The organism is Rathayibacter sp. VKM Ac-2927, from assembly GCF_022815525.1.
Taxonomy (GTDB): Bacteria; Actinomycetota; Actinomycetes; order Actinomycetales; family Microbacteriaceae; genus Rathayibacter; species Rathayibacter festucae.
Genome location: NZ_JALGRT010000002.1, coordinates 169,484 through 282,848 on the forward strand (window position 1 = coordinate 169,484; position 113,365 = coordinate 282,848).

Consider the following 113,365-nt stretch of genomic DNA (forward strand, 5'->3'; position numbering starts at 1 on the left):
GCTCGCCGTGTCGAGTGCGGCCAGCTCCTCCGCCGTCAGCTCGAGCGTCGCGGAGGCGAGGAGGGCGGGCAGCTGCTCCATGACGCGGGCGCTCGCGATCGGGGCGGCGACGCCGTCCTGCGAGCGCAGCCAGGCGAGGGCGACGGTCGCGACCTCGGCGTCGTGGGCGGCCGCTGCCGCGTCGAGGGCGGCCAGCACGCGGCGCCCGCGGGCGTCGAGGTACTGCGCGGCGCCCGAGGCGCGCGGGCTGTCCGGCGTCGAGCCGTCGCGGTACTTGCCCGTCAGGAAGCCGGACGCGAGTGCGTAGTACGGGACGACGGCGAGCCCGGCCTCGCGGGCGAGCGGCAGGACGTCCGCCTCGATACCGCGCTCGACGAGGTTGTAGTGCGGTTGCACGGCGACCGGCGCGTGCAGGCCCTCCTCCTTCGCGAGGCGCAGCCACTCCGCGATGCGGTCGGCGCTGAAGTTCGAGACTCCGATCGCGCGGACGAGGCCGTCGTCGACGAGCTCGGAGAAGACCCGGGCAATGTCCTCGAGCGGGACGGCGTCGTCGTCGAAGTGCGCGTAGTAGAGATCGATCCGGTCGGTGCGCAGGCGCTGGAGCGAGGCTCGGGCGGCCCGGCGGACGTTGTCGGGCGCGAGGCCGGTGAACTCGGGGTGCCTGCTGACCTTGGTCGCGATCACGACGTCGTCGCGCGAGCCCGAGCGGCGCGAGAGCCACTCGCCGATGATCGTCTCGGACTCACCACCGTGGTTGCCGGGCACCCAGGCGGAGTAGGAGTCGGCGGTGTCGATGAAGTCGCCGCCCGCGGCGACGTAGCCGTCGAGGACGTCGAAGGAGGTCTGCTTCCCGGCGGTCCAGCCGAAGACGTTGCCGCCGAGGGAGAGCGGGAAGACCTCGAGGCCGGAGTCGCCCAGGGGCGTGCGGGTGAGGGAGTCGTGGGACGGAGCTGCGCTGTCGATCGTCATCCCCCGATTCAACTCGCCGCGGGCCGCACTGCCGATCCCCCGCCGCGCATGCGGAGCAAGCACTCAGCCACCCGGCGCCGAGCAGTACCTCCGGCACGCGGAACCTCCTTCGGCACGCCGGAACAGCAGGTTCTCGCGAGCCCGGGCACGTTCCACGAGCCGGAGGTGCGCACCGGCGGACCCTCCGGCACGCGGAACCGACTCCGGCACGCCGGAACGGCCGGTTCTCGCGAGCCGGAGCAGGTTCCACGAGCCGAAGGTGGGGCGGGCCTCGCGCAGCCGCTCCGGGCGGCGGGCGTCAGCCGCCGAGCGGGTAGTCGGCGTAGGCGAAGCGCGCCCCGTCCGGCGACCAGCCCGCGACGTTGATCGTGCCCTGGCCGCCGAAGAGCGACTGCACCACCCGGCCCGGAGAGGTGTCGCCGGCCGGGCGCCTCTCGAGCGCGAGCAGCCGCAGCTCGACCGGCAGGTTCTCCGGGTGCCCGGCCGTCCCGGCGGGGTAGGCGAGGTACAGCAGGTGCGCGCCGTCCGGCGACTCGTGCGGGAACCAGTCGACCGTGTCCGACTCCACGGTCCGCTCGACCCCGGAGCCGTCGCGCCGCATCCGGAACAGCTGGGCGACGCCGCCCTCGCGCTCGGAGTTGAAGTGCAGCCACTCGCCGTCGGCGGAGAAGTCGACGCCGTCGTCCGGGTGCTCGTCGTCGGTCAGCGCGGTGAGCGGGCCGCCCTCGGCGGGCATCGTGTAGACGTTGGTGACCCAGCGGCCGGTGGCGTCCTCGCCGCCGCCGATCAGCGCGAGCAGTCGGCCGTCGGGCGAGACGCCGTGCAGGTAGTGCTTGAAGCGCGGCACGGGCCCGGCGGAGGTGACCCGCCGGGCGGGCGCCGAGCCGTCCAGGGCCACCGCGTAGAGGTGACCGTCGCGCGCGGAGACGTACGCCGTCCCGCCCTCGGGAGCGAGCACGTGGTCGTTGTTCAGCTCGTCCGGCACCCCGTCGAGCGGGATCGCCTGGAGCCCGGCGGGACCGACCGGCGCGTCCCCGAGCGGCAGCCGGAACAGCCCGCCGTCCCCGTTGACCACCAGGAACGACCCGTCCGGCGACCAGTTCGGTGCCTCCACGAGGAGCGAGTCGGAGGAGAAGACCGTGGTGACCTCGCCGCTCGCGACGTCGAGCACGCGGATCCGGCAGGTCTGGGCGGGGAGCAGTGAGCGGGCCATGCGCACCACGGTAAGGGAACGGGGGTCGTCAAGCCCGTCCGCACTCAGGTTCCCGCCGCCTGCCCTCCCTTATCCTTGTCTGGACAACTGTGCTGAGTGGAACCGGGGAGGACTGTGTGATGCTCCTCACCCTCGCGATCACGTTCGCCCTCGCGGTGATCACGCCGTGGATCGTCGACCGCTTCGGTCCGAAGGTCTTCTACGCCCTCGCCCTCGTGCCGGCCGCGACCTTCGTCTCGACCGCCGCCTCGCTGCCGACGGTCCTCGCCGGCGGAGAGCTGCGCGAGGAGGTCCCGTGGATCCCCTCCCTCGACATCTCGCTCTCGTTCCGGCTGGACGCGCTCTCGATCGTCCTCGCGCTCGTCGTCAGCGGCGTCGGCGCCCTCGTCCTCGCCTACTGCGGCAGCTACTTCAAGCGCGACGAGCCGTCGCTCGGCCGGTTCGCCGCCCTGCTCTTCGCCTTCGCCGGCGTGATGTACGGGCTGGTCACCGCCGACGACGTGATCATCCTCTTCGTCTTCTGGGAGGCGACGAGCGTCCTCTCCTACCTGCTGATCGGGCACTACAGCGGTCGCAAGGAGAGCCGCGGAGCCGGCCTCCAGGCCCTGCTGGTCACCACCCTCGGCGGCCTGGCGATGCTCGTCGGCGTGATCATCCTGATCGTCGAGTCGGGCACCTCGAGCCTCGCGGGCATCGTCGCCGCGGCCCCCTCCGGCCCGATCGTCTCCGTCGCGCTCGTCCTCGTGCTGCTCGGTGCCTTCTCCAAGTCGGCGCTGGTCCCCTTCCACTTCTGGCTGCCGGCCGCCATGGCCGCGCCCACCCCGGTCAGCGCCTACCTGCACGCCGCCGCGATGGTGAAGGCCGGCATCTACCTGGTCGCCCGCCTCGCGCCGGGCTTCGCCGACGACGCCGTGTGGCTCCCCGTGATCGTCAGCGTCGGCGTCTGGACGATGCTCGTCGGCGGCTGGCGCTCGCTCCGCCAGTACGACCTCAAGCTCGTCCTCGCCTACGGCACCGTCAGCCAGCTCGGCTTCCTCACCGTCGCGGTCGGCTTCGGCTCGCGCGACGCGGCCCTCGCCGGCCTCACCCTGCTGATCGGGCACGCGCTCTTCAAGGCGCTGCTGTTCCTCGCCGTCGGCATCGTCGACCACCGGGCCGGCACCCGCGACCTGCGCAAGCTCAGCGGCCTGGGCCGCCAGACCCCGGTGCTCGCCGGCGCCGCGCTGCTCGGCGTGCTCTCGATGGCGGGCATCCCGCCGCTGCTCGGCTTCGTCGCGAAGGAGGCGGTCTTCACCAGTCTGCTGTCCGCGATCGAGCAGGGCTCGTTCTGGGCCTGGGTCGCACTGATCGGCCTCGTCCTCGGCTCGATCCTCACCGTCGCCTACTCGGCCCGCTTCTTCTGGGGCGCGTTCGCCCGCAAGAAGGGCCTCGAGGACACCCACCTCCACGCGGAGCCGTGGACCTTCACCGCGCCCACCGTCGTCCTCGCGGTCGTGAGCGTCGTCGGCGGCATCGGCGCCTCGCTGCTCGACCCGCTCGTCGCGGTCTACGCCGACACGCTCCCCTACGGTGCCCCCGACGCCGACCCGCAGCTCGCCGCGGCGGCCGAGGAGTCCGACCACGGCGGCTACCACCTCGCGCTCTGGCACGGCTTCGAGCCCGCCCTCGCGCTCAGCGCGATCGTCATCGCGATCGGCCTGCTGCTCTTCGCCAAGCGGATCGCGGTCGCGCGGATCCAGTCCAGGGTCCCGAACACCATCGACTCCGCCGAGGGCTACTGGGCGACCGTCCGCTGGCTCGACCGCGTCGCGAGCACCGTCACCGAGTTCGTCCAGCGCGGCTCGCTCCCCCGCTACCTCACGGTGATCTTCGCGGTCTTCGTGCTGGGAGTCGGCGGCGCCGCGGCGCTGAACCGCACCTGGCCCGGCGACCTCGTCTTCTGGGACTCGCCCGGCCAGCTCGCCGTCGCGGCCGTGATGATCCTCGCCGCGATCCTCTGCGCCGTCGCGCGCAACCGCGTCGCCGCCGTGCTGCTCGCCGGCGCGACCGGCTACGGGATGGTCGCCCTCTTCGCCATTCAGGGCGCCCCGGACCTCGCGCTCACCCAGGCGCTGATCGAGACGATCACCCTGGTCGTCTTCGTCCTCGTGCTGCGCCGCCTCCCCACCCGGATCGCGCAGAAGCACCAGCCGATGCGCAAGCGCCTGCGCGCCGTCATCGGCATCGCGGTCGGCGCCGTGATGGCCCTCGCGGCGACGATCGCCCTCGGCGCCCGCACCGCGACCCCGATCTCCGTCGACCTCCCCCGCCTGGCCTACGAGGAGGGCAAGGGGCGCAACATCGTCAACGTCCTCCTCGTCGACATCCGCGCCTGGGACACCATGGGCGAGATCTCCGTGCTGGTCGTCGTGGCGACCGGTGTCGCGAGCCTGATCTTCCTCTCCAGCCGGGCCGGCGGCGCTCCGCGCCTCGAGCACCAGAGCGCGGCCGACCGCGAGGAGCGCGCGACCGACCTCACCGCCCCCTCGGCCGACGCGGAGAAGACCGGCGACCGCGGCTCCTGGCTGGTCGCCGGCCGCACGCTCCGCCCCGAGAACCGCTCCATCGTGCTCGAGGTGCTGGTGCGCCTGCTCTTCCACCCCGCGATGATCGTCTCGGTCTACCTGCTCTTCACCGGTCACAACACCCCGGGCGGAGGCTTCGCGGGCGGCCTGCTCGCCGGTCTCGCCCTCGTCGCGCGCTACCTGGCCGGCGGCCGGTTCGAGCTCGGCGAGGCCGCGCCGATCGACGCGGGCAAGGTCCTCGGCCTCGGGCTGCTCTTCGCGGTCGGTACGGCCGTCTCCTCGCTCGCCTTCGGCCTCGAGGTGCTCGAGTCCAGCTGGCTCGACCTCTACCTGCCGGTGCTCGGCGAGCTGCACCTCGGCACCTCCACCCTCTTCGACATCGGCGTGTACCTGATCGTGATCGGCCTGACCCTCGACATCCTCCGCAGCCTCGGCGGCGAGGTCGACCGCCACGGCGAGGAGGCCGAGCAGGGCGACCCCTCCGGCGACGGCGTCACCCACTCGACCGACAGCACCCCCGGCCCCGGCGCCGGCACCGTCGACGGCCTCGAGACGAAGCTGCCGACCGGCTCCACCGTCGTCGGCGGACCGGGCAGGGGGGACGACGCATGAGCATCACCCTCGTCCTCGTCGTCGTGATGGCGGTGCTGTACGCCGCGGGCGTCTACCAGATGCTCGAGCGCAGCCTCACCCGGATCCTGATCGGCTTCCTCCTGGTCGGCAACGCGACGAACATCCTGATCCTGCTGATGGCGGGCCGCTCCGGCGTCGCGCCGTTCGTCACCGACGACGGCCGCTCCTACGAGCAGATCGCCGAGGAGATGGCCGACCCGCTGCCGCAGGCGCTGATCCTGACGGCGATCGTGATCACCTTCGGGGTGTCCGCCTTCCTCCTCGCGATGATCTACCGGCGCTGGCGCCTCGCCAACGCCGACCAGGTCGAGGACGACGAGACCGACGCATCCGTCCGCGCGGACGCGGCCGGCATCTCGGCGCAGACCACCGCGGACGACCGGGCCCTGGACGTCCTGCTCGAATCGAGCGACGAGGGCACCGCCGCCAAGCACGGCGAGAGCGCCATGACCGACGACAGGAAGGAGGACCGATGAACGTGCTGATCCCCCTCGTCGTCACCCTCCCCCTGCTGGGAGCCGCCGTCGCCCTCGTGCTCGGCCGGCACCGCCGCGCGCAGATCACGGTCAACATCGTCACGCTGTCCGCTGTCCTGGTGATCTCCTCCGTGCTGCTCGTCCTGGTCCTCACCGGCCAGGAGGGCGGCAGCGCGGTCTACGTCGGCGGCTGGGAGCCGCCGTGGGGCATCGTGCTGGTCGTCGATCCGCTCGCCGCCCTGATGCTGGTGATCACCTCGGTCACGCTGCTCGGCGTCCTGCTGTTCTCGGTCGGCCAGGGCCTGGTCGACGGCAACCGCGAGACGCCGGTCACGATCTTCCACCCGACCTACCTGATCCTCTCGGCCGGCATCCTCAACGCCTTCGTCGCGGGCGACCTCTTCAACCTCTACGTCGGCTTCGAGATCCTGCTCGCGGCGAGCTACGTGCTGATCACCCTCGGCGGCACGGCGCCGCGGATCCGGGCGGGCACGACCTACGTCGTCGTCAGCCTGGTCTCGAGCGTGTTCTTCCTCTCCGCGATCGGCCTGCTCTACGGCGCCACCGGCACCGTCAACATGGCGCAGCTGTCGATCCGCATCGCGGAGCTGCCCGCCGACGTCCAGCTCGTGCTGCACGTGGTGCTGCTGCTCGGCTTCGGGATCAAGGCCGCGGTCTTCCCGCTGTCGTTCTGGCTGCCCGACTCCTATCCCACCGCGCCGGCGCCGGTCACGGCCGTCTTCGCCGGCCTGCTCACCAAGGTCGGCGTCTACGCGCTGATCCGCACCGAGACGCTGCTCTTCCCGGGCGGCAGGCTCACGGAAGTGCTGATGGTGGTCGCGCTGCTGACGCTGGTGGTCGGCATCCTCGGCGCCGTCGCGCAGGCGGACATCAAGCGGATGCTCTCCTTCACGCTGGTCTCGCACATCGGCTACATGGTCTTCGGCATCGCCATCGGCACGGAGGCGGGCTACGCCGCGACGATCTTCTACGTGATCCACCACATCACCGTGCAGACCACGCTGTTCCTCGCGACCGGGCTGATCGAGCGCGTCGGCGGCACCACCTCGATCCTCCGCCTCGGCGGTCTGCTGAAGGCCTCGCCGCTGCTCGCGCTGCTCTACTTCATCCCCGCGATGAACCTCGGCGGCATCCCGCCCTTCACCGGCTTCCTCGGCAAGGTCGGCCTCTTCGTCGCCGGCACCGAGTCCGCCGCGGACCAGCCCTCCTGGCTGATCTGGGCGGTCATCGCCGCGGGCGCGGTCACCTCGCTGCTCACCCTCTACGCGGTCGCCCGCGTCTGGAACATGGCGTTCTGGCGCCGCCAGGAGGAGGTGCCCGGCTACGAGTCCCCGCTGATCGACCAGCTGCAGGAGGACCCGCACGACACGGGCACGGTCCGCACCCGGCACTCCCCGCCGATGATGGTCCTCGCGACCGCCGGCATGGTCGTCTTCGGCGTGGGCCTCACGATCGCCGCCGGCCCGCTCTACGACGCCAGCGAGCAGGCCGCCGCCGCGGTCGCCGACCCGTCCACCTACATCGCCACGGTCTACCGCGACTCGTCCTTCGGAGAGGAGGGCCCCCGATGAGCCCCCGCCGCCGCGTCGACTTCTGGAACCGGTTCGCGATGTTCGTGACGCTCGTCGGCATCTGGGTGCTGCTCTGGGACGACGTCTCGGTGCTCTCGATCGTCTCGGGCTTCCTGGTCGCGCTGATCATCACCCGCGTCTTCTACCTGCCGCCGGTGGAGTTCTCCAACCGGGTGAACCCCTGGCACCTGCTGGTCTTCCTGCTGCGCCTCGCGCTGGACATCGCGGTCGCATCCGTCCGCGTCTCGTACCAGATCCTCACCCTGCCGGTCCCGGTGCACAACGCGATCGTGGCCGTGCACCTGCGCAGCCGCTCCGAGGGGATGCTGGTCTGGACGACCGAGGCCGTCTCGCTCGTCCCCGGCTCGCTCGTGATCGACGTCGACCCCCAGCTGAACGTGCTCTACCTGCACGTGCTCGGCGTCACTCACGACGAGGGCCACCGGATCGACGAGGTCCGCCGCACGGTCCTGCGCACCGAGGCGCGCATCGTCCGCGCGATCGGCTCGCGCGAGGACGTCGCCCGGGTCAGCGAGCCGCTCGGCGAGAACGCGGGGGTGCTCCGATGATCGAGTGGCTCGTCTGGATCCTGGTGCCGATCTTCGGAGCGGCCGCCCTGCTCTCGCTCGTGCGCATCCTGATCGGCCCGTCGGTCCTGGACCGCGTGGTCGCGGCCGACGTGCTCGTCGCCACGATCCTCTGCGGACTCGGCGCCGAGATGGCGATCAACCACCACGCGACGACGCTGCCGGTCGCGCTCGGGCTCGCGCTGTTCGCGGTGTTCGGCTCGATCAGCGTCGCCAAGTTCATGGCCAACCGCGAGGAGGACTGACATGGACGTGCTCCTCGACGTCGTCACCGCCGTGCTCGTCACCGTCGGCGCCCTGCTCTCGCTGGTCGCCGCGATCGGCCTGCTCCGCTTCGACGACCTGCTCTCCCGGATGCACGCGGGCACGAAGCCCCAGGTCCTCGGCATCATCTGCGTGATGCTCGCCGTCGCGATCCGGAACCCCGGCTTCGCCGCCGCGGGCACCGTCGTCCTGGTGATCGGCTTCCAGCTGCTGACCGTGCCGATCTCGGCGCACATGGTCGGCCGCGCCGCCTACCGGGCCGAGGCCGTCTCCACCGGGTTCCTCGTCTCGGACGAGCTCGCCGACGCCGTGCAGCGCGCGGACGACGCCTCGCGGGCGACCGGTCCGGAGACGGCGCACGCGTCCGAGGAGGCCGCCGAGCGCTCGAGCGCCCCGCAGCCGGAGGACGAGGACGGCCCGGCCGCGACCGCCTAGCCGCCGGTCATCGTCCGCAGCGCGTAGCCGCCGACGGCGAGCGTCACCGCGAACAGCCCGCCGATCAGCAGCACGAGCAGCGGCACCACCCAGAGCAGGGCCCTCCGGCGTCGGGCGCGGGCGGCTTCCGGGGTCTCTTCGCTCACCCGTCGACCCTAGGCCAGGCGGCGCCTGCGCCGGGCCGGGCGCTTCCGGGGCGCCCGCTACCCTTGATGCCATGACCCTGGACTCCGCTCTCTCCGGCGCGCCCGAGAACTCCCCTGCTCCCGGGAGCTCCCCCGTCTCGTTCCCGGAGGCGGCCGGCCGGCCCGGTGCGGAGTGGTGGCGCACCGCGGTCATCTACCAGATCTACCCGCGCTCGTTCGCGGACGCCGACGGCGACGGCATCGGCGACCTCCCCGGCATCACCTCGCGCCTGGACAGCCTGGCCGAGCTCGGCATCGACGCGATCTGGCTCTCGCCGTTCATGACCTCGCCGCAGAAGGACGCCGGCTACGACGTCGCCGACTACTGCGACGTCGACCCGCTCTTCGGCACGCTGGCCGACTTCGACGCGATGCTCGCCCGCGCCCACGCGCTCGGGATCCGGGTGATCGTCGACCTCGTCCCCAACCACTCCTCGAGCGCGCACCGCTGGTTCCAGGCCGCCCTGGCCGCTCCCGCCGGCAGCGACGAGCGCGGGCGCTACCTCTTCCGCGACGGCCGCGGCCCCTCCGGCGAGCTGCCGCCGAACAACTGGGAGTCGGTCTTCGGCGGACCCGCCTGGACCCGGGTCACCGAGCCCGACGGCACCCCCGGCCAGTGGTACCTGCACCTCTTCGACACCTCGCAGCCCGACTTCGACTGGACGGACGAGTGGGTGCGCGAGCGCTTCCGCGAGGTCCTGCGCTTCTGGCTGGACCGCGGCGTCGACGGCTTCCGCGTCGACGTGGCGCACGGGATGATCAAGGCCGAGGGCCTGCCCGACTACACCCCGCCCGCCGACAGCGGCTCGATGGGAGGCGTGGCGCCGGGCGACGACGCCGAGCCCGTCACCGCTCCCTACTGGGCGCAGGACGGCGTGCACGAGATCTACCGCGACTGGCACGCGCTGCTCGCCGAGTACCCGGCCGACCGCGTGCTCTGCGCGGAGGCGTGGGTGCAGCCGCTCTCGAAGCTCGCCCGCTGGGTGCGTCCCGACGAGATGCACCAGGCCTTCAACTTCGCCTACCTCGAGACGCCGTGGAGCGGACCCGCGCTGCGCGACATCATCGACTCCTCGCTGAGCTCGTTCGCCGCGGTCGGCGCACCCTCGACCTGGGTCCTCTCGAACCACGACGTCGTGCGCCACGCCAGCCGCCTCGCCCTCACCTCCGACAACCCGCAGGGCTACGGCATCGGCCCGCGCACCCCGGGCCTGCCCGACCCGGTGCTCGGCCTCCGCCGCGCGCGGGCCGCGACCGCGCTGATGCTGGCGCTGCCCGGCTCCGCCTACGTCTACCAGGGTGAGGAGCTCGGCCTGCCCGAGGCGATCGACCTGCCCGACGCTGCACGTCAGGACCCGACCTGGTTCCGCACGAACGGCGAGCGCTACGGCCGCGACGGCTGCCGCGTGCCCCTGCCCTGGGAGGCCGACGCGCCCGCCTACGGCTTCAACGACTCCGGCGACTCCTGGCTCCCCCAGCCCGGCGACTGGGCGCCGTTCGCGCGCGACCGCCAGACCGGCGTCGAGGGGTCGACCCTCGAGCTCTACCGGGAGCTCCTCGCGGTGCGCCGCGCGGAGGACCTCGGCTCGGGCACGATCGAGTGGCTCGAGGGCTACCCGGAGGACGTCGTGGCGTTCCGCAACGGCGGCGTCACCGTGATCGCGAACACCGGCTCGTCGCTGGTGGAGCTGCCGGTCGGCACGGTCGTGCTCTCCTCCGAGGAGCTGCACGAGCCGGCGCTGCCGGGTGACACGACGGTCTGGCTACGCCAAGACTGACGTCCCAGAGTTCGATCTGCAGGTGATCCGCCGCCGCGGGCTGCGCTGCCGCGGCGGAACGGGCGCTGCGACGCGGATCGCCTGCAGATCGAACGGGAGCGGGCGGGCCCGCGGCGGCTCAGCGCCCGGCGTTCGCCTTGAGCCAGAGGTAGGAGTCGACCTTGGTCACGCCGTCGAGGCGGATCTCGAAGTGCAGGTGCGGCCCGGTCGACATGCCGGTCGTGCCGACGAGGCCGAGCAGCTGGCCGACCTTGACCGGGTCGCCCTCGTTGACCGCCGCACTGCCGTGCTGCATGTGCGCGTAGACGCTCGAGACGAGCTGGCCGTCGATCTCGTGGTCGACGATGACGTGCACGCCGAGCGAGCCTTCGCCGTCGATCACGGTGCGGACCACGCCGTCGGCGATCGCCTGGATCGGCGAGCCGTTGCCCGGGTTGAAGTCGGTGCCGCCGTGATTGACCGAGCAGCCCGCGCAGTTGCGGTAGCCGAAGCGGTCGCCCACCGGCACTCCGACGGCGAAGGGCCACTGGATCGAGGCGTTCGGGTCGTTGGTGAAGCCTGCGTCGGAGGTGCGGCCGATAGCCGCGATGTCCGTCTGCGTCTTGCGCTCCTGCACGCCGAAGCCGTCGCGGGCGACGGTCTCGGCGCTGACCTCGCCGGTCGTGAACGACTGCGCGCCGCGGTCGACGGTGCCGCCGGGCGCGACGACGAGGTTCTGCGCCTGCACCTCCTCGGCCGTGAGGAGCGACGTGGCCGGCAGCGAGGTCGCGGCCACCATCGCGGCGACGAACGAGAGCGCGACGAGACCGCCGATCCGGCGGCTGGAGCGCACGGGCCGGAGCGGTGCGACGCGAGGTGCGGAGACGGGCGCCGGTGGCGCGGAGCGGACGGAGGCGACCCGCAGCTCGGCGTCGCGGAGCTCGGCCGGGGCGACCGGCACTCCCTCGTCCTGCGCGTCGGCGGCCAGTGCCTGGGCGCGCTCGCGCTCGCGCAGCTCGCGACGGGTGAGGGGTGGGACGGATTCGCCGGGGGTCGATGCGGAGGCAGCGGGCAAGGGCGAATCGGGGCTCACGAAATCCGGATCTTCCGTCGGGGGCAGGGGACGAGCGGCGCTCCGCCAGGGAGTCGAAGCGCTTCTCGGGGGTCCGCGACCGCATCCTGTGCGAATGTCACGAATTCATAAAGGATAACCACGGACTCCCGATCCGGCCAGAGCGGGTCGCGCAGAGGCCGGATCCTCGTCGCCGGATCCGCGCTCGGCGCTCGGATCCTGCGCGATCATGCGCGCGCATGCACCGACTCCGCGCGGAACCGGTCCCCGATCAGACCTCGTCGGCGCGCAGCCGCCGCAGCAGAGCCTCGATCTCGCTGAAGACCGGCCCCGGGGCCGCGATCAGCAGCCCGTTGCCCGCCGGGCGGCCGTCGAAGCCGGCGACGATCGCTCCGGCCTCCTCCGCCACGAGGGCGCCCGCCGCGAGGTCCCACGGGTTCAGACCGCGCTCGTAGTACGCGTTCAGCGACCCGGAGGCGACCGCGCAGAGGTCGAGCGCTGCCGAGCCGATGCGGCGGATGTCGCGCACCGAGCCGAGCAGCTCCTGCACGACCGCGCCCTGGCGCATCCGGCGCCCGGCGTCGTAGCCGAAGCCCGTGCCGACCAGCGCCAGCGAGAGCGAGGCGGGCGGAGTGACGTGCAGCGCGACCCCGTCGCGCTCGGCCCCGCCGCCCCGGCTCGCGGTGTAGACCTCGCCGGTCGCGCCGTTCACGACCGCCCCGGCGAGCGCCGTCCAGGTCTCCGGCTCCGGCTCGCCCTCGACCACGGCGATGCTGACCGCGTAGGAGGGGATGCCGTAGAGGTAGTTGACCGTGCCGTCGATCGGATCGACGACCCAGGTGAGTCCGCTCGTCCCGCCGCCCGCGCCGGACTCCTCGCCGAGGAAGCCGTCGTCCGGCCGCGCCTCGGCGAGCCGACGGCGGATCAGCTGCTCGACCTCGCGGTCGGCGGCCGTGACCACGTCCTCCGGCGACGACTTCGAGGCGGCGATCTCGACCCCGTCCTGGCGGCGCTGCCGGGCGAGGTGCGCCGCCTCGACGGCGATCGAGCGGGCGATGGCGAGGAGGGAGGCGTGGGCGCTCATGCGTCCAGCCTAGGGACCGGCCGGTCCGGCGGGGACGGACGCAGGCGGGGCAGACGGCGACCGGGCCCGCGGAGGATCATGGGGGCATGAGCGCCGCCGTGACCCCTCAGCCCCCGATCGCCGTGACCGGAGCCACCGGGGCGGTGGGCGGCCGCGTCGCGCGCCTGCTCGCCGACGCCGGCCTCCCCCTCCGCCTCCTCGCCCGCGACCCGTCGCGTGCGCCCGAGCTGCCGGGGGCGACGGCCGTCCGCTCGTCCTTCACCGATCCGGGCGATGCGCTCGACGGCGTCCGGCTCCTGCTGATGGTGTCCGCGGCCGAGAACGAGGACCGGCTCGCCGAGCACCTCTCGATGGTCGCGGCCGCCGCCGCCGCGGGCGTCGAGCACGTCGTCTACACGTCCTTCGCCGGCGCCTCCCCCACCGCGACCTTCACGCTCGCGCGCGACCACGCCGCGACGGAGGAGGCGATCCGCGCCTCCGGGATGTCGTGGACCTTCCTCCGTGACAACCTCTATCTGGACTTCGTCCCCGCGATGCTCGGCGACGACGGCGCGATCCGCGGCCCGGCCGGCACCGGCCGCGCGGCGATCGTCGCCCGCGAGGACGTCGCCCGCGCCGCCGCCGCGATCCTGCGCGCCCCCGAGGAGCACCGCGGCGCGACCTACGAGCTGACCGGTCCCGAGGCCCTCACCTTCGACGAGATCGCGGCCGTCCTCACCGCCGCCGGCCACCCCGCGGTCTTCGTCGACGAGACCCTCGAGGAGGCGCGCGCCTCCCGCCGCCGCTGGAACGCCCCCGACTGGCAGCTCGACGCCTGGATCAGCACCTACACCGCCGTCGCCGCCGGCGAGATGCAGCACGTCTCCGGCGACGTCGAGCGCCTGACGGGCCGCGCCCCGCTGTCCCTCGAGCAGTTCCTCGCGGCGACTCGATCGGCAGCCGGGCAGGGCGCTGCATCGGTCGAGCAGTGATCGGCCGCGCGGCAGACGGTCCTCCCCCTGCTGGTCGAGCAGCGCCACAGGCGCGTATCGAGACCCGCCGTCATGAGCAGGGCGGGTCTGCAGACTCATCCTGCTGACGTGGGTGGATCTCGATACGCCCGCTGCGCGGGCTACTCGATCAGCATGAGCGCACGGCGCCGCGACGGACGAGCAGCAGTCGACCCCCGCGGCGGACGGCCCTCCCCATGCTGGTCGAGTAGCCCCGCAGGGGCGTATCGAGACCTGCGCCTCCGGAGGCGGCGGAACGGAGGAAGCCCCGCTCGCCGCCTCGGGAGGCTGGTGCGGGGCTTCGATCGTGCAGTCGTTCGGTCTCGATGCTGTGGCGAGTGAGGGATTCGAACCCCCGAAGGCTACGCCGTCTGATTTACAGTCAGATCCCTTTGGCCGCTAGGGTAACTCGCCGTCGCGCACCCGACCGGGAGTCATGCTCTCGACCGAAGGCGCTGGACAAGGATACCCACGCGCTCCCCGGATCGGAAATCGGCCTCAGCCCGCCGCCGCGGCATAGCGTGACGCCGCCTCGGCGACCTTGCCCGCGTAGCTCGTCGCCGGGTTGTACGCCGCGATCGCGTCGCGCCAGCCCGACTGCGTGGTCAGGTCGCCGCCCGCCTGGCAGAGGTAGCGCGCGGCGGTCACCGCCTGCTGATCGACGTTCTGCGGATCCCAGCCGCTCGAGGCCCAGCGCATCCAGGTGGCGGGGATGATCTGCAGCGGACCCATCGCGCGGTCCGTCTCGGGGTCGCCGTCCAGCGCTCCACCGTCGTTGTCCTCGACGCGGTCGAACTGCGCGCCGTCCAGCGAGGGTCCGTAGATCGGCTCGGTCGGGCGCCCGTCCTCGCCGAGCTCGCCGCCGAAGATCGTGCCGTGGCGGCTCTCGACGTAGCCGATGCCGGCGAGCGTCGCCCAGTCCAGTCCGCAGCCGGGGTCGACGGAGGAGGTCAGCAGCGCCGCGCCCGCGTAGGCGGTCAGCGCGCGCACCGGGATCCCGCTGCCCTCCGCCGTGCCGGCCAGCCAGTCGCCGCTCGTGAGCAGGCGGACGGGCGTCGCCGCCGTCTCGTCCGGGTCCTCGAGCAGCGCCGGATCGGCGGCGGCGGGAGCGGCGGCCGCGGGCGGCACGGTCAGCAGGCCGTCCTCGTACTCCATCGCGGGCTCCGCGGGGCGGGTACAGCCGGCCAGCACGAGGCCGACGAGCGGCAGGATCAGCAGGGCGGGGAGGCGGCGCACCGTCCCTTCGTACCAGGCGCGCCTCCGGATCGGCCCGGCGGAGGTGCGAAAGCTAAGCTCGAAGGCATGGCAGATTCAACGTTCGACGTCGTCAGCAAGGTCGACAAGATGGAGGCGGACAACGCCCTCAACCAGGCCCACAAGGAGGTCGAGCAGCGCTACGACTTCAAGAACGTCGGCGCCTCGATCGCCTGGAGCGGCGAGAAGATCCTGATCAAGGCGAACACCGAGGAGCGGGCGAACGCCATCCTCGACGTCTTCCAGACCAAGCTGATCAAGCGCGGCATCAGCCTCAAGAGCCTCGACTCGGGCGAGCCCTTCGCCTCTGGCAAGGAGTACCGGATCGAGTCCACGCTCAAGGACGGCATCGACCAGGAGCAGGCGAAGAAGATCAACAAGCTGATCCGCGACGAGGCGCCCAAGTCGGTCAAGTCGCAGATCCAGGGCGACGAGCTGCGCGTCTCGTCGAAGAGCCGCGACGACCTCCAGGCGACGATGGCGCTGCTGCGCGGGGCCGACCTCGACCTCGACCTCCAGTTCGTCAACTTCCGCTGAGGGATGTCGCACTCCGAGAGCACGCCGACCCGCCCCGGCATCGACGCCCCCGACGCGCGGGGCCGCACCGGCCTCGACCGCGAGGGCCACGACCTCACCGGCAACCCCGACGTCGTCGTGAAGTCGGTGACCCTCCTCTCCAGCCACTGGTACGTCCTGCGCACCACCGAGTTCGAGTACCGGCACCGCGACGGCCGCTGGACCACCGAGCACCGCGAGACCTACGACCGCGGCAACGGCGCGGCCGTGCTGCTCTACGACCTCGAGGCGCGCTCCGTCGTGCTGGTGCGGCAGTTCCGCTACCCCACCTACGTCAACGGCAACCTCGACGGCATGCTGCTCGAGGTGCCGGCGGGTCTGCTCGACGAGGACGGTCCGGAGGAGGGCGCGCGCCGCGAGGCGTCCGAGGAGACCGGCCTCGAGGTCGGCCGGCTCGAGCACGTCTTCGACGCGTTCATGAGCCCCGGCTCGATCACCGAGATGCTGCACTTCTACGCCGGCCCCTACCGCGCCGGCTCGAGCGACGGCGTCTACGCCGGGCTCGCGGACGAGGGCGAGGACACCGAGCTCGTCGAGCTGTCCTTCGACGAGGCCCTCGCGCAGATCGGCGTCAAGATCATCGACGCGAAGACGATCATGCTGCTGCAGTGGGCGGCCCTGAGCGGCCCGTTCTCGCGCTGACCGAGCAGCCCTCGACGAGCGCGAGTCTCGATACGCCGCTCCGCGGCTACTCGACCACCCTGCACTCCGCGCTGACGGAGCAGCCCTCGACGAGCGCGAGTCTCGATACGCCGCTCCGCAGCTACTCGACCACCCTGCGTTTCATGCTGGTCGAGTAGCCCCGCAGGGGCGTATCGAGACCCGCCGTCCTCAGCACGGCAGGTCTGCAGCCTCCTGCTCTGACGCTGGTCGATCTCGAGACGCCCGCTTCGCGGGCTGCTCGATCAGCACAGACGTCCCCTCGCCTCTGGACTACCGTTTCGCGGTCAGGCCGTGTACGCCCGCAGCGCGTCGGCGGTGCGGGTCTGCGCACCGGCGACGAGGTCGGCCGGCGTCCCCTCGAAGACGATCGACCCGCCGTCGTGCCCCGCCCCGGGGCCGACGTCGATGATCCAGTCGGCGTGCGCCATCAGCGCCTGGTGGTGCTCGATCACGATCACCGAGGAGCCGGAGTCGACGAGGCGGTCGAGCAGGCCGAGCAGGTTGTCGACGTCGGCCAGGTGCAGGCCGGTCGTCGGCTCGTCGAGGATGTAGACCGAGCCCTTCGAGGCCATGTTGATCGCGAGCTTCAGCCGCTGCCGCTCGCCGCCGGACAGCGTGTTCAGCGGCTGCCCGAGGGTGAGGTAGCCGAGCCCCACGTCCACGAGGCGGGCCAGGATCGTGTGCGCCGGCCCGGATCCGAAGAACTCGGCCGCCTCGACGATCGGCATCGAGAGCACCTCGTGGATGTTCTTCCCGCGCAGCCGGTACTCGAGCACCTCCGCGGTGAACCGCTTGCCCTCGCACTCCTCGCAGATCGACGAGACGGTCGCGGCCGGGCCGAGCTCGGTGAAGATCAGCCCGGCGCCCTTGCAGACCGGGCAGGCGCCCGCGGAGTTCGCACTGAACAGGGCCGCCTTGACGCCGTTCTCCTTCGCGAAGGCGGTGCGGATCGCATCGAGCACGCCGGTGTAGGTGGCGGGGTTGCTGCGCCGCGAGCCGCGGATCGGCGACTGGTCGGCGACGATCACCCCCGGCCGCTTCGCCAGAGAGCCGTGGATCAGCGAGGACTTGCCCGACCCGGCGACGCCGGTGACGACGGTGAGCACCCCGAGCGGCACGTCGACGTCGACGCCGCGCAGGTTGTGCGTGGACGCGCCGCGGATCTCGGCGACGCCCGTGGGCCGCCGCACCTCGCTCTTGAGCGGCACCCGGTGGTCGAGGTGGCGCCCGGTGAGGGTGTCGGAGTCGCGCAGCGCCTCGACCGAGCCCTCGAAGCGGATCTCGCCGCCGTGCGAGCCGGCTCGCGGCCCGAGGTCGATGACGTGGTCGGCCACGGCGATGATCTCCGGCTTGTGCTCGACGACGAGCACCGTGTTGCCCTTGTCGCGGAGCCGCCGCAGCAGCTCGATCACCCGCGAGACGTCGTGCGGGTGCAGTCCGGCGGTGGGCTCGTCGAAGACGTAGGTGATGTCGGTGAGGCTCGACCCCAGGTGCCGCACCATCTTCACCCGCTGCGCCTCGCCGCCGGAGAGCGTCCCGGACTCGCGGTCGAGCGAGAGGTAGCCGAGCCCGACCTGCACCAGCGCGTCCAGCGTGCCCAGCAGCGCCTCGACGATCGGGGCGACGGAGGGGTCGCGCACCCCGCGCAGCCACTCCGCGAGATCGGTCGCCTGCATCGACGAGCACTCGGCGATGTTCCGGCCCGCGATCAGCGAACCCAGGGCCGCGCGGGTGAGCCGCGCTCCCCCGCACTCCGAGCAGGGGCCGAAGGCGGCCACCCGCTCGGCGAAGGCCCGGATGTGCGGCTGAGCCGCCTCCTTCGCGAGGTACAGGCGGGTCACCTTGACCACGAGACCCTCGTAGGTCATGTTGATGCCGGCGATCGGCATCTTGACGGCCGGCTTGTACAGGAAGTCCTCGAGCTGCTGAGGAGTGAAGTCGGCGATCGGCACGTCGGCGGGATAGAGCCCCGATTCGGCGAGGCTCTTCCAGTACCAGCCGCCGACGACGAAGTTCGGGATCGCGTCGAGCGCTCCGCCCTCGAGCGACTTCGAGCGGTCGAGCAGCGCGTCGAGGTCGATGTCGGAGACGCGGCCGGTGCCCTCGCAGCGCGGGCACATGCCCTCGGGCAGGTTGAACGAGAACGCCCCGCTGGTGCCGACGTGCGGATCGCCGATCCGGCTGAACAGGATGCGGAGCATCGTGTAGGCGTCGGTCGCGGTGCCGACGGTGGAGCGGCCGTTCGCGCCCATCCGCTCCTGATCGACGACGATCGTCGCCGACAGCCCGTCGAGAGACTCGACGTCCGGCCGGGCCGGCGAGCCCATGAACTGCTGCAGGAACGCCGAGTAGGTCTCGTTGATCAGCCGCTGCGACTCGGCCGCGATCGTCCCGAAGACCAGCGAGGACTTGCCGGAGCCCGAGACGCCGGTGAACACCGTGATCCGGCGCTTCGGGATGTCGACATCGACGCCGCGCAGGTTGTTCTGCCGGGCGCCGCGCACCCGGATGACGTCGTGCGGGCCCGCGTCGCGCGGCCCCGCCTCTCCGAGGGTCGAGGGGGTCATGCGGTCTCCGTCCGTCAGCGGTGCCCGAATCCTAGGGGAGCCCTCCGACATCCGGGAGACGCCGAAGGGCCCCCGGATCGCTCCGAGGGCCCTTCCGACGGACGCGCCTCAGCTCGAGACGGTCTCGCCGCGCGAGATCGAGATCATGTCCTCGCGCGGGACGACCTTGACGCGGACGCGGCCCTGCGGAGCACCGAGCGCCTGCTCGTGCTCGTCGAGGCGGTGCCAGCCGTCGAGGTCGGTGTAGGCGACGCCGCGCTCCTCGAGCAGGGCGACGACCGCCGACTCCTCGGGGTGCGCCGGGGTCCACCAGGACGCCTGATCGTTGAGCACGTGCCCGACGGTCTCCATCGCGTCCGACTTGGTGTGCCCGATCAGGCCGACCGGTCCGCGCTTGATCCAGCCGGTGGCGTACACGCCGTGCACCGGCTCGTCGTCGTCGTCGAGGACCTGGCCCTCGCGGTTCGGGATGACGCCGCGCATCTCGTCGAACGGCAGGCCGTCCAGCGGGGAGCCGAAGTAGCCGACGGCGCGGTAGACGGCCTGGACCGCGATCTCGCGGATCTCGCCGGTGCCGCGGGTGCCGCCCTCGCCGTCGGGCTCGGTGCGCTCGTAGCGGATGGCCGAGACGCGGCCGGTGCCGTCGTCGATGAGCTCGAGCGGCTTGGCCCAGAAGTGCAGGTGCAGGCGGCGCGAGGCGGAGCCGACCTCGCGGGTGCGCCACTGGTTCAGCACCCGGTTGATCACCATGACCTGCTTGTTCGTCTCGATGGCCGCCTGCGAGGCGGCGTCGAGCACGAAGTCCTCGTCGGCGACGATCATGTCGACGTCGCGCAGCTCGCCGAGCTCGCGCAGCTCGAGCGGGGTGAACTTGACCTGCGCCGGTCCGCGGCGGCCGAAGACGTGCACGTCGGTGACGGGCGAGGCGGCCAGCGCGTCGTAGACGTTCGGCGGCACCTCGGTGGGCAGGAGGTCCTCGGCGTGCTTCGCGAGCATCCGCGAGACGTCGAGCGCGACGTTGCCGTTGCCGATCACGGCGACGGACGAGGCCTCGAGCGGCCAGGTGCGCGGCACGTCGGGGTGCCCGTCGAACCAGCTGACGAAGTCGGCGGCGCCGTAGGAGCCCTCCAGCTCGACCCCGGGGACGTCCAGCGGGGCGTCGCGGATCGCGCCGGTCGAGAAGATGACGGCGTTGTAGTGCCGCTTGAGGTCCTCGAGCGTGATGTCGGTGCCGAAGTGCACGTTGCCGAAGATGCGGATGTCGCCGCGGTCGAGCACCTCGCGGAGCGCCGTGATGATGCCCTTGATCCGCGGGTGGTCGGGGGCGACGCCGTAGCGGACGAGTCCGTAGGGCGCCGGCAGGTGCTCGAACAGATCGATCGAGACGTCGTACTTCTTCTCGGCCTTGATCATGAGGTCGGCGGCGTAGATGCCCGCGGGACCCGCGCCGACGATGGCCAGCCTGAGCTTGGTCATTGCATTCCTCCTGCCGGGGCGCCGAGGCGCGTCTCCGGACTCATTCCTGCGGCGCTCGAATGCGCGCCGCGACGATTCGGTCAGCCGTTGCGGTCGACGACCGTGTCGGCGAAGCGCGTGAGCGCCTTGCGGACCGGCCCGTCGGGCAGCGGGGCGAGGGCGTCGACGGCCTCATCGGCCCAGGCGTGGGCCTCGGCGAGGGTCTGCGCCGTCACGGGGTGGTCGCGCAGCTGCGCGATGGCGTCGGAGATGTCGGCGCTCTGCTCGTCGGTGTGCGCGATCGCGTCGTTCGTGCGGCTGACGTAGCTCTCGATCCGGGCGAGCAGCACGGCCGCGTCGCGGTCGGTCGCGGCGCGCTCCCGCAGGCGCAGGATCGGCAGCGTCGAGACGCCGGCGCGGATGTCGGTGCCCGGGTTCTTGCCGGTCTCCTCCGGCTGCGGCGAGAGGTCGATCACGTCGTCGACGATCTGGAAGGCGACGCCGATCTTCTCGCCGAAGACGCGCACCGCCTCCTCGAAGGGCGCGGGCGCCTCCGAGAAGACGACGCCGGTGCGGGCGGCGGCGGCGATCAGCGAGCCGGTCTTGTCGGCCAGGACGCCGAGGTAGTGCTCGACCGGGTCCTCGCCGGCGCTCGGGCCGACCGTCTCGTGCAGCTGGCCGAGCACGAGGCGCTCGAAGGTGTCGGTCTGCAGCCGGATCGCGCGCTCACCGAGCTCGGTCATCAGCTGGTTCGCCCGGGCGAAGAGCAGGTCGCCGGTGAGGATGGCGACGTTGTTGCCCCAGACGGTCTGCGCCGAAGGAACGCCTCGGCGCTTCTCCGCCTCGTCCATGACGTCGTCGTGGTAGAGCGAGCCGAGGTGCGTGATCTCGATGGCCTGCGCGGCGCTGAGCACCTCGGGGGTGTTGCCCCGGCCGAGCTGCGCGGTGAGCAGGGTGAGCATCGGCCGCACCCGCTTGCCGCCGGCCTCGAGCAGGTAGCGCGTCGAGACGTCGGCGACTGCGTCCGCGAAGGACAGCTGCTGGACCATGCCGGCCTCGACCCGCTCGAGCCCGTCGTCGATCGCGCGCGCGAGAGCGCGGTCCGGAGCGGTCGAGAAGATGCGCTCGGAGAGGCCGAGCTGCGCCGTCAGAGACGGACTGCGGCGGGCGACGGGCGCACTGGCGTTCACACTCAAACCCTAACGTCTCGGCCCGGCAGGCCCCTGGGCGCGCATCAGGTCGCCGCGATCGGCTTGATCCCGCGGTGCAGGGCCACGATCCCGGCGGTGAGGTCGCGGTAGGCGACGCGCTCGAAGCCGGCGGCGCGGAGCCAGCCCGCGACGACCTTCTGCTCGGGCCAGGCGCGGATGGAGTCGCCGAGGTAGTCGTAGGCCGGGTCGTTGGAGGAGGCGAGGCCGACGATCACGGGCATGACCTTCGACAGGTAGAAGTCGTAGGCGGCGGCGAGCGGCTTGAGCGGCGGGGTCGAGAACTCGCAGATCACGACGCGGCCGCCGGGCTTGACGACGCGGAAGAACTCGGCGAGCGCCGTCCGCGGCTCGGAGACGTTGCGCAGGCCGAAGGAGATGGTGACGGCGTCGAAGGAGTCGTCCTCGAAGGGGAGCTCCATCGCGTCGGCGAGGACGAACTCGATGAGCTCGTTCTCGGCGTGCCGGCGGCGGCCGACCGAGATCATCCCGCGGGAGAAGTCGGCGGCGACGACCTGTGCTCCGGAGCGCGCCAGCGAGGCGCTCGAGGTGCCGGTGCCGGCCGCGACATCGAGGATGCGCTCGCCCGGCGCCGGGTTGACGGCGCGGGTCGTGGCGATCCGCCAGAGGTGGTCGTTGCCGACGGACAGGACGGTGTTCGTCAGGTCGTAGGCGGGCGCCACCGTGTCGAACATGGCAGCGACCTCGTCGGGCCGCTTGGTGAGGTCTGCCTTTGTCACGATCAACGAGTCTAGGGCGAGGAGCGGAGTGGCGGCTGTGCATCCACTGCCCTTGCACATCCGCTCAGGCGACCGGCGCCGGACCGGCGGAGCCGCGCGGAGGGAGCGGGACGGGGCGGAGGTGCCGGGGCCGCCTTGCTCCGCCTAGCTGCGGCGGCCCCGGACGAGGAAACCGTAGCAGCGGACCCCCGGGCGAGGGTGGTCCCGGCGCACAACGTCTCGCTTTCCGACGCGGGCGTACTGTGGAGCAGTGACATCGACCGGGGCCGGAGCTCCTCCCCTCCACGCCGAGACGACACCGCTCGACGGTCCGCACGAGCTGATCACCCGCGTCGATCCGCGGCAGCCGCTGCTCTGGCAGCGCGGCGGCGCAGGACTGGCCGGGCTCGGCGAGGCGCTGCGGCTGGAGTTCTCCGGCCCGGATCGCATCCGCGAGGCCTCCGCCGCGTGGCGCGAACTGTCGGCTGCGGCCGTCGTCGCGGATCCGCTCGGCGTCCCGGGCACGGGACTGGTGGCCTTCGGGGCCTTCGCCTTCTCCAGCCGGTCGAGCGCGACGAGCGTCCTGATCGTCCCCCGCGTGGTCATCGGTTCGCGGGGCGGGCGGTCGTGGGTGACCCGCATCCGGACGGCCGACGAGACGGCCGGCTCGACGGCGGTCCCCGCTCCGCTGCCCTTCGGCGACGAGTTCCGCCTCCCCCTCCTCCCCGGTGCGATGACGCCGGACGCGTATCGCGCCGCGGTCGCGTCGGCCGTCGGCTCGATCCGCTCGGGCGCCCTCGAGAAGGTCGTCCTCGCCCGGGACCTGCAGGGACGGCTCCCCCGGGACGCCGACCGCCGTCGGCTGCTCCGCGATCTCGCGAACGGCTACCCGGACTGCTGGACCTTCGCGGTCGACGGCTTCCTCGGCGCGAGTCCCGAGACGCTCGTGGGGGTCGACCAGGGCGCGGTCACCGCGCGCGTCCTCGCCGGCACCAGCGCGCGCGGCGGCGACGCGGAGGAGGACGCCGCGATCGTGCGCGCCCTCCTCGCGAGCCCGAAGGACCGCTCCGAGCACGCGTTCGCCATCGCCAGCCTGCTGCGCGAGCTCCGGCCGCACACCGGCGCGCTCACGACCACTCCGGAGCCCTTCGCTCTGAAGCTGCCGAACCTGTGGCACCTCGCGACCGACGTCCGCGGGACGCTCGACGACGCCTCGACCGCGCTCGACCTCGTCGACGCCCTGCACCCGACCGCCGCCGTCGCCGGCACGCCGACCGACCGCGCGCTCGCCCTGCTGGAGGAGCTCGAGCCGTTCGACCGCGGCCGCTACGCCGGTCCGGTGGGCTGGATCGACGGCAACGGCGACGGCGAGTGGGCCGTGGGGCTGCGCAGCGCGCAGGTCTCCCCCGACGGCGCGGTCACCGCGTGGGCCGGTGCGGGCATCGTCGCGGACAGCGACCCCGCCACCGAGCTCGCGGAGACGGGCATGAAGTTCCGGCCGATCCTCGACGCGCTGAGCTGACGGCTGCGGCCGCCCGGGAGATCAGCGCTCGAGCGCGATCTCGACGATGCCCGGGCCCTCGCCCGGCGAGGTGAGGGCCTGCTCCAGCTCGCCGCGGGTGGCGACGAGGCGGTGCGACCAGCCGTAGGCCGTCGCCAGGGACGCGATGTCGACGGTCTGCGGCGTGAACTGCACGCGGTCGAAGGCGTCGGGAGCCGAACTGGTGGCGACCTCGAGGCCGTCGAAGATGGTGCCGCCGCCGTCGTTCACTACGACGAGCTGCACGCGCGGCCGGCGCTCGCCCGGGGCGAGCAGCAGTCCGCCCGCCTCGTGCAGGAGCGTGAGGTCGCCGAGGACGACGCGGGTGGCGCCGCCCGAGCCCGCATCGGCGGACTGCGAGGCGACGGCGATGCCGAGAGCGGTCGAGACCGTGCCGTCGATGCCGGCGAGCCCGCGGTTGGAGTGCACGGTGATCCGCTTGCCGGGCAGCGAGCCGTCCGCGACGCGGATGAGGCGGGAGGCACCGAAGAGCAGGCGGTCGTGCGGCCAGGTGACGCGCCAGACCGCGGCGACGACGAACTCGCGGGTGAGCGGCGCGCGGATCGCTGTCAGGGCGTTCCGGGCGTAGCCCCGGCGGTCCTCGACCGACATCGAGCCGCCGTCGGGCGCCTCGGGGATCGCGTCGGGGTCGGCGTCGGCCACGAGCGCGCGGCTCGCCGACACCCAGGAGCCGGGCCAGGCGCGCTCCGACCGCTCGGGCCGCGGCGAGTCCTCGGGACGGACGACGGCGAGGGCGCGGACGCTGCGCGCACGGCGGCCGGGGTTGTAGAACTCGCGGCGACCGCGGTCCACGACGATCACCTCGACGTCCTCGCGGCGCAGCAGCTCCGGGACCTCGCGGGAGAGGGTCGGGTGGCCGAGGACGATCGCCCGGCGGACGCGGCCTCCGAACCCGGGCTCGGCGAGGAGGCGTCGCCAGGCGACGACGAGCTGCGGACCGAAGCGAGCCCCGGAGGAGACCTCGGCGAGCAGTGGCCAGTCGCCGGCGCGGGCGAGCGCCTCGGCCTCGGCCCCGGCCTTGTCGCCGGCGATGACGACGGTGAGGGGCTCGAGCGGGCCGGCGGCGATCGTCTCCGGGGCGACCGCGGCCTCGTCCGGGGCCGGTGCGGCCGATCCGGGCTCGGGCACGTCGAAGGCGGGCAGGCGCGAGGACAGCGGGTCGCGGAAGGCCAGGTTGAGGTGCACGGGGCCGCCCGGGCGGGATGCCGCGGCGTGCGCGCGGTCGGCGAGGGCGCAGGCCGACTCCGCCGGCGTCTGCGCGTCGGGGGCGGCGACGTCCTCGAAGAGGCGGACGGCGCGGCCGAACAGCTCGACCTGGTCGGTGGTCTGATTGGAGCGGATGCCGCGCAGCTCGCCGGGGCGGTCGGCCGTGAGCACGATCAACGGCACGTCGGACGCGTCGGCCTCGAGCACGGCGGGGTGCAGGTTGGCGGTCGCGGTGCCGGAGGTCGTGATCAGGACGGCGGGCGAACCGGTCTCGAGTGCGAGGCCGAGGGCGAGGAATCCGGCGGAGCGCTCGTCGATCCGGACGTGCAGCCGGATGCGGCCGCGGGTCTCGAGCTCGGCCGCGACGAGCGCGAGTGCCTGGGAGCGGGAGCCGGGTGAGACGACGACGTCGCGGACGCCGAGCGCGACGAAGCGGGTGAGGAGGTCGACCGCGAAACGGGTGGAGGGGGCGACCGGAGCCGCGTCAGGCATCCCGACGGCCGGTGCCGTCCGACTCGCCGGAGTCGTCGAGATCGGCGAGGTCGCGCTCGAGCTGGGCGATGCGCTCGGCCTGCTCGCGCTCCTTCTCCGGATCGCGCTCGCGGCGGAGGGTGCCGAGGAAGTCGGGGTCGTCGTCCGGAGCCGTGAAACGGCGGCCCTCGGAGCGCTGCTTGCGAGGGCGGCCGATCCAGAACCAGAGGCCCGCGCCGATGATCGGCAGCAGGAGGACCACGAGGACCCACGACCACTTGGGGATCGCGCGCACCGAGTGGCGATTGCTCAGGGCGACGTCGATCACGGTGTAGACCGTGAAGACGGCGAGGGCCACGAGCAGGCCGATGAACAGGCGGATCATGGTGTCCAGTGTACGTCCGGGGTCCTCGAAGGATCCGGGCGCACGGATGCTGGACAGGGAGCTCCCGGGGTGCTCACGGACGCGCATGCAGGGGCCGACGTACACTTGCCCGGTGAAACTGAGCCGCGCGGTCGTCGTCTACTCGCTCCTGCGTCTGGCCATGTTCGCCGGCGTCTTCGTGCTGGTGTACCTGCCGGCGCGCTCCTTCGTCGACTCCGAGCTGACGGCGGCGGTGACCGCCGGCTTCGTCGCCGCCATCGCGAGCATGTCGCTCTCCTACATCGTGCTGCGCAAGCCCCGCGAGCGGATCGCCGAGGCCATCTACGAGCGCCGCAAGGACGTCCCGCGCACGCCCACCGACGACGACATCGAGGACGCCGCGGTCGACGCGGCCCGCGACGGCCGCCCGGGCGCCTGACCCCGCCGCGAGATCGGCCTGCTCGCCCCGCCGCTCGGTGACGGTGGGTCTCGATACGCCCCTGCGGGGCTACTCGACCAGCAAAGAAGAGGCGTCCCTCGCGCAGCGGGCGCACCCCACATGCTGATCGAGTAGCGCGCGCGGCGCGCGTATCGAGATCCACCACCGTCGGCACGGTGGTCTGCAGACTCAGCGTCTCGGTGACGGAGGGTCTCGATACGCCCCTGCGGGGCTACTCGACCAGCATGAGGCGCACCACACCGGCATGAGGCGCTCGGGAGGCGCACCACACCGGCATGAGCCGCGCGGGACGCGCACCACGCGGTCAGAAGGCGAGGGCCGCGCCGAGGATCGCGGCGTAGGCGAGGCCGCTCAGGCTGGTCAGCTGCAGGGCGAGGATGAGCTCCTTCGCCGTGCGCGCGGTCAGGGTGATGAGGATGGCCGGCAGGACCGCCAGCAGGACGAAGAGCGTCAGCCAGGCGAGCGGGTAGAACAGCGCCAGCACGACCGCGATCCCGAACGGCACCAGCACGAAGGCGCTGTACATCGCCCGCGCGATGGTCGGGCCGACGACGACCGCGAGGGTCCGCTTGCCGGAGAGGCGGTCCGTCGGGATGTCGCGGATGTTGTTGACCATCAGCACGGCGCAGGCGAACAGGCCCGCGGCGACGGCGCCGAGCCAGGACTCCTGGTTCGCGCGGCCGATCTGCACGAACGTGGTGCCGACGGTGGCGACGAGTCCGAAGAACACGAAGACGAAGAGCTCGCCGAGGCCGAGGTAGCCGTAGGGGCGCCGGCCGCCGGTGTAGAACCAGGCGGCGGCGATCGCGGCGGCGCCGATGATCAGGAACCACCAGAAGCCGGACAGGAAGGTCAGCACGAGGCCCGCGACGCCCGCGATCCCGAAGAAGACCAGCGCGACCGTGAGCACCGCGCGGGGCTTCGCGGCACCCGATCCGGTGAGCCGCGAGGGGCCGACGCGGTTCGCGTCCGTGCCGCGGATGCCGTCGGAGTAGTCGTTGGCGTAGTTCACGCCGATCTGCAGGGCGAGCGAGACGACGAGGCAGAGCAGGGCGCGCACCCAGTGCCAGCCCTCGTCGGTGACCTGCGTCGCTCCGGTGCCGATCAGGACGGGGGCGATCGCGAGCGGGAGGGTCCGCAGCCGGGCTCCGGCGATCCACTCGCGCGGGCCGGCGGGCTGCACGACGACGCGGCGGGGGTCGCCGCCGGGGCGACCGCTCCGGGGCTTCGCCGACGGCTTCTTCTTGCGACTCGAACTCGACACGGAGGGAATCCTACCGAGTGGTCCCTGCCCGTCCCGGGCCGTCGGCCGCCGGGCGACGCGTCGTTCTCCGCCCCCGTCCGGGCCTGTCCTCAGACCGCTCCCTCCGCCGCGAGGCTCTCGAGGGTGCGGCGGTCGGGCTTCCCCGAAGCGAGCAGCGGGATCTCCGCGATGGCGAGGACCGCCGCCGGGCCGGCCGCACGGCCGAGCCGCTCGACCACCTCGGAGCGCACCCGCGCCAGGTCGGCGTCCGGCGCGGTCGTCGCGACGACCGGCACCTCGCCCCACTGCGCGTCCGAGCGGCGCACCACGACCGCGTCGGGCAGGAGCCCGTCGCGCAGCACTCGCTCGACCGCATCCAGCGAGACCTTCTCCCCGCCCGAGACGATCACCCGGTCGAGGCGGCCGGTGACGCTCAGGCGGCCGTCCTCGATGACGCCGGCGTCACCGGTGCGGTACCAGCGCTCGCCGTCGAGCGAGACGAAGGCGGCGGCGCTGCGCTCCGCGTCGAGTCCGCCGTCCGCGTCGAGGTAGCCCTCCGCGAGGGTCGGGCCGCCGAGGAGGACCTGGCCGTCGACGACGCGGATCCGCACGTCGCGCAGCGGGAGGCCGTCGTAGACGCAGCCGCCGGCGGTCTCGCTCGAGCCGTAGGTGAGCCGGATCCGCACGCCGAGCGCGGCGGCCCGGTCGCGCAGCGTCTGCGGGGTCGACTGGCCGCCGATCAGCAGCGCGTCGAAGGAGGCGAGGACCGCGGCCTCGGCGGGCACGCTCTCCGCGAGGTCGAGCAGCCGGGCGAGCTGCACGGGGACCAGCGACGAGTAGCGCCGCTCCCCCGCGGGCATCGTCCGGGCGAGGGCGAGGAAGGCGGCGGCGTCGAAGCCGCCGGCCGGCAGCACGACCGGGTCGGCGTCGGCGGTCAGCGAGCGGACCAGCACCTGCACTCCCGCCACGTAGTGCGTCGGCAGGCAGAGCAGCCAGCGGCCGGGACCGCCGAGCTCGGCGAGGGTGGCGGAGGCGCTGGTCAGCAGCGCCGAGGTGGCGAGCGCGACGCGCTTGGGCGGGCCGGACGAACCGGAGGTCTCGACGACCACGGCGACGCGCTGCGGGACGGACGCGTCCGCCTCCGGGTCCGACTCCACTCCCGGAGCGGCGATCCGCACCGCGGGACCGCTGCCGTCGAGCGCCGCGCGGAGGGCGATGAGCACCTTCTCCGGCGCCGCGTCGACGGAGGCGAGCGGGCGGGTCATCGCCGCTCCGCCCCGGAACGCGATGACCCGGTCCCAGCCGCCACCGTCAGAACTGCCACGGGAACGGCGACCAGTCGGGCGCGCGCTTCTCGAGGAAGGAGTCGCGCCCCTCGACGGCCTCGTCGGTGCCGTAGGCGAGGCGGGTGGTCTCGCCGGCGAAGAGCTGCTGGCCGACGAGGCCGTCGTCGACCGCGTTGAAGGCGTACTTCAGCATCCGGATCGCGGTGGGCGACTTGCTCAGGATCGTCTCCGCCCATTCGAGGGCGGTCGCCTCGAGCTCGGCGTGCGGGACGACCGCGTTCACGGCGCCCATCTCGTACGCGCGCTGCGCGGAGTACTCGCGGGCGAGGAAGAACACCTCGCGGGCGTTCTTCTGGCCGATCTGGCGGGCGAAGTAGGCGGAGCCGTAGCCGGCGTCGAACGAGCCGACGTCGGCGTCGGTCTGCTTGAAGCGACCGTGCTCCTCGGAGGCGATCGTCAGGTCGCAGACCACGTGCAGCGAGTGCCCGCCGCCGGCCGCCCAGCCGGGGACGGCGGCGATGACGACCTTGGGCATGAAGCGGATCAGCCGCTGCACCTCGAGGATGTGCAGGCGGCCGTTGCGCGCCGAGTCGATGCCCTCGGCGGTCTCGCCGTCCGAGTAGCGGTAGCCGTCGCGGCCGCGGATGCGCTGGTCGCCGCCCGAGCAGAACGCCCAGCCGCCGTCGCGCGGGCTGGGGCCGTTGCCGGTGAGGATGACGACGCCGATGCGCGGGTTCGTCCGCGCGTCCTCGAGTGCGCGGAACAGCTCGTCGACCGTGCGCGGACGGAAGGCGTTGCGCACCTCCGGCCGGTCGAACGCGACCCGGGCGATGCGGCCGGACCGGTCGTGGTGGTAGGTGATGTCTTCGAGACCGTCGAACCCGTCGACCGGCGCCCAGCGGCGCGCGTCGAACAGCTCGGAAACCTGCGTGCTCATGGCCTCGACCCTACTGGCGGGGGCTGGGGGCGGGATCGGGGCCGCTGCACCGCGCCGAGGTGCCCGCGGGGTGTATCGAGACCCCCGGCACCAGCACTGCGGACGACGGGTATCTCCCAGGAGAGATCACCTTGTCCGTACCGGGAAAGCCATGCTGATCGAGTAGCCCGCGCAACGGGCGTATCGAGATCCACCAGCGCCAGAAGGACGACTCTGCAGACCGGCCCTGCTGATGACAGCGGGTCTCGATACGCCCCTGCGGGGCTATTCGACCACCATGACGCGGCGCAGCCGTGTCCTTTCCCTCATCAGGGAGACGCGAGGCGGCTTCACCGTTCGAGACGCCCGCTCCGCGGACTGCTCGATCAGCAGGCGATCGATGCGCCCTGCGCGCGGGCTGCTCGATCAGGTCCGCTCCGCGAACGGACCCGCAATGGGCCTCGTGCGCCGAGCAGGGCCCTGCCCGAGACCACTCGACAGTACGGATCTCGACGAATGGACCCGAACCGGGCTGCGTCCGTCCACCAGACCCCGTTCCGCGTCCACTCGCTCGCCTCTGCATGCTGGTCGAGCAGCCCGGAGGGCGTATCGAGACCCATGGCACCAGCACTGCGGATGACGGGGATCCCGACGCGCATGGGGAGGGGAGCCCTGTTCGCGCCGCAGGCGCTGGGAGAACAGGCGGCGCGGCGGAGCCGAGTCGACCACAGGCGACGCCGGCGCAGGCGGCTCGCGGCACGCGAAGAGGGACCCCGCGGTGGCGGGGTCCCTCGACGGGTGGTGCGGTGGTGCTACTTCGCGGCGGAGGTGGTGCGGTTCTCGGCCGACACCATCCAGGCGTACTGCTCGAGGCTCTGGATGATCGCGTGCAGGAGGTCGGCGCTCGTCGGGTCCTCGTCGTCCACCTGGTCGTGCACCTCGCGCATGGTGGCGGCGGTGTTCTCGAGGCGGACGGTGATGAGGTCGACGGTCTCGGCGGTGTCGATCTCGCCGTGCGGGTACTCCGGGAGCGTCGTGGTCGCCGCGACGGTGTCGCTGCGGCCGTCCGGGATGCCGTGCAGCGCGCGCATGCGCTCGGCGATGTCGTCGCTGAACTCGCGCGCGGCCTCGATGATCTCGTCGAGCTGGAGGTGGAGGTCGCGGAAGTTCTTGCCGACGACGTTCCAGTGCGCCTGCTTGCCCTGGACGTGCAGCTCGATCAGGTCGACGAGGACGATCTGGAGGCTGTCGAGCAGCTCCTTGGAGGCCTTGAAGCCCTTCTCGGCGTTCTGGCGGCGGCTGGTCTTCGCTCCGGAGCCCGCGGGGGCTTCGACGTGGCGTTCGAGGGTGGTGGTCATGGACCGTTCCTTTCTCTGACAGTGCCGGGATGCGGAAAACCCGACTTCGATTGTGACTCTTTCGGCTGGACGTCGCCCGGACGCGCGGGGTGCGCGACCTGGACGGCGCCGGGACTGCGGGGGCTGGGGGCCCGGGGCTAGATCGTCGCGACCGAGCCCGAGTCGACCCGGTAGTTCGAGCCGTTCACGAACGAGGCGCGCTCCGAGCAGAGGAACGCGATGACCGCGGCGACCTCCTCGGGCCGGCCCCGTCGCTTCAGCTCCATGTAGGGCCGCTCCTCGTCGAGGAAGGACGAGATGGCCTCCTCCTTCGAGGTGCCGTTCTCGTCGGCGCGCTTGTCCATCATCGCGTCGGTCATCGGCGTGTGGATGAAGGCCGGCGACACCGCGTTCACGAGCAGGCCCTCGAGGGCGTAGGAGCGGGAGAGCCCCTTGGCGAGCGCCAGCACGCCGGCCTTCGCCGCGCAGTAGGGCAGCTCGTCGTCGTAGGGCTGCACCGCGTCCTCGGAGGCGGTGAGCACGAGGCGGCCCCAGCCTCCGGAGCGCAGGTCGGGCAGGAACTCGCGGACGAGGCGGACGGGGCCGAGCAGGTCGGTCTCGAGCGTGCTGGTCCAGCCCTCGTCGTCGATCTCGTGGAAGAGGCCCTGGGCGCCGGTGACGCCCGCGCACTGCACGAGGATGTCGATCTCGCCGACGGCCTCGGCCGTCCGCTCGTGCAGGGCGGCGAGCTCGGAGACGCTGGTGACGTCGGCGGCGAAGGCGTGCAGCGTCCCGTCCGCCGCGCCGAGGCGGGCGGCCGCCTCGTCGAGCTTCCCCTGGTCCTTGTCGCTCAGGACGACGGTGACGCCCTCCGCGAGCAGGAGCTGGGCGGTGTGCCAGCCGATGCCGGAGTCGCCGCCGGTGACGAGGGCGGTGCGCCCGGAGATGCCGAGGTCCATCTGGTCTTCCTTCCTGCCGCTCCCGGGCACGCCGCGCAGGGCGGTCCGGGGTGATGAGTCCGGTCTACGCGCCGCGGCGGGAGCCCCTCAACCGGGTTGCGCGAACCCGTCGCCGGGTCTAGCGGTGCGCCGCGTCGATCGTCGGCGGCCCGGACGCCGCCGTCAGCGGTCGCCGACCTTCTCGGGCGCCAGCTCCTCGATCGTGATGGCGGCGTTGATCAGCGCGAGATGACTGAGGCCCTGCGGCAGGTTGCCCCAGAAGGCGAGGTCGTCGACGGCCACCATCTCGGACATGATGCCGACGTCGTTCGGCACCGTCTCGACCAGCTCGTCCATCAGCGCGATCGCCTCGTCGTGCCGGCCGACGCAGGCGAGCGCGCCGGCGAGCCAGAACGAGCAGGCGACGAACGGGTGCTCCTCCGCCTCCATGCCGGAGTAGCGGAACAGCAGGGCGCCGCGGCCCAGCTCCTTCACCAGCGCGTCGATCGTCGAGACCATCCGCTCGCCGCGCTCGTAGCCGCTCGGTGCGTGCAGCAGGACGGAGGCGTCCAGCTCCTCGGTGCCCGGGTACATCACGTAGGAGCCGAGCTCCTCGGACCAGCAGTTCTCCTCGATCCAGTCGCGGATGCGATCGCGCTCGAAGCGCCAGCGGTCCGGGCTGCCCGCCACCTGCCCGAGCTCGGCGAGGTGCACGGCGGCGTCGAGCGCCTGCCAGCAGCCCATCTTCGAGGAGGTGTAGTGCTGCTCCTCCTCGAGCTCCCACATCCCGGCGTCGCGGTTGCGCCAGAGGTCGCAGGTGGTGTCCGCGATCCGCGCGAGCAGCCGGCCGGTCTCGATGTCGAGGACGTTGCCCTCGTCGACGTAGATGCGGCAGATGTCGAAGAGGTCGCCGAAGACGCCGAGCTGCAGCTGGCTCTGCGCGCCGTTGCCGGCGAGGACCGGGCCGATGCCCGCGTAGCCGGGGACGTCGTACTCGGTCTGCTCGGTCGGCAGCGAGCCGTCGAGGCCGTAGAAGATGTGCAGATCCGGGCCGTGCTCCTTGATCGTGCGCAGGAGCCAGGAGAGCGCCGCGTGCGTCTCCTCGCGCAGGCCGAAGCGCACCAGCGCGTGCGCCGTGTACGCGGCGTCGCGCACCCAGGCGAAGCGGTAGTCCCAGTTCTTGCCGCCGTTGGGCGACTCCGGGAGCGAGGTGGTCGCGGCGGCCGCGATCGCGCCGGTGGGCGAGTAGATCAGCAGCTTCAGCGCGAGCGCGCTGCGCTGCACCGCTCCGGCCCAGGGCCCGTCGTAGGAGAACTCGTCGGACCAGGACTGCCAGCTGGCGAGCGTGCGGTCGATCCCGCGGTCGACGTTCACCGCGACCGGGAAGTGCAGGGGCTCGTCGTGCGTCGCCGAGACGACCAGGACGTGCCGCTCGCCGCCCGCGGTCGCGACGAAGCCGCCGGCGAGCTCGTCGCCCGCGCCGGAGGGCGCCGACTCGTCGACCGGTCCGTGGTCCTTCCCGGTGACGCCGATCGTGATGTCGCCGGCCCGGATCAGCGAGCGGCCGTCCGCGTTCTGGATCCACGGGGAGAAGGTGCCGAGGCCGGTCCCGGGGCGGACGACCCAGCGCATCCGGACCTCGCCGTCGGTGCACTCGACCCGGCGCGCCAGCTCGGCCCACGGCAGGCGCCCGGCGATGCCCGTCACCAGCGCGTCGGTCACCGTCACGGTGCCGGACTCGGTGGTGAAGGTGGTCTCGAGCACGTTCGTGTCGCCCAGGTAGCGGCGGGTCGTCTCCGCGGGCTCCTCCGGGGACAGCTCGATGCAGCCGCCGGTCCTCGCGTCGATCAGCGCGGCGAACGCGGGGGTCGAGCCGAGGTCGGGGACGGGCAGCCAGTCGACGCTCCCGTCACTGGCGATCAACGCGACGGTGCGACCGTCGCCGATCGCGGCGTAGTCGCGCAGGGGTCTGGTCGCTCGGGGTTGGGCCATGCCCTCACGCTAGGCGGCACGCGGGTCGTCGGCTCGGGCTTGCGAGGTCACCCGGTTGCCGGTACCGGAGACTCAGGTGGCGGCGACTCCGCCGTAGGCCTGCATCCGCTCGGTGAACTCGGCGCGGTCGCCCTCCTCGAGGATCGCGTTGGCGTAGCCGGCGAGGAACGCGCCGCTGTCCGGCGGCGTCAGCCCGACGTCGTCGAGCATCCGCTCGACCTCTCCGGTGCTGTCGGCGCCGAGATCGACGAGGCCGATCTCGATCGCGGGCACGTCCTCCACCGTGGAGTACGCGGTGACGACCCAGAGCGCGGCGCCGGCCTCCTCGTCGCTCAGATCGCCCTCGTACTCGTAGCCGACCTCGGACCACTCGGCCGGGGTGTCGGCGACGTCGACGGCGTCGAGGCCGAGCGGCGCGACCGCGGCGGTGAACACGTCGACGACCGCCTGCTTGGCGGCGTCGGAGCCGAGGTCGGCGTCGGCGTAGCTGGTGGCCGAGATGTAGTCGTAGAGGAGCGACGGGCCGCCGTAGCCGTTCTCCGAGCGCTCGTAGTACTCGTCGTCGGCCGAGGTCCAGCCGTCGAGGACGGTCGACTCGATCGCCGCGACGGCCGCCTCGGACTGCGCGATCGCGGCCTCGGCCGACGGCTGCGCGAGCACGAAGGCGGCGTCGCCGTCCTGGTAGCCGGGGTAGTCGTAGAGCGGGTCGGCCGGGTCGCCGGCGTCCGGGCCCTCGGTCGCCTCGCCGAACGGCTCGTCGGTGAAGCCGGGCGCCGCGGTCGGCAGGGCGTCGGCGGTCGCGTCGATGGCGGTGCCGATGCCGAGAGCGAGCAGCGTGCCGAGCACGCCGGTGTAGACGACGCCGACGACGATGCTCGCGCCCAGGGCGATCCAGCCGCCGGTGCCGAGCGGCCGGTGCGCTCCGGGGAGGCCGGGCGGGGTGGCGGGGGGCATCGGGGGCGGGCTCACGGGTACCTGGCTCATCGCGTCCCTCCGGGGTCGAGCGTCGTCGACGCCAGTCTCGCACGGGCGCGGTGGCCCGCCCGCGCTCCGAGACCCCCTGGGCAGGCGGCGCTCGGTGTGCCACTCTGGCCCCGCGCGCCGGAGACGACCGACCGCGGTGGGAGGCGTCGTGAACCGGATCGAAGCGGGCTTCGGAGTGGTGGTCGGCGTGATCGCCGTGGGAGCGATGACGGCGCTGGCGTCGGTCGCGGGAGCGGGAGGCGCTCGGGAGGCGGAGGCCACGGTGCAGACGGTCGCCGTCGAGGAGACGACTCCGCAGGCGGGCGCCGCGACCGGGTCAGGTCCGAGTGCCGAGACGTCCGCGGGAGTGCCGATCGCCGAGGGGGTCGAGATCTGGAGCACGCCGGCCGCCGACGCACTGCCCGCTCCGGCGGGCACGCCGATCGACTCCGCGGAGGCCGCCATCGCCGTGGTGCGCCCGCTCGAGGGTCCCGGCGTCGACGCGGGCAGCGAGCGCGCCGTCCGCGTCAGCGCCGACTCCGTCTACGGCGAGAGCGGCTCGCTGCAGGCGTCCGGCCAGCAGGTCGCCGCACCTCCCGGCCTCTCCCCCGACGACGAGCTCTGGCTCGTCGGCTACACCGGCGAGATCCCGGCGCCCTTCGGCGTGATCGAGCTGACGCTCGACCACCTCGTGCTGACCATCGACGCCGCGACCGGCCACGTGCTCAGCAGCGCGGGCGGCGAGGGCGGACTGCCCGCGGTCTTCGACGACGCGGGCTGAGCGCCGCCCGTCCCGGCCCGCTCCCCCGGCGGAGGATGATGGCGGGATGGACGATGTCGTGCCCGCCCCCCTCCCTCTCGCCTCCCTTCCCACCCTCGAGGAGGTCGACGCCGGACTCCGCGTCGTCGCGCTGCCGTTGCGAACGCGCTTCCGCGGAGTCGACCACCGCGAGATCGCCCTGGTCCGCGGCCCGGAGGGCTGGACCGAGTTCTCGCCGTTCCTCGAGTACGGGCCCGCGGAGTCGGCCGCCTGGCTGCGCGCCGCCCTCGACTACGGCTGGAACGAGCAGCCCGCGCCGCTGCGCGACCGCATCCCGGTGAACGCGACCGTGCCCGCGGTGGACGCCGGCGAGGTCGCCGCGATCCTCGCGAGCTACCACGGCTGCCGCACCGCCAAGGTGAAGGTCGCGGAGCGCGGGCAGACCCTGGCCGACGACGTGGCGCGGGTCGCCGAGGTGCGCCGGGTGCTCGGTCCGGAGGGGCGCATTCGCGTGGATGCGAACGGCGGCTGGAACGTCGACGAGGCGGAGCACGCGGTGCACGCGCTCGCCTCCGCCGACCTCGAGTACGTCGAGCAGCCGTGCGCGAGCGTCGACGAGCTCGCCGATCTGCGCCGCCGGGTGAAGTGGATGGGCATCCCCGTCGCCGCCGACGAGAGCGTGCGCAAGGCCGCGGATCCGCTCGCCGTCGCGCGCGCCGGTGCCGCCGACCTGCTCGTGGTCAAGGCCCAGCCGCTCGGCGGGGTACGGCGGGCTCTCGACATCGTCGCCGAGGCGGGGCTGCCCGCGGTGGTCTCCAGCGCCCTCGACAGCTCGGTCGGGCTGGCGATGGGAGCGGCGCTCGCCGCGGCGCTGCCCGAGCTGCCCTACGACTGCGGGCTCGGCACGGCCTCGCTGCTCGCCGCCGACGTGACCGAGCGGCCGCTGCGGCCCGTCGACGGCGCGATCCCGGTCGAGCGGGTCGAGGTGTCGGAGGCGCTGCTGCTGCGCCACGCGGTCTCGCCGGAGCGGCTGGCCTGGTGGCGCGACCGCCTCCGCGAGACGTGGGCGCTGCTCTGAGCCGCTGAGGCTGAGGCGCTCCGGGCCCGATCAGGCGGGCGGCGCGAGCACCGAGATGATCGCCGAGTCGTCCGCCGCCGCGAGTCCCTGAGCCGCACCGAGCAGGAAGAGCTGCTCGGCCGCCGCGGCGACCGGGGTGGCGAGACCCGCGCCGCGCGCGGCCGTGGTGACGATGCCGAGGTCCTTGACGAAGATGTCGAGCCGGCTCAGCACCTCGGCCCCGCCCTCGTCGCCGGCCTGCAGCATCCGCGGCCCGCGGTTGCCGAGCATGAACGAGCCGGCGGCCCCGGCGGAGAGCGTCTTGAGCGTGGCCGCCGGGTCGAGGCCGAGCTTCGCGGCCAGCGCGAGCGCCTCCGCCCCGGCGGCGATGTGCACGCCGCAGAGCAGCTGGTTGACGGTCTTGAAGGCCTGGCCGTCCCCCGGGCGGTCGCCGATGACGCTGAGGGTCGAGGCGAGCAGATCCAGCACGGGGCGCGCCTGCTCGCGCGCGGCAGGGGTCGCGCCGACGACGATCAGGAGGTCGCCCTCCCCCGCGCGCACCGGTCCGCCGCTGAGCGGGGCGTCGACCAGGTCGACCCCGTGCTCGGCGAGTGCTGTCGCGACCTCGGTCACCTCGGTGATGCCGACCGTGCTGGTCATGATCACGACGGAGCCGGCGCGCAGCGCGGTCGCGATCCCCTCGGAGTCGGCGCCGCCGAAGAGCACCTCGCGCAGCTGGGCGCCGTTGCGGACGGCGAGCAGCGTCGCGTCGGCGCCGGCCACCGCCTCGCGGGCCGAGCCGAAGGGGGTGATGCCGGCCTCGCGGGCCAGCGCGAGGCGCGGCTCGGCGACGTCGAAGCCGTGCACGGTCAGCGAGCCGGCCAGGCGGGTCGCCATCGGCAGGCCCATGGCGCCGAGGCCGAGGACGGCGACGGTGTAGTCCGAGGCGGAGGCGGGGGTGGTGTCGGGCGTGGTCACGGGGTCCTCCAGGGGATCGGGCGGATGAGGGTGCGCGGTCAGAGCGCGGGAGCGCGGAGCGTCGCGGCGACCTGCGCCAGCGACTCGTCGTCGCCGACGTTGCCGGCGAAGACGATGTAGGGGATGCCTGCGGCCGGCCCCTCGACCGGCTCCCAGAGCGAGACCAGGCCGGGCAGCATCGGGCCCCGCACGATCGCGCGGCGGATGCCGAGGCCCTTCGAGGCGACGTCGCTCGAGGTGATGCCGCCCTTCGCGATGACGAAGCGCGGGCGGACGCGGGCGAGGACGCCCTGCACCACGGCGACGACCGCGGCCGAGACACGCCGGGAGAGGTCGAGGCTCTCCTGCGGGTCGTCGGTGCGGCGGAGCGAGCGGCTGGTGTGCACGGCGACGTCGCCGTCCGCGAGGGCGGCGACCGCCTGCTCGACGAGCTCGGCGAGGTGCGCGGGCGCCCGCTCGGGGTCGACGGCGCGGTCGACGTCGAGCTCGAGGGTCGCGCGGAGCGATCCGGTCGCCGCGAGACGCTCGAGCTGCCGCGAGGTGAGGCCGACGTGCGAGCCGACGACGACGAGGCCGCCGCGGGTCCGATCGGCCGCGTCGGACCCGCTCGGGAAGACCTCGTCCGCGGTGAGCGGTGGGCGCACCGCCTGGCCGATGCGCGCCCGGACGAACGGCGGGCCGACCCGGTAGAGCACGCGGAGGCCCGCCTCCTCCGCCTGCGCGAGCCCGAGGGCCAGCAGCCGGAGGTCGTCCTCGGTGACGGCGTCGACGACCACCGGCACGCCGCCGCGGAGCGGAGCCAGCACGGCCGCGATCGCGTCGGCGCCCGCGCGGATCGTGTCGAGACCGAGCGCGACGACCCGGTCGGCCGGCCAGCGGCCCTCCGTCTTCTCCGCCACCCACTCGCGCAGGTCGGAGTGCGCGTAGCCGAAGGTCGAGTCGCGGGCGAACTCGGTCTCGGCGACCGGCTGGAGCCCGTCCGTGCCGCGCATGTAGTGGACGCCGCCGATCGTCACCCGGCCGGCATCCGGGAAGGCGGGGACCAGGAGGACGGCGTCGACCGCGCGGTCGAGGGCGTCCGTGATGGTGTCGGTCTCGAGCGGGAAGTGGCCGCGCAGCGTGGAGTCGCCGCGACTGACGAAGGCGACCGGGACGTCGAGGGCGCGGGCGGCGGCGAGCGCGCTCGCGACGATCTCCCGGTTGCGCTCGGCGGCGTCCTCGGGCGCGAGGCTCCGGGTGTTGCTGAGGACGTAGACGGCCGGTGCGCCGGTGGCGAGCGCCCAGCGGAGGTCCTCCTCCGCCCAGCTGGTCAGCACCGGCAGATCGGCGACGGACTGCGTGCCGGTCGGGTCGTCGTCCAGCACGACCAGCACCGGCGTGCGCTCCGTTCGCGTGGCGGCGACGGCGGCGGCCTCGACCGGCACCTGCGCGGGGTACTGCTGCAGCAGCGTCGTCTCCGAGATCACCGGTACTCCTTCGTCCTGGGGTATCAGATATCTTACAAGTAGTCCGCCTCTCGGGGGAAGGGTGCACGGCAGCAGGTTGAGCGGCCTCTGCAGCGCGCCCACCCATGCTGATCGAGTAGCCCGCGCAGCGGGCGTATCGAGATCCACCACCGCCAACAGGCCGGTCCGAAGACCCGCCTCTCAGCGACGACTGGTCTCGATACGCCCCTCCGGGGCTACTCGACCAGCATGATCGCCGTGCAGTGGGCGTGCCTGCGCGAGTAGCCTCCGGGCATGACGAGCCCCCTCACCACCCGGCGGCAGCTGCTCGAGGACCTCATCGAGCACGCCGCGCTCGACGACGTCGACCTCGCTACGATGTTCGGCTCCCCCGCGATCCGGCACCGCGGGCGGATCGTCTGCTTCCTCGGCGCGGACGACCGGCTGATCGTCAAGCTGACGCGGCCGGACACGTTCGAGCTGGTCGAGCGCGGCGACGTCGACCCGGTCGTGATGGGCAGGCGGACCCTCCGCGAGTGGGTGAGCGTGCCGCGCGAGTCTCCCGACACCGCGGCGCTGGAGCGCTGGCGGCCGCTCGTCGTCGCCGCACTCGGCTACGCGCGGGCCGCCCTCGTGGAGTCGGTGTCGGGACCGGAGGAGTCGTCGCCGGAGAACACGTAGCGCCGCAGGTCCTCGGCCGTCTGCGCGATGTGGTCGGCCATCGCCGCGCGGGAGGCGTCCGCGTCCGCGGCCCGGATCGCCTCGAGCACCGCGCGGTGCTTGACCAGGGCGTTCCGCTGGATCTGCACCAGCGCGGAGGTCTGCTCGCGCTTCGCCCGCATCACCTTGGCGAGCGGCGCGAAGACGGCGGCGACGAAGACGTTGCCGGTCGCGGCGAGGATCACGTCGTGGAAGGCGATGTCGGCGGCGACGAAGCCCGCGAGGTCGCCGCTCTCGTGCGCGGCGGTCATCCGCCCGAGCTCCTCCTCCAGCCGTGCGAGGTCGGCGTCGGAGCGGCGGACCGCGGCGAGTGCCGAGGCGCCGGTCTCGATCATCTCGCGCACCTCGATCAGGTGCAGCGACGCCGCGGCGGAGTCCACGCCCGAGGCGGTCGCCCGCAGGATCGGCTCCAGGTCGCTCCAGCGCGCGACCGGGTTCACCGTGCCGCGCTTGCCCCGGCGCGCGTCGATGACGTTGAGACCCTGGAGGCGGCCGAGCGCCTCGCGCATGGTCGCCCGGCTCACGTCGTGCGCGAGGGCCAGCTCGCCCTCACTCGGCAGCTCGGAGCCGATCGGGATGCGGCCGGCGACGATCTCGTCGAGCAGCGCGTCGGCGACGGTCGCGACGAGGGACGGACGCGGCACGGGCCCCTCCTCGTCTCGGGCACCGGCCGGACGGCGGGCACCGGTTCAGGCTACCCGCGGTCGGGGCGGCGCCGCCGGAGGGCCAGAATGGATCTGCTCCGGCCGCCGATGCCCGCCGCACCCCTCCCCCTTCGAGCATCGGAGTCCCGTGACCGCACCCACCGTCCCCGTCTTCCTCGACTGCGACACCGGCATCGACGACTCGCTCGCCCTGGCCTACCTGCTGCGCTCGCCGCTCGCCGAGCTGGTCGGCATCAGCACCGTCAGCGGCAACACCGACGCCCGCCAGGCCGCCGTGAACAGCCTCGGCCTGCTCGCCCTCGCCGGCCGGACCGACGTCCCGGTCGCGATCGGCGCGCACGACTTCCTCGAGGAGCCCTACTCCGGCGGGTCCCCGCACGTGCACGGCGAGAACGGCATCGGCGGCGTGCTGCTGCCCGTCGGCGCGGAGCCGGTCGACGAGGACCCCGCGGACCTGCTGCTCCGCCTCGCCCGCGAGCACGGGGGCGAGCTGCGGCTGGTCGCGATCGGGCCGCTGACGAACCTGGCGCTCGCACTGCGCAAGCACCCGGAGCTGCCGTCGCTGCTGCACTCGGTCACCGTGATGGGCGGCGCCGGCCTCGCGCCGGGCAATGTGACCGCGGTGGCGGAGGCGAACATCTGGCACGACCCGGCCGCGGCCGCCGAGGTCGTCGCCGCGGACTGGGACCTCACGCTCGTCCCGCTGGACGTGACGATGAAGCACCTGCTCGACGAGGAGCAGCGCGACGTCCTGATCCGCTCCGCGGATCCGCTGGCGTCCGCGATCGGGCACGCGCTGGACTACTACTTCGACTTCTACGTCGGCCACTTCGGCGACCGGACCGCCGCGCTGCACGACCCGATGGCCGCGGCGATCGCCGTCGGCGCCCTGGAGCTCACCTCCGCTCCGCGCGTCCCCGTCGAGGTCGACACCTCCTTCGGTCCCGGCCGCGGCCAGACCCTCCCGGACCTCCGCGGCCTCTACCGCGACGTGCACCCCGAGGGCGCCCGCACCCGCTTCGTCCTCGCGCTGGCGGAGCCGTTCGCGCCCCACCTCATCGACGTGATCACGGGCGCCTGACCGCCTGCGCACCCCATGCTGATCGAGTAGCGCGCACCGCGCGCGTCTCGAGATCCACCAGTGCCCGAGGTCGAGTCTGCAGATGCAGCCTCCTGGCACGGTGGGTCTCGATCCGCCCCTGCGGGGCTACTCGACCAGCAAAAGGGTGAGGCCGCCCCGCGATCTTCAAAAGGGTGAGGCCGCCCCGCGGCCCTGCGGACCGCGCCCCTCATGCTGATCGAGTAGCCCGCGCAGCGGGCGTATCGAGATCCACCGACGCCAGCACGCGAGTCGGCAGACCACCCTGCTGAGAACGGTGGGTCTCGATACGCCCCTGCGGGGCTACTCGACCAGCATGATTGCGCCGACCGTTCTGCGAACGGCGCTGCCGTCCCCAGGAGGAGCTCGTCGCGCAGCGACGGCTGTGCTCAGAAGGCTCGTCGCGCAGCGACGGCCCTGCTCCCGAGTGCTCGTCGCGCAGCGACGGCTGTGCTCATGAGGCTCGTCGCGCAGCGACGGCCCCACCCCCGTCAGTACCGATCTGCGGGTGCTGGTGGGTGTGATCGCAAGGCGGAGGAGGGGTGCGTAGCGGGAGCTACGGACCCCGACGACAACGCCGCGAGCGCGCCCACCAGCGCCCGCAGATCACATGCCGGTGTCGAGGCCGGAGTAGGCGTGGAGCCCCTTGAAGAAGACGTTGACGACGCCGAAGTTGAACATGACGGCGGAGAAGCCGATGATCGCGAGCCAGGCGGAGGGGGTGCCGCGCCATCCGCGGGTGGCGCGGGCGTGGATGTAGCCGGCGTAGATGGTCCAGATGATGAAGGTCCAGACCTCCTTGGTGTCCCAGCCCCAATAGCGGCCCCACGCCTTCTCGGCCCAGACGGCGCCGGCGATGAGGGTGAAGGTCCAGAGGATGAAGCCGATGATCGTGACGCGGTAGGCGAGGTTCTCGAGCGTCAGCGAGCTGGGCAGGGTGCGCAGGAAGCGGAGGACCGAGGGGGCGCTCTCGCCGCTGGTCTCCCTCCGCGACTGGAGCAGCTGGGTGACGGAGAGCGCGAAGCCGAGCGCGAAGAAGGCGGTGCCGAGGATCGCGACGAGCACGTGGATGACGAGCCAGTAGGACTGCAGTGCCGGCGGCAGCGGGACGACGTCGACGTAGTAGTTGACGGTCGCTACGCCGAGGAGGACCAGCACGAGGCCGGTGATGAACGCCCCGAGGAAGCGGAGGTCCCAGCGCAGCTGCACGGCGAGGAAGACGCCGATGATGAGGACGGTCCCGGTGATCGAGAACTCGTACATGTTCGCCCACGGCACCCGGCCGGCGGCGATGCCGCGGAGCACGGTCGCGCCGAGGTGCAGGACGAAGGCGAGGAGCGTGAGCGAGAAGCCGATCCGCATCGCCTTCGAGCGGGACGGTGCGTTGTACACCTCGTCCTCGACGCGGCTGCCGAGGCGGGAGAGCGTCGCGGTGCGTCCGTTGCCGCTGGCGGAGGCTGCTCCGGTGGCGACGGTGGCCTTGCCGCTCGCCGCGCGGTCGGCGGCGGCGCTGGAGGCGACCCGCTCGGCCTCGCGGACGACCTCGATCGAGTCGCCGTCGGCGACCGACGAGCGCCGGGCCAGGTCGATGGCGAAGAAGATGAAGGCCAGGGCGTAGATGCCCATGGCGGAGTAGAGGCACAGCACGGAGTACTGCGAGAGGGTCTCGATCACCCCTCCAGGGTAAGCGACGGCGCCGTGAGGCGCCCCTGCACACATGCACAGGTTGGATCACTTGACCGCGACCCCTGAGGAGTCCGGTGCCGGCCGCCGTCAGGGCCGACCGGCATCAGGGCCGACGGCGTCAGCGCCGGCCCGCCTCAGGGCTGGTCGAGCGGCGCGTGCCGGTCCGCGATCGTCCGGACCGCGCGCGTCAGCTGCGGGTCCTCGCCGCGGGCGAGCCCGGCGTACTCGAGCGTCAGCCCGCCGTCCGCCCCGCTCGTCGCCTTCACCCACACCCGGCGCCGCGGCACGAACAGCGAGGTGAGCAGTCCCGCGAGCACGAGGATCGCGAAGAGCAGCACCCAGCCCTGGGTCGCGTCGTGGTGGATGTCGAACGAGGCGAAGCGCTTGACGCTGTCCGTCCCGACGACGGAGGTGTCCGCTCCGACGTTGTCGAAGGTCACCGTGCCGAGGCCGTTCGGCAGCTCGGCGGAGTCGCCCGGCTTGAGCGTGATCGACGGCACGCCGGTCTGCCCGCCGGTGAGGCGGGTGAGCGAGTCGGTGTTCAGCACGTAGACCGAGGTCGGGACGCCGCCGTCGAGGCCGAGGTCGCCCTCGAACACGTTGAGCGAGAGCACCGGGTACTGCAGGTCCGGGAAGATCGAGGTCGATGCTCCTGAGGGCAGCTCGTCCTGCGTCGGGTAGAAGAAGCCGGTGAGCCCCACCTGCTCGGCGAGGCCGTCGGTCACCTTGACGACGCCCACTGAGGTGAGGTTCGCGTCCTGCGGCAGGAACGGCACGGAGTCGGTGAAGATCGCCGTCCCCGAGGGGTCGCGCACCGTGATCGTCGGCGCATAGCCGTTGCCGAGCAGATAGACGTTGGTGCCGCCGATCGCGAGCGGGTCGTTGACCTTGATCGTCTCGTCGGAGGAGTCGCCGCCGCGCTGGGTGGTCGTCACGTGCGCGGTGAAGTCGACCGGCTGGCCGAGCGCCTGCTGGTTCCGCTCCTCGTACTGCACGTCGAGCGAGTCGAGGGTCAGCTGGTACGGATCGAGCTGCCCGCTGTCGAAGAAGCGCCCCGGGTTGAACGAGTCGTAGCCGGCCAGGTTGTTCGCGAAGCCCTGCGAGCCCTCGACCAGCACGCGCTGGCCGCTGTAGCCGAAGCCGCCGCCGATGCCCACGGCGACGAGGATGCCGACCAGGGCGGAGTGGAAGACGAGGTTGCCGGTCTCGCGGAGGTAGCCGCGCTCGGCGGAGACGCTCGACCAGCGGCCGCGCGGGTCGTCGTGGCGCTCGGTGCGGTAGCCCGCCCGGCGCAGGACGGCCTGCGCGGAGGCGACGGCCTCCTCCTCGCTCGCGCCCTCGACCTCGCGGACGGTGTAGCCGGCGAGGCGCTGCAGGCGGGCGGGGGTGCGCGGCGGCCGCGAGCGCATCGCCTCGAAGTGGTGCTTCGTCCGCGGGATGATGCAGCCGATCAGCGAGACGAACAGCAGCAGGTAGATGCTCGAGAACCACGCCGAGGTGTAGGTGTCGAAGGCCTGGACCTTGTCGAGCAGCGGCGCGAGGTCCGGGTTGTCGACGAAGTACTGGGTGACGCCGTTGGGGTCGGAGGAGCGCTGCGGCACGAGCGAGCCCGGCACCGCCGCGATCGCGAGCAGCAGCAGCAGGAACAGCGCGGTGCGCATGCTGGTGAGCTGGCGCCACATCCAGCGGACCCAGCCGGTGAAGCCGAGGGTCGGCTGCGTGATCGAGCCGTCGGAGTCGAAGTGGTCGGCGGGGCGGAAGGACGCGTCCGCCTTCTGCTGGGTCGCGTCGGCGCCTGCCGAGGCGTCGGTGCCCGAGTCGGACTCGGTGCTCGAGTCGGGCTCAGAGCGCGGGCTGGAAGCCATTGATCACCTCGAAGAGTGCTCCGTAGACGAGGGTGTTCCACAGGCCCGTGACCATCAGGACTCCGATCAGGACGAGGGCGACGCCGCCGGCGATGTTGATGACGCGGATGTGACGCTTCACGAACGCGAGGGTGGTGGTCACCCAGCTGAAGCCGAACGCCACCAGGAGGAAGGGGATGCCGAGGCCGAGGCAGTAGACGACCGTCAGCAGCGCGCCGCGCCACGGCGAGCCGGCGCCGTAGCTCAGGGCGAGGATCGAGGTCAGCGTCGGGCCGAGGCAGGGGGTCCAGCCGACGCCGAAGACGATGCCGAGCAGCGGGGCCCCGATCAGCCCGGTCGCCGGGCGGAAGCCGGGCCGGACGGTGCGCTGCAGGAAGGAGAGCTGGCCGATGAAGACCAGCCCCATCGCGATGACGAAGACGCCGAGCACGCGGGTGATGACGTCGGCGTAGGCGCGCAGCCAGAAGCCGATCGAGCCGGCGGCGACGCCGAAGAGCACGAAGACCAGTGAGAAGCCGAGCACGAACAGCAGCACGCCGAGCACGACCCGGCGGCGGCCCCGTGCGGCGCGCTCGCCGGCGTCGGTGAAGCCGCCGACGTAGGCGAGGTATCCCGGCACGAGCGGGAGCACGCAGGGCGACGCGAACGAGACCAGCCCGGCCAGCAGCGCGATCGGCACCGCGAGGAGGAGCTGGCCGCTGATGACGACCTCGCTCACCGCGCTACTCCGACTCCGCGAGCGTGTCGCCCACGAGCGTCGAGAGGATCGACGCCTCCTGCAGCTGGCCGAGGATGCGCGAGGCGACCCGGCCCTCCTTGTCGAGGACGATCGTGGTGGGCACCGCGTTCGGCGGCACCTCGCCGGTGAAGGCGAGCTGCACCGAGGAGTCGGTGTCGACGATCGAGGGGTAGGTGAGTCCGTAGTTCGCGGAGAACGCGGCAGCCGTCGGCGCCTGGTCGCGCACGTTCACGCCGACGAACGAGACGTCCTGGTCGGCGAACTCGGTGTTGACCGTCTCGAGATCGGCCGCCTCGGCACGGCAGGGAGCGCAGCTGGCGTACCAGAAGTTGACCACCACGACGCGACCGGCGAGATCCGCCGAGTCGATGGTCGCGCCGTCCTCGTCGGTGCCGGTGAACTCGATCGCCTCGCCCCGCTGGTCGACGGGGACCTCCTTGATCGTGCCGTCGCCCGAGATGAAGCCGTTGTTCGTGCCCTGCCGGTAGTCCTCGGCGAGCTTGTCGCGGGTGCAGCCGCTCAGCGCGAGGGCGCCGACGAGCACGAGCACGCCGAGCGCGCGGGTGCGGCGCATCAGACGGCCCCGACGTCGGTCGCGAGGCCCTGGAGGCCGGCCGCCGGGTCGGAGTAGCCGACCTCGACGAAGCGGTCGCCCCGGCGCTCGAAGGTGGTGATGCTCGACAGCGCGCAGCGGCGCTTGCGCGGATCGTGGAAGAGCTTCTCCCCCGCGATCGCGCGGTGGGTGGTCCAGATCGGCAGCTGGTGGCTGACGAGCGCGGCGTCGCCGGAGGCCGTGCCCTGCCAGGCGGACTCGAGCGCCGCGTACATCCGCGCCGAGATGGAGAGGTAGGGCTCGCCCCAGCTGGGCTCGAAGGGGTTGCGGAGCAGAGGCCAGCTGCGCGGGTCCTTGAGCGCCGAGTTGCGGGCGGCGACGCGCTTGCCCTCGAAGCGGTTGGTCGGCTCGATCAGGCGCTCGTCGGTGACGATCTCGAGCTCGAAGGCCTGCGAGATCGGCTGGGCCGACTCCTGGGTGCGCTGCAACGGCGAGGCGAAGAGCGCCGTGACGGGGCGGCGGCGCTCGAGGAGGTCGTCGGCGGCGGCGCGCGCCATCCGGTTGCCCAGGTCCGAGAGCCGGAAGTGCGGGAGTCGCCCGTAGAGGACCCGGTCGGGGTTGAAGACCTCGCCGTGCCGCACGAGATGGATCTGATCGGCAACCACGAGCGTCAAGTGTACGGAACGCCGCGTGGAGGAACGCCGGGAATAGGGACGGCTGATCCGCACCTCTGCCGTGCCCGGCTGCGGCGGGCGGTCAGCGCCGCGCGCTCACCGCCGCGGAGAGCCGGCGGACCAGGGAGCCGGGCAGGTGGCGCACCACGCTGATCGGCACGCCGAACCGCCAGGAGGGGATCGAGACGACCGAGCCGCGCGCCACGTCGCGCAGGAACTCCTCGACCACCGCGTCCGCGTCCAGCCAGAGGAAGGAGGGGATCGAGGCGGTGTCCATCGCCGCGCGCTCGTGGAACTCGGTGCGCACCCAGCCCGGGCAGAGCGCGGCGGCCCGCACGCCGCTGCCGCGCAGCTCCACCGCCAGCGACTGGGTGAAGGCCGTCGCCCAGGCCTTGATCGCCGAGTACGGCCCGAGGTGCACGAAGCCGGCGACGCTCGACACGGTGAGGATCGCCCCGCGCCCGCGGCCGACCATCGCCTGCGCGGCGGCGCCCGAGAGCACGGACACGGAGCGGACCATCACCTCGAACGCCTCGTCCTGCGCCGCGACGTCGGGCTCGGCGAAGCTGCCGTCGATCCCGAAGCCGGCGTTGTTGACCAGCACCCGGACGGGCCGCTCGGGGTCGACGAGCCGGACGCGCACCCGCTCGACGTCGTCGCGGTCGGAGAGGTCGGCGGGCAGCACCTCGACGCGCGGGGCACCGAGCGCGCGGAAGGCGGCGGCCGCCTCCTCGAGCCGGCCCCGGTCGCGGGCGACGAGGACGAGGTCGAACCCCCGGCGGGCGAAGGCGCGCGCGAACGCGGCGCCGATGCCCGTGGACGCTCCGGTGATCAGTGCGGTGCTCATGCGGGCGACGCTACCGCGCCGCGGACCGCCGACCGGCCGGCACCGCGGCGCTCGGCTCGCCGGCCGACAGCCGGCCGTCCCGCATCGTCGCCACGCGGTCGAGCCGCGGGAGGTGCGCCTCCTCGTGCGTCACGAGGAGCGTCGCCGTGCCGCGCTCCCGGGTGAGGCGGACGATCAGGTCGATGATCGCCGCGCCGCGCTCGGTGTCCAGGTCGCTCGTCGGCTCGTCCACCAGCAGCACCGACGGCGCGTTCATCAGCGCGCGGGCGATGTTCACCCTCTGCCGCTGACCGCCCGAGAGCTGCGCCGGGCGGGCGTGGGCGCGGTCCGCGAGACCGACCTCCGTGAGCAGCTCGTCCGCCCGCGCCGACGCCGAGGAGCGCCGCCGGTCGCCGAGCCGGTCCATCACCAGCAGCTGCTCGCGGGCCGTCAGCGCCGGCAGCAGGTTGGCCTGCTGGAAGACGATGCCGATCCGGGAGCGGCGCAGCCGCGCCGCCCCCGCCCGGGACAGGCGCGACACGTCGTCACCGTCGATCAGCACGCGGCCGGAGTCCGGGCGGATCAGCGTCGCCGCCAGGGCGAGCAGGCTGGACTTGCCGGAGCCGCTCGGACCGGTCAGCCCGGTCGTGGTCCCGGGCCGGCAGTCGAGGCTCGCCCGGTCGACGGCGGTGAGGCGCGAGCCGCCGTCGTCGAAGGTGAGGGTGGCGTCGTGCAGTTCGATCATCGTGCGCTCCCGAGTGCGGTGAGGGGGTCGGTGGAGACGACGGCGCGCAGGGCCGCGGCGGCGCCGAGCAGTCCCAGCGCGATCATCAGGGCGGCCGGGGCCAGCGTGGTCACGGGACTGAGCAGGAAGGGCAGGGCGGAGCCGGCCAGGCTCCCGAGCCCGACCACGGCGAGCAGCCCCGCGCCCGTCCCGGCGATCAGCACGACGAGGGCCTGGCCGAGGGAGTCCCGGAGCAGCGAGCGCGTCGACGCTCCGAGGGCCTTCAGCACGGCGATGTCGCCGGAGCGCTGCATCGTCCAGACCGTGAAGAACGCGCCGACGACCAGCGCGGCGATCCCGAAGAGCATCGCGACCATCAGCAGCAGCGAGCCGATCTCGGACCGGAACGACCCGATCGCGGTGAGCGCGGCGAGCGGAGCGCGCGAGACCGTGCCGGTCGCCGCCTCCCCCGCTGCCCAGTCCGGCGAGCCGCGCACCGCGAGGACGGTCGCGTCGGCCGGTGTGCCGAGCGAGGCCGCGAGCGCCCGCCAGGCGGCGAGCGGGAGGCGGACGACGGGGGTGTGGCTGTACCAGTCGTCGCCGCCGATCGAGGAGACGACGGCGGAGGTGCCCGCGAGGCTCACGGTGTCGCCGACTCCGACGCCGAGCGCTCTCGCCGCCGGGGCCGAGAGGGCGATGCCGCCCGGGTCGGCGGGAGCCCCGAGCGCCGCGTCGACGCCGAGGACGGCGACCGCGACGCGCGCTCCGCCCGCCTCCGCCCGGGCCTGCAGCACGCCGAGCGGCTCGACGGACGCGACGCCCGGCAGCGCCGCCCACTCCGCCTCCTGCTGCGCGGTGACCGAGGAGTCGGCGAACGAGGGTGCGTCGTCGCCGGCCGAGAAGACGAGGCGGTCGGCGGGGACGCCGAGCACCGCCGAGACGTTCTGCAGGGCCAGACCGCCGGTCAGGCCGGAGAGGAACCCGACCAGGAGGGTGAGCAGCGCGACCACCGCGCCGATGAGCAGGAATCGGCCGCGTGCGGAACGCAGCTCGCGCCAGGCGACGAACACGGGGACCTCCAGGGAGTCGATGCCGCGGGGATCGGCGGCCCCTCCAGCCTGGAAGCGGCGCGGATCCGGCGCATCGTGCGGTCGACCGGGGGCGCCGCCCGCTCTTCGAGGGACGGCCGCCTCCTCCTTTCGCACGATGACAGGCAGCCCCGCGGTGCGTAGCGTTCCCCCGTGCCGCACACTCCGCTCGCCCCCGTCCTGACGGGACTGCGCGCGGGACTGCACCTCCTGGTCGGCGGCCTGCTCGCCCTCGTCGCCGTGCGCACGCTCGTCGAGCCCGGCCCGCGGGCTCCGGCGGTGCTCCTGCTCTGCCTCCTCCTGCTCGGCGCGTACCTCGCCGGGCCGCGCTGGACGGCCCGCTCGCGGCGCCGCGGGCTGCTGTGGCTCGCGGGAGTGACCCTCGCCTGGGCCGCGCTCGTGCTGCTCGAGTCCGACGCCGCCTACCTCGCGTTCCCGCTCTTCTTCCTGGCGATGCACGTGCTGCCCCCGCGGGCGTCGGTCGCCGCGGTGCTCGGCCTCACCGGCATCGCCGTCGCGGCCCTCGGCTGGGACGGCCGGTGGAGCATCGGCGGGGTCGTCGGCCCGGTGATCGCCGCCGGGATCGCGATCCTGATCGGTCTCGCTGCGCGGGCGCTGGCCCGTGAGGCCCGGGAGCGGGAGGAGCTGCTCGCCGAGCTGCTCGCCACCCGCGACCGGCTCGGCGCGAGCGAGCGCGCAGCCGCCGTCGCCGAGGAGCGCTCGCGGCTGGCCCGCGAGATCCACGACACCGTCGCGCAGGGCCTCTCCAGCATCCAGATGCTGCTGCACGCGGCCGAGCGCGCGGACCCGGGGCGGCCGGGGATCGAGCACGTCCGCCTCGCCCGGGAGACGGCGGCGGCCGATCTGGACGAGACCCGGCGCTTCATCCGCGAGCTCGCCCCGCCCGCCCTCGACAGCGAGAGCATCGACGGAGCGCTGCGGCGACTGGCCGCCACGCACTGGGAGCGCTCGGGAGTCGTCGTGACGGTCGACGCCGAGGACGGCCGCGCGCTGCCGATGCAGACGCAGACGGCGCTGCTCCGGCTCGCGCAGGGCGCGGTCGCGAACGCGCTGCAGCACTCGGGAGCGAGCACGGTCGCGCTGACGCTCCGCAGCGACGGTCGCACCGCCCGCCTCGAGATCGCGGACGACGGGGCCGGCTTCGATCCCGAGGCGGACACCCCCTCGGCGCGGCAGGACTCCTTCGGCCTGCGGGCGATGCGCGAGCGGGCCGAGCAGCTCGGCGGGCGGCTGGACGTCGACTCCTCGCCGGCCGGGACGACGGTCCGCGCCGAGCTCCCCGCGGGAGGCGCCGCGTGATCCGCGTCCTCCTCGTCGACGACCACCCCATCGTCCGCGCGGGGCTGCGCGCGCTGATCGGCGCGGAGGACGGGCTGACCGTGGTCGGCGAGGCCGGCTCCCCCGCGGAGGCGATCAGCGCCGCCGCCCGCCTGCACCCGGACGTGGTGCTGATGGACCTGCGCTTCGGCGCCGACCGCGAGACCGGCGTCGACGCGACGCGGGCGCTGCGCTCCTCCGCCGAGCCGCCCTCCGTCCTCGTCCTGACGACCTACGACACCGACGCGGACATCCTGGGCGCGGTGGAGGCCGGCGCGAGCGGCTACCTGCTCAAGGACGCGCCGCCGGAGGAGCTGCTCGCGGCGATCCGCGCGGCCGCCGCCGGCGAGAGCGCGCTCGCCCCCGCCGTCGCCGCGCGGCTGTTCGAGCGGCTCCGCTCCCCCGCGCCGCGGCTCAGCGCCCGCGAGACCGAGGTGCTCGCCCTCGTCGCCCAGGGCCTCAGCAACACCGAGGTCGCCGCCCGGCTGTTCGTGACCGAGACCACCGTCAAGTCGCACCTCGCGCACGTGTTCGCGAAGCTCGGCGTCGCCTCCCGCACCGCCGCCGTCTCGGCGGCCCGCCGCCTGGGCGTGCTGCGCTGACCCCTCAGCGGACCCCGCGGGTAGACTCCCCTACCGTGACCGACGAGACCCGCCTCCCCCGAACCACCGTCAGCAAGCTCGCCGCGCTCGAGGACGGGCCGGTGCGCGTCGCCGGCTGGGTCGAGACCGTGCGCGATCAGAAGAAGGTGCAGTTCGTCGTCCTCCGCGACGAGTCCGGCGCCGTGCAGCTGGTGAACCCGGCCGTGCGCGAGGCCGTCGAGGGCGACGACGCCTCCGCCGCGAAGCTCGCGATCACCGAGGCGATCTCCGGGCTCGCGCAGGGCTCGTTCGTGAGCGTCACCGGCCAGCTCAAGCACGACGAGCGCGTCAAGCTCGGCGGCCTCGAGGTCAAGCTCGAGTCGCTCGAGATCGTCAGCGCGTCGATCCCCGAGGCGCCGATCGCGGCGGACTCCGGCATCGACAAGCGGATGGACTGGCGCTTCCTCGACCTGCGCCGCCCCGAGCAGAACCTCATCGCCCGGGTGCAGACCACGTTCGAGCACGCGCTGCGCACGTACTGGATCGAGCACGACTTCATCGAGATCCACACCCCGAAGCTGATGGCGAGCGCCTCCGAGTCGCGCGCCGAGCTCTTCGAGGTCGAGTACTTCGAGACCAAGGCGTACCTCGCCCAGAGCCCGCAGTTCTTCAAGCAGATGGCACAGCCGGCCGGCTTCGGCAAGGTCTTCGAGGTCGGGCCCGCGTTCCGCGCCGACCCGAGCTTCACCTCGCGGCACGCGACCGAGTTCACCAGCGTCGACGCCGAGGTCTCCTGGATCGACTCGCACGAGGACGTGATGGAGCTGCACGAGCAGCTCATCGTCGCCGGCCTCACCGCGGTCGTCGAGAAGCACGGCGAGGCGATCAAGGCGCTCTTCGACATCGACCTGCGCGTGCCGACCACGCCGTTCCCGCGCATCCCGCTCGCCGAGGCCAAGCGGATCGTCGCCGAGCGCGGCTACGAGGTGCCCCGCGCCGACGACGACATGGACCCCGAGGGCGAGCGCCGCATCGCGGCCTTCGTGCAGGAGGAGTTCGGCCACGACTTCGTCTTCCTGACCGACTACGCCTCGAGCATCCGGCCGTTCTACCACATGCGCCGCGAGGGCGACGGAACGATCACCAACAGCTACGACCTCATCTACAACGGCGTCGAGATCTCCACCGGTGCGCAGCGCGAGCACCGCGTCGACGTCCTCGTCGAGCAGGCGCGCGAGAAGGGCCTGGAGCCGGAGGAGCTCGAGTTCTACCTCGACTTCTTCCGCTACGGCGTCCCGCCGCACGGCGGCTTCGGCATGGGCCTCTCCCGCGTGATCATGCTGATGCTCGGCCAGGCCAACCTGCGCGAGGTCACCTACCTCTTCCGCGGCCCGACGCGCCTGCTGCCGTAGGCGCCGGCGCCTCGCCCCATGCTGATCGAGTAGCCCTCGCAGAGGGCGTATCGAGATCCACCCACCGAACGACGGCGGGTCTCGATACGCCGCTGCGCGGCTACTCGACCAGCAAAAAGGTGCGCATGCGTCCGTTTCATGCTGATCGAGTAGCCCGCAGAGCGGGCGTATCGAGATCCGCTCGTCAGCGGGGCAGGCGCTCGTACGGGACGCGGCGGCTCAGCCAGGCGAGCAGCCCGGCGACGAGCGCCGCGACCGCCGCGGGGACGAGCAGCAGCCAGAGCGCCGACGTGACCGCGACGAGCGCGAGCGCCACCGCGGCGACGCCGGCGCCGATCGCGAAGTTCCAGCGCACGTCGGTCGCCACCCCGGCCTCCGGTCGCGCCCAGAGCACGACGAGCGCCGTCGCGATCGGGCCGAGCAGCAGCCCGAGCACGAACCAGCGCCAGCGCGAGCGGCCCTTCTGCTCGGCGAGCCCGGCCGTGACGATCGCGAGAGCGAACCAGAGCCAGCCGGAGCCTTGGGTGAGAGTCATGCCCGGAGCCTACGGCGCGGGCAGGATCATCAGGTCGAGGTAGTCGGTCAGGCAGGCCACCATGTCGACCGCGTCGTTCTCCAGCAGCCACTGCAGCTGGATGCCGTCCCAGAGCGCGATGATCGAGGCGGCCACCCGGTCCGGATCCGCGCCCTCGCGCAGCCGGCCCGCGGCGCGCAGCTCCCGGAGCTGGCCGGCGTAGTCCGCGCGCAGCCGCTGGAAGCGCGACGCGAAGAAGTCGCGACCCGGGTGCTCGTCGGTCGTCGACTCGCCGCAGAGCACCGCGTAGAGCTCGATCACCCCGGGCGCCGTCTCGTTGTAGCGGGTCTGGCGGACGATGCCCTCGACGAGCCCCTCCTCGGGATCGACGGGCGTCGAGCCGTCGCCGGTGATCCGGTCGCGATGCTGCAGCACGGCCAGGAGCAGATCGGTCTTCGACGGGAAGTAGTGCAGCAGGCTCGTCTGGCTGAGCCCGACCCGGTCGGCGACGTCCTGCAGCGAGCCGCGGGCGTAGCCGCGGGCGGCGAAGACCGCGTGCGCCGCCTCGATGATCGCGCGCCGCCGCTCGGCCGACTTCGCGTAGGGGCCGCGGCGCGCGCTCCGGGTGGTGCCCGCCTCCGCCATCAGCCGCTCCTCGCCCTCGAAGTGCCGGCTGCGCAGCCGGTCGATCGCCCAGCGTAGCGCGCGCTCGGAGCGACCGAGCGGTGCCGTCCGCCAATTTCGAGTACGCACTCGAAATTGTGATAGCGTCCGGATCAGCCGGGCGGACTGGTCCCGGACTCCACCACGATGAAGTGAGGGACACATGCATCCGTTCACCCGGCGACAGCTGCTCGCCGCGGGCCTCGGCACCGCGGCACTCGGCGGCCTCACCGCCTGCTCCACGCCCGGCACCGTCTCGGTCAACGCCGGCGCGGCGATCCCGGCGGCCGACGGGCCGATCCGGCTCCAGTACTGGGCCTGGCTCAAGGACCTGCAGAAGGTCTGCGACGTCTGGAACGCCTCGCACCCCGAGGTCCAGGTCGACGCGGTCTGGATCCCCGGCGGCAACGCCGGCGGCTATCAGAAGCTCTACTCGGCCCTCGCGGCCGGCGGCGGGCCCGACCTCGGCCAGGTCGAGATGCGCTCGCTCCCCGAGTTCCTGCTCGTGAACGGCCTCGTCGACCTCAACCGCTACGGCGCCGAGGACTACGCCGACCGCTACGACCCGACCCTCTGGGGCCAGGTCAGCTACACCGGCGGCGTCTACGGGATCCCGCAGGACAGCGGCCCGATGGCGCTGTTCTACCAGCCGGAGATCTTCGACAGCGTCGGCGCCGAGACGCCCACCACCTGGGACGACTGGGCCGCGGTCGCGACCGAGCTGCGCGGCGTCGACTCCTACATCGACTGCTTCCCGCTCGCCGACGCCTCCGTCTTCGCCGCCTTCGCGACGCAGGCCGGCGCGCAGTGGCTGAAGGCGGAGGAGGACGGCTGGGTCATCGACATGACCGACGAGGCCACCACGAAGGTCGCCTCCTTCTTCGACTCCGCGATCGACCAGGACCTGGTCGAGGTCGGCTACGGCGCCTACTCCCCCGCCTGGTTCGCGGCCGCCGCGAACGGCGGGATCGCCTCCTGCACGACCGCGAGCTGGGGCGACGCCCTCATCGAGGGCGTCAGCGGCGGCGCGGGCAAGTGGCGTGCGGCGCCGATGCCGGTCTGGGAGGGCACGGGCTACGGCTCGAGCTTCCTCGGCGGCTCGACGGCCGCGGTCTTCGCGAACAGCAAGCACCCGAAGGAGGCGCTCGAGTTCGCCGTCTGGATGACCACCACGCAGGAGGGCATCGACGCGATGATCGCCAACAGCGGTATCGGCTGGTCCCCGGCGGTCGGCGAGATCGGCTCGGTTCGGAAGGGCCCGAGCGAGTTCTTCAGCGGTCAGAACTACAACGAGGACGTCTTCGTCCCCGCCGCGACGGAGCAGAACCCGGACTGGTCCTGGTGGCCGGTCACGCAGCAGTCGTTCAACATCCTCAGCGACGGCTTCCGCAAGAAGGCGTCCGGGCTCTCCCTCGTCGACGCCGTCGCGCAGGCGGAGCAGCAGATCATCACGGTCTTCCAGAACAAGGGCCTCAGCATCAGGAAGGCCTCCGCATGACCACCACGACCTCCCCCGCCGCCGCCGCGGTCGCCGCCACCTCGAAGGCGCCCGGCGCCTCGAAGCGGAGCCGCTCCGTCACCCGCGCCCCGTGGATCCTGCTGGCGCCGTTCCTGGCGCTCTTCGTCCTCACCTTCATCATCCCGATCGTCGTCGCCATCGGCTCGAGCTTCACGAAGGTGACCCGCTCGGGCCTCTTCGGCGAGGCGGGCGTGACCAGCGGCTTCGCCGGCTTCGACAACTACGCGCAGGCCCTCGCCGACGGCAACTTCATCGCCTCGATCGGCCGGATGTTCCTCTTCGGCATCGTGCAGGTGCCGATCATGATCGCGCTGTGCACGGTGCTCGCGCTGATGCTCGAGTCCGCCTCCGCGCGCTTCCCCGGCTTCTTCCGCGCCGCGTACTTCCTGCCCTACGGCGTCCCGGGCGTCATCGCCACGATCCTGTGGTCCTTCCTCTACGTGCCCGGGCTCAGCCCGATCATCGACGCGGCGAACGTGGTCGGCCTCGACCCCGACTTCCTCGGCGCGAACTCGGTGCTCTGGTCGATCGCGAACATCTCGCTCTGGAGCTACACCGGCTACAACATGCTGATCATCGTCGCTCAGCTGAAGTCGATCCCGGTCGAGCTCTACGAGGCCGCGAAGGTCGACGGGGCCTCCACCTGGCGGGTCGCGCGGAGCATCCAGCTCCCGCTGATCCGCCCGGCCCTCGTGCTCACGACGATCTTCTCGATCATCGGCACGCTCCAGCTGTTCGCCGAGGCGCAGGTGCTGAAGACGGTCGCACCCGCGATCGACAGCCAGTACACGCCGAACCTCAGCGCGTACACCACCGCCTTCGCCTACAACGACTACAACGTCGCCGCCGCGCAGGCCGTGCTGATCGCGCTCGTCGCGTTCGCCCTCTCCTTCACGTTCCTCTCGATCTCGAACAGGAAGTCCTCATGAGCACGACGGAGCGCGCCACCGCCGATGCGCCCACGACCACCGGCATCGTCACCGCAGAACGGCCCGCGAAGGCCGGCCGCGGCCCCGACCGCTCGGCCGGACGCAACCGCGCCTCGACGATCATCGTCACCGCGATCCTCGTCGTCGTCGCGATCTACTTCCTGATCCCGGTCTACTGGGTCGTCGTCGCCGCGACGAAGACCACCGGCGACCTCTTCGCCACCTACGGCTTCTGGTTCGCGCCGACCTTCGCGCTCTGGGACAACCTGGGCCAGGTGCTGACCTACGACGGCGGCATCTTCGTCCGCTGGTTCCTCAACTCCGTCCTCTACGCCGGCGTCGGTGCGCTGCTCGCGACCTACCTCGCGGCCGCGGGCGGCTACGCGCTGGCGAAGTACGAGTTCAAGGGCAGCAAGCTCGTCTTCGGCACGATCCTCGCGGGCGTCCTCGTCCCCGGGACCGCCACCGCGCTCCCGCTGTTCCTGCTCTTCAGCCAGATGGGCATCGCGAACACCTACTGGAGCGTGCTGATCCCCTCGCTGGTCTCGCCGTTCGGCCTGTTCCTCTGCCGGATCTACGCGCAGGCGACGGTCGACACCGCGATCATCGAGGCCGCCAGGATCGACGGCGCGAGCGAGCTGCGGATCTTCCACACCCTCGGGCTGCGGATCCTCACCCCGGCGCTGGTCACCGTGTTCCTCTTCCAGCTGGTCGGGATCTGGAACAACTATTTCCTCCCGCTCGTGATGCTCTCGGACACCGAGCTCTTCCCGATCACCCTCGGCCTGAACAACTGGCTCAGCCAGGTGGACCGGCTGCCCGAGTTCTACGAGCTCACGACCGGCGGCGTCCTGCTGTCGATCATCCCGCTCGCCATCGCCATGATCGTGCTGCAGCGCTTCTGGCGCGGCGGCCTGACCGAAGGATCCGTCAAGTGACCCTCGCCCCGACGTCCCCCCACTACCTCGCCGACACCGGCCCCGGCTCCGGCCGCCGCCGCGCCGCCCGCTCGTGGCTGCACACCGACGCACCGACGCTCTCGCTCGACGGGGACTGGCGCTTCCGCCTGCTCCCCGCCGCACCGGGCACGCCCGGCGGCGCCGATGCGCTGCCCGAGGGCGAGGGGGTGGACGACGTCGGGGCGGAGTCCTTCGACGACTCCGGCTGGGACGTGCTGCCCGTCCCGTCGCACTGGGTCCTCCAGGGCGACGGGCGCTACGGACTCCCCGCCTACACGAACGTGCAGTTCCCCTTCCCGACCGAGCCGCCGTTCGTCCCGGACGAGAACCCGACCGGCGACCACCGCCGCAGCTTCGAGCTGCCGGAGTCCTTCGCCGGCGCCGAGGCGGTCGTGCTCCGCTTCGACGGCGTCGAGTCGCGCTACCGCGTCTGGGTCAACGGCGTCGAGATCGGCATCGGCTCGGGCAGCCGGCTCGCGCAGGAGTTCGACGTCACCGAGGCGGTGCGGCCCGGCGAGAACCTCGTCGTCGTCCGCGTGCACCAGTGGTCCGCCGCGAGCTACGTCGAGGACCAGGACCAGTGGTGGCTGCCGGGGATCTTCCGCTCGGTCCACCTGATCGCCCGCCCGGTCGGCGGCGTCGAGGACGTCTTCGTGCGCGCCTCCTTCGCCGCCGGCGCGGGCCGGATCGAGACCGAGCTGACGGCGGAAGACGCGGCCTTCCCGGTCACCCTCCGCGTCCCCGAGCTCGGCATCGAGACGGTCTGGGCGAGCGCCGTGGAGGTCGCTCCGATCGAGGTGCCGGCCGTCGAGCCGTGGTCGGCGGAGGCACCCCGCCTCTACGACGCCGAGGTCGCCTCCTCGGGCGAGACGGTCTCGCTCCGCCTGGGCTTCCGCACCGTCGAGATCCGCGGCGACCGCTTCCTGGTCAACGGCGAGCGCGTCGTCTTCCACGGCGTCAACCGCCACGAGACGCACCCCGACCGCGGCCGCGCCTTCGACGAGGACTTCGCCCGCGCGGACCTCGCGATGATGAAGCGGTTCAACGTCAACGCGATTCGCACCAGCCACTACCCGCCGCACCCGCGCCTGCTCGACCTCGCCGACGAGCTCGGCTTCTGGGTGATCCTCGAGTGCGACCTCGAGACCCACGGCTTCGAGCGCTACGGCTGGAAGGGCAACCCCAGCGACGACCCGGCCTGGCGCGAGGCGTACCTCGACCGGATCGAGCGCACCGTCGAGCGCGACAAGAACCACCCGAGCATCGTGATCTGGTCGCTCGGCAACGAGGCCGGCACCGGCGCGAACCTCGCCGCCATGTCGTCCTGGGTGCACGGCCGCGACCCCGAGCGCCCCGTGCACTACGAGGGCGACTACACCGGCGCCTATACCGACGTCTACTCGCGGATGTACTCGTCGATCCCCGAGACCGAGCAGATCGGCCGCGACGACTCGCGCACGCCGCTGCTCGGCTGCTCGGCCGGCGAGTCGGCGCGCCAGCGCTCGAAGCCGTTCCTGCTCTGCGAGTACGTGCACGCGATGGGCAACGGCCCCGGAGCGATCGACCAGTACGAGGACCTCGTCGACCGCTACCCGCGGCTGCACGGCGGCTTCGTCTGGGAGTGGCGCGACCACGGTCTGCGCGCCCGCACTCCCGAGGGCGTCGAGTACTACGCCTACGGCGGCGACTTCGGCGAGGTCGTGCACGACGGCAACTTCGTGATGGACGGCATGGTCCTCTCCGACGGCACGCCGAGTCCGGGGCTGTTCGAGTGGAAGCAGATCGTGGCGCCGGTGCGCGTCACGGTCGAGGCGGACGCCGTGCTGGTCGAGAACCGCCGGCACGACGCCTCGACCGCCGACCTGCGCTTCGCGTGGCGGGTGGAGCTCGACGGCAGGGTCACCGCGGAGGGCGTGCTCGACGCTCCCGCGATCGCGGCCGGCGACTCCGCGCGCCTGGCGCTGCCCACCTTCGACGTGCCGACCGGCGGCGAGGCGTGGCTGACCGTCGACGCGGCGCTCGCGTCGAGCACCGTCTGGGCCGAGGAGGGGCACGTGATCTCCACCGGTCAGCGCCGTCTCTCCGCGCTCGCACCGATCCCCGCTTGGGCCCGCTCGCCCCGCGGCGGCGCCTCCGTCGAGGGTGCTCTGGGGTTCGCGAGCTTCCGGAACGGCCGGCTCACCGCGCTGGCCGGGCTGGCGGTCGACGGACCCCGCGCCGAGCTCTGGCGCGCCCCGACCGACAACGACGAGGGCGACGGCTTCCCCGGGTACACGGAAGGTGACCCGCGCGCCGGCAACGGCAACGGCGTGCCCGCGCCGTCCTCCGCGTCGCGCTGGCGCGAGGCGGGACTGGACCGGCTGGTGGGCCGGGTCGAGTCGGTCGACACCTCGTCGGGGGTCCGCCGGCGCACCCGCTGGTCCGCCGCCGATCTCGACGCGGCGCTCCTCGTGGAGGAGCACTGGAGCCTCGACGGCGACGCGGTCGTCCTCCGGGTCGATCTGGTGCCGACCCGCGGCTGGGGCTCGGTCTGGCCGCGGCTGGGCATCCGGCTCGACCTCCCGGCGTCGGTCGACGGCGCGGAGTGGTTCGGCACCGGACCGCGGGAGTCGTATCCCGACAGCATGCGCGCGACCAGGGTCGGCCGCTTCTCGGCCGGCATCGACGAGCTGAAGACGGAGTACGCACGCCCGCAGGAGAACGGTCACCGCAGCGCCGTCCGCGAGCTCGTCCTCAGCGAGGGCGGGTCCGCTCGTCTGCGCATCGAGGCGGCAGCCGACCTGCACGGCCGGCTCCCCGGCTTCACGCTCGCGCGCCACACCGCGCACGAGCTGACGGCCGCAGGCCACCCGCACGAGCTGCCCGCGTCCACCCGCTCGGTGCTCACGATCGACGCCGCCCAGCACGGCCTCGGCTCGCGCGCCTGCGGCCCGGACGTCTGGCCCGACTTCCAGCTGCGCCCGGAGGCCCGCACCATCCTGCTGCGCTTCACCGCCGCCGGCTGACGTCCCCTGCTGATCGAGTAGCCCGCGGAGCGGGCGCATCGAGATCCACCCTCCGGACGACGGTGGGTCTCGATACGCCCTCCGGGCTACTCGACCAGCAAGAAGGGTGCCGGCTCGTCGAGCTCAGCCGACGCCCTCTTCCGGACATGTCCGCAAGCGGCGCTTGCGGCGCGCGGGCCCGACTCCGGACACTGGGGACTGCCTGGTCGGCGCAGACGACCACTCGGGGCGACCCGAACCCTCCCCGAGTGGTCGGGACCCTTCTCGGCACCTGGGCCGGGAAGCCCGGACCGGAGCCGCGCCGCTACACCTCGGCCGGTCCCTCCGGGGCCGCCCGGCCCTCCTCCGCCGACCAGGCCGCTCCCAGGGCGAAGAGAGTCGGAGCGCCGTAGTGCTCCATCGCGGCGGAGATGCGGCGCCGCCCCGTGCGGGGGTTGATCCCCAGCCGGTGCGACGCCGTCTCGAGAGTGAGGCCCGTCCGCATCAGCCGGAGCAGCGACGTCCAGCTCTGCTCGGCCGCATCGACCGGCAGCGCCTGCCGCCACAGCTGCTCGAAGTAGGCGCTGACGAGTCCGGCGAGCGCCTCGTGCCGCACGCCCAGCACGCTCGTCGGCCGGGTCTCGCCCCACTCGAACGGCACGGCCAGGTACTCGCCGTCGACCCAGAACCAGCTCGGCATCGCCTCGAGCAGGCGGTACTCCACCCCGGCCTTCTGGTACGCCTCGATCCGCGCGAGCACCCGCGGGTCCCGGACGCCCTCGGCGGGGATGATGACCCGGACCCGGTCCTTCGCCGCCAGCGCCTCGCCGAAGCGCAGCGCCCGCTCGGTCGGCGGGTCGAGGAAGCGCTGCACGTCCGGGAGCACCGCGATCAGCGTCCCGGAGTCGCTGCGGACGAGGTCGAACCAGAGGTCCTCCGAGGCGTGCGGCCCGTGGCGCAGCAGCGTGGGGACGAGATCGTCCGCGGCGGCGCCGACCGACCACGCTCCGAGCAGCGAGGGCAGGTCGCCGACGAGGCGCTCGATGCCGTCCAGCGCCTCGAGCGTGGCACGGCGAGCCGCCACGGTGTGCCGGAGGACCGCGTCCGCCGCCCAATCGGCGGGCGGGACGTAGGCGATCTCCTCGCCCTCGCCGCCGAGGAGCCCGAGGGCGCGGAACCGGTCGACGGCGATCCGCACGTCGGCCGGCGCCAGGTGGACCAGCTCCGCCGCCGCCGCGATCGTCCGGGGACGACCGCGATGCAGCGCCGCGATCAGACTGTCGTCACGCACCGGGCGCGGCGCCTCACTGCTCCGTCGGGTGCGGGAGCGGTCCGCCGATGAGCAGGTCGTCGTTCTCGCGGCGACGGCGCAGGACGACGGCCGTCACGAGTCCGGCGATCAGCAGCGCGACGAGCACGCCGGCGCCGATGGTGAGGCCGACCCCGGCCGAGAGGCCGCCGGTGCTGGCGGCCGCGGGTGGCACGGCGCCGGCCTTGGCGGAGGTGATCGCGATGCCGCAGACCTGCGCGGCGTCGGGAGCCGTCGCGGTGGAGCCCTCCGCCGGATAGGCGACCGTGACCGCGGCGGTGCGCTTGCTGACCGACCCGACCGCGACGATGCAGTAGACCTCGGCCGTGGGCTCCGCGACGACGGCCTCGCCGAGGTCGAGGTCGGACCACCCGAGCGCGTCGACGCGGACCGCGAGGTCGCCCGCCGCGAGGTCCGCCTGGACGCCGGCGGTCGTGTACGCGCCGACGGTGACGCTCTCGACCGGGCCGAAGCCCCAGACCGCGCCGCGCGGCATGGCCGCCTCGGAGCTGGAGGCCTCGCGCGGCTCGACGAGGATCCCGGGAGCGGAGGAGGCGATCAGAGCGAACGTCGTGGTCGCCGACGAGCCGCGGTCACCCGAGATCGTCACCGTGTAGGTGCCGATGGAGAGGAGCGCGGCGGTCGGCACGGTGGCCGATCCGGTGCTGGTCGTCTCGCCGTCCTGGCGGTTCTCGACGGTCAGCGGGGTCTCGGTGCCGGCCGGCGCCTTGAGCGTCGCGGTGGCGTTCTCCTCGCGCTGGAATCCGGCGTAGGCGACGCCGACTCCGTAGAAGCGGGCCAGATCGACGGTGAGCGCGCCGGGGTCGACGCCGGCGTCACGGGTGAGGAACACCGAGACGGCGGGACCGCCGGCGGTCTCGGTCCCGGGCACGGGAGCGGCGGCGGGGTCGCCAGCGGAGGTCGAGAGCAGGGTCCGGCCGGGCGCGGAGGCGCGGGGCGGCGTCGCGCCGGCCTCGGTGGTCGCGGTGCCGCCGGTGCTGCCGCCGCCACTGCCCGAGCCGCCGGCGGGCGACTGCTGTGTCTGCCCACCGCCACCGGTGGTCGGCTGCTGCTGCGGTTGGGAGGGCTGCTGGGGCTGGGAGGGCTGCTGGGGCTGGGACGGCTGCTCCGGCTGCGACGGCTGTTCGGGCTGGGACGGCTGCTCCGGCTGCGACGGCTGCTCGGGCTCGGACGGCTGCGACGGCTGCTCGGGCTGCGACGGCTGCTCCGGCACGCTCGGCACCTCCGGCTGCGACGGCTGCTCCGGCAGACTCGGCACCTCCGGCTCCGAGGGCTGCGCCGGCTCCGACGGCTGCTCCGGCTCGGAAGGCTGCTCCGGCTCCGACGGCTGCGCCGGCTCCGAGGGCTCCTCGGGCAGGCTCGGCACGTCCGTCGACTCGGCCGCGGTGGTCGCGGTATCGCCCGGAAGCGTCTCCGCGTGGGCCGACGCCGGCAGCGCGAGCCCCGCGATGAGCAGGGCGAGCGCGAGCGCGGAGGCCGTGGAGCGGCGACGCTGCTTCAGCAGACGCTGTCGAGTCATGGAAGTTCCTCCCCCGCGAGACGCCGAACGCACCCCGAACGCGGGGAGCGAGCCTCCCCGTGAAGAGACTATGCGCGAACCGCGAGCACTCGCAGGCACTCCGGTCCCCCATCCGAGGGGCCTTCTACAACATTCGCATCACGGCGGAGTCCCGCCGTCGCGCTGCCGTCAGGCGCGCTCGAGCAGGGCTCGACGCAGGCGGTCCGGCTCGACCTGCCAGTAGGTGTGCACGCGTCCGTCGATCAGGACGACCGGGATCTCCTCGACGAAACGCTCGTGCAGCTCCGCGTCGTCGAGGATCGAGGCCTCGGCGAGCGAGACGCTCGGAGCGCCGGGCACGTCCGCGAGCTCGGCGAGGACCTGCTGGACGACGGCGCGGGCGTCGTCGCAGAGGTGGCAGCCGGGCTTGCCCACGAGAGTCAGTGCCACATCCACGTGACCACTGTAGCCGCGGCCACCGCGCGGGACCCGGGACGGAGCGACCCCATAGACGCAGACGAGCGCCCGACCCCAGAGGGGCGGACGCTCGAAGGGTGAAGAGGCGCGAGCCTACTTCTTGTTGCGACGCTGGTGACGAGTCTTGCGAAGCAGCTTGCGGTGCTTCTTCTTCGCCATACGCTTGCGACGCTTCTTGATGACAGAACCCACGAAGACCTCACAACGTTCAGGGGGTCGACCGCCCGACGGACGGCCGCTTACGAAAAACTGGCTCCCGCGAGCTTACACGACGCGGACACCGACGAGGATCCGCGCCGTCGCGCCACCCCTGGCGGCGACCGACGTTGCCTCACTTCCGGATGCGCAGCGCCCCCGCGACCTTCGTCGCTCCCTCGCTCACGCCGCGCTGGATGTCCTGCACGACCGCGGTGACCTGGTGGGTGCGCTCCGCGAGCGCCCGCCCGAGCGACTCGGCCCGGGCGGCGGCGGCCGCGTCGAGCACGGCGGCGCCCTCGTCGGCCTCGTCCGCCGCGCCGAACGGCAGCAGCCAGTCCTCGACGGCGACCAGCGGCCCGTACTGCAGTGCGTAGATGCGGTGCTGCCCGCTCTCACGGACGGTGACGAGCCCCGCCTCGCGCAGCACCTTGAGGTGCTTGGACACCGTCGGCTGGCTGAGCTCGAGCTTCGCGACGATGCGCGAGACGCTCATGCCGCCGGCGCCCCCGGAACCCTCGACCCGCTGCTCCAGGAGGAGCGAGAGGATGTCGCGGCGGGTGCCGTCCGCGATCACCGCGAAGATGTCAGCCATCCCCCCAGGGTAGTCAGCGCCCTCCGCCGCGGGCAGGGTGTCCCCCGTGCGTATGCCGGGCGGCGCATGGTGTCCGGGCGCCCCGGGAGCCGACCGGCGAGCGGGTAGCATGGCCGCGATCGAGTGGAGGGCCCGCCGTGGTGGTTCGGCAGCAGTTCCGCAGCCCCGTGGGCGTCTCGCCGGCCTCGCCGTGGTCGAGCTTCGCCCGGGCCCGCGACCTCGTCGACGACTTCGCCGGCCGCTCGCCGTCGCGCTTCGCGATCATGATCTTCTCGGGCCTGATCCTCGTCTTCACCCTGCTCTTCTCGCTGCCGGTGTCGAGCACGACCGGCACCGTCACTCCGCTGCACGACGCCTTCTTCACCGCGATGTCGGTCATCTGCGTCACGGGCCTCGCCACGGTCGACATGGCGACGCACTGGTCCGCGTTCGGCCACTCGATCGTCTTCATCGGCGTGAACATCGGCGCCCTCGGCGTGCTGACGCTCGCGTCGATCATGGGTCTCGCCATCTCGCGCCGCCTCGGGCTCCGCGCGAAGCTGATGGCCGCGAGCGACTCGAACCCGCTCCGCATCCACTCCGGTCCCGTCGCCGAGGGCCAGGCCGTGCGCCTCGGCGAGATCGGCGGTCTGCTCGCGACGGTCGCCATCAGCGCGGCGATGATCGAGATCGTGGTCGCCCTGCTCCTCTTCCCGCGGATGCTGATCGACGGGATCCCGATCGGCGAGGCGATCTGGCACTCCTTCTACTACTCCGCCATGGCGTTCACGAACACCGGCTTCGCGCCCAACGCCGCCGGCCTCACGCCGTTCGAGGACGACTACTGGTTCCTCGGCATCCTGATGATCGGCGTCTTCCTCGGCTCGATCGGCTTCCCGGTGATCTACGCCTTCTCGCGCGGCTGGCGGCGCCCGCGCAAGTGGTCGGTGCACGTGAAGCTCACGCTGGTCACCTCGCTGATCCTGCTCGTCGCGGGAGCGGTGCTCTACATCGTGCTCGAGTTCGACAATCCGACGACCTTCGGCACCCTCGACGCCGGCGACACCGTCTTCCAGTCCTTCTTCCTGTCGACGATGACGCGCTCGGGCGGCTTCTCGACCATCTCGATCCCCGATCTCAACGGCTCCAGCCTGCTCGTCACGGACATGCTGATGTTCATCGGCGGGGGCTCGGCCTCGACCGCGGGCGGCATCAAGGTGACGACGCTCGCGATCCTCTTCCTCGCGGCGTTCGCCGAGGCGCGCGGCAACAACGACATGGAGGCGTTCGGCCGCCGGATCCCCAACGACGTGCTGCGCCTCGCGGTCTCCGTCGTGCTCTGGGGAGCCACCACCGTCGCCGTCTCGTCGGTCCTGATCCTGCACATCACCAAGGCGCCGCTCGACCACGTCCTCTTCGACGTGGTCTCGGCGTTCGCGACCTCCGGTCTGTCGACGGGGCTCACCGCCGAGCTGCCGACCTCCGGCGTCTACGTGCTGGCGCTGACGATGTTCATGGGCCGCGTTGGTACCGTGACTCTCGCTGCCGCGCTCGCCGCGAGCCAGCGCAGGCAGTTGTTCAGACGACCGGAAGAGAGGCCCATCGTTGGTTGACCGCATCAGGTACGACGCCCCGGTGCTGGTGATCGGCCTCGGTCGCTTCGGCGCCGCGACGGCCGGCCAGCTCGACCGGCTCGACCGCGAGGTGCTCGCGATCGACGCCGACGCCGGGCTCGTGCAGAAGTGGTCGGAGCGGGTCACCCACGCGGTCCAGGCCGATGCCCGCTCGCTCGACGCCCTCGCCCAGATCGGCGCGCAGGACTTCCAGGTCGCCGTCGTCGCCGTCGGCTCCTCGATCGAGGCGTCGGTGCTGATCACCGCGAACCTCGTCGACCTCAAGATCCCGCAGATCTGGGCCAAGGCGATCTCGCGCTCGCACGGCAAGATCCTCGAGCGGATCGGCGCGAACCACGTGATCTACCCGGAGGCCGAGGCGGGAGAGCGCGTCGCGCACCTGGTCTCGGGCCGGATGCTCGACTTCATCGAGTTCGACGACGACTTCGTGCTGGCCAAGATGTACCCGCCGAAGCCGATCCGCGGCCTGACCCTCACCGAGTCGGGCGTGCGCCGCAAGCACCGCGTCACCGTCGTCGGCGTGAAGAGCCCGGGCAAGCCCTTCACCTACGCGACCGAGCAGACCGTCGTCTCGAACCACGACCTCATCGTCGTCAGCGGCACCCCCACCGACATCGAGCGCTTCGCAGCCCTGGGCTCCTGACCCCTCCCGCGAGATGCCACTTATGAGCTCCCGTCACGGCGTGTCGGGCTCATAAGTGGCATCTCGCGGAGGAGCGGCAGGGGTCAGGAGGCGGCGAGCTCGCGGGCACGGGCCAGGGCCGCGTCGGTGGCGCGGGTGAAGAGGGCGGCGAGGTCGGCCTCCTGCAGCACGGCGATCGCGCGCTCGGTCGTGCCGTTCGGGCTGGTGACCCGGCGGCGCAGCTCGGCGGGCTCCTCGCCGGAGTGCACCAGCAGCTCGGCGGTGCCCCGGAAGGTGCCGGTGACCATCGTCGCCGCCTGCTCGGGTGTGAAGCCCTTGGCGAGCGCCGCGGCGGTCAGCTCCTCGACCAGGAGGAAGACGTAGGCCGGCCCCGATCCCGAGATCGTCGACAGCGCGTCGAGCTGCGCTTCCGGCACCTCCACCACCTCGCCGACGGTCTCGAACAGCCGGCGGACCAGCGCCAGGTCGTCCTCGCTCGAGCGGGTGCCGGCGCTCAGGCCGGTGACCGCGCGGCCCACGACGGCCGGGGTGTTCGGCATCGAGCGGAGCACGGACACCGACGCGGGCAGGTGCGCCTCGAACGTCGCGACGGTCACTCCCGCCGCGACGCTGACCACGATCGTCCCGGGGGCGACGGCGTCGGCGATCTCGTCGAGCAGCGCGGGAACCATGTGCGGCTTCACGGCCACCAGCACCACGGCGGCGCCGTCGACCGCGCGCCGGTTCGCCTCCGGGTCGTCGGCGGTCGCGAACGCGGTCACCACCGGGTGGCCGCTCCAGCGCGCCGCCTTCTCCGCGTCGCGGTTGGTCACGCGGACACCGCCCTGCACCTCCACGTCGGGGGCGAGCAGTCCGCTGAGGATCGCGCCCCCCATCGAGCCGAGCCCGAGGACGGCGATGGACGGGAGCTGCACGGGTGCGTCGGTCATCCGCCCATCGTACGAAGGCGATCTCTCCGCAAGGGGCACGACTCGGTCGACGGCGGGAGCCTGCTGCCCGGCGCCCGCCTCCTAGGATGGGCCGACCACCCCCGAGCACCAGCACCCCGACGAGTCACCCCGAGGAGACCCCGTGAGCGCATCCGGAGGCGGTTCCGCCATCATCGCGGCGCTGGCCGCGAACCTCGGCATCGCGCTGACCAAGCTCGTCGCCTGGTTCTTCTCCGGCTCAGCCTCGATGCTGGCCGAGGGCGTGCACTCGCTCGCCGACTCCGGCAACCAGCTGCTGCTGCTGCTCGGCGGCCGCAAGTCGCGGAAGGCCGCCGACGAGGAGCACCCGTTCGGGTACGGCCGCGAGCGCTACGTCTACGCCTTCGTCGTCGCGATCATCCTCTTCTCCGTCGGCGGTGTCTTCTCGATCTACGAGGGTGTCGAGAAGATCGCCGAGCCGCACGAGCTCGAGAACGCCTGGCTGCCGATCCTGGTCCTCGTCGTCTCGATCTGCCTCGAGGGCTACTCGCTGCGCACCGGGGTCAAGGAGTCGAACAAGGTCCGCGGGCAGCAGTCCTGGCTGCAGTTCATCCGCCGGGCGAAGGCGCCGGAACTGCCGGTCGTGCTGCTCGAGGACGTCGCCGCGCTCACCGGTCTCGTCTTCGCGCTGCTCGGCGTCGGCCTCTCGGTGATCACCGGGAACACGGTCTTCGACGCGATCGGCACCATCATGATCGGCACCCTGCTGGTCGTCGTCGCGATCGTCCTCGGCGTCGAGACCAAGAGCCTGCTGGTCGGCGAGGGCGCGACCCCGGCCGACGCCGCGGCGATCCGCGCGGCCATCGAGGCCGGTCCGGACGTCGAGCGCGTCATCCACATGAAGACCCTCTACCTCGGTCCGGACGAGATCCTCGTCGCCGCCAAGCTCGCCTTCCCCGCCGCCGAGACCATGGCCGAGCTGGCCGAGGGGATCGACGCGACGGAGAAGCGGATCCGCGACGCGGTCCCGGCCGCCCGCGTCATCTACCTCGAACCCGACGTCGACCGCGGGGCGCAGCCGCCCTCGGCGGAGCCGACCGCCACCAGCGGGAGCGCCGGCTGATGCGCCGCGTCCTCGCGATCGTCAACGAGCGCGGCGCCGGACTCGGCGCCCTCGAGCCGATGCTGCGCGACCGGGGCTTCGCGGTCGACGCGGTCGCCGGCACCGACCTCGACTCGGTCGACATCCTCGCGCCCGATCTCGTCGTCACCCTCGGCTCGAGCGCCGGCGTCTACGAGACCGCCCGGCACCCCTTCATCTCGCCCGAGATCGCCCTGCTGCAGGACCGGCTGCACCACCGCCGGCCGACCCTCGGCGTCTGCTTCGGCGCGCAGCTGATCGCCGCCGCGCTCGGCGAGGAGGTCCGGCCGGGCCCGACCCGCGAGGTCGGCTTCCGCGGCATCGTCGCGACCGAGGCGGGGACCCGCTCGCCGCTGCGCCACCTCGCCGAGGTCCCGGTGATGCAGTGGCACAGTGACACCTTCGACCTGCCGGCGGGGACGACCCTGCTCGCCTCCTCGCCCTCCTACGCCGTCGAGGCGTTCGCGATCGACGACTGGCTGCTCGGCGTGCAGTTCCACCCGGAGCTCACCGGCGAGCTGGCCGCGCGCTGGCTCGAGGGCGACGCCGAGTACGCCGCGGGAGCGGGCTACGGGCACGAGCAGCTCGAGGACGACGTGCGCGAGGGCCGCTTCGAGCGGATGCGGACGGCGACGGAGGCGGCGCTGACCGAGTGGGTCGGCGCGCAGGGCTGACCGCGCTCCGGCCCGCTCAGCGCTTCGCCGCGAAGAAGTCGAGCAGCAGCCGGGCGCCCTCGTCGGCGCGCAGCCCCGGGTACACCTCGACCACGTGGTGCAGCCGTCGGTCGCGGAGCAGGTCGTGCACCGAGCCGGCCGCGCCCGCCTTCTCGTCCCACGCTCCGAAGACGACGCGCTCGAGCCGGGAGGCGAGGATCGCCCCCGCGCACATCGCGCACGGCTCGAGCGTGACCACGAGGGTGCAGCCCGCGAGCTGCCAGTCACCGCGGGCCGCCGCGGCCTCCCGCAGTGCGACCACCTCGGCGTGCGCCGTCGGATCCGTGCGCAGCTCGCGCTCGTTCCGGCCGCGCCCGATCACCGCGCCCTCGGCGTCCACGACCACCGCGCCGACCGGCACGTCGCCCCACCCGGCGGCCCGGCGGGCCTCGTCGAGCGCGAGCCGCATCCAGGCGTCCGCCTCGGGAGGGAGGGGGAGGTCGCTCTCGCGCATCGCGCCCCCTCGTCCGGCTCCGGCCGACTCCGACCGGCAAGTAGATTGAGCTTATGCGCGTCCATGTAGCCGACCACCCGCTGATCACGCACAAGCTCACCGTGCTGCGCGACAAGCGCACCCCCTCCCCCACCTTCCGGCAGCTCGCCGAGGAGCTGATGACCCTGCTCGCCTACGAGGCGACCCGCGGCGTCCGCACCCGCACCGTCACCATCGAGACGCCGGTCACCACGACCACCGGTCTCGCGCTGAGCGACCCGCAGCCGCTGGTCGTGCCGATCCTGCGCGCGGGCCTCGGGATGCTCGAGGGCATGGTCAAGCTCATCCCCACCGCCGAGGTGGGCTTCCTGGGCATGGCACGCAACGAGGAGACCCTCGAGCCGACCACCTACGCCGAGCGCCTGCCCGACGACCTGTCCAACCGCCAGTGCTTCGTGCTCGACCCGATGCTCGCCACCGGCGGCTCGCTGATCGCCGCCATCCAGTTCCTCTTCGACCGCGGCGCCGAGGACGTCACCGCCGTCTGCCTGCTCGCCGCCCCCGAGGGCCTCGCGGCCGTGGAGAAGGCGTTCGTCGGCAAGGACGTGACCATCGTCCTCGGCTCGCTCGACGAGAAGCTCAACGAGCTGGGCTACATCGTCCCCGGCCTCGGCGACGCGGGCGACCGCCTCTACGGGCTCGCCGGCTGAGCCGCTCCGGGCGCCCGCCGCGGCGCCCGGACCGCGCCAGTGTGCGCGGATCTGTTGACGGGGTCCGCCACCATCCGCTTTACTTTCGACCATGACTGACAACGCGCACGCCCTGACCTCCCTTGAGGCCATCGGGGATGCCGGCATGATGATGGCCGGCGGCCTCGTCCTGCGCTGTCGAATGTGCGCCTGAGGAATCACCCTCGCCGGTTCTCCGCACAGCCTCCGCCCCCGATCGCACTGATCGTCACGATCCTCCGATCGGCCGGGCGTCGCAGGCGCGGTGAACCCCTGGATGCCCCGCATCCGCCCCTGCCGGCCCGCACCTCGTGCACCGGCTCTCGCGCGCACACCCGGATCCGCTCCCCGGACACTCGTCCCGGATCCGACCAGCCCAAGGATTCGTCATGTCCCTCCTCCACGCCCGTCCCGTCTCCGCTCCCGCCGAGGCCCCCCGCCTCCAGGCCGCCCCCGAGCCCGCACCCGCCGCTCCCCGGCTCCGCGCCGTGCCGCAGGGCACCGAGGCCCGCGGCTTCGCCCTCTACGTCGGCATCGACGAGGCCAAGGCCCGCGCCGCCGGCATCGACCTCGGCCGCCTGGTCGAGGAGCTCAAGCGCGTCACCGCCGAGTTCGCTCCCGACGCCGAGACCTACGCCTCCGTCGCACTCGCCCCCCAGGGCGCCGGCGGCCGCGACGTCGACGTCGTCCGCCTCGCCCTCCAGGATCCGGCCGCTGTCGCCCGCCGCCGCTCCGAGACCGAGCCCGACCTCGACCGGGCCCCCGGCGGCGTCGTCATCGACATCTCGCGCAAGCGCGTCATCCTCGACGACGAGACCACGGCCCTCACCTACAAGGAGTTCGAGCTGCTGCAGTACCTCGTCCTCCGCGAGGGCCGCACCATCGAGCGCGCCGAGCTGATCTCCTCACTCTGGGGAGCCGCCGACGACGACGCCCCCAACGAGCGCACCATCGACGTGCACGTCCGCCGCCTCCGCGCCAAGCTCGGCCGCTACGAGGACATCGTCCGCACCGTCCGCGGCGTCGGCTACCGCTTCGACCGCCACGCGGACGTCGCCATCCGCTACGCGTCCACCCCTAGCCCCGACCTGTTTTGAGGAGTGGGCGCTCGCGCCCACTCCTCACGTGCTCGATGTGCTGCGCGAGCGCGAGCGCTCGCTCCGCCGCGGTCGGCTCCGCGGGAGGTCGCGTCTCAGAGAGCGTCCTCCCTACGGCTCGTGAGAAACGCTGGCACGCGTTTCTCACCGAACGCCTCGCAGAGGGCGGCTGGTCGTTCGGCACGAGTCGGACGGGGGCGGCACCACGACATGCTGGTCGAGTAGCCGCGGAGCGGCGTATCGAGACCCATGCTCAGACGGAGGGTGGATCTCGATACGCCCGCGGAGCGGGCTACTCGATCAGCATGAAAGGGACAGCGGAGCTTCGCGCGTCTGCAAGCGGCAGCGCTCCGCGTGCCTGCGGGTCCCGCGCTCGGTTGACGGAGGCCGCGCAACCATGCTGGTCGAGGAGCCGCGGGACGCGGCGTATCGAGACCCCGCCTCCCGGCGACGCGGGGTCACAGGGAAACCTCAGGAAATCGGTCCTTGCGGCGTTATCGATCCGTTATATAGTTCAAGTGCGTCGACCGTTTGCTGTGGCGGGAAGCGCAAGAAGTGATTGCAGGACACTCTTGGTGCAAGGGAATGAAGGCCGGCCGCTCGCCTCAGCGGCCGGCCTTCTGTCGTTCCCGGACTGAGCACCGCCTCCGCGCGACACCCTCCGGACGACCCCCCGCCCCGGGCGCCGCGGGGCCGTCGAGACGCCGTATCCTGAACGGAACACAAGGAGGATGCGTGAGCTCGAGACGTGCGGTCGCCGCGTGGGAGTCGCTGTTCCGAGCGCAGGTGCACGTGATGCGGGCGCTGAGCACCGACTTCCCGTCGAAGGAGATCTCGCTCAACGAGTACGACGTCCTCTTCAACCTCACGCTGCAGCCCGAGCGCCGGGCCCGGCTCCGGGACCTGAACAAGCACGTCCTCCTGACGCAGCCGAGCGTCAGCCGCCTGATCGACCGCCTGGTCGCCCGCGGCTGCGTGACCAAGAGCGAGGACCCGACCGACGCCCGCGGCACGGTCATCCAGATCACCGACGAGGGCTACGCGCTCTTCCGACGGGTGGCGATGACGCACATGCAGACGATCTCGGACCACGTCGGAGCGGCCCTCGACGACGACGAGCTGGAGCAGCTGACCGCCCTCTGCGACAAGCTGCGCGAGCGCGTCGCCTCGGCTTGAGCGCCCCCGCCCTCCGCTAGCACGCCCCGCCGCCGCGCGGCCAGCACTTCGCAGGGGCGCCGCGCTCGCGGATCATGGAGGGACCATGAGCAGCTCCTCCCCCACCCTCGTCTGGCTCCGCGACGACCTGCGTCTCGCCGACAATCCGGCACTCCGGGCCGCGATCGACCGCGGCGGCCCCGTCGCCGTCTGCTACGTGCTCGACGAGGAGTCCGACGGCATCCGACCGCTCGGCGGCGCGGCCCGCTGGTGGCTGCACGGGAGCCTGCTCGCGCTCGCGGGCGACCTCGAGGAGGCCGGAGCGTCCCTGATCCTGCGCCGCGGACCGGCCGAGGCCGTCGTCCTGCAGCTCGCCGAGGAGCTGGGCGCGGGCGCGGTGCACTGGAACCGCCGCTACGGCAAGGCGGAGCGGACCGTCGACGCCGCGATCAAGGAGGCGCTGCGCGACCGGGACGTCGAGGCGGAGAGCCACCAGGGCTCGCTGCTCTTCGAGCCGTGGACCGTGCAGACCGGCGGCGGCACCCCCTACTCCGTCTACACGCCGTTCGCGCGCGCCTGCCGCAACCGGGACACCCCGCGCGCTCCGCTGCCGCGACCGCGCGAGATCGACGGGATCGAGACGGAGGCGGCCTCCGACGACCTCGACGACTGGCAGCTGCTGCCGACCAGCCCCGACTGGGCGGGCGGGCTCCGCGAGCGCTGGGTGCCGGGCGAGAAGGCGGCGGCGAAGCGGCTGCGTGCGTTCCTCGCCGAGCAGCTCGACGACTACGCCGACGACCGGAACCTGCCGGCGCGCGATGCCACCTCAAATCTGTCTCCGCACCTGCGCTGGGGCGAGATCAGCCCGTTCCAGGTCTGGCACGCTCTCGAGGAGGCGCACGCGAAGGGGCAGCACCGCGGTGAGGGCAGCGACCGCTTCCTCGCCGAGGTGCTCTGGCGCGAGTTCTGCTACCACCTGCTCTTCCACTGGCCCGACCTCGCGACCGCCAACTTCGACTCCCGCTTCGACTCCTTCCCCTGGGGCCACCCGGGCGAGGACAGGATCGATGCCTGGCACCAGGGCCGCACCGGCTTCCCGCTCGTTGACGCGGGGATGCGCGAGCTCTGGAAGACCGGCTACATGCACAACCGGGTCCGGATGGTCACCGCGTCGTTCCTGATCAAGAACCTGCTGGTCGACTGGCGGGTGGGCGAGGACTGGTTCTGGGACACGCTCGTGGACGCGGACCCGGCGAGCAACGCCGCCAACTGGCAGTGGGTCGCGGGGTCCGGCGCCGACGCGTCGCCGTTCTTCCGCGTGTTCAACCCCGTCACGCAGTCGAAGAAGTTCGACCCGGAGGGCGGCTATCTGCGCGAGTACGTCCCGGAGCTGGCCGAGCTCGACCGCACCGTGATCCACGAGCCGTGGACGCTCGGCGACACGCTGACGCCGGAGGCGGACGGCTACCCCGCACCGATCCTCGACCTCAAGGAGACGCGGGTGCACGCCCTGGACGCGTTCGCGGTGATCAAGAGCGCGAAGCGCGACATCTCGCGCCGCGACGACGACGACTGAGACCCCGCCTCGGCCGTGGACGGGCCGGCCTTCGACGGCTCGGCCCTAGATGTACATCGCGGGGTCGATCCAGAATGCCGGATCCGCGAGCGCGTCCTCGGCACGGCCCAGCGCGCGCAGGTCACGGGCGGGGATCCCGACCAGCACCGCGTGGTCCGGGGCGTCCTTCACCACGACCGCGTTCGCGCCGACGCTCACGTCCGAGCCGAGCACGATCGGCCCGAGGATCACGGCCCCCGCGCCGACGACCACGCGGTCGCCGAGCGTCGGGTGGCGCCGCTCGCGCTTCGCCGACTTCCCGCCCAGTGTGACGGAGTGGTAGAGCATGCAGTCGTCGCCGATCAGCGCCGTCTCGCCGATCACGACACCCATGCCGTGGTCGATGAAGAGCCGGCGGCCGATCGTCGCGCCGGGATGGATCTCCACTCCGGTCGCCGCGCGGGCCGCCTGCGCGAGCAGCCGGGCCGGCAGGCGCGCGCCGCGCCGCCACCACCGGTGGGCGAGGCGGTGCACCCAGACCGCGTGCAGCCCCGGGTAGGCGAGCACCACCTCCGCCGCGCTGCGGGCCGCAGGGTCGCGCAGGCGCGCGGCCGCCACGTCCTCGCGGAGGCGTGCGAGGGCGGTGGGACGTCCGGCCACGCCCTGACGGGGTCCGGCGGCGCTCAGCTGCGGAGGTCCTCGTAGAGGACCGTCGAGATGTACCGCTCGCCGAAGTCGCAGACGATCGCGACGATCGTCCTGCCCGCGTTCTCGGGGCGCTTCGCGACCTCGAGGGCCGCCCACATGATCGAGCCGGAGGAGATGCCGCCGAGGATGCCCTCCTGCGCCGCCATCGCGCGTGCCACGCGCACCGAGTCGTCGAGGGTGACGTCGATGATCTCGTCGTAGACGTCGCGGTCGAGGTTGGCGGGCACGAAGTTGGCGCCGATCCCCTGGATCTTGTGCGGGCCGGCCGTGCCCTGCGTGAGGAGCGGCGAGTCGATCGGCTCGACGCCGATGATCTGCACGCCGGGCTTGCGCTCCTTCAGGACCTGGCCGACGCCGGTGATGGTGCCGCCCGTGCCGATGCCGGCGACGAAGACGTCGACCTCGCCGTCGGTGTCCTCCCAGATCTCCTCGGCCGTCGTGCGGCGGTGCACCTCCGGGTTGGCGGCGTTCTCGAACTGACGGGCGAGCACGGCGCCCGGGGTCTCGGCGACGATGGCCTGCGCCCTCTCGACCGCGCCGCGCATGCCCTCGGAGCCGGGGGTCAGCACGATCTCGGCGCCGTAGGCGCGCAGCAGGACCCGGCGCTCGGTCGACATCGTCTCGGGCATCGTCAGGATCACCTTGTAGCCGCGGGCCGCGCCGACCATGGCCAGCGCGATGCCGGTGTTGCCGCTCGTGCCCTCGACGATCGTGCCACCCGGCGGCAGCTCCCCCGACGCCTCGGCGGCGTCGACGATCGCGACGCCGATGCGGTCCTTCACGCTGTTCGCGGGGTTGTAGAACTCGAGCTTGGCCAGGACGACGGCGCTGTCCGCTCCGTCGAGGCGGTTGATGCGGACGAGCGGGGTCCTGCCGACGAGCTGCGTCACGTCGTCGTGGATGCGTGCCATGGTGTGTGCTTTCTGCCGGGGCCGACCGCCCCGGGGCCCCGGGGCGACTGGTGGTGCGGTGATGCCGACGCTCCCCTCGCGGGGACGCACCCTCCACGATACGGAAGCGGCGTCGCCGGGGGCGCCTTCCGCCGGTCATGCGCGCCGGATTCCCACCTCCGGGTCGCCGTCCGATTCCGAGGTCGCGGACGCCTCGTCACAGGTGCATCTCGTCCTCTCGGAGGACCCCCTCCTCCCGGGCGCGTCGCGTACCATGACCGAGGGGATTCGCACGACCGGCGCGACGACCCGCCACCCTGCATTCGCGCGGCACCACCGCGCCGGAAGGACCTCCCGCTCCATGGCTCTCCCCACCGCATCCCGCAGCTCCGCTCGACCGCTCGGGATGTCGTTGCGGGCAGTGCTGGGCTTCATCGGGATGAGTGCCGTGGCCGGCGTGCTGATCACCGTCGGCGTCACTCCGGCGCTCGCGCTGACGGGCCTCGCGACCAGCAACACCATCGGCATGTTCCAGAACCTGCCCGGCTACCTCGACGCCGGCCAGCTGATGCAGCGCACCAACATCTACGCGGGCGACGGCACCACCCTCCTCGCCTCCGTCTACAACCAGAACCGCGTCGAGGTCGGCTGGGACGAGGTCGCGCAGACCGCCAAGGACGCCGCGGTCGCCGGCGAGGACCCGCGCTTCTACGAGCACGGCGGCATCGACCTGCAGGGCACGCTCCGCGCGCTCGCGGTCACGCTGACCGGCGACGACCTGCAGGGCGGCTCGTCGATCACGCAGCAGTACGTCAAGAACGTCCTCGTGCAGAAGGCCGAGTCGATCACCGACGAGGCCGAGCGCGACGCCGCCTACAAGCTCGCCACCGACCCGACCCCCGAGCGCAAGCTCAAGGAGATGCGCCTCGCGATCGGCCTCGAGAAGGAGACGTCGAAGGACGACATCCTGCTCGGCTACCTCAACATCGCGCTCTTCGGCGGGACGGTCTACGGCATCGAGGCCGCGGCCAACTACTACTACGGCATCCCCGCCAGCCAGCTCTCGACCTCGCAGGCGGCGTCACTGCTGGCGATCGTCAACAACCCGTCGAAGTTCCGCTTCGACGACCCGACGGACGAGGCGAACGGCGCCGCGAACGGCTACGCCGCGACGAAGGAGCGTCGCGACTACATCCTGGCCGAGGAGCTGAAGTACTCGAAGATCAGCCAGGAGGTCTACGACGCGGCGATCGCCGAGCCGATCACGCCGAACATCACCGAGCCCTCCACCGGCTGCGCCACCGCGGGCAACGCGGCGTACTTCTGCGAGTACGTGCTGAACGTGCTGCGCAACGACGAGGCGTTCGGCGCCGACGACGACGAGCGCTACCAGCGGATCCGCCAGGGCGGCTTCGACATCGTCACGACCCTCGACCTCGACATCCAGCAGGTCTCGCAGGCGGCGATCAACGCCTACATCCCGTCGTACGACCCCCGCTTCCAGGTCGGCGCGACCGCCGCGTCGGTCGAGGCCGGCACCGGCCGCGTGCTGTCCATGGTGCAGAACACGAAGTACAGCCAGGACGAGGAGTTCCTCGCCGCGAACCCCGGCTTCAGCGCGATCAACCTCAACGTCGACGTCGACATGGGCGGCACGGCCGGCGTCCAGACCGGCTCGACCTACAAGGTCTTCACCCTCGCGCAGTGGCTGCAGGCGGGTCACACTCTCAACGAGTCGTTCCCGTCGCCGACCTCGGGCTTCCGCTCCTATCCGCAGAAGTGCGACACCGCGAACGACGGCTACTACGCGGGTGCGCGGTTCGCACCGCGGAACGACGTCGCGTCCGAGGACGCCTCATCGATGACCGCGGTCCAGGCGACGGCCAACTCGATCAACACCGGCTTCATGGGCATGGCCAACCAGCTCGACCTCTGCGACATCCGCACGACGGCGGAGTCCTTCGGCATCCACCGCGCCGACGCCAAGGAGCTGCAGAGCGGACCGGCAGCCGTTCTCGGGACCAACGAGATCGCACCGCTCACCGTCGCCAACGCGTACGCCGGCATCGCGAACGACGGGACGACCTGCGCCGCGATCGTCATCGACCGGATCACGGACAGCGCCGGCGCGGCCGTGGCGCCGCCCGCTCCGTCCTGCACGCAGTCCGTCACCCCGGAGGTGGCTCGAGGAATGCAGTACGCCATGCAGCGGGTCATCACCTCCGGTACCGCCACCGCCTCGGACCCGCGCGACGGCATCGAGCACATCGGCAAGACGGGCACGACCGACGAGGCGGCGGACGTCTGGACCGCCGGCGCCAGCCGCTCCGCGTCGCTCGCCGTCTGGGTCGGCAGCATCAAGGGCTTCGACGACGGATCGAAGCAGAACCTCCGCACCACGCGCCTCACCGGCGAGGAGGGGACCATCCGGGCCGCCGACGCGCGTCACGCGATCTGGAAGCCGATCATGACGGCGCTCGACCAGAAGTACGGCGGCGACGACTTCATCGACCCGCCCGCCTCCATGCTCGCGTCGTCCCCGCGCACCGCCACGCTGACCGAGGTGCCGGACGTGACCGGGCTGACGGTCGCCGCGGCCACGGCCACCCTCACCGCCGCCGGCTTCTCCGTCGGCAGGAGTGAGCCTGTCGGCTCGACGTCGGTCCCCGAGGGCTCCGTCGTCTCGACGACGCCCAGTGCGGACGAGACCGTCCTGCGGGGTGCCGTCATCCCGCTGCAGGTGAGCATCGGCGAGGCGTCGAAGAATCCGGGCGACAACGCCGACATCAACGGCACGCTGCTCACCGCCGATTCCGAGTGACGTCGCCGGGCCGCCGCACCTGACGGCGTGCGCCACCCCGTCGCACGACGCCGACCGTGCAGGACATCGGCGATCCGGTCCTCACCCTGAACAGCGCGGGTCACTCAGCGTGCCCGCACGGCTGAAGGGTCACGTGGTCACGTGGTCGTCGCGCGGAGGATGTGCCCGCGGCTCGCTCCCGTCAGCGGGCGGACGTGTTCCGTGCCGGGCGCTGGAGCCGCGGGCGCGCCTGGGCGGGGATGTCGGGAGCGTCGCCTAGGGTGCTGGTGCACCGAGAGGATCCATCCTGAAGCGTCCGAACGTTCCCGTCTTCCAGCCCCGTCGCACCGTCCACGGGGCCCTCGGCGCGCTGTTCGGATTCGTGATCGTCAGCGTGCTGGCCGGGCTGCTCGCGACGATCGTCGTGGCGCCGGCGGTCGCGCTCACCGGGGCCGCCACCTCGGGCACGATCTCGGCGTTCCAGTCGCTGCCGAGCTACCTCGAGGTCGGCGAGCTGATGCAGAAGACGGACGTCTACGCGGGCGACCCCGAGGACCCGACGCTCCTCGCCTCCTTCTACGACCAGAACCGCATCGAGGTGGCCGCCGACCAGATCGCGGCGCCGGTCTTCGACGCCCTCGTCTCGAGCGAGGACCCGCGCTACTACGAGCACGGCGGCATCGACCTGCAGGGCACCCTGCGCGCCGTCGCGAGCACCTACCTCCTCGACGCGGCGCCGCAGGGCGGCTCGTCGATCACGCAGCAGTACGTCAAGAACGTCCTCGTGCAGAAGGCCGAGTCGATCAGCGACGAGACCGAGCGCGCCGCGGCCTACGCGGAGGCGACCGCGACCACTCCCGAGCGCAAGCTCAAGGAGATGCGTCTCGCGATCGGGGTGGAGAAGGAGTACTCGAAGGACGAGATCCTCCTCGGCTACCTCAACATCGCCCTCTTCGGCGGCACCGTCTACGGCATCGAGGCCGCGGCCGAGTACTACTACGGCATCGATGCGGCCGACCTCTCGGTCGGGCAGTCGGCCGCGCTGCTGGCGATCGTCAACAACCCGGAGAAGTTCCGCTTCGACCGCCCCGACGACCCCGACAACGGCGAGGCGAACGGCTACGCGCTGACCACGAGCCGGCGCGACTACATCCTCGACCGGATGCTCGAGTACGGGAAGATCGACGCCGCGACCCGCGACGCCGCGAAGGCCGCGCCGATCGAGCCGGTCATCACTCCCCCGTCGACCGGCTGCCAGACCGCGGGCAGCGCCGCCTACTTCTGCGACTACGTCTCGCACGTGCTGCGCAACGACCCGGCCCTCGGCGCCACCGCCGACGAGCGCTACGCGGCGCTCAAGCGCGGCGGGCTCAAGGTCTATACGACGATCGACCTCGCCATGCAGGACACCTCGGCGCAGGTCATGACCGACCAGGTGCCCGCGACCGACCCGCGCTTCGACGTCGGGGCCGCGGCCGTCGGCGTGGAGACCGGGACCGGGCGGATCCTGAGCATGGTGCAGAACAAGAAGTACAGCCAGGACCCGGAGCAGATCGCCTCGGCCGACGGCGCCGAGTACTCCGCGATCAACCTCTCGGTCGACGCGGCCTACGGGGGCGGCAACGGCTTCCAGCCGGGCTCCACCTACAAGGTCTTCACGCTGATGGAGTGGCTGCAGGACGGGCACACCCTGCTCGAGCAGTTCGACGCCAAGAACAAGAACTGGACCGGCTTCCAGGACAGCTGCGAGGGCCCGCAGGACTACGGGGTGTTCAATCCGAACAACAACGGCGGGCAGATCTTCCCTGCCTCGCTGAACGCACTGGAGTCCACGATCGACTCCATCAACACCGGCTTCATCGGCATGGCACACCTGCTCGACCTCTGCGACATCCGCAAGACCGCGGAGGCGTTCGGCGTGCATCGCGCGGATGCGACCCCGCTGCTCGAATCCCCGGCGACGGTGCTCGGCACGAACGAGATCGCCCCGCTGACCATGGCGGTCGCCTACGCGGGCGTCGCGAACGACGGCCGGACCTGCAGCGCGGTGGCCATCGACTCGATCATCGGGCCCGAGGGGCAGGACATCGAGGCGCCCGCCTCGACCTGCACGCAGTCGACGACGACGGCCGTCGCCCGCGCCACGCAGTACGCGCTGCTCGAGGTCACCTCGCAGGGCACCGGTCAGGCGGCGAGCCCCGGCGACGGCATCGAGCACATCACCAAGACCGGCACCACCGACGGTGCGGCCGACGGCTGGACGCTCGGCGCCTCCTCCGAGGTCGCCCTCGCGGTCTGGGTCGGCAGCATCTCCGCACTGAACGACGCCGGCAAGCGGATGGCGCTCGACTCGATCGACTTCGACAGCGGCTCGGCGATCCTCGCGCGGCACCGGATCTGGAACCCGGTGATGACCGCCTTCGACCGCGAGTACGGCGGCTCCGCCTTCGCGAAGCCCGACCAGTCGCTGGTGAAGGCGCCGATGGTGACGATCCCGGACGTGACCGGGAAGAGCGTCGACGCGGCCGTCAGCGCGCTCAAGGCCGCGGGGTTCGTGGTCGGCGGGATGAGCCAGGTCGACTCGTCGGTGCCCGAGGGCCAGGTCGCCGGGACGGATCCCTCGGCGGGGACCTCGGTGATCCGCGGCACGGAGATCGGCGTGCGGATCAGCACCGGCTCGGCTGCGACGAGCCCGCCGCAGCCGTCGGTCTGAGCCCAGCGCGTTCCGCCGTCAGTGGTGGAAGCGGTGCACGACCGCGTGGCCCCTGCCGCGGCCGATCAGCCAGCGGTTGACCGGGGTGGTGACCACGAAGGCCAGGGCGAGCGAGCCGGCGAGGGAGCCCCAGAAGAGCCCCGTCGCGAGACCCGCGTCCATCGCGCCGGGGATCGCCAGCATCGCCGTGTTGTCGATGACCTCCATCACCGCTATCGAGACGGTGTCCGCCGCGAGGGCGATGCCGACGGCGGCGCGCCAGGAGACCCCCGCGCGGAGCACGCCGCGCATCGTCAGGGCGTAGCCGAAGGCGAAGGCGAGCACGATCGAGAGCACGACGGTACCGAGGGTGTGCAGCCCGAGTGCGGTGCCGAGCACCATGCCGAGGACCTCGCCGATGGCGCAGCCGGTGAGACAGTGCAGGGTGGCCGTCGCGGCGGTCCGCCAGGACGTCGTGGCGGAGGACGTGTGCGTGCTGTGGTCGTGCGCGGCGTCGGTCATCGGTGCTCCCTCGTGGTCGGTCACCGTGGTGCAACATACCCCCGGGGGGTATATTCCCGAGTCGAGTGATTCCGCGCGACCGGGAAGGGTCAGAGCTGGACGGCGGCGGCAGGCAGGAGGCCGAACTCGACCAGCTCGGCGTCGGTGAGGAGGCGGCTGCGGATCATGAAGCGCTTGCCCTCGGGCGCCTCGACGCTGAAGCCGCTCCCCCGCCCGTCGACCAGGTCGACGGTGAGGTGGGTGTGCTTCCAGTACTCGAACTGCGTCCGCGACATGTAGAACTCGATCGGGGCGAGCCCGTCGACGTGCAGTGTCTCGACGAGCACGTCGGACGCTCCCGTGCGGAACATCCCGACCGGGAAGCACATCGGCGAGCTGCCGTCGCAGCACCCGCCGGACTGGTGGAACATCAGCGGGCCGTGCAGCTCGCTCATCCTCCGCAGCATGCCGGCTGCCGCCTCGGTCACGTCGACGCGCGTGCTGTCCATGGGCGGTGTCCTCTCGGGGGTGTGGTGTCTGGCGGGGTGGGTCTCGATGCGCCCGCTGCGCGGGCTGCTCGACCAGCATGTTCGCGTGAAGTGCGAGGCCGAGCGAGGGGTGCGTGCTGCCGCAGCTGCGGGAGGACGTGGGTCTCGATACGCCCGCTGCGCGGGCTGCTCGAACAGCATGCTCAGCAAGGGAGAGCGCGGAGCGCGAATCCGCGTGCCAGCGGATTCGCGGAGCGCGACGCTCCCCGCTCCACTCGGCGCGACCACCTCGGAAAGCCGACCGCGGCGGTGATGACGAGCGGAGCGAGGAATCGCCGCAAGACGGCTCAGAAGAAGCCCATGGGCCCTTCCGCGTAGCTGACGAGGAGGTTCTTCGTCTGCTGGTAGTGGTCGAGCATCATCTTGTGGTTCTCGCGGCCGATGCCGGACTGCTTGTAGCCGCCGAAGGCCGCGTGGGCCGGGTACTGGTGGTAGGTGTTGGACCAGACGCGGCCGGCCTCGATGGCGCGACCGGCGCGGTAGAGCTGGGCGCCGTTGCGGCTCCAGACTCCGGCGCCGAGGCCGTAGAGGGTGTCGTTGGCGATGGCGATGCCGTCGTCGAAGTCCTCGAACGAGGTGAGGGCGAGGACGGGGCCGAAGATCTCCTCCTGGAAGATGCGCATGGAGTTGCGCCCCTCGAAGACCGTCGGGTTGACGTAGTAGCCGCCGCTGAGCTCGCCGCCGAGGTCGGCGCGGTCGCCGCCGATGAGCAGCTTCGCGCCCTCCTGCTTGCCGATGTCCATGTAGGAGAGGATCTTCTCCAGCTGGTCGTTGGAGGCCTGGGCGCCGATCATCGTCGAGACGTCGAGCGGGTTGCCCTGCTTGATCCGGCCGACGCGCTCCAGTCCGTCGCCGACGAAGTCGTCGTAGATGGACTTCTGCACGAGGGCGCGGGAGGGGCAGGTGCAGACCTCGCCCTGGTTGAGGGCGAAGAACGAGAAGCCCTCGAGCGCCTTGTCGTAGAAGGAGTCGCGCTCGGCGGCCACGTCGGCGAAGAACACGTTGGGGCTCTTGCCGCCGAGCTCGAGGGTGACCGGGATGAGGTTCTCGCTCGCGTACTGCATGATCAGGCGGCCTGTGGTCGTCTCGCCGGTGAAGGCGATCTTGCGGATCCGCGGGTGCGAGGCGAGCGGAGCGCCGGCCTCGATCCCGAAGCCGTTGACGATGTTGAGGACGCCGTCGGGCAGCAGGTCGTGGATCAGGTCCATCAGGACGTGGATCGACGCGGGGGTCTGCTCGGCCGGCTTGAGGACGATGCAGTTGCCGGCGGCGAGCGCCGGAGCGAGCTTCCACACGGCCATCAGGATCGGGAAGTTCCAGGGGATGATCTGGCCGACCACGCCGAGCGGCTCGTGGAAGTGGTACGCGATGGTGTCGTGGTCGATCTCGGAGACGCCGCCCTCCTGGGCGCGCAGGGCGCCGGCGAAGTAGCGGAAGTGGTCGATCGCGAGGGGGATGTCGGCGGCGAGGGTCTCGCGCACCGGCTTGCCGTTCTCCCAGGTCTCGGCGACCGCGAGCAGCTCGAGGTTCGCCTCCATCCGGTCGGCGATGCGCAGCAGCACGTTCGAGCGCTCGGCGGGGCTGGTCTTCCCCCAGCTCGGGAAGGCCTTCCAGCCGGCCTCGACCGCGCGGTCGATGTCCTCGGCGGTGCCGCGGGCGATCTCGCAGAAGGGCTTCCCGGTGATCGGGGTGATGTTCTCGAAGTACTGGCCCTTCGCGGGGGCGACGTACTCGCCTCCGATGAAGTGGTCGTACCGGGAGCGGAACGAGGCGACGGATCCCTCCGTGCCCGGGTTGGCGTAGACCGTGGACTCCGGTTCCTTCGGTGCCTGGTCGGCTACCGGGTCGGCGTACAGCGTCATGTGGACCTCCATCGACGTCGTTGTCGGGTGAGTGCGGGGTGTCGCGCTCGGTCCGACCGTACGTCGCGGGAGGTTGCACGCCGTTGCACGGCCGCGGAGACGGAGGCGGTGGCCGAGCGCGGGTCAGCGCTGCTCGGCCTCGAGCTCCTCGAGGTGCGCGACGATGCCGGCGCGGCGGGGCGAGCGGCGCGGCAGGATCCGCAGCAGCTCGGCCCAGACCTCCGCGTCGTCGTGGCCGTCGGGCCCGTGCGCGTAGGCGAGCAGCGTCTCGGCGGCAGCGCTGGTGAGCACGGTGGCGCGGACGCGGGCGCGCAGCTCGTCGGCGATCGCGCGGATGCCGGGGGCCTCGGAGCCGGGCAGCGGGGCGCCGGCGTAGGCGTCGAGGGCGAGCCGGTGCGCGCCGCGATCGAGCAGGCCGACCACCTGGCGCGCGTCGAGGTCGACCGGACTGGCGAGGCGGTACGGGCGCGAGAGCGGCACCAGCCTCGGGAGGCGCGGCTCGAGGATCCGGCGCAGGCGCACCATCTCGGCGCGCACGGTGACCACCGCGTCCTCCCGCCCGTAGAGCAGCTGGGCGAGCGCCTCGGCGGACAGCCCCGCGCGGTGCCAGGCGAGGAGGGTGAGGATCTCGGCGTGCCGGGTGGAGAGCTCGAGCTCGACGCCGTCGGCGGTGACGACGCCGGTCTCGCGGCCGAGGACGCGCAGGCTCGGCGCGCGGGCCGCCGCGGGCCGAGGTGGCGAGCGGCGGGGTTGCGCGCGGCGCGGGCGCTGCAGCCGCTGCACCATCAGCTGGCTCTCGACGGCCGCCGCGGTCGCCTCCATCAGCGGCAGGGTCTGCGGCGCGACGACCTCGGCGCCGCCGGTGATGTCGATCACCCCGAGGATCTCGTGGGTCTCGGGGTCGTGGATCGGCACCGCGGTGCAGCTCCACGGGTGGACGAGGGACGCGAAGTGCTCGGCGCCGTGGATCTGCACGCCGTGGTCGAGGACGAGGGCGGTGCCGGGAGCGGAGGTGCCGACGTCGGGCTCGGCCCAGGCCGCGCCCTCGACGAAGAGCATCCGCTCGGCGGAGCTCTTCAGCGCCTGATCGCCGTCGATCCAGAGCAGCCGCCCGAGGGCGTCGCCGACCGCGACGAGCACGCCGCTGTCCTCGTCGGCGTCGCGGACGAAGAGGCGCCGGATGACGGGCAGCACTGAGGCGAGCGGGTGGCCCATCCGGTAGTCGCGCAGCTCGTCGCTCGAGAAGGACAGCGGCGCGGTGAGGCGCTCGGGGTCGAGGCGGTGGCGGCGCGCCCGCTCCCAGGACGCCTCGACCAGCGGGCGGCGGCGACCGCTGCCGGGCAGGGCGAGCCAGGGGTTGGTCATCGGATCCGCCCCCTCGTCGTCGATCGGTGAGGCGCTCAGGCGCCGCGGCAGGGCAGAGGCTACTCCGCGAGGCTCGACGGCGCCTCAGGCGCGACGACCTCGGACCTCCTGCGGCGCGGCACTCCCCCGGCGCGCACTCCCCCGGCGCGCGGGCAGTGCCAGGAGCAGCACGGCGAGCACCAGGACGACGATGCCGGCGACCGCGTCGGGCGTCAGCCGCTCGCCGAGCAGGGCGACGCCGAGGAGGGTCGCGGTGGCGGGCTCGACGAGGGTGAGCGTCGAGACCGTGGCGGCGGGCAGGAGGCGCAAGCCCCGCGCGAAGAAGGTGTAGGCGACCGCGACGGTCACCACGCCGAGCCAGAGCACGGCGGGGAGGGAGCCGGCGAGGCGTCCGGGGTCACCCGCGAGCAGGACCGGCAGCGCGAGCAGCGCGGCGGTGCCGAACTGGGCGCCCATCGCGGCGGCCGGGCTGAGGCCGCGCTCGAGCAGCAGCTTGCCGCAGACCGCGTAGAGCGCGTAGGCGGCGCCGGCCCCGGCCGAGCCGGCGAGACCGAGCACGGAGACTCCGCCCGCGGCGCCGCCGGTCAGCAGGCCGGCGAGCAGCACGACGCCGACCGCGGCGAGCGCCGTCGAGACGAACCAGCGCGGGCTCGGGGCGGAGCGCAGCAGGAGCCACTCGAGCAGTCCGGTGAAGGCGGGGGCGGAGCCGAGCGCGACGATCGTGCCGACCGCGACGCCGTTCTCGGCGGTGCCGGTGAAGAAGGCGGGCTGGTACGCGGCGACGCCGGCCGCGCCGAGGAGGACGAGCAGCACCGTCGAGACGCGCGGCCTCCGGGCGGCGCGGCGCGGAGCGCGCGCCGTCTCGACGCCGAGCAGGGCGGCCAGCAGCGCCCCGCCGAGCACGATCCGGGCGGCGCCGAGCAGCAGCGGATCGACGCCCTCCGCGCCGAGCGACTGCGCGGTGCCGGTGGTGCCGAAGCAGACCGCGGCGAGGACGATCGCGGCGACCGCGGATCCGCGAGACCCCATCTCCGCCCCGTCCCGCGGCCGGGCGGCGCGCGGGCTCCAGTCTGGCAGCGGCGGACCTTCCGCCGTTCAGGTTCCGGGCCCAGGATGGCGGTACGGTCGAAGCGAAGGCGGGTGGAGCATGGGCATCGCGGAACCGTTCGATGTGGAGAGCTACCGTCGCAGCGCGCACGGCAGCCTCCGCGACCACTTCTCGATCCGCGAGTTCGAGGAGGCGCCGCTGGATCGCGAGGCGATCGTCGCGTCCGCCTACCTCCGCGCTCTCGAGCACGCGGCCGTCGTGCGGGTGCTGCCGCTCGCGCGGGCGCATCCGGACCCGCGGGTGCGGTCGTTCGCGACGACCTGGGCCGCCGAGCGGCACCGGATCGCCGATGCGCTCGGCGAGGTGCTGGCGGCCTCGCCGCGGATCCGCGGTGTCGAGACCGGCCCGGCCGAGCCCGTGGTCAGGAGCCGGGTGCTGCGCGACCGCTCGTCCCGGCTGCTCGCAGGGCCCATCGCCCTCGCGCTGGCGGTCGACGCGCAGATCGCGCTGCACGCCTACCGCCGCCTCGCGCGGCTGTCGCTGCACCCCGAGATGGAGCGCCTCGCCGAGACCGTCGCCGCGATCCTCGAGCGGCACGCCGACTTCTTCGGCGAGCTCGCCGGAGACGCGATCGGCCGGCCGCTGCGCCGCCGGATCGTCGCCGCCGCCGTGCTCGCCTCCGTGCGGCTGCCGGTCGGCGAGGCGGCGCTGCCCGAGGAGCTCGCCCGCGAGGGACGCGAGCTGGTCTTCGGCCGCGACGACGGCGGGCTCGACGGGATCGACGCGGGCGTCGTCGCGCTCTACGCGCTGCCCTGCACGGCGGCGCGGCGGCTGCTGCGACCGCATCGCACGCTGCCGCTGCGCGCGGCGGTGCAGGCGGGGCGCGTCGGCGCCGACGTGGTCGCGGGGGTGCGGGAGCTGCGGTCGCTGGTCGCGGACTGAGCCGACGGCGACCCTGAGCGCCGCGCTTCTCGAGGACGCCCTCCGCGCTACGCGGATTCCCGCTGGACGAGGCTCACGGGCAGGATCCGCTGCCGGTCGATCTCGCGTCCCTGCAGGACGGCGACGACGGTCTCGGCGGCGATGCGGCCCATCTCCGCGAGGGGCTGGCGGATCGTCGTGATCGGCGGGTCCGTCGTGGTCGCGATGACGACGTCGTCGAAGCCCACGACCGAGACGTCCGTCGGCACGCGCCGCCCCGCGGCCCGGAGGACGTGGATCGCGCCGTGCGCCATCAGGTCGGAGGAGGCGAAGATCCCGTCGAGATCGGGGTAGCGCTGCAGGAGGCGCACCATCGCGGTCACGCCGCTCTCGACCGTGAACGCACCGTGCGCGAGGGGCGCGTAGTCGATGCCCAGGTGCTCCAGTTCGTCGCGCCAGCCGCGCAGCCGCTCACGGGCGGGCTTCATGTCGTGGGGGCCCGTGATGATGCCGAGTCGCCGACGGCCGGACTCGGCCAGCACTCGTGCGGCGAGCCTCCCTCCCCCGTAGTTGTCCGCATCGATCACGAGCGCGTCGTCCGCGAGGGCGACCCGCGGCCGTCCCACCCAGGCGATCGGCGCGGGAGACTCGGCCAGCTCCTGGGTCACCTGGGTCATCTCGTTCTGCAGGATCACGATGGCCCCGTCGACCGCGCGCGTGCGGAGAAGCCGGGCGACGCGGCCTCTGTCGTCGTAGTCCGCGGGCAGCAGGACCGGCTGGACCCCCTGCGCGTGCAGGCTCGCCGCGGCGCCCTTCAGGACCGCCGTGAGGATCGTCCCGGGCAGGCGGTCGAGATCCTCGAAGGCGACGATCAGCGCGATCGAGCCCGCGCGTCCCCCGCGCAGCATGCGCGCGGCGCCGTTCGCCTCGTAGCCCAGCTGCTTCGCGGCGCGCTCCACGGCGGCGGTCATGCCGGCGTCGACGTTGGTCCGGCCCGCGAGCACGCGCGCGGCGGTCGCACGGGACACCCCCGCGATGCGCGCGACGTCCACCAGTGTCGGTTCAGCCATCGCCTGTCCTTCTGTCGAGGAGGAGCGACGGCGTCGCGGGAGCGCCACGAGTCACCGTCCTGTGCTCCGAAGACACAGGATGTCAGAGTTCGGTCCGCGCGCTGCCAGCTGCGATCGGGGGCTTGCGGGCACAGCAGGACGGTCCGCGTGATGCAGGAGTCCCGAGCCGCCGAAACACCCGTGTCACCTGCCTGGGGTACGGTGACCGCCGGGGTTCGCGAGGAGACGCATGCACAGGGCAGGACGGCTGGCACGGCGCCTCGGCGTCGGCGCCCTCGCCGCGCTCGTGCTGGTGGTCGGCGCCGGGATCCCGGTCTACGTGCTGCCCGCGATCGATCCGGTGCCGGAGCACGCCGACGCGGTCCTCGTCCTCGGGCCGCCCACCCGCGCGCGCACCGAGCTCGGCCGCGACCTCGTCGAGGCGGGAGTGGCCGACACCCTGGTGATCTCGGTCTGGGCCTCGGATCTGGCCGCGGCTCCGGGCGAGAACGACGTCGTGGCCTGCGACGAGCCGGACATGGACGTGATCTGCTTCACCGCCGAGCCCGGGACCACCCAGGGCGAGGCGCGCGCCCTGGCCGACGACGCGCGGGCGGACCACTGGGACAGCGTCGTCGTCATCACGCAGACCCCCCACATCGCCCGGGCGCGCCTGCTGCTCGGCCGCTGCTTCGACGGCGAGCTGTCGATGGTGTCCTCCGGCGAGCCGTACACGCTCGGCGACTGGGCCTACGAGTACGTCTACCAGACCGGCGCGTTCGTGAAGGCGCTCGCGGACCCGGCCTGCTGACCGGACCCGCACCGACCCGGGCCGCTCAGCCGAGCAGCTCGCGCACGTCCTCCGCGGTGATGCCGCCGGTCGCTGCCGCGCCGTCGTCGGACATGACGGCCGCGAACAGGGCGGCCTTCGCCTCCTTGAGCGCCATCACCTTCTCCTCGATGGTGTCCTTCGCGACGAGCCGGTAGACCATCACCGAGCGGGTCTGGCCGATGCGGTGGGCGCGGTCGACGGCCTGCGACTCCGTCGCCGGGTTCCACCACGGGTCGAGCAGGATGCAGTAGTCGGCCTCGGTGAGGTTGAGGCCGAAGCCGCCCGCCTTCAGCGAGATGAGGAAGACGCCCGCCTCGCCGGAGCGGAAGCGGTCGATCACCTCGTCGCGCTTCTTGGTGGCGCCGTCGAGGTAGGCGTACTCGACGCCGGCCGCGTCGAGCCGGCCGCGCACCCGGCCGAGGAAGCGGGTGAACTGGCTGAAGACCAGCACCCGGTGCCCCTCGGCGAGCGCGTCGGCGAGCAGCTCGTCGAGCAGGTCGAGCTTGGTCGACGGCACCGTGGCGTGCGCCTCGTCGACCAGGGCCGCGTCGAGCGCGACCTGGCGGAGCACGGTGAGGGCGCGGAAGATCGCGAACCGGTTCTTCTCGAAGTCGCCGATCAGGCCGAGCACCCGCTGCCGCTCGCGGGCGAGGTAGGTGTCGTAGACCTTGCGCTGGCGGGTGCCGAGCTCGACCTCGATGGTCTGCTCCTGCTTGGGCGGCAGCTCCGTCGCGACGAGCTCCTTGGTGCGGCGGAGCATCAGCGGGCGGATGCGGCGGCGCAGCTGGCTGAGGCGCTCGGTGTCGGCGTCGCGCTCGATCGGCTTCTGGTAGTACTCGGCGAAGCCGGCCGGCGAGGGGAAGAGGCCCGGAGCGACGATCGACAGCAGCGACCAGAGCTCCATCACGTTGTTCTCCATCGGCGTGCCCGTGATGGCGAGCTTGAACGGCACGTCGAGGCGCCGGGCGAGCTGGTGGGTGGCCGACTGGCGGTTCTTGACGAACTGCGCCTCGTCGAGCAGGAAGCCGGACCACTGGATGCCGGCGTAGGACTCGTAGTCGAGGCGGAAGAGGGCGTAGGAGGTGACGACCAGCTCGGCCTCGCCGATCATCGTCGACAGCGCCTTGCGCTTCTTCTTCGAGGTCTCGTCGATGCCGACCACGCGCAGGTCGGGGGCGAAGCGCTTGGCCTCGCCGACCCAGTTGGGCACGACGCTCGTCGGCGCGACGACGAGGAACGGGCGGGGCGAGGTGCCGGCGCTCGCGGCGGCCGCGCGCTGCTCCTGCATCACCCGGGTGACCAGCGCGAGCGACTGCACGGTCTTGCCGAGGCCCATGTCGTCGGCGAGGACGCCGCCGAGCTGGTTGTCGTAGAGGAAGGAGAGCCAGTCGTAGCCGAGCTGCTGGTACGGCCGCAGCTCGACGGCGAAGCCCTCGGGGAGGGCGCGGGACTCGAGGGCGCCGGTCGCGGTGAAGCCGGAGAGACCCTCGACCGAGCGGCGCCAGGCGGCGGCCTGCGCCTCGACGACGCCGAGCTCGACCAGCTCGTCCCAGAGCGAGGACTGGAAGCGGCTGATCCGGAGCGTCTCGCTCGGGTCGTCGGAGAGCTCGCGCGCCTCGGCGATCAGCTCGCGGAGGCGGCCGAAGCGCTCGTCGTCCAGCGCGAAGTAGACGCCGCTCGGCAGCACCATGTACTCGTCGCCGCGGGCCAGGGCGAGGAAGATCTCGGCGAGCGGGACCGCCTCCTCGTTGACCGTGACCGAGATCTCGAGGTTGAACCAGTCGCGGCTGTCCGGCTGGGCGACCGTCTGCACGGCGACGACCGGAGCGGTCTCGGCCTCGCGGTACTCGACGCGCTGGCCGATCTCCTCGATCTCGACGGTGCCGAGCTCGCGCAGGCGCTCGACCTCGCCGGTGAGGAAGCCGACGGTCTGCATGCCGCGCAGGTCGAAGGTGGGGCGGAGGCGGCGGCTCGACGGCGAGACCAGGGCGGGCGTCGACTCCGGGTCGATGCCGGCGCCGCCGAGCGAGTCGAGGATCCGCTGCTCGGCCTCGGCGTCGCGGTAGCCGGACTCGTCGTCCAGGCGCAGCGGGAGGCGCTCGGCCTCGGTGCCGCGGCCGCCCTCGATGCCGTAGCGCCACCACCAGGAGCCACGGAGTCCCGCGCCTTCGGTGTGCTCGAGGGTGAGGCCGAGCCGCGGCTCGGGGACGGGCGGCGCCTCGAAGGAGCCGTCGCGCGAGACGATGTCGAAGAGGCGGTGCAGGCGCTGGTAGTGCTCGGTGAGGAACGCCGACTCCTCCTGCTCCGGGATGCGGATCGGCTCGTTGCTCCAGAGGAAGGTCCGGGCGGAGGAGACCAGCGGCGCGGCGAACGGCACGAGCGTGACGGCCTTGCCGCGCAGCTCGTCGCCCTCGTCCCACGTGTAGAGGCCGACGGCGGGGTCGCCGATGAAGCCGAAGTGCTCGGGCGCCGGGTGGTCGCCGATCGCGACGAGCGAGCGCAGCTCGAGGCCGGCCGGGGTGCGGGTGACGTCGATGGACGCCGTGGCGGTGGTGTCCAGGATCTTCAGCGGGGTCTGGTCGCGGTCGCCCATGACCAGGCCGATGCCGGCGCGGACGGCGCCGTGCAGGGCCGCCCAGATCGCCTCGCTCCGGCACTGGTCGAGGTAGAGCCAGGTGTCGGGCGAGTAGTAGCTGGAGGCGCTGTGCCCGGAGAGCAGGCCCTGCATCTCGCGGACGACGTCGATCTGGCGCTCGTCGTAGTCGTGGCTGTAGTGGAGGTAGCCGAGGTCGCGCCAGCTGGTGCCGGTGCGGACCCAGCGGTCGCGGTCGCCCATCCGCACCGGGCGGACGCCGAGGCGCGGGCGCGGCTCGGGCGGCGGACGATAGCTGTTGTAGCGGCCGGGCGGGCGGCGCACGGGCTCGCCGGGGAGGAGCTCGAACTGGAGGCCGAGCGGGATGCCGGTGTGCGAGCGCTCGGCGCCGGCGAGCAGCGGCGCCAGGGCGCTGCGCCACTCCGGGACCGCGTCGACGGCGGCCTCGCCGGGGAACGGGCCGCTCAGGGCGCCCTCGCGCTCGCGGCGCAGCGCCTCGATCAGGACGGCGGCGACGTGCTTGCACTCGTGCTTGACCGGGCAGCTGCAGGCGCCGCCGAGGAGGATCGAGTGGTCGCCCTCGTCGCGCAGCTGCACGCTCACGGCGTAGGGCGAGCGGCCGGAGCCGCGGACCTGGCCGAAGAGCCGGGTGCGCCCGCCGAACCACTGCAGCTCGGCGACGCGGCCCTCGTCGGCGTAGGCGACGCCCTTGTCGAGGGCGGCGGTGCCGACGAGTCCCCGGATGTCCTGCTCGCTGAAGGGTTCGCGGCCCTCGGCCCCGGGCACGGCCGAGGGGGGCAGCACCTCTTCGGGGGGACTCTGGCGGGCCATGGACCTCACGCTCTCCGCGCACCGACCGGAGCGCATCCGTCCATTCAACCCGATTCCGGAGGCGCCGGGAGCCGCGGGGCGGGATCCGCGCCCTCCGCGCCCGCTCCTACGATGGACGGATGCCCCGCCTGTCGATCGTCTCGGCGCACACCTCGCCCCTCGAGCAGCCCTCGACCGGCGACGCCGGCGGGATGAACGTGTACCTCGCCGGGGTGCTGCCCGAGCTCGCGGCGCTCGGTTGGGAGGTCACCGTGCTCACCCGCGGCGAGGGCGTGCGGCGGCTCGCGCCGGGGGTCTCGGTGGTCGGCGTGCCGGTCGAGGCGGCGGACAAGTACGCGCTGGCCGCCTCCGCGCCCGTGTTCGCCGAGGCCGCCGAAGGTGCGGACGTCGTGCACTCGCACTACTGGGTGTCGGGGCTGGCGGGGGCGCTGACCGGCGCTCCGCACGTGCACTCGATGCACTCGAACTCGCTGGCGAAGAACGTGCGGCTGGTGCCGGGCGACGTGCGGGAGCCGGAGGAGCGGATCCGCGCCGAGCGCTCGGTCCTGAGCTCGGCGGACGCGGTGGTGGTCGCGGGGGCGTCGGAGCGGTCGGACGTCGTGGACGGGTACGGGGTGGATCCGGCGCGCGTGCTGGTCGTGCCGCCGGGGGTGGATGCGCGGTTCTCGCCGGGTGACGGCGAGCGCGCGCGGGAGATCGTGCTGCTCGGGCGGGTGCAGCCGCTGAAGGGGCAGCTGCTGGCGGTGCAGGCGCTGGCGCGGATCCCGGTGGGCGAGCGGCCGCTGCTGCGGCTGGCGGGCGGGCCGGCGCCGGGGCGCGAGGGGTACCTGGAGGAGGTGCGCGCGGCGGCGCGGGAGCTCGGGGTGGACGAGTGGTTGCGCTTCGAGGGCGTGGCCGACCGGGAGACGGCGGCGGCGCTGCTGCGGGGGGCGCGGCTCGCGCTGGTTCCGTCGGCGGCGGAGACGTTCGGGCTGATCGCGCTCGAGGCGGCGGCGAGTGCGACGCCGGTGCTCGCCCGGCGGACGACCGGGCTGGTCGACGCGGTGCGCGACGGCGAGAGCGGCGTGCTGATCGACTCCGGCGACCCGGCGGTGTGGGCGGCGGAGATCCGCCGAATGCTCGCCGACGACGCCGAGCGCGCGCGCCTCGGCCGCGGCGGCGTGCAGTGGGCGGCGGCCCACACCTGGGCGGCCGCGGCGGCGCGCCTGGACGCGCTGTACCGCGGGCTGCTGCGGGGGCGCTGACGCCGACATGCTGATCGAGCAGCCCTCGCAGAGGGCGTGCACATCATGCTGATCGAGTAGCCCTCGCAGAGGGCGTATCGAGATCCGGCGTCGTTCGGTGGGCGGGTCTCGATACGCCGCGATGCGGCTACTCGACCAACATAGGGGCGCCGCTCCGCGGCTCCGCAGGCGGTCAGTCGGCGATGGCCGGGGTGCCCGGATCGATGTGGGCGCCGCGGGTGGAGCGGTACCAGGGGGCGAGGCGGTCGGGCGAGACGGCGACCATGGCGGCGCCGGTGAAGCCGGCGTCGTTGCCGAAGCGGGCGGAGACGATCTCGGTGCCGAGGTCGAGGAAGCGGGCGAACTCGTCGAAGACGTGCGCCGCGGCTCCGCCGATCACGAAGAGCTGCGGCGAGAGCAGCATCTCGAGGTGCCGGTAGTAGACGTTGAGGCGGCCCGCCCACTCCTCGAGGGTGATGCCCTCGCGGCGGACGGCGGAGAAGCCGACGCGCGGCTCGAAGTCGGGGCCGTCGATGTGCACGTGGCCGAGCTCGGAGTTGGGGATGACCTCGCCCTCGTAGACCAGCGCGGTGCCGATCCCGGTGCCGAGCGTGGTGAGCAGGCAGAGGCCCTCGCGGTCGCGCATCGCGCCGAACTCGCGCTCGGCGACGCCGGCTGCGTCCGCGTCGTTGACGACGACGACGTCGACGCCGGTCGCCTCGGACAGCAGCGCCTGCGCGTCGATCCCGACCCAGCGCTGCGAGACGTGGGTGGTCTGCCGCACGATGCCGCCGCGGACGATGCCGGGAAAGCCCACGCCGACGGGCGTGCCGGCGATCGGCGAGACGTCGCGGACGATGCCGGCGATGGCCGCGGCGAAGTCCTCGGGCTCCTTGCCGACGGGGTTCGCGACGGCGAAGCGGCGGGCGGCGCGCTCGCCGGTGGTCACGTCGACGAGGGAGGCCTTGATCGAGGTGCCGCCGATGTCGACGCCGACGGCGAAGCGCGGGAGGAGGCCGTCCTGGGGCTGGGTCACGGATGCTCCGTCTGGGAAGTGGTGGCGAGGGCTGACCTCGGGCTCGCGGGAACGCGCACGGCTCGCCGGATCACAGGATCCCGACGAGCATTGGACGAGTCTACGAGCCGGAGGTCCGAGCGGGCTCGGAGGTGGCGTCGAGGCCGTCCAGGAGGTAGGCGATCACCGGCTCGTAGAGGTGCACGGCGAGACCGTCGTCGATCGGGACGACCACCTCGATCGAGCCCTGCGCCTCGGCGACGAAGACGGCGGGGTCGTTGCAGTCGGCGATCGCGATCGTCGGCAGACCGCGCCGCCCGGCCGCCCCGGCCCAGCCGTGGTCGGCGACGACGAGGTCGGGGCGGATGCCGAGCGCCTCGAGCTCGTCGAGGAGGGCGTTCATCGGCTCGGCCGAGTGGGTGTGCTGGAGGCTGCCGCCGCGGTAGGCGCAGGTGACGCCGCCCGTGCACCAGAGGCGCTGGTGCTCGTCGGCCAGGGCGACTCGGATGCCGTCGGGGCGGGCGAACGGGAGGGCGTTCACGTCGATCACGCGGGCGCCCGCCGCCGTCGCGGCCGCGGCGAGCCGGCGGTAGACGTCCAGCAGGGTCGCAGGGTGCGCGGTGGCGAAGAGGATCAGCGCGCCCTCGCGCACGGCGCGGGCGAAGCGGTCGCGATAGGCGTCGAGCGCGGCGACGGTGAGCGCGGCGTCGATCCGGTCCTGGCCGTGCTCGAACGCGGGGTCGGTGCTGATGCCGACCCGCTGCCCCATCAGCGCGAGCAGGCTCTCGACGTCCCAGTGCTCGGCGACGTCGACGCCGTAGAGGTGGGCGGGCTCGCGGGCGGCCAGGCGGCGGAGGTTGCCGAGGTTGCTCGCGCGGCCGGTGAGGACGGCGCCGGTGAGGAGTGACTCGTCGAGGAGCGCGGCGAGCGCGGCGGCGGACAGCGGCATGCGGAGGGGCCTTCCGGTGGGGGTCCCTCGAGCGTAGTTCGAAACCCGTGCTTGACGAGTGACAGTCGCCGATATATCTTTACTACATCGCCGACAGATCGTGAGCACTCGCTCCGACGGGCGAGACGGATTTCGAGAGGAATCCCCAGACACGAGAAGAGACACCATGAACACCAGGAACTCCTTCCACGACCACAGCGACCGCTTCGACCGCTCGCACGGCGACCACGACCACGGCCGCGGCGGCCACGACCAGCCCGGCCGCCGCGAGCGCCGCGGCCCCGGCGGACACGGCCGCGGCTTCGGTCCCGGCTTCGGCTTCGGCCCGGGCTTCGGCGGCTTCGGCGGCCCCGGCTTCGGCGGCCCCGGCTTCGGCCGCGGCGGAGGACGGGCCCGTCGCGGCGACGTCCGCGCCGCCCTGCTCTCCCTCCTCGCCGAGAAGTCCTCGAACGGCTACGGCCTGATCAAGGCGATCGCCGAGAAGACCAACGGCTCGTGGCGCCCCAGCCCCGGCTCGGTCTACCCCACGCTCCAGCAGCTCGTCGACGAGGGCCTCATCACGGCCGTCGGCGAGGGCCGCGGCACCGAGTACCAGCTCACCGACGCGGGCGGCACCTACGTGCGCGAGCACGCCGACGAGCTCGCCGCCGCTTGGGAGGCCACTCCCGGAGCGAGCGACGCGGACCGCGAGTTCGTCGAGAACATCGGCAAGCTGATGGGCGTCGTCCAGCAGTTCCGCGGGGCCTCGGAGGCGCAGCGCGCCGCCGCCTCCGCGAAGCTCGACGAGACGCGCCGCGCGCTGTACCTGATCCTCGCCGACTGACAAGGCTCTGCCGCCGGTGGATCTCGATACGCCCGCGGAGCGGGCTACTCGATCAGCAGGAAGGGGGCGCGGTCCTGCGGTGGCGGCAACCACTGCGGGTCGAGCAGCCCCGTCTCATGCTGGTCGAGTAGCCCCGCAGGGGCGTATCGAGACCCGGCGTGCTCAGCAGGGCGGGACTGCAAACCAACCTCCGAACGGTGGTGGATCTCGATACGCCCGCGGAGCGGGCTACTCGATCAGCAGGAAGGGGGCGCGGTCCTGCGGTGGCGGCAACCACTGCGGGTCGAGCAGGCCCGCCTCATGGTGGTCGAGTAGCCCCGCAGGGGCGTATCGAGACCCGGCGTTGTCAGAAGGGCGGGTCTGCAGACTCGACTTCTAGCGGTGGTGGATCTCGATACGCCCGCTGCGCGGGCTACTCGATCGACATGGAAGCGATCAGCATGAAGGCACGCCCGCGGAGCGGGCCGCTCCACCAGCAGGCTTGACGACGGACGCCCCTCGCGCACTCGCGCGGGGGGCGTTCGTCGTGTCAGCGGTAGGAGGCGGCCAGGCGGGCGAGGCCCTCGTCGAGGGTCACCGCGGGCGTCCACTGGAGGTCGGCGCGGGTCGCGCGCTGGTCGAACCAGTGCGCGGTCGAGAGCTGCTCGGCGAGGAAGCGCGTCATCGGCGGCTCGTCCTCGCCCGGGCGCACCGCCCAGACGCGCTCGACGAGCGAGCCGGCGGCGCGCGCGACGCCCGCGGGCACCGACCAGCTCGGCGGCTGCACGCCGGCGGCGCGGCAGATCCCGGCGAGCAGCTCGGCGACCGGCCGGGGCTCGCCGTTGGTGACGACGTACGCGCGGCCGTGCACCGCCTCCGCCCGCCCGAGCGCGGCGACGATCGCCGAGGCGGCGTTGTCGATGTAGGTGGAGTCGATGAGCGCCTGGCCGTCGCCGAGCAGCGGCAGCCGGCCGGTGCGGGCGCGCTCGACGATGCGCGCCACGAGCTGCGTGTCGCCCGGCCCCCAGACCAGGTGCGGGCGGACCGCGACCACGGCGAAGCCCGGCGCATCCGCGGCCAGCGCGAGCAGCTCGGCCCGCGCCTTGGTGCGGGCGTAGTCGCCGCGGGCGCGCTCGGGATCGGCGGGCTCGGCGCCCTCGCCGATGATCGAGGCGCCGGAGTGCGCGACCGACGGCGACGACACCTGGACGAAGCTCCGAACGCCGGCCTGCGCGGCGGCCGCCAGCAGATCCCGGGTCCCGTCGACGTTCACCCGGACGAAGTCGGCGGGATCGCCCGCGAGCGACACTTTCGCTGCGAGGTGCACCACGCCCTCGCAGCCCTCGACCGCGGCCTCGACGGCGCCCGAGTCGGCCAGCGAGCCGCGGACGTCCTCCACCCCGCTCACTCCCGAGGGGCGGCGCTGGAAGGTGCGGACCTCGTGCCCCGCCGCGACGAGCCCCGCCGCGACGGCGCCGCCGAGCAGCCCGCTCGCCCCGGTGACGAGGACCCTCACGGCGCGACCATCCGGCCGCCGGCGAGGATCGACTCCGCCCAGCGCGCGAGCGCGGCCCGGTCGATCTTGGAGTTGTGCCGGATGTCGGTCGGCAGCGCCGGCACGACGAGCACGGCCGCGACCGGTGCGCCCACGGCCGCGCGGACCTCGGCGGCGAGCTCCTCGGACGCGAGCTGCGTGCGGCGGGCACCCTCGTGCCGCTCGACGACCGCGACCAGCTGCGCGACTCCGCGGGGCCCGACGCCGACGATCGCGGCGCGGGAGACCGCGGCGACGCGCGCCTCGATCCGCTGCTCCGGCCCGACGGGCGTGACGACGCCCTCGGCGGTGACGATCACGTGCGGCAGCCGGCCCTCGACCCAGAGCCGGCCGTCGGCGTCGATCCGGCCGACGTCGCCGGTGCGGTGCCAGCGCTCGCCCGGGACGGCGCCGCGGCGCGCGGCGCGGTCGGTGAGCCAGAGCCGCTCGTAGTGGTCCTCGACGTGCCCGGCCGAAACGACGATCTCGCCCGTGACGCCGACCAGCTCGGCCGGCTCGGGAGCGGCCTGCCCGTCGTCGTCGAGCGGAGCGATCCGGAGGCGCACGCCCGCGGCCGGGACGCCGACGCAGACTCCCCCGCGCGGATCGTCGTCCGCGGCGGCCGCGCGGATGCCCTCGAGCGACGCGTCGGTCAGCAGCAGGCCCTCCGTCATCCCGTAGGGCGTGCGGGCCGAGGCGTTCGGCATCAGCGCCTGGGCCTGCCCGAGCAGCCCCTCGGCGACGGGGGCTCCGGCCGAGAGGAAGGTGCGGACGCCGGCGAGCGCGCGGTGATCGTCGGCGTCGAGGTCGCCCGCGGTGGCGACGACGTTGGCGAGCGCGGCGGGCGAGAGGAAGAGGACGGTCGCGTCGACGCGCGCCGCCGCCGCGGCCACGGCGCGCGCGGTGAGCGTCCGCGGCGAGGTGACGTCCATGTCCGGCGTCGCCGAGCGGGTGCCGAGTGCCGGGCCGAGCAGGGCGAACGGCGCGAAGCCGGCGACGAGTCCGGTGCCCGGTCCGATGCCGTACTGGCGCGCCAGGGCGTCGCGGACCCCGGCGAGCTGGCGATGCGTGTAGACGACGCCCTTCGCGGGGCCGGTCGAGCCGGAGGTGAAGAGGATCGCGGCGGTCGCGTCGGCCGCGGGCGCCTCGCCGAGCGCGTCGGCGGAGGCGTCGAGCTCCGCGCGGCCGAGCTCGATCAGCTGCCCGAGCGAGGTGTCGACGCCGAGCGTGCGGGCGGAGGCGCGCGGCAGGGTCTGCGTCGAGACTCGGCCGCCCGGCCAGCCGAGCGCGCGGGCGACGGCGAGCCCCGGCAGCGCGCCGACGACGAGGTCCGGCCAGGCGCCGCGGACGGCGCGGGTCAGCCCGCGCAGGCCCAGGCCCGCGTCGGCGACGACCACGACGGCCCCGATCCGGAGGCAGGCGTAGAGCAGGGCGGTGAGATCGGCGCCGGGCGGCACGAGCAGCGAGACGCGGTCGCCCGGGGCGACGCCCGAGGCGCGGAGCCCCGCGGCCAGCTCGCGGACCCGCTGCGAGAGCAGCCGCCAGGACACGGAGCGCGGTCCGCCTCCGCCGGGCGGCGCCATCTCGACCAGCGCGAGCGAGTCGTCCTCGACGCGCTCGTCGAGGTGCCGCCAGAGCGGCTCGATCGGCACGGTCGGGCGGTGCACGTCGGGCGCCTGGACGCCGGCGGTGACGTCGCCGAGCCAGGTCAGCACCGCGGCGGAGTAGTCGACGTCCTCCGCGAGCAGGTGGCCGGTGCCCTCGAAGCGGTGCACCTGCGCGTGCGGGAGGCGGTCGACGAGGTCGTCGAGGTAGCGGTCCGAGAAGATCGGGTCCAGCGGGCCCCAGAGCAGCAGCGCGGGCGTCTCCAGCGCGCGGACGCCCGCTGCGATCCGCTCCAGCTCGGCGTGGCTCGGGTGCGCGGGGCCGACCGGGATGTCGGCGACGAACCCGCCGACCCCGCCCCGTCGCTCCGCCGAGCGGTAGGGGGCGCGGTAGCCGGCCTTGACGGCGGCCGGGATCGCCGGGTGCCCGAGGGCGAGCGTCGTCTCGAGGAACGCGGGCGTGCCGACGGTCGAGGCGCCGAGGACGCCGGAGGCGAGCGCGAGCCGCAGCGGCGCGGGGATCGGCGCGTCGGCCGGCTGGTGGATCGCCGTGTTGAGCAGCATCGTGCCGCGCAGGAGCTCGGGGTGGTCGACCGCCCAGCCGAGCGAGACGACTCCGCCCCAGTCGTGGCCGAGGGTGACGACGTCGGTCAGGCCGAGCACGTCGGTGAGGTTCGAGAGCTCGCGCACGCGGTCGGCGAGGGCGTGCAGCTCGCCGGTGCGCTCGGAGAAGCCCATCTCGAGCTGGTCGACGGCGACGACGCGCCAGGCCGGCTCGCCGCGGCGGGCGGCCGCGACGGTGGCGGCGGCGAGGGCGCGCCAGAGGTAGGACCAGGTCGGGTTGCCGTGCACGCAGAGGATCGTGCCGAGCGGCTCGACGCCGCCCAGCGCCTCGTGCGTGTCGAGCAGGTGCCAGCGGCGCGGGACGCCGTGCGCATCGGGCGCGTCGACGAGGCGCGACCAGGACGGATCGAGGCCGTCCAGTCCCGCCGGCGGCAGCTCCGCCGCCGAGGTCGAGCCGAGTGCGCGGCGGATCCTGGCGGCCGGGTGCCGGCCGGCGGCGGCGCTCACCAGGCGATCTCGAGCATCGCGGTGTTGATGCCGGAGCCGACGCCCAGCAGCAGGACGCGGTGGCCCGGCTCGAGGGTCTTCGACTCCTGCGCGAGGGTGATCGGGATCGACGCGGGGCCGACGTTGCCGAGGGTCGGGTAGGTGGTGGGCACCAGCTCGGGGTCGATGCCGACGGCCTTCACGAAGGCGTTGGTGTGCACGTCCGACACCTGATGCATGATGTAGCGGTCCATCCCGCCCCAGCTCCAGTCGCGCTTCGCCTCCTTCCAGGCGGAGACGACGAGCTCCATGCCGCCCTTGAGCAGCGCCTTCGCGTCGGTGAACATCCCGTCGACGCTGCCGACGCAGAGCTCGTTGAACTGGGTGGCCGCGCGGGTGATGCCGCCGAGGATCCGGTGGCCCTTGGGGTGCTCGTCGGCCGGGCCGAGGATCGCGGCCGCGGCGCCGGACCCGAGGGTCAGGCTCGCGAACTCGCTCATGAAGTCCTTGCGCTTGATGCCCTCGCGGCTGAGGCGCTCGATCGTGTTGACCTGGATCTCGTCGGCGTCCTCGCCGTCGATGATCATCGCGTACTTGATCTGGCCGGAGTCGATCAGCTGGGCCGCGAGCGTCATGCCGTTGACGAAGCCGAGGCAGGCGTTCGCGATGTCGAAGTTGATCGCGGAGGAGGGCAGGCCGAGCCCGTGGTGCAGGCGCACGGCGACCGAGGGCTCGAGGTGCTTGCGGGTGACCGAGGTGTTGATGATCAGCCCTATCTGGTCGGGCCGGATGCCGGCCTCGGCCAGCGCGCGCTTGCCCGCCTCGATCGCGGCGCCGTCGAAGCCCTGCTCGGGACCCCAGTTGCGCCGCTCCTGCACGCCGGCGACGCGCTGGAGGAGTCCGGTGGGGAGTCGCAGCCGCTTCAGCGCCGGCGCCAGTCGCACGTCGATCTCTTCCGACGTGGTCACCCGAGGGGCCATCGTGGTAGCGACGGACAGCAATGCGACGTTGCGGTGCGTGGTCGTTGCGTTTCCGTCCAACGGAACTCCCTATCGAGTTGTCGATCTCGGCATGTGCCCCCGTGATTTTACGCTGTCGTTCACCCGACGCTTGCTGGACGCGGGCTGGACGGCGGCGACATGCACACTCCGGGGGCCTGCTGCGCGCTCTGGCGCGGAATCGCGCGCGTTCTCGCGGGTGCTCTCCGGGTGGCCACAGGCGACCCTCCGGTGTCAACCACCCGGCGCTCGTCGCACCTCCGGCTCACGGAAACGGCTTCGGCTCGCAGGAGCAGCCGGATTCCATGAGCCGGACCTGAGATCGCGAGCCGGACGTGACGGCCGCCGAGCTCCGGCTCGCGGAAACTGCTCCGGCTCGCCGAAACAGGCGGATCCGACGAGCCGTAGCCGAAACCGCGAGCCGGAGGTCCGGGCCACCGACGTTCGGCTCGCGATATCAGCCTCGGCTCGCCGGAACAGCCGTGTTTCGCGAGCCGAGGCCGGAATCACGAGCCGGAGGTCCGGGTCGCCGACATTCGGCTCGCGAAAACCGCCTCGGCGCGTCGGAACTGGCGGATCCCACGAGCCGAGGCCGGAATCGCGAGCCGGACGTGTCGGCGGAGGAACGGGCGGCCGAGCTTCGGCTCGCGGGACCAGCTCCGGCTCGCCAGAACGGCCGGATCCCACGAGCCGTGACCGAAAGTGCGAGCCGGAGGCCCGGGTCACCGACGTTCGGCTCGCGGAAACAGCTTGGGCTCGCCGGAACAGGCGGATCCCGCGAGCCGAGGCCGGAACCACGTGCCGGAGGTGGCGGCGGAGTTCCAGGCGGCCGAGCTTCGGCTCGCGGAAACCGCCTCGGCTCGTCGGAGTCCGCTGGTTTCGCGAGCCGGAGCCGGTTTCGCGAGCCGGAGATGCAGCGGAGGTGCGGGCGGAGGCGAGCAGGGAGGGAGGTGCGGACGACAGCCGCGGGCAGCGCGTGCCGCCTCAGGTCCCCATCGCCCAGGGCTCGCGGTCGCCGCGGAGGCGGGCGGCGAGCGCCATCGCCTGCTCGTCGGTGAGGGTCGCCACGTAGTCGACGACGCCGCGGGCCCGGCCGAGGCGCTGGAGCGACTCCGCATCGACGCGCGGGCGGCCACGCTCGCCGGCCGGCAGCCACTCGGGGCGGTCGGCGCGGAGGCGGAAGTAGCCGTCGGTCGCCAGCTCGATCAGGTCGAGCAGCTTCTGCGGGGCGCGCGGGCCGTCGCGCGGATCGTCGAGCCAGGCGTCGAGGTGGGTGACCAGCGTCCCGAGCACCTGCGATTGACCGCGCTGGTAGGTCGCGAAGTCCGGCCGGTCGATGACGAAGCGGGTGTGCACGAACTTCAGAACGGCGACGTCGTGCCAGGCATCGGGGAGCAGCGTCAGGTGCCCCGAGCGCACGTTCGGCTCGGCGAGCACGAGCACCGAGCGCTGCAGCCGGCCGATCCAGGAGGAGACGAAGGACTCGATCGCCCGCTCGGTGCGGGTGGAGCCGTCGAAGGGGACGGCGAGCAGGCCCTCCACCAGCTCGGCCGAGACCCGCTCGACGGAGGAGCGGAAGTGCTCGTCGCTGGCGATCCACGGGTCGCGAGCCACCAGCCGGCGCCGCAGCATCTCCAGCGAGTGGCCGGGCGCCCGCGCCCACAGCTCGTCGGCGTCGAGGGCGGCCAGCGCGTTCTGCTCGCGGAGGAACGCGCGGAACTCCACGGCGACGGCCGCCTGCTGCAGCACGCCTGCGCGGTAGAAGTCGTCGAGGTCGTGCAGCGAGTAGGCGATGTCGTCGGCCACGTCCATCACCGAGCACTCCAGCGTCTGCTGCCAGGGCGCGATCGCGGTGAAGCCGGTGCGGGAGTCGAGCAGGTCGTCGAGGTCGAGGGTGTAGGCCGAGAACTTGGGCGGCGCGGTCTCCCAGCGGCTCGCGGTCGAGCCGCGCGGCAGCTCGGTCGGGTCGGCGGTCTCGAGGTCCGGCCGGCAGACGGTGCGGCCCCACGGGTACTTGAGGACCGCGGCGCGCGAGGCGGCGGTGAGGTTCAGCCCCGCCTCGACCGTCTCGCAGACGTCGAGCTCGGAGAGGATCCGGAACGACTGCGCGTTGCCCTCGAAGCCCTCCTCGAGGCCGAGCTTCTCGCGTGCGAGGCGGTCGAGCGCCTGCTCGCCGAGGTGCCCGAACGGCGGGTGGCCGAGGTCGTGCGCGCTGGCCGCCGCCTGCACGACGACCGGGTCGCAGCCGCCGAGGCGCTCGACCAGCTCGCGCTGAGCGGTGTCGGTGGTGGTCAGCTGCATCGCGATCGCGCGGGCGACGGCGGTGACCTTGATCGAGTGCGTCAGCCGGTTGTGCACGACTTGGCCGACGCCGGAGGGCGAGATCACCTGCGTCACCGCGGAGAGCCGGGCGAAGTAGGGCGAGAAGCGGATGCGCTCGAGGTCGACCCGGTACTCCGGGAACTCCTCGCCGGTGGCGAAGCGGTCGACGGGCTCCGGCGTGCGGCGGTCGCGGCGGGTGTCGTGCGCCCGGTCGTCCGCGTGCGCCCGGTCGTTCGCGGGGGGCAGTGCCGGTGTCGCCTCGTGCATGGGCCCACCCTACGGGCGGAGCTCCCCCGGCTCCCCGCGGCCCGGCTCGTCCCGCCCCGGCTCCTCGCGCTCGAAGCGACCGCGCGGCGCCACCGCGATCAGCACGGCGGCGGCGACCACCGCGCCGAGCACGTACGCGGCGATGTCCAGCCAGGAGAAGGTGCTGCCGACGACGAGCCGCAGCGGCGGCCACAGCTCGACCAGTCGGGCGGCCGCTCCGATCGCCTGGAGCTGCTCCATCGCGATCGACCAGGCGAGGGCGATCCCCGCGGCGGTCACCGCCGGGATCCGCGGCAGCAGCACGCAGACCAGCAGCGCGACGAGCACGACGTAGAGGACGCTGCCGGCCAGGTCGGCGAAGAGGCCGATCAGGAGGAAGCGCAGGGCGAGCCCGAGCGCGAGCGCGGCGATCGCGGCGAGCGCGAACGGCAGCCGGGCCCTCATCGGGCGCCGTGCGCGCGGCGCACCCGGTCGAGGGCGAGGAGGAAGGTGCGGTCGTCGGCGACGGTCCAGCCGAGCGGCCCCGGGGAGGCGACCACGAGCGGCACCAGGACGCGGCGGCGCGCCCGCGCGGCGAGGGCGGCCGCGGAGGCGCGGGCCGCGTCGGACACCAGGCCCCGGAAGCCCTGACCCGCGGCGGCACCCCGCTCCGGTCGCGCCGCCAGCACGGCGAGCACGACGGCGCGGACGCGGAAGGCGCCGTGCGCGACCGTGCCGACCTCGACCGAGAGGACGTCGCTCCAGTCCGCGATGGCCAGGGCGTCGGCGCGCTCCCCGGCGAGCGCCGGTCCGTCCGCGCCGAGGGTGACGACGCCCGTGGCGTCCGGAGCGACGGCGGCGGCCGGGGCCCCGATCCGCCGCAGCGCCCGGTCGAACTCGCGGCCGCGCAGCAGCGCGACCCCGTCGGCGACCGCCGCGAACTCGGCCAGCCGCCGCCGGTTCGCCGGGGACGTCTGGCGCAGCTGCGCGGCGAGCGCGCCTCGCGCCCGGCGGGCCTCGGCCGGAGAGGTGATCAGCGCGGTCGGCTCGAAGCGGCGCCGCGGGGGCAGTGGATCGGAGGGCAGCGGCTGCGCGGAGGCGTGCGGCGGCGGGGCGCCCCAGTCGGGCGTCGGTGCGGCGGCCATGTCCCCTCCCCCGGAGCACTCGGGACCGCGGCGCTCCTCCGTCGATTCTCCCGCCTTCCGCCTCCGCCTTGCCCGCGAGCGCGGACGGGCTTACGATGGGAGTACCCCCGGGGGGTATCCCTCCGCCGGGCCCCCCGCCCCAGGCAAGGAGAACAGCATGACCGCGCACCTCGATCTCGGACTCACCGCCAAGGGAGCCGCGGGCGGGTCCGGAGGCGGCTGCGGGTCGGGCGGCGCCTGCGCCTGCGGCGGTCACGACTCCGGCCACGCGTCCGGTCACGGCTCCGCCGCGGGCGGCGCCTCGGTGCAGAGCTTCGGCGTCGCCGGGATGACCTGCGAGCACTGCGTGCGCAGCGTCACCGAGGAGCTCGCCGCCTACCCCGAGGTCGACAGCATCGACATCTCCCTCCTCCCCGACGGCGTCTCCACCGTCACCGTCGGCTCCTCCCGTCCGCTCGGCCGCGAGGAGATCGCGGCCGCCGTCGCCGACGCCGGGTACCGCCTCGCGCCCCTGGCCTGAGACGGCCGACGCAGAGATGGCCGACGCCGCCCCGACCGGCCGCACGGAGACACCCGCGGAGCTCGAGCTCGCGATCGGCGGGATGACCTGCGCGTCCTGCGTCGCCAAGGTCGAGCGCCGCCTGGACGCGCTCCCCGGCGTCCGCGCGAGCGTCAACCTCGCCCTGGAGCGCGCCACGCTCGCGCTGCCCGAGGGCACCACGGCCGCCGACGCGATCGCCGCGGTCGAGGCCGCCGGCTACACGGCAACGGTCTCCGGAGCGACGCCCGTCGCGGACGACGGTACGGACGACGGCGCCCCCTCCCGCGAGGAGGAGGCCGCCGAGGCCGAGCGCCGCGTCCTGCGCACCCGCCTCACCATCTCGGCCCTGCTGGCCGCACCGGTCGTGCTGCTGTCGATGATCCCCGCGCTGCAGTTCGCGAACTGGCAGTGGCTCTGCCTCACCCTCGCCGCGCCCGTCGCCGTCTGGGGCGCCTGGCCCTTCCACCGCACCGCCTGGCGGGCACTGCGGCACGGCACGACCACGATGGACACCCTGATCAGCCTCGGCACCACCGCGGCCTTCGCCTGGTCGCTGTACGCCCTCTTCCTCGGCGACGCCGGCCGGCCGGGGATGAGCATGCCGTTCGAGCTGCTCGGCACCCGCTCCGGCCACGACGAGATCTACCTCGAGGTCGCCGCCGCCGTTCCCGTGCTGGTGCTGGCCGGCCGCTGGCTCGAGGCCCGCTCCAAGCGCGACGCCGGCGCCGCCCTCCGCGCGCTGCTGAGGCTCGGCGCGAAGGAGGCGACCCGCGTCGCCGCCGACGGCACCGAGGAGCGCGTCCCCGCCGCGGCCCTCGCGGTCGGCGACCGCCTGCGCGTGCGACCCGGCGAGGTCGTCGCCGCCGACGGCACCGTCCTCGACGGATCGAGCGCCGTCGACGCGAGCCTGCTGACCGGCGAGAGCGTCCCCGTCGAGGTCGGGCCCGGCTCCGTCGTCACCGGCGGCGTGCTCAACGCGCACGGCGTGCTCACCGTCCGGGTCGACCGCGTCGGCTCCGACACGACCCTGGCCCGGATGGGCCGCCTCGTCTCGCAGGCGCAGGCCGGCAAGGCGCGGGTGCAGCGCCTCGCCGACCGGGTCTCCGCCGTCTTCGTGCCGGTCGTCGTCGTGCTCGCGCTGGCGACCTTCGTCGGCTGGCTGCTCTCGGGCGCGGACCTCGCCGCCGCCGTCTCGCCCGCCGTCGCCGTGCTGATCGTCGCCTGCCCCTGCGCACTCGGGCTCGCCACGCCCACCGCCGTCCTCGTCGGCACGGGCCGCGGCTCGCAGCTCGGCATCCTGATCCGCGGACCCGAGGTTCTCGAGACCAGCCGCCGCGTCGACACCGTCGTCCTCGACAAGACCGGCACGCTGACCACCGGCGCCTTCACCGTCGCGGCAGCCAGTGACGACGAGTCCCTCCGCCTGCTCGCGGCCGTCGAGCGCGGGTCCGAGCACCCCCTCGCCGCCGCGATCGTCCGCGGCGCGGAGGAGCGCGGGCTGACCGTCCCCGAGGCGACCGGGTTCCGCGCGAGCGCCGGCTTCGGAGTCCGCGCGAGGATCGACGGCCGTCTCGTCGTCGCCGGGCGCCTGCGCTGGCTCGACGAGCAGTGGGGCTACGCACCCGGCGACCTCGCCGCCCGCGCCGAGCAGGCCGCGGCCGACGGCAGAACCGTCGTCGGGATCGGCTGGGAGGGCGAGCTGCGCGGCTTCGCCGTCCTCCGCGACGAGCCGCGGCCCGAGGCGGCGCGCACCGTCGCGTCGCTGCGCTCCCGCGGGCTGCGCGTGCTGATGCTGACCGGCGACAATCCGCGCGCGGCCACGGCCGTCGCCGCTGCGGTCGGCCTCGACGAGGTGATCGCCGAGGTGCTGCCGGAGGAGAAGCTCGCGGTGATCGAGCGGCTGCGCTCCGAGGGCCGCACGGTCGCCTTCGTCGGCGACGGCGTGAACGACGCGGCCGCCCTCGCCGCCGCCGACCTGGGCATCGCGATGGGCGCCGGCTCAGACGCGGCGATCGAGGCGAGCGACGTCACCCTGGTCGGCGACGACCTCGCCCGCGTGCCCGACGCGCTCCGGCTCGGCCGGCGGACCCTGGGCGTCATCCGGGGCAACCTGTTCTGGGCCTTCGCCTACAACGTGGCGGCGATCCCGCTCGCGATGGCCGGCCTGCTCGGCCCGCTGGTCGCGGGGGCCGCGATGGCGTTCTCGAGCGTCTTCGTGGTCTTGAACAGCCTGCGGCTGCGCTCGTTCCGCGCGGAGTGACGTGCGCGGAGCGACGTGGTTGGCTGGGTCCATGCGCACCGAGACCCGCCAGGGCGTCCCCCTCCTCCTCGTCGACGACGACGGGCCCGCCCTCTCCACCTCGGAGGACGCGCTCGCGGTCATCGGCGAGATCTACGGCAGCGACGCCGAGACGATCGTCGTCCCGGTCGGCCGCCTCGATCCGGAGTTCTTCCGGCTCCGCTCCGGCATCGCCGGCGAGTTCGTGCAGCGCTTCGTGATGTACGGCAAGCGGCTCGTGGTCGTCGGCGACATCACCGAGCAGGTTTCGGCCTCGAGCACCCTGCACGACTTCGTCGTCGAGTCGAACCGCGGCGACCACCTCTGGTTCGTCCCCGCGCTCGACGCCCTCGACGCCCGCCTCCGCGACTCCGCGACGGCCGAGGAGCCCGGCGCCGACGGCGGGGTCGAGCCGACCCCCGGCCCCGCGCTCTGATGCCGGACGGGCGACCCGCCGCGCCGATGCTGCGGCTCGACGGCCCGGTGCGGCTGCTGCTGCTCGCCGACACCCACCTCCCCAAGCGCGCGAAGGCGCTGCCCGACGAGGTCTGGCGGGCGGTGGACGAGGCCGACCTGGTCGTGCACGCCGGCGACTGGGTGGACGAGGCGGCGCTCGACGCCCTCGAGTCCCGCGCCGCGCGTCTGCTCGGCGTCTGGGGCAACAACGATCCCGCCGGGCTCCGAGCGCGCCTCCCCGAGGTCGCCCGCGCGGAGATCGCGGGGCTCGACGTCCGCGTCGTGCACGAGACCGGCCCCGCGGCGGGCCGGGAGGCGCGCGCCGACGCCGCCCACGCCGGCGCCGACCTGCTCGTCTTCGGCCACAGCCACATCCCCTGGGACTCGCGGACCGCGGCCGGGATGCGACTGCTCAACCCCGGCTCGCCGACCGACCGCCGCCGCCAGCCGGCCTGCACCTACCTCACCGCGGTCGCCGAGGACGGCGAGCTGCGCGACGTGCGCCTCGTCGCGCTCCCGGTGCGCATCCCCGCCCGCTGACGGCGCGCCTTCCCGCCGCGCGAGCGCAGGGCTACGCTCGCCGCATGGTCGAGGACGCCGTACCGCTCCAGAGCCGCCGGATCGGCGACGGCCCCGCCCTCGTCCTGCTGCACCCGGGCGGCACCGACTCGCGGTCCCTCGAGCCGCTGGTGGCGGAGCTGCGGAGCGACTACACGCTGCACCTGCCCGACCAGCGCGGCCACGGCCGCACGGCCGACACCGACGCTCCCCTGAGCTTCGCCGCGATGACGCGCGACACGATCGCCCTGATCGAGTCGCTGCCCGGCGCCCCCGTGCACCTCCTCGGCCACAGCGACGGCGCGATCGTCGCCCTGCACGTCGCCCTCCGCCGCCCCGACCTCGTGGCGAGCCTGGTCTTCTCCTCCGGCGTCTTCCACCGCGACGGCTGGCTGCCCGGCGTGCTCGACGGCGAGGCCCCCGAGTTCCTGAGGGAGAGCTACGCCGAGGTGTCGCCCGACGGCGCCGCGCACTGGGACGTCGTCGTCGCGAAGCTCGACGCGCTGCACGCCAGCGAGCCGGAGCTCACCACCGCGGACCTGCGCGGCCTCGCGGTGCCGACGCTCCTCCTCTTCGGCGACGACGACGAGATCCGCTTCGAGCACGTCCTGGCGATGTACGACGCGATCCCGGACGCCGAGCTGGCCGTCGTCCCGCGCGCCAGCCACGGCGTGATCGTGGAGAAGCCGGACCTCGTCGCCCGGCTGGTCCGCGACTTCCACGACCCCGGAAAGACCGACGGCTTCGCGCCGATCCGCCGCGCCTGAACGCCCGCCTTCGAGACCGCTCAGCCGCGGGACGACCGGTTCCGGCCGGCGGCGCAAGGGGGTCACAGCGGAATACGGTCGGCCTAAGCTCTCGGAGATGACCAGCTCACACGACCACCCCGATTCCGCGCACCTGCGTCCGGACGGTCTCGACGACGCCACCGTCGCTGCGCTGGGCAAGCTCTCCGAGGCGCTCGAGACCGTCGAGCACGCGCGCGGGCTCCTCTACGGCTTCCACCGGCTGACCGGCGCCGCGGACCTCGCGCTCGGCGAGGCGGTCGACGCCTTCCGCGAGGCGGGGCGCGACGCGCTGGCCGACACTCTGGAGAAGGAGCTGGTCGGCCGGAACGTCATCGAGGGCCGCTGGACGTTCCAGATCGTCGAGGACTACGACGACGGCTACTACGCCGCCTTCCGCGAGCAGGAGCGCGCCGCGCGCGACGAGCTCGCCGCCGGTCGCCGCCACCTCTTCGAGTCCGAGATGAAGGAGGACCGTCGCTCGCACGGTCTCCGCCACCACGAGTCCCGGCCGGATCCCGAATGAACTCCGTGATCCGGATGCACGCCTCCCCGATGCGCGTGCGCGCCGTCACCCCCGGCTCCGATCGGCGCGGGCCGACGCCTGCTCCCACGACCCGGCGCACCAGCCTCAGCATCGACGGTCGCCGCTTCCTGCTCGCCCTCTCCTTCGACACCGAGGAGCTGGAGAAGAAGCTCGTCGAGGCCGTCCGCGAGCGCGGCGGCATGGTGAGCTTCACCGTCGCCGGCGACCGCGAGGTCTGCGTGCTCGTCTCCCCCGGTGTCGCCGTCATCCTCGAGCACGAGGACGTGCCGGTCGACGAGTTCGAGCCGGACGACGCGGTGCAGTACGACGACGTCGAGTACCTGACCTAGACGCGGGCCGCTCCTGCGCGGCTCCGCGCCGTCCAGATCCTCGCGTTCCGCGTTATTGACACGAGTAAACCCGCGTGCTGAACTGGGTCCGCCGCGCCACCGATCGTCGTCGGCTCTCAGGAGAAATCATGACCTTCACCCTCGGAATCGTCGGCGCCGGCCAGTTCAGCCGCCACTTCGCCGATCTCTTCCACCGCCACCCCGGAGTCGGCGCGATCACCGTGACCGATGTCCTCGACGGCCGCGCGGAGACGCTCGTCGAGTCGGAGGGACTGGCCGGGACGCACGAGAGCTTCGAGGCGATGCTCGCCGATCCGGCGGTCGACGCCGTCGCGCTGTTCACGCAGCGCTGGACCCACGGACCCCTGGTCGCCCGGGCGCTGCGCGCGGGGAAGCACGTCTACTCCGCCGTCCCGATGGCGAGCGACGCCGACGAGATCGCGGAGATCATCGAGCTGGTCTCGGCGACCGGCCTGACCTACATGATGGGCGAGACCAGCCAGTACAACCCGGCCACGGTCTTCGCGCGGCGCAAGCACGAGGAGGGCGCCTTCGGCCGCGTCTTCTACCTCGAGGGCGACTACCTCCACGACATGGACCACGGCTTCTACGACGCCTACCGCTACAGCGGCGGCGACGATTGGAAGTCGACCGCCAGCTACCCGCCGATGTGGTACCCGACCCACTCCATCGGCGGCGTGCTGGGAGCCGTGCCGATGCACGCGACCAGCGTGAGCTGCACGGGCATGCGCGACCACCTCGACGACGGGGTCTTCGACACCGACGTCAGCATGTTCGGCAACGACTTCTCGAACATGACCGCGCTGTTCGAGCTCGACGGCGGCGGCTCGATGCGCATCAACGAGTTCCGCCGGGTCGGCTACCCGTCCTTCCTCCGCGAGAGCCGCTTCCGCTTCTTCGGCACCACCGGCGTCTTCGAGCAGCTCGTGCAGACGAGCGTCTGGCAGACCGGCGAGGGCGTCGAGGACGTGACCGAGCAGCTCGCGACGACCGCGACGATGGCGGACGACGACCCGCGCCTCGAGAACGTCTCCCCCGCCCTGCGCGCCGCCTTCGTCAGCGGCCACGCACCGGTGCACGAGGAGGAGGCCGCACGCCTCCCCGGCGAGCTCGAGGGCGCGCCGAACGGCCACGAGGGCTCGCACCACTTCCTGGTGGACGACTTCGTCCGCGCCGTCTCCACCGGCACGCTGCCGACCGTGAACGCCTGGGTCGCCGCCCGCTACACCCTGCCGGGGCTCGTCGCGATGGAGTCCGCCCGGCAGAACGGGGCACGACTGCCCATCCCCGACCACGGCGACGCGCCGGTCGCGGTCGGCGAGCCGCTCCCGGCGTCGGCGCGGGTCTGACGCACGGAGCGGGGGCGGGCGCCGTGCCCGCCCCCGCTCAGAGTGCCGGGTCCGGACTCCCGGCGAGGAACGGCTCGAAGGCGTCGGCACCTCCTAGGCCGACCCAGTCGTACTC

The 113,365-nt window shown here is 73.1% G+C and carries 103 protein-coding genes and 1 tRNA gene (2 of these 104 cut by a window edge); 46 read left to right on the top strand and 58 right to left on the bottom strand.

All coding sequences use genetic code 11. The annotated features are described in order from the left end of the window. Positions 1–969, bottom strand: partial view of an aldo/keto reductase gene (locus tag MT353_RS06045; protein ID WP_243623852.1) — the 5' portion only. Its footprint begins 9 nt before the window's first position; the window shows 969 of its 978 coding nt (coding positions 1–969); it begins with the start codon at positions 967–969; the stop codon falls past the left edge of the window. 298 nt (positions 970–1,267) lie between these two features. After that, positions 1,268–2,182, bottom strand: a complete 915-nt coding sequence (locus MT353_RS06050) for a biopolymer transporter Tol (RefSeq protein ID WP_243623853.1) — start codon at positions 2,180–2,182, stop codon at positions 1,268–1,270. 119 nt (positions 2,183–2,301) lie between these two features. On the opposite strand from MT353_RS06050, the gene MT353_RS06055 reads away from it, so the two are divergent. Genes MT353_RS06055 through mnhG form a run of 6 tightly spaced genes read left to right on the top strand, consistent with a single transcriptional unit; the run spans position 2,302 to position 8,733 of the window. Next, positions 2,302–5,358, top strand: a complete 3,057-nt coding sequence (locus tag MT353_RS06055) for a Na+/H+ antiporter subunit A (RefSeq protein ID WP_243623854.1) — start codon at positions 2,302–2,304, stop codon at positions 5,356–5,358. Then, positions 5,355–5,855 carry a Na(+)/H(+) antiporter subunit C gene (locus MT353_RS06060; protein WP_243598330.1) on the top strand — a complete coding sequence of 167 codons (501 nt, stop codon included), beginning with the start codon at positions 5,355–5,357 and terminating at the stop codon, positions 5,853–5,855. The genes MT353_RS06055 and MT353_RS06060 overlap by 4 nt, the downstream gene beginning before the upstream one ends. Beyond that, positions 5,852–7,447: a Na+/H+ antiporter subunit D gene (locus MT353_RS06065; RefSeq protein ID WP_123447848.1), complete on the top strand. Its 1,596-nt coding sequence runs from the start codon at positions 5,852–5,854 to the stop codon at positions 7,445–7,447. The genes MT353_RS06060 and MT353_RS06065 overlap by 4 nt, the downstream gene beginning before the upstream one ends. Further along, positions 7,444–8,016: a Na+/H+ antiporter subunit E gene (locus MT353_RS06070; protein ID WP_123737413.1), complete on the top strand. Its 573-nt coding sequence runs from the start codon at positions 7,444–7,446 to the stop codon at positions 8,014–8,016. Before MT353_RS06065 ends, MT353_RS06070 begins: the two co-directional genes overlap by 4 nt. Continuing rightward, positions 8,013–8,279: a monovalent cation/H+ antiporter complex subunit F gene (locus MT353_RS06075; RefSeq protein WP_123447850.1), complete on the top strand. Its 267-nt coding sequence runs from the start codon at positions 8,013–8,015 to the stop codon at positions 8,277–8,279. The genes MT353_RS06070 and MT353_RS06075 overlap by 4 nt, the downstream gene beginning before the upstream one ends. A 1-nt stretch (position 8,280) precedes the next feature. Beyond that, entirely contained in the window at positions 8,281–8,733 is a 453-nt protein-coding gene (mnhG, locus tag MT353_RS06080) for a monovalent cation/H(+) antiporter subunit G (protein WP_243623855.1), read from the top strand. On the opposite strand, the gene MT353_RS06085 is transcribed toward mnhG, so the two are convergent. After that, complete coding sequence (locus MT353_RS06085) at positions 8,730–8,879, bottom strand: hypothetical protein (protein ID WP_159422145.1); 150 nt, start codon at positions 8,877–8,879, stop codon at positions 8,730–8,732. The genes mnhG and MT353_RS06085 overlap by 4 nt on opposite strands. A gap of 71 nt (positions 8,880–8,950) precedes the next feature. Between MT353_RS06085 and MT353_RS06090 the strand changes: the two genes are divergently transcribed. Further along, positions 8,951–10,696: an alpha-amylase family glycosyl hydrolase gene (locus tag MT353_RS06090; RefSeq protein ID WP_243598327.1), complete on the top strand. Its 1,746-nt coding sequence runs from the start codon at positions 8,951–8,953 to the stop codon at positions 10,694–10,696. A gap of 118 nt (positions 10,697–10,814) precedes the next feature. Here the strand turns inward: MT353_RS06090 and MT353_RS06095 are convergent, their stop codons facing one another. Both MT353_RS06095 and MT353_RS06100 read right to left on the bottom strand, forming a co-directional pair. Continuing rightward, a complete protein-coding gene (locus tag MT353_RS06095; protein ID WP_279400575.1) occupies positions 10,815–11,750 on the bottom strand; it encodes a M23 family metallopeptidase in 936 nt (311 codons plus the stop codon). 268 nt (positions 11,751–12,018) lie between these two features. After that, complete coding sequence (locus MT353_RS06100; protein ID WP_243623856.1) at positions 12,019–12,831, bottom strand: inositol monophosphatase family protein; 813 nt, start codon at positions 12,829–12,831, stop codon at positions 12,019–12,021. 86 nt (positions 12,832–12,917) lie between these two features. Here MT353_RS06100 and MT353_RS06105 point away from each other — a divergent pair, with 86 nt between their 5' ends. Then, positions 12,918–13,802 carry an SDR family oxidoreductase gene (locus MT353_RS06105; RefSeq protein ID WP_123737417.1) on the top strand — a complete coding sequence of 295 codons (885 nt, stop codon included), beginning with the start codon at positions 12,918–12,920 and terminating at the stop codon, positions 13,800–13,802. A gap of 350 nt (positions 13,803–14,152) precedes the next feature. Here MT353_RS06105 and MT353_RS06110 read toward each other — a convergent pair. Both MT353_RS06110 and MT353_RS06115 read right to left on the bottom strand, forming a co-directional pair. Beyond that, positions 14,153–14,234, bottom strand: a tRNA-Tyr gene (locus MT353_RS06110). Between the two features lie 84 nt (positions 14,235–14,318). Then, positions 14,319–15,056 carry a hypothetical protein gene (locus MT353_RS06115; RefSeq protein ID WP_243623857.1) on the bottom strand — a complete coding sequence of 246 codons (738 nt, stop codon included), beginning with the start codon at positions 15,054–15,056 and terminating at the stop codon, positions 14,319–14,321. A 66-nt stretch (positions 15,057–15,122) separates the two neighbouring features. Here MT353_RS06115 and MT353_RS06120 point away from each other — a divergent pair, with 66 nt between their 5' ends. From MT353_RS06120 to MT353_RS06130, 3 genes are read left to right on the top strand one after another with little or no spacing between them, the layout of a single operon-like run. Then, entirely contained in the window at positions 15,123–15,611 is a 489-nt protein-coding gene (locus MT353_RS06120) for a YajQ family cyclic di-GMP-binding protein (RefSeq protein WP_123447856.1), read from the top strand. A gap of 3 nt (positions 15,612–15,614) precedes the next feature. Then, positions 15,615–16,292 carry an NUDIX domain-containing protein gene (locus tag MT353_RS06125; RefSeq protein WP_243623858.1) on the top strand — a complete coding sequence of 226 codons (678 nt, stop codon included), beginning with the start codon at positions 15,615–15,617 and terminating at the stop codon, positions 16,290–16,292. Further along, on the top strand, positions 16,259–16,450 hold the full coding sequence (locus MT353_RS06130; RefSeq protein WP_243623859.1) for a hypothetical protein: 192 nt from the start codon (positions 16,259–16,261) through the stop codon (positions 16,448–16,450). Before MT353_RS06125 ends, MT353_RS06130 begins: the two co-directional genes overlap by 34 nt. A gap of 147 nt (positions 16,451–16,597) precedes the next feature. On the opposite strand, the gene MT353_RS06135 is transcribed toward MT353_RS06130, so the two are convergent. The 4 genes from MT353_RS06135 to ubiE all read right to left on the bottom strand — a co-directional run bounded on the left by MT353_RS06135 (position 16,598) and on the right by ubiE (position 22,283). After that, positions 16,598–18,880: an excinuclease ABC subunit UvrA gene (locus MT353_RS06135; RefSeq protein WP_243623860.1), complete on the bottom strand. Its 2,283-nt coding sequence runs from the start codon at positions 18,878–18,880 to the stop codon at positions 16,598–16,600. Positions 18,881–18,988: 108 nt separating this feature from the next. Continuing rightward, positions 18,989–20,356, bottom strand: coding sequence for an FAD-dependent oxidoreductase (locus MT353_RS06140; RefSeq protein ID WP_243623861.1), 1,368 nt, complete (start codon positions 20,354–20,356; stop codon positions 18,989–18,991). An 80-nt stretch (positions 20,357–20,436) separates the two neighbouring features. Further along, entirely contained in the window at positions 20,437–21,525 is a 1,089-nt protein-coding gene (locus tag MT353_RS06145; protein ID WP_243598321.1) for a polyprenyl synthetase family protein, read from the bottom strand. A gap of 44 nt (positions 21,526–21,569) precedes the next feature. Continuing rightward, positions 21,570–22,283, bottom strand: coding sequence for a bifunctional demethylmenaquinone methyltransferase/2-methoxy-6-polyprenyl-1,4-benzoquinol methylase UbiE (gene ubiE / locus MT353_RS06150; protein ID WP_243623862.1), 714 nt, complete (start codon positions 22,281–22,283; stop codon positions 21,570–21,572). A 250-nt stretch (positions 22,284–22,533) separates the two neighbouring features. Here ubiE and MT353_RS06155 point away from each other — a divergent pair, with 250 nt between their 5' ends. Then, the gene (locus MT353_RS06155; RefSeq protein ID WP_243623863.1) at positions 22,534–23,784 is read left to right on the top strand and encodes an isochorismate synthase MenF; all 1,251 of its coding nucleotides are present in this window, start codon (positions 22,534–22,536) and stop codon (positions 23,782–23,784) included. 21 nt (positions 23,785–23,805) lie between these two features. Here the strand turns inward: MT353_RS06155 and menD are convergent, their stop codons facing one another. After that, on the bottom strand, positions 23,806–25,521 hold the full coding sequence (gene menD, locus MT353_RS06160; RefSeq protein WP_243623864.1) for a 2-succinyl-5-enolpyruvyl-6-hydroxy-3-cyclohexene-1-carboxylic-acid synthase: 1,716 nt from the start codon (positions 25,519–25,521) through the stop codon (positions 23,806–23,808). Beyond that, a complete protein-coding gene (locus tag MT353_RS06165; protein ID WP_123447864.1) occupies positions 25,514–25,885 on the bottom strand; it encodes a PLD nuclease N-terminal domain-containing protein in 372 nt (123 codons plus the stop codon). Before MT353_RS06165 ends, menD begins: the two co-directional genes overlap by 8 nt. Before the next feature lie 112 nt (positions 25,886–25,997). Between MT353_RS06165 and MT353_RS06170 the strand changes: the two genes are divergently transcribed. Next, positions 25,998–26,303, top strand: coding sequence for a DUF4229 domain-containing protein (locus MT353_RS06170; RefSeq protein WP_159422135.1), 306 nt, complete (start codon positions 25,998–26,000; stop codon positions 26,301–26,303). 325 nt (positions 26,304–26,628) lie between these two features. Here the strand turns inward: MT353_RS06170 and MT353_RS06175 are convergent, their stop codons facing one another. The 7 genes from MT353_RS06175 to MT353_RS06205 all read right to left on the bottom strand — a co-directional run bounded on the left by MT353_RS06175 (position 26,629) and on the right by MT353_RS06205 (position 34,990). After that, positions 26,629–27,588, bottom strand: a complete 960-nt coding sequence (locus MT353_RS06175) for a 1,4-dihydroxy-2-naphthoate polyprenyltransferase (protein WP_372487876.1) — start codon at positions 27,586–27,588, stop codon at positions 26,629–26,631. Between the two features lie 89 nt (positions 27,589–27,677). Next, on the bottom strand, positions 27,678–28,832 hold the full coding sequence (locus MT353_RS06180) for an AMP-binding protein (RefSeq protein WP_243623865.1): 1,155 nt from the start codon (positions 28,830–28,832) through the stop codon (positions 27,678–27,680). A gap of 46 nt (positions 28,833–28,878) precedes the next feature. Next, positions 28,879–29,790 (bottom strand): 1,4-dihydroxy-2-naphthoyl-CoA synthase, encoded by a 912-nt coding sequence (locus MT353_RS06185; RefSeq protein ID WP_243623866.1) that lies wholly within the window; start codon positions 29,788–29,790, stop codon positions 28,879–28,881. Between the two features lie 791 nt (positions 29,791–30,581). Then, positions 30,582–31,127 carry a Dps family protein gene (locus tag MT353_RS06190; RefSeq protein WP_123732843.1) on the bottom strand — a complete coding sequence of 182 codons (546 nt, stop codon included), beginning with the start codon at positions 31,125–31,127 and terminating at the stop codon, positions 30,582–30,584. 137 nt (positions 31,128–31,264) lie between these two features. Continuing rightward, positions 31,265–32,065, bottom strand: coding sequence for an SDR family NAD(P)-dependent oxidoreductase (locus MT353_RS06195; RefSeq protein WP_123736791.1), 801 nt, complete (start codon positions 32,063–32,065; stop codon positions 31,265–31,267). Between the two features lie 162 nt (positions 32,066–32,227). Then, positions 32,228–34,036: a glycoside hydrolase family 15 protein gene (locus MT353_RS06200; protein WP_243598313.1), complete on the bottom strand. Its 1,809-nt coding sequence runs from the start codon at positions 34,034–34,036 to the stop codon at positions 32,228–32,230. 72 nt (positions 34,037–34,108) lie between these two features. After that, positions 34,109–34,990 (bottom strand): hypothetical protein, encoded by an 882-nt coding sequence (locus MT353_RS06205; RefSeq protein WP_243623867.1) that lies wholly within the window; start codon positions 34,988–34,990, stop codon positions 34,109–34,111. 178 nt (positions 34,991–35,168) lie between these two features. Here MT353_RS06205 and MT353_RS06210 point away from each other — a divergent pair, with 178 nt between their 5' ends. Then, the gene (locus MT353_RS06210) at positions 35,169–35,780 is read left to right on the top strand and encodes a hypothetical protein (RefSeq protein WP_243615960.1); all 612 of its coding nucleotides are present in this window, start codon (positions 35,169–35,171) and stop codon (positions 35,778–35,780) included. Positions 35,781–35,826: 46 nt separating this feature from the next. Further along, positions 35,827–36,837 carry an o-succinylbenzoate synthase gene (locus tag MT353_RS06215; protein ID WP_243598310.1) on the top strand — a complete coding sequence of 337 codons (1,011 nt, stop codon included), beginning with the start codon at positions 35,827–35,829 and terminating at the stop codon, positions 36,835–36,837. A 30-nt stretch (positions 36,838–36,867) separates the two neighbouring features. Here MT353_RS06215 and MT353_RS06220 read toward each other — a convergent pair whose 3' ends face one another. Continuing rightward, positions 36,868–37,794, bottom strand: coding sequence for an NAD(P)-dependent oxidoreductase (locus tag MT353_RS06220; protein ID WP_308197474.1), 927 nt, complete (start codon positions 37,792–37,794; stop codon positions 36,868–36,870). A 38-nt stretch (positions 37,795–37,832) separates the two neighbouring features. After that, positions 37,833–39,260: a four-carbon acid sugar kinase family protein gene (locus MT353_RS06225; protein WP_243623868.1), complete on the bottom strand. Its 1,428-nt coding sequence runs from the start codon at positions 39,258–39,260 to the stop codon at positions 37,833–37,835. 273 nt (positions 39,261–39,533) lie between these two features. Here MT353_RS06225 and MT353_RS06230 point away from each other — a divergent pair, with 273 nt between their 5' ends. Continuing rightward, on the top strand, positions 39,534–39,920 hold the full coding sequence (locus MT353_RS06230; protein ID WP_243623869.1) for a hypothetical protein: 387 nt from the start codon (positions 39,534–39,536) through the stop codon (positions 39,918–39,920). Here the strand turns inward: MT353_RS06230 and MT353_RS06235 are convergent. Next, positions 39,854–40,603, bottom strand: a complete 750-nt coding sequence (locus tag MT353_RS06235; protein ID WP_243623870.1) for a FadR/GntR family transcriptional regulator — start codon at positions 40,601–40,603, stop codon at positions 39,854–39,856. The two genes, MT353_RS06230 and MT353_RS06235, sit on opposite strands and share 67 nt — an antisense overlap. 148 nt (positions 40,604–40,751) lie before the next feature. Here MT353_RS06235 and MT353_RS06240 point away from each other — a divergent pair, with 148 nt between their 5' ends. Beyond that, entirely contained in the window at positions 40,752–41,705 is a 954-nt protein-coding gene (locus tag MT353_RS06240) for a nucleoside hydrolase (RefSeq protein WP_243623871.1), read from the top strand. Between the two features lie 624 nt (positions 41,706–42,329). Here MT353_RS06240 and ccsB read toward each other — a convergent pair. From ccsB to MT353_RS06280, 8 genes are all read right to left on the bottom strand, one after another. Next, positions 42,330–43,397: a c-type cytochrome biogenesis protein CcsB gene (ccsB, locus tag MT353_RS06245; RefSeq protein ID WP_374204688.1), complete on the bottom strand. Its 1,068-nt coding sequence runs from the start codon at positions 43,395–43,397 to the stop codon at positions 42,330–42,332. A 146-nt stretch (positions 43,398–43,543) separates the two neighbouring features. Then, on the bottom strand, positions 43,544–45,274 hold the full coding sequence (locus tag MT353_RS06250) for a cytochrome c biogenesis protein ResB (protein ID WP_243623872.1): 1,731 nt from the start codon (positions 45,272–45,274) through the stop codon (positions 43,544–43,546). Next, the gene (locus tag MT353_RS06255; protein ID WP_132437525.1) at positions 45,252–45,992 is read right to left on the bottom strand and encodes a cytochrome c biogenesis CcdA family protein; all 741 of its coding nucleotides are present in this window, start codon (positions 45,990–45,992) and stop codon (positions 45,252–45,254) included. The genes MT353_RS06250 and MT353_RS06255 overlap by 23 nt, the downstream gene beginning before the upstream one ends. A 4-nt stretch (positions 45,993–45,996) precedes the next feature. Continuing rightward, positions 45,997–46,587: a TlpA family protein disulfide reductase gene (locus MT353_RS06260; protein WP_123736780.1), complete on the bottom strand. Its 591-nt coding sequence runs from the start codon at positions 46,585–46,587 to the stop codon at positions 45,997–45,999. Further along, positions 46,587–47,231, bottom strand: coding sequence for a histidine phosphatase family protein (locus MT353_RS06265; RefSeq protein ID WP_123446605.1), 645 nt, complete (start codon positions 47,229–47,231; stop codon positions 46,587–46,589). The genes MT353_RS06260 and MT353_RS06265 overlap by 1 nt, the downstream gene beginning before the upstream one ends. 91 nt (positions 47,232–47,322) lie before the next feature. Then, on the bottom strand, positions 47,323–48,087 hold the full coding sequence (locus MT353_RS06270; protein WP_243623873.1) for an SDR family oxidoreductase: 765 nt from the start codon (positions 48,085–48,087) through the stop codon (positions 47,323–47,325). A gap of 10 nt (positions 48,088–48,097) precedes the next feature. Beyond that, a complete protein-coding gene (locus MT353_RS06275; RefSeq protein WP_243623874.1) occupies positions 48,098–48,811 on the bottom strand; it encodes an ABC transporter ATP-binding protein in 714 nt (237 codons plus the stop codon). Then, complete coding sequence (locus tag MT353_RS06280) at positions 48,808–49,860, bottom strand: ABC transporter permease (protein WP_243623875.1); 1,053 nt, start codon at positions 49,858–49,860, stop codon at positions 48,808–48,810. The genes MT353_RS06275 and MT353_RS06280 overlap by 4 nt, the downstream gene beginning before the upstream one ends. Positions 49,861–50,031: 171 nt before the next feature. Here MT353_RS06280 and MT353_RS06285 point away from each other — a divergent pair, with 171 nt between their 5' ends. Genes MT353_RS06285 through aspS form a run of 3 tightly spaced genes read left to right on the top strand, consistent with a single transcriptional unit; the run spans position 50,032 to position 53,209 of the window. Beyond that, positions 50,032–51,198, top strand: a complete 1,167-nt coding sequence (locus tag MT353_RS06285; protein WP_243623876.1) for a sensor histidine kinase — start codon at positions 50,032–50,034, stop codon at positions 51,196–51,198. Next, positions 51,195–51,818, top strand: a complete 624-nt coding sequence (locus tag MT353_RS06290; protein WP_243598299.1) for a response regulator transcription factor — start codon at positions 51,195–51,197, stop codon at positions 51,816–51,818. The genes MT353_RS06285 and MT353_RS06290 overlap by 4 nt, the downstream gene beginning before the upstream one ends. Before the next feature lie 35 nt (positions 51,819–51,853). Continuing rightward, positions 51,854–53,209, top strand: a complete 1,356-nt coding sequence (gene aspS / locus MT353_RS06295) for an aspartate--tRNA(Asn) ligase (RefSeq protein WP_243623877.1) — start codon at positions 51,854–51,856, stop codon at positions 53,207–53,209. 184 nt (positions 53,210–53,393) lie between these two features. Here aspS and MT353_RS06300 read toward each other — a convergent pair whose 3' ends face one another. Beyond that, complete coding sequence (locus MT353_RS06300; RefSeq protein WP_123446611.1) at positions 53,394–53,744, bottom strand: hypothetical protein; 351 nt, start codon at positions 53,742–53,744, stop codon at positions 53,394–53,396. Between the two features lie 9 nt (positions 53,745–53,753). Then, positions 53,754–54,476: a TetR/AcrR family transcriptional regulator gene (locus MT353_RS06305; protein WP_243623878.1), complete on the bottom strand. Its 723-nt coding sequence runs from the start codon at positions 54,474–54,476 to the stop codon at positions 53,754–53,756. Between the two features lie 73 nt (positions 54,477–54,549). Here MT353_RS06305 and MT353_RS06310 point away from each other — a divergent pair, with 73 nt between their 5' ends. Genes MT353_RS06310 through MT353_RS06325 form a run of 4 tightly spaced genes read left to right on the top strand, consistent with a single transcriptional unit; the run spans position 54,550 to position 60,798 of the window. Next, positions 54,550–55,884, top strand: coding sequence for an ABC transporter substrate-binding protein (locus tag MT353_RS06310; RefSeq protein ID WP_243598296.1), 1,335 nt, complete (start codon positions 54,550–54,552; stop codon positions 55,882–55,884). Continuing rightward, positions 55,881–56,834: a carbohydrate ABC transporter permease gene (locus MT353_RS06315; RefSeq protein WP_123732826.1), complete on the top strand. Its 954-nt coding sequence runs from the start codon at positions 55,881–55,883 to the stop codon at positions 56,832–56,834. The genes MT353_RS06310 and MT353_RS06315 overlap by 4 nt, the downstream gene beginning before the upstream one ends. Further along, on the top strand, positions 56,831–57,772 hold the full coding sequence (locus tag MT353_RS06320) for a carbohydrate ABC transporter permease (protein WP_123705362.1): 942 nt from the start codon (positions 56,831–56,833) through the stop codon (positions 57,770–57,772). Before MT353_RS06315 ends, MT353_RS06320 begins: the two co-directional genes overlap by 4 nt. Beyond that, positions 57,769–60,798: a glycoside hydrolase family 2 TIM barrel-domain containing protein gene (locus MT353_RS06325; protein ID WP_243623879.1), complete on the top strand. Its 3,030-nt coding sequence runs from the start codon at positions 57,769–57,771 to the stop codon at positions 60,796–60,798. The genes MT353_RS06320 and MT353_RS06325 overlap by 4 nt, the downstream gene beginning before the upstream one ends. A gap of 304 nt (positions 60,799–61,102) precedes the next feature. Here MT353_RS06325 and MT353_RS06330 read toward each other — a convergent pair whose 3' ends face one another. The 5 genes from MT353_RS06330 to MT353_RS06350 form a co-directional block, all read right to left on the bottom strand. Beyond that, the gene (locus MT353_RS06330) at positions 61,103–62,068 is read right to left on the bottom strand and encodes a hypothetical protein (protein ID WP_243615967.1); all 966 of its coding nucleotides are present in this window, start codon (positions 62,066–62,068) and stop codon (positions 61,103–61,105) included. A 13-nt stretch (positions 62,069–62,081) separates the two neighbouring features. Next, entirely contained in the window at positions 62,082–63,626 is a 1,545-nt protein-coding gene (locus MT353_RS06335) for a hypothetical protein (RefSeq protein ID WP_243623880.1), read from the bottom strand. A 168-nt stretch (positions 63,627–63,794) separates the two neighbouring features. Continuing rightward, positions 63,795–64,061 carry a glutaredoxin family protein gene (locus tag MT353_RS06340; protein ID WP_243623881.1) on the bottom strand — a complete coding sequence of 89 codons (267 nt, stop codon included), beginning with the start codon at positions 64,059–64,061 and terminating at the stop codon, positions 63,795–63,797. Positions 64,062–64,175: 114 nt separating this feature from the next. Further along, on the bottom strand, positions 64,176–64,274 hold the full coding sequence (locus MT353_RS06345; RefSeq protein ID WP_003792170.1) for a 30S ribosomal protein bS22: 99 nt from the start codon (positions 64,272–64,274) through the stop codon (positions 64,176–64,178). Positions 64,275–64,413: 139 nt separating this feature from the next. Continuing rightward, positions 64,414–64,872, bottom strand: a complete 459-nt coding sequence (locus MT353_RS06350; RefSeq protein ID WP_123736765.1) for a helix-turn-helix transcriptional regulator — start codon at positions 64,870–64,872, stop codon at positions 64,414–64,416. Positions 64,873–65,039: 167 nt separating this feature from the next. On the opposite strand from MT353_RS06350, the gene MT353_RS06355 reads away from it, so the two are divergent. Both MT353_RS06355 and MT353_RS06360 read left to right on the top strand, forming a co-directional pair. Beyond that, positions 65,040–66,464 carry a TrkH family potassium uptake protein gene (locus MT353_RS06355; protein ID WP_374204698.1) on the top strand — a complete coding sequence of 475 codons (1,425 nt, stop codon included), beginning with the start codon at positions 65,040–65,042 and terminating at the stop codon, positions 66,462–66,464. Further along, on the top strand, positions 66,457–67,128 hold the full coding sequence (locus MT353_RS06360; RefSeq protein ID WP_123446620.1) for a TrkA family potassium uptake protein: 672 nt from the start codon (positions 66,457–66,459) through the stop codon (positions 67,126–67,128). Before MT353_RS06355 ends, MT353_RS06360 begins: the two co-directional genes overlap by 8 nt. An 83-nt stretch (positions 67,129–67,211) precedes the next feature. Here the strand turns inward: MT353_RS06360 and proC are convergent, their stop codons facing one another. Continuing rightward, positions 67,212–68,057, bottom strand: coding sequence for a pyrroline-5-carboxylate reductase (gene proC, locus MT353_RS06365; protein ID WP_243623882.1), 846 nt, complete (start codon positions 68,055–68,057; stop codon positions 67,212–67,214). A gap of 142 nt (positions 68,058–68,199) precedes the next feature. Here proC and MT353_RS06370 point away from each other — a divergent pair, with 142 nt between their 5' ends. Both MT353_RS06370 and MT353_RS06375 read left to right on the top strand, forming a co-directional pair. Next, positions 68,200–69,159 (top strand): cation diffusion facilitator family transporter, encoded by a 960-nt coding sequence (locus tag MT353_RS06370; RefSeq protein WP_243598290.1) that lies wholly within the window; start codon positions 68,200–68,202, stop codon positions 69,157–69,159. Continuing rightward, positions 69,159–69,851, top strand: coding sequence for a gamma-glutamyl-gamma-aminobutyrate hydrolase family protein (locus tag MT353_RS06375; protein WP_123736762.1), 693 nt, complete (start codon positions 69,159–69,161; stop codon positions 69,849–69,851). Before MT353_RS06370 ends, MT353_RS06375 begins: the two co-directional genes overlap by 1 nt. A gap of 16 nt (positions 69,852–69,867) precedes the next feature. Here the strand turns inward: MT353_RS06375 and tadA are convergent, their stop codons facing one another. Next, positions 69,868–70,344, bottom strand: coding sequence for a tRNA adenosine(34) deaminase TadA (gene tadA / locus MT353_RS06380; RefSeq protein ID WP_243598289.1), 477 nt, complete (start codon positions 70,342–70,344; stop codon positions 69,868–69,870). A gap of 53 nt (positions 70,345–70,397) precedes the next feature. Here tadA and upp point away from each other — a divergent pair, with 53 nt between their 5' ends. From upp to MT353_RS06400, 4 genes are all read left to right on the top strand, one after another. Further along, on the top strand, positions 70,398–71,033 hold the full coding sequence (upp, locus tag MT353_RS06385; RefSeq protein WP_123446624.1) for a uracil phosphoribosyltransferase: 636 nt from the start codon (positions 70,398–70,400) through the stop codon (positions 71,031–71,033). 407 nt (positions 71,034–71,440) lie between these two features. Continuing rightward, positions 71,441–72,148, top strand: coding sequence for a winged helix-turn-helix domain-containing protein (locus MT353_RS06390; RefSeq protein WP_123736761.1), 708 nt, complete (start codon positions 71,441–71,443; stop codon positions 72,146–72,148). A 795-nt stretch (positions 72,149–72,943) separates the two neighbouring features. Beyond that, positions 72,944–73,324, top strand: a complete 381-nt coding sequence (locus MT353_RS06395; RefSeq protein WP_243598696.1) for a MarR family winged helix-turn-helix transcriptional regulator — start codon at positions 72,944–72,946, stop codon at positions 73,322–73,324. A gap of 85 nt (positions 73,325–73,409) precedes the next feature. Further along, positions 73,410–74,879, top strand: a complete 1,470-nt coding sequence (locus MT353_RS06400) for a deoxyribodipyrimidine photo-lyase (protein WP_243623883.1) — start codon at positions 73,410–73,412, stop codon at positions 74,877–74,879. Positions 74,880–74,924: 45 nt separating this feature from the next. Here MT353_RS06400 and epsC read toward each other — a convergent pair whose 3' ends face one another. Together epsC and cysK are read right to left on the bottom strand one after the other, a co-directional pair. Continuing rightward, a complete protein-coding gene (gene epsC, locus MT353_RS06405) occupies positions 74,925–75,518 on the bottom strand; it encodes a serine O-acetyltransferase EpsC (protein WP_243598287.1) in 594 nt (197 codons plus the stop codon). 23 nt (positions 75,519–75,541) lie between these two features. After that, complete coding sequence (cysK, locus tag MT353_RS06410; RefSeq protein WP_123736823.1) at positions 75,542–76,477, bottom strand: cysteine synthase A; 936 nt, start codon at positions 76,475–76,477, stop codon at positions 75,542–75,544. A gap of 340 nt (positions 76,478–76,817) precedes the next feature. Between cysK and MT353_RS06415 the strand changes: the two genes are divergently transcribed. Both MT353_RS06415 and MT353_RS06420 read left to right on the top strand, forming a co-directional pair. Beyond that, on the top strand, positions 76,818–79,277 hold the full coding sequence (locus MT353_RS06415; RefSeq protein WP_243598286.1) for a penicillin-binding protein: 2,460 nt from the start codon (positions 76,818–76,820) through the stop codon (positions 79,275–79,277). A gap of 361 nt (positions 79,278–79,638) precedes the next feature. Continuing rightward, complete coding sequence (locus MT353_RS06420) at positions 79,639–81,969, top strand: penicillin-binding protein (protein WP_243615972.1); 2,331 nt, start codon at positions 79,639–79,641, stop codon at positions 81,967–81,969. 18 nt (positions 81,970–81,987) lie between these two features. Here MT353_RS06420 and MT353_RS06425 read toward each other — a convergent pair whose 3' ends face one another. The 5 genes from MT353_RS06425 to MT353_RS06445 all read right to left on the bottom strand — a co-directional run bounded on the left by MT353_RS06425 (position 81,988) and on the right by MT353_RS06445 (position 87,253). Next, positions 81,988–82,470 carry a DUF4396 domain-containing protein gene (locus MT353_RS06425; protein ID WP_243615973.1) on the bottom strand — a complete coding sequence of 161 codons (483 nt, stop codon included), beginning with the start codon at positions 82,468–82,470 and terminating at the stop codon, positions 81,988–81,990. Positions 82,471–82,559: 89 nt separating this feature from the next. Then, complete coding sequence (locus tag MT353_RS06430; protein ID WP_123736755.1) at positions 82,560–82,958, bottom strand: DUF779 domain-containing protein; 399 nt, start codon at positions 82,956–82,958, stop codon at positions 82,560–82,562. Positions 82,959–83,284: 326 nt separating this feature from the next. After that, positions 83,285–84,859 (bottom strand): aldehyde dehydrogenase family protein, encoded by a 1,575-nt coding sequence (locus MT353_RS06435; RefSeq protein ID WP_243623884.1) that lies wholly within the window; start codon positions 84,857–84,859, stop codon positions 83,285–83,287. A gap of 123 nt (positions 84,860–84,982) precedes the next feature. Continuing rightward, positions 84,983–86,224 (bottom strand): helix-turn-helix domain-containing protein, encoded by a 1,242-nt coding sequence (locus MT353_RS06440; RefSeq protein WP_243623885.1) that lies wholly within the window; start codon positions 86,222–86,224, stop codon positions 84,983–84,985. A gap of 84 nt (positions 86,225–86,308) precedes the next feature. Next, positions 86,309–87,253, bottom strand: coding sequence for a DMT family transporter (locus MT353_RS06445; RefSeq protein WP_243615975.1), 945 nt, complete (start codon positions 87,251–87,253; stop codon positions 86,309–86,311). A gap of 118 nt (positions 87,254–87,371) precedes the next feature. Between MT353_RS06445 and MT353_RS06450 the strand changes: the two genes are divergently transcribed. Next, positions 87,372–88,214 (top strand): ferritin-like domain-containing protein, encoded by an 843-nt coding sequence (locus MT353_RS06450; protein ID WP_243615976.1) that lies wholly within the window; start codon positions 87,372–87,374, stop codon positions 88,212–88,214. A gap of 47 nt (positions 88,215–88,261) precedes the next feature. Here MT353_RS06450 and MT353_RS06455 read toward each other — a convergent pair whose 3' ends face one another. After that, the gene (locus MT353_RS06455; protein ID WP_243623886.1) at positions 88,262–89,263 is read right to left on the bottom strand and encodes a LacI family DNA-binding transcriptional regulator; all 1,002 of its coding nucleotides are present in this window, start codon (positions 89,261–89,263) and stop codon (positions 88,262–88,264) included. Positions 89,264–89,492: 229 nt separating this feature from the next. Here MT353_RS06455 and MT353_RS06460 point away from each other — a divergent pair, with 229 nt between their 5' ends. Continuing rightward, entirely contained in the window at positions 89,493–90,053 is a 561-nt protein-coding gene (locus MT353_RS06460) for a hypothetical protein (RefSeq protein WP_132437502.1), read from the top strand. Between the two features lie 25 nt (positions 90,054–90,078). Here the strand turns inward: MT353_RS06460 and MT353_RS06465 are convergent, their stop codons facing one another. Then, positions 90,079–93,498, bottom strand: a complete 3,420-nt coding sequence (locus MT353_RS06465; protein ID WP_243623887.1) for an SNF2-related protein — start codon at positions 93,496–93,498, stop codon at positions 90,079–90,081. Positions 93,499–93,617: 119 nt separating this feature from the next. On the opposite strand from MT353_RS06465, the gene MT353_RS06470 reads away from it, so the two are divergent. Continuing rightward, positions 93,618–94,742, top strand: coding sequence for a glycosyltransferase (locus MT353_RS06470; RefSeq protein WP_243623888.1), 1,125 nt, complete (start codon positions 93,618–93,620; stop codon positions 94,740–94,742). Positions 94,743–94,914: 172 nt separating this feature from the next. On the opposite strand, the gene MT353_RS06475 is transcribed toward MT353_RS06470, so the two are convergent. Both MT353_RS06475 and MT353_RS06480 read right to left on the bottom strand, forming a co-directional pair. Further along, the gene (locus MT353_RS06475) at positions 94,915–95,757 is read right to left on the bottom strand and encodes an ROK family protein (RefSeq protein ID WP_243623889.1); all 843 of its coding nucleotides are present in this window, start codon (positions 95,755–95,757) and stop codon (positions 94,915–94,917) included. Positions 95,758–95,857: 100 nt separating this feature from the next. Beyond that, on the bottom strand, positions 95,858–96,685 hold the full coding sequence (locus MT353_RS06480) for a phosphatase (protein WP_243615979.1): 828 nt from the start codon (positions 96,683–96,685) through the stop codon (positions 95,858–95,860). Between the two features lie 166 nt (positions 96,686–96,851). Between MT353_RS06480 and MT353_RS06485 the strand changes: the two genes are divergently transcribed. Beyond that, positions 96,852–97,508 carry a PadR family transcriptional regulator gene (locus MT353_RS06485; protein ID WP_243615980.1) on the top strand — a complete coding sequence of 219 codons (657 nt, stop codon included), beginning with the start codon at positions 96,852–96,854 and terminating at the stop codon, positions 97,506–97,508. A gap of 529 nt (positions 97,509–98,037) precedes the next feature. Here MT353_RS06485 and MT353_RS06490 read toward each other — a convergent pair. The 6 genes from MT353_RS06490 to MT353_RS06515 form a co-directional block, all read right to left on the bottom strand. After that, positions 98,038–99,003: an NAD(P)-dependent oxidoreductase gene (locus MT353_RS06490; RefSeq protein WP_243623890.1), complete on the bottom strand. Its 966-nt coding sequence runs from the start codon at positions 99,001–99,003 to the stop codon at positions 98,038–98,040. After that, positions 99,000–101,660 (bottom strand): alpha/beta fold hydrolase, encoded by a 2,661-nt coding sequence (locus MT353_RS06495; RefSeq protein ID WP_374204699.1) that lies wholly within the window; start codon positions 101,658–101,660, stop codon positions 99,000–99,002. The genes MT353_RS06490 and MT353_RS06495 overlap by 4 nt, the downstream gene beginning before the upstream one ends. 32 nt (positions 101,661–101,692) lie before the next feature. Continuing rightward, a complete protein-coding gene (locus MT353_RS06500) occupies positions 101,693–102,655 on the bottom strand; it encodes a 3-oxoacyl-ACP synthase III (RefSeq protein ID WP_374204700.1) in 963 nt (320 codons plus the stop codon). A 1,002-nt stretch (positions 102,656–103,657) separates the two neighbouring features. Then, positions 103,658–105,262, bottom strand: a complete 1,605-nt coding sequence (locus tag MT353_RS06505) for a deoxyguanosinetriphosphate triphosphohydrolase family protein (protein ID WP_123446646.1) — start codon at positions 105,260–105,262, stop codon at positions 103,658–103,660. 9 nt (positions 105,263–105,271) lie between these two features. Next, on the bottom strand, positions 105,272–105,706 hold the full coding sequence (locus MT353_RS06510; RefSeq protein WP_243623893.1) for a DUF2809 domain-containing protein: 435 nt from the start codon (positions 105,704–105,706) through the stop codon (positions 105,272–105,274). Further along, positions 105,703–106,386 (bottom strand): hypothetical protein, encoded by a 684-nt coding sequence (locus MT353_RS06515; protein ID WP_243615983.1) that lies wholly within the window; start codon positions 106,384–106,386, stop codon positions 105,703–105,705. The genes MT353_RS06510 and MT353_RS06515 overlap by 4 nt, the downstream gene beginning before the upstream one ends. A 157-nt stretch (positions 106,387–106,543) precedes the next feature. Between MT353_RS06515 and MT353_RS06520 the strand changes: the two genes are divergently transcribed. The 8 genes from MT353_RS06520 (at position 106,544) to MT353_RS06555 (ending at position 113,250) form a co-directional block, all read left to right on the top strand. Then, positions 106,544–106,906, top strand: coding sequence for a heavy-metal-associated domain-containing protein (locus MT353_RS06520; RefSeq protein ID WP_243623894.1), 363 nt, complete (start codon positions 106,544–106,546; stop codon positions 106,904–106,906). A gap of 16 nt (positions 106,907–106,922) precedes the next feature. Beyond that, a complete protein-coding gene (locus tag MT353_RS06525) occupies positions 106,923–109,187 on the top strand; it encodes a cation-translocating P-type ATPase (RefSeq protein ID WP_243623895.1) in 2,265 nt (754 codons plus the stop codon). 31 nt (positions 109,188–109,218) lie between these two features. After that, positions 109,219–109,641 (top strand): DUF4180 domain-containing protein, encoded by a 423-nt coding sequence (locus MT353_RS06530; protein ID WP_123446650.1) that lies wholly within the window; start codon positions 109,219–109,221, stop codon positions 109,639–109,641. Then, on the top strand, positions 109,641–110,201 hold the full coding sequence (locus MT353_RS06535) for a metallophosphoesterase (protein ID WP_243623896.1): 561 nt from the start codon (positions 109,641–109,643) through the stop codon (positions 110,199–110,201). Before MT353_RS06530 ends, MT353_RS06535 begins: the two co-directional genes overlap by 1 nt. Positions 110,202–110,245: 44 nt before the next feature. Further along, the gene (locus tag MT353_RS06540) at positions 110,246–110,986 is read left to right on the top strand and encodes an alpha/beta fold hydrolase (protein ID WP_243623897.1); all 741 of its coding nucleotides are present in this window, start codon (positions 110,246–110,248) and stop codon (positions 110,984–110,986) included. A 97-nt stretch (positions 110,987–111,083) separates the two neighbouring features. After that, positions 111,084–111,530, top strand: coding sequence for a hypothetical protein (locus MT353_RS06545; RefSeq protein WP_123705394.1), 447 nt, complete (start codon positions 111,084–111,086; stop codon positions 111,528–111,530). Further along, complete coding sequence (locus MT353_RS06550; RefSeq protein ID WP_123736736.1) at positions 111,527–111,880, top strand: hypothetical protein; 354 nt, start codon at positions 111,527–111,529, stop codon at positions 111,878–111,880. Before MT353_RS06545 ends, MT353_RS06550 begins: the two co-directional genes overlap by 4 nt. A 128-nt stretch (positions 111,881–112,008) precedes the next feature. Then, positions 112,009–113,250 (top strand): Gfo/Idh/MocA family protein, encoded by a 1,242-nt coding sequence (locus tag MT353_RS06555; RefSeq protein ID WP_243598269.1) that lies wholly within the window; start codon positions 112,009–112,011, stop codon positions 113,248–113,250. Between the two features lie 37 nt (positions 113,251–113,287). Here MT353_RS06555 and MT353_RS06560 read toward each other — a convergent pair whose 3' ends face one another. Continuing rightward, positions 113,288–113,365, bottom strand: the end of a protein-coding gene (locus MT353_RS06560) for a hypothetical protein (protein WP_243623898.1). 1,521 nt of this gene lie beyond the right edge of the window; only the last 78 of its 1,599 coding nucleotides appear in the window; its start codon lies off the right edge, out of view; its stop codon occupies positions 113,288–113,290.

Excerpts from the sequence above, each read along its gene's own strand:
- MT353_RS06050 (WP_243623853.1), bottom strand. The coding sequence starts at position 2,182 with ATGGCCCGCTCACTGCTCCCCGCCCAGACCTGCCGGATCCGCGTGCTC.
- MT353_RS06055 (WP_243623854.1), top strand. The coding sequence starts at position 2,302 with ATGCTCCTCACCCTCGCGATCACGTTCGCCCTCGCGGTGATCACGCCG.
- MT353_RS06060 (WP_243598330.1), top strand. The coding sequence starts at position 5,355 with ATGAGCATCACCCTCGTCCTCGTCGTCGTGATGGCGGTGCTGTACGCC.
- MT353_RS06065 (WP_123447848.1), top strand. The coding sequence starts at position 5,852 with ATGAACGTGCTGATCCCCCTCGTCGTCACCCTCCCCCTGCTGGGAGCC.
- MT353_RS06070 (WP_123737413.1), top strand. The coding sequence starts at position 7,444 with ATGAGCCCCCGCCGCCGCGTCGACTTCTGGAACCGGTTCGCGATGTTC.
- MT353_RS06075 (WP_123447850.1), top strand. The coding sequence starts at position 8,013 with ATGATCGAGTGGCTCGTCTGGATCCTGGTGCCGATCTTCGGAGCGGCC.
- mnhG (WP_243623855.1), top strand. The coding sequence starts at position 8,281 with ATGGACGTGCTCCTCGACGTCGTCACCGCCGTGCTCGTCACCGTCGGC.
- MT353_RS06090 (WP_243598327.1), top strand. The coding sequence starts at position 8,951 with ATGACCCTGGACTCCGCTCTCTCCGGCGCGCCCGAGAACTCCCCTGCT.
- MT353_RS06100 (WP_243623856.1), bottom strand. The coding sequence starts at position 12,831 with ATGAGCGCCCACGCCTCCCTCCTCGCCATCGCCCGCTCGATCGCCGTC.
- MT353_RS06105 (WP_123737417.1), top strand. The coding sequence starts at position 12,918 with ATGAGCGCCGCCGTGACCCCTCAGCCCCCGATCGCCGTGACCGGAGCC.
- MT353_RS06120 (WP_123447856.1), top strand. The coding sequence starts at position 15,123 with ATGGCAGATTCAACGTTCGACGTCGTCAGCAAGGTCGACAAGATGGAG.
- MT353_RS06125 (WP_243623858.1), top strand. The coding sequence starts at position 15,615 with ATGTCGCACTCCGAGAGCACGCCGACCCGCCCCGGCATCGACGCCCCC.
- MT353_RS06135 (WP_243623860.1), bottom strand. The coding sequence starts at position 18,880 with ATGACCCCCTCGACCCTCGGAGAGGCGGGGCCGCGCGACGCGGGCCCG.
- MT353_RS06140 (WP_243623861.1), bottom strand. The coding sequence starts at position 20,356 with ATGACCAAGCTCAGGCTGGCCATCGTCGGCGCGGGTCCCGCGGGCATC.
- menD (WP_243623864.1), bottom strand. The coding sequence starts at position 25,521 with ATGCCTGACGCGGCTCCGGTCGCCCCCTCCACCCGTTTCGCGGTCGAC.
- MT353_RS06165 (WP_123447864.1), bottom strand. The coding sequence starts at position 25,885 with ATGATCCGCCTGTTCATCGGCCTGCTCGTGGCCCTCGCCGTCTTCACG.
- MT353_RS06180 (WP_243623865.1), bottom strand. The coding sequence starts at position 28,832 with ATGACCCGCCCGCTCGCCTCCGTCGACGCGGCGCCGGAGAAGGTGCTC.
- MT353_RS06185 (WP_243623866.1), bottom strand. The coding sequence starts at position 29,790 with ATGAGCACGCAGGTTTCCGAGCTGTTCGACGCGCGCCGCTGGGCGCCG.
- MT353_RS06190 (WP_123732843.1), bottom strand. The coding sequence starts at position 31,127 with ATGACCACCACCCTCGAACGCCACGTCGAAGCCCCCGCGGGCTCCGGA.
- MT353_RS06195 (WP_123736791.1), bottom strand. The coding sequence starts at position 32,065 with ATGGACCTCGGCATCTCCGGGCGCACCGCCCTCGTCACCGGCGGCGAC.
- MT353_RS06200 (WP_243598313.1), bottom strand. The coding sequence starts at position 34,036 with ATGGCCCAACCCCGAGCGACCAGACCCCTGCGCGACTACGCCGCGATC.
- MT353_RS06205 (WP_243623867.1), bottom strand. The coding sequence starts at position 34,990 with ATGCCCCCCGCCACCCCGCCCGGCCTCCCCGGAGCGCACCGGCCGCTC.
- MT353_RS06215 (WP_243598310.1), top strand. The coding sequence starts at position 35,827 with ATGGACGATGTCGTGCCCGCCCCCCTCCCTCTCGCCTCCCTTCCCACC.
- MT353_RS06230 (WP_243623869.1), top strand. The coding sequence starts at position 39,534 with ATGACGAGCCCCCTCACCACCCGGCGGCAGCTGCTCGAGGACCTCATC.
- MT353_RS06250 (WP_243623872.1), bottom strand. The coding sequence starts at position 45,274 with ATGGCTTCCAGCCCGCGCTCTGAGCCCGACTCGAGCACCGAGTCCGAC.
- MT353_RS06260 (WP_123736780.1), bottom strand. The coding sequence starts at position 46,587 with ATGCGCCGCACCCGCGCGCTCGGCGTGCTCGTGCTCGTCGGCGCCCTC.
- MT353_RS06270 (WP_243623873.1), bottom strand. The coding sequence starts at position 48,087 with ATGAGCACCGCACTGATCACCGGAGCGTCCACGGGCATCGGCGCCGCG.
- MT353_RS06275 (WP_243623874.1), bottom strand. The coding sequence starts at position 48,811 with ATGATCGAACTGCACGACGCCACCCTCACCTTCGACGACGGCGGCTCG.
- MT353_RS06300 (WP_123446611.1), bottom strand. The coding sequence starts at position 53,744 with ATGACTCTCACCCAAGGCTCCGGCTGGCTCTGGTTCGCTCTCGCGATC.
- MT353_RS06310 (WP_243598296.1), top strand. The coding sequence starts at position 54,550 with ATGCATCCGTTCACCCGGCGACAGCTGCTCGCCGCGGGCCTCGGCACC.
- MT353_RS06315 (WP_123732826.1), top strand. The coding sequence starts at position 55,881 with ATGACCACCACGACCTCCCCCGCCGCCGCCGCGGTCGCCGCCACCTCG.
- MT353_RS06320 (WP_123705362.1), top strand. The coding sequence starts at position 56,831 with ATGAGCACGACGGAGCGCGCCACCGCCGATGCGCCCACGACCACCGGC.
- MT353_RS06335 (WP_243623880.1), bottom strand. The coding sequence starts at position 63,626 with ATGACTCGACAGCGTCTGCTGAAGCAGCGTCGCCGCTCCACGGCCTCC.
- MT353_RS06350 (WP_123736765.1), bottom strand. The coding sequence starts at position 64,872 with ATGGCTGACATCTTCGCGGTGATCGCGGACGGCACCCGCCGCGACATC.
- proC (WP_243623882.1), bottom strand. The coding sequence starts at position 68,057 with ATGACCGACGCACCCGTGCAGCTCCCGTCCATCGCCGTCCTCGGGCTC.
- MT353_RS06375 (WP_123736762.1), top strand. The coding sequence starts at position 69,159 with ATGCGCCGCGTCCTCGCGATCGTCAACGAGCGCGGCGCCGGACTCGGC.
- tadA (WP_243598289.1), bottom strand. The coding sequence starts at position 70,344 with ATGCGCGAGAGCGACCTCCCCCTCCCTCCCGAGGCGGACGCCTGGATG.
- upp (WP_123446624.1), top strand. The coding sequence starts at position 70,398 with ATGCGCGTCCATGTAGCCGACCACCCGCTGATCACGCACAAGCTCACC.
- MT353_RS06390 (WP_123736761.1), top strand. The coding sequence starts at position 71,441 with ATGTCCCTCCTCCACGCCCGTCCCGTCTCCGCTCCCGCCGAGGCCCCC.
- MT353_RS06395 (WP_243598696.1), top strand. The coding sequence starts at position 72,944 with ATGCGGGCGCTGAGCACCGACTTCCCGTCGAAGGAGATCTCGCTCAAC.
- MT353_RS06400 (WP_243623883.1), top strand. The coding sequence starts at position 73,410 with ATGAGCAGCTCCTCCCCCACCCTCGTCTGGCTCCGCGACGACCTGCGT.
- cysK (WP_123736823.1), bottom strand. The coding sequence starts at position 76,477 with ATGGCACGCATCCACGACGACGTGACGCAGCTCGTCGGCAGGACCCCG.
- MT353_RS06415 (WP_243598286.1), top strand. The coding sequence starts at position 76,818 with ATGGCTCTCCCCACCGCATCCCGCAGCTCCGCTCGACCGCTCGGGATG.
- MT353_RS06425 (WP_243615973.1), bottom strand. The coding sequence starts at position 82,470 with ATGACCGACGCCGCGCACGACCACAGCACGCACACGTCCTCCGCCACG.
- MT353_RS06430 (WP_123736755.1), bottom strand. The coding sequence starts at position 82,958 with ATGGACAGCACGCGCGTCGACGTGACCGAGGCGGCAGCCGGCATGCTG.
- MT353_RS06435 (WP_243623884.1), bottom strand. The coding sequence starts at position 84,859 with ATGACGCTGTACGCCGACCCGGTAGCCGACCAGGCACCGAAGGAACCG.
- MT353_RS06440 (WP_243623885.1), bottom strand. The coding sequence starts at position 86,224 with ATGACCAACCCCTGGCTCGCCCTGCCCGGCAGCGGTCGCCGCCGCCCG.
- MT353_RS06445 (WP_243615975.1), bottom strand. The coding sequence starts at position 87,253 with ATGGGGTCTCGCGGATCCGCGGTCGCCGCGATCGTCCTCGCCGCGGTC.
- MT353_RS06450 (WP_243615976.1), top strand. The coding sequence starts at position 87,372 with ATGGGCATCGCGGAACCGTTCGATGTGGAGAGCTACCGTCGCAGCGCG.
- MT353_RS06455 (WP_243623886.1), bottom strand. The coding sequence starts at position 89,263 with ATGGCTGAACCGACACTGGTGGACGTCGCGCGCATCGCGGGGGTGTCC.
- MT353_RS06460 (WP_132437502.1), top strand. The coding sequence starts at position 89,493 with ATGCACAGGGCAGGACGGCTGGCACGGCGCCTCGGCGTCGGCGCCCTC.
- MT353_RS06465 (WP_243623887.1), bottom strand. The coding sequence starts at position 93,498 with ATGGCCCGCCAGAGTCCCCCCGAAGAGGTGCTGCCCCCCTCGGCCGTG.
- MT353_RS06470 (WP_243623888.1), top strand. The coding sequence starts at position 93,618 with ATGCCCCGCCTGTCGATCGTCTCGGCGCACACCTCGCCCCTCGAGCAG.
- MT353_RS06480 (WP_243615979.1), bottom strand. The coding sequence starts at position 96,685 with ATGCCGCTGTCCGCCGCCGCGCTCGCCGCGCTCCTCGACGAGTCACTC.
- MT353_RS06485 (WP_243615980.1), top strand. The coding sequence starts at position 96,852 with ATGAACACCAGGAACTCCTTCCACGACCACAGCGACCGCTTCGACCGC.
- MT353_RS06500 (WP_374204700.1), bottom strand. The coding sequence starts at position 102,655 with ATGGCCCCTCGGGTGACCACGTCGGAAGAGATCGACGTGCGACTGGCG.
- MT353_RS06505 (WP_123446646.1), bottom strand. The coding sequence starts at position 105,262 with ATGCACGAGGCGACACCGGCACTGCCCCCCGCGAACGACCGGGCGCAC.
- MT353_RS06510 (WP_243623893.1), bottom strand. The coding sequence starts at position 105,706 with ATGAGGGCCCGGCTGCCGTTCGCGCTCGCCGCGATCGCCGCGCTCGCG.
- MT353_RS06515 (WP_243615983.1), bottom strand. The coding sequence starts at position 106,386 with ATGGCCGCCGCACCGACGCCCGACTGGGGCGCCCCGCCGCCGCACGCC.
- MT353_RS06520 (WP_243623894.1), top strand. The coding sequence starts at position 106,544 with ATGACCGCGCACCTCGATCTCGGACTCACCGCCAAGGGAGCCGCGGGC.
- MT353_RS06525 (WP_243623895.1), top strand. The coding sequence starts at position 106,923 with ATGGCCGACGCCGCCCCGACCGGCCGCACGGAGACACCCGCGGAGCTC.
- MT353_RS06530 (WP_123446650.1), top strand. The coding sequence starts at position 109,219 with ATGCGCACCGAGACCCGCCAGGGCGTCCCCCTCCTCCTCGTCGACGAC.
- MT353_RS06535 (WP_243623896.1), top strand. The coding sequence starts at position 109,641 with ATGCCGGACGGGCGACCCGCCGCGCCGATGCTGCGGCTCGACGGCCCG.
- MT353_RS06540 (WP_243623897.1), top strand. The coding sequence starts at position 110,246 with ATGGTCGAGGACGCCGTACCGCTCCAGAGCCGCCGGATCGGCGACGGC.
- MT353_RS06545 (WP_123705394.1), top strand. The coding sequence starts at position 111,084 with ATGACCAGCTCACACGACCACCCCGATTCCGCGCACCTGCGTCCGGAC.
- MT353_RS06550 (WP_123736736.1), top strand. The coding sequence starts at position 111,527 with ATGAACTCCGTGATCCGGATGCACGCCTCCCCGATGCGCGTGCGCGCC.
- MT353_RS06555 (WP_243598269.1), top strand. The coding sequence starts at position 112,009 with ATGACCTTCACCCTCGGAATCGTCGGCGCCGGCCAGTTCAGCCGCCAC.